The organism is Microlunatus parietis (assembly GCF_013407955.1).
Classification (GTDB): Bacteria; Actinomycetota; Actinomycetes; order Propionibacteriales; family Propionibacteriaceae; genus Microlunatus; species Microlunatus parietis.
In genome coordinates this window covers 2823035-2934960 of the sequence record NZ_JACCBU010000001.1, presented here as the reverse complement: position 1 = coordinate 2934960, position 111926 = coordinate 2823035, and the positions used below count along the sequence as shown (strand labels likewise).

111 protein-coding genes (2 of these 111 running past the window's edge) are annotated in these 111926 nt (G+C 70.1%); 49 read left to right on the top strand and 62 right to left on the bottom strand.

What is annotated here, in order from left to right:
- Positions 1–323, top strand: the 3' portion of a protein-coding gene (locus BKA15_RS14065; protein WP_179751723.1) for an inositol monophosphatase family protein. Its footprint begins 463 nt before the window's first position; only the last 323 of its 786 coding nucleotides appear in the window; the start codon falls outside the window, past its left edge; it ends in the stop codon at positions 321–323.
- Here BKA15_RS14065 and BKA15_RS14060 read toward each other — a convergent pair.
- The 5 genes from BKA15_RS14060 to BKA15_RS14040 all read right to left on the bottom strand — a co-directional run bounded on the left by BKA15_RS14060 (position 310) and on the right by BKA15_RS14040 (position 3393).
- On the bottom strand, positions 310–888 hold the full coding sequence (locus BKA15_RS14060) for a TetR/AcrR family transcriptional regulator (RefSeq protein WP_179751721.1): 579 nt from the start codon (positions 886–888) through the stop codon (positions 310–312). The genes BKA15_RS14065 and BKA15_RS14060 overlap by 14 nt on opposite strands.
- Positions 885–1349, bottom strand: coding sequence for a nitroreductase/quinone reductase family protein (locus BKA15_RS14055; RefSeq protein ID WP_179751719.1), 465 nt, complete (start codon positions 1347–1349; stop codon positions 885–887). The genes BKA15_RS14060 and BKA15_RS14055 overlap by 4 nt, the downstream gene beginning before the upstream one ends.
- Positions 1350–1428: 79 nt before the next feature.
- Positions 1429–2061, bottom strand: a complete 633-nt coding sequence (locus BKA15_RS14050; RefSeq protein ID WP_179751717.1) for a DUF2461 family protein — start codon at positions 2059–2061, stop codon at positions 1429–1431.
- 31 nt (positions 2062–2092) lie between these two features.
- Positions 2093–2716: a class I SAM-dependent methyltransferase gene (locus BKA15_RS14045; protein WP_179751715.1), complete on the bottom strand. Its 624-nt coding sequence runs from the start codon at positions 2714–2716 to the stop codon at positions 2093–2095.
- Entirely contained in the window at positions 2713–3393 is a 681-nt protein-coding gene (locus tag BKA15_RS14040) for a TetR/AcrR family transcriptional regulator (protein WP_179751714.1), read from the bottom strand. The genes BKA15_RS14045 and BKA15_RS14040 overlap by 4 nt, the downstream gene beginning before the upstream one ends.
- A 94-nt stretch (positions 3394–3487) precedes the next feature.
- Between BKA15_RS14040 and BKA15_RS14035 the strand changes: the two genes are divergently transcribed.
- From BKA15_RS14035 to BKA15_RS14025, 3 genes are read left to right on the top strand one after another with little or no spacing between them, the layout of a single operon-like run.
- Positions 3488–4276 (top strand): alpha/beta fold hydrolase, encoded by a 789-nt coding sequence (locus BKA15_RS14035; protein WP_179751712.1) that lies wholly within the window; start codon positions 3488–3490, stop codon positions 4274–4276.
- 27 nt (positions 4277–4303) lie between these two features.
- Positions 4304–5308 (top strand): permease, encoded by a 1005-nt coding sequence (locus tag BKA15_RS14030; RefSeq protein ID WP_179751710.1) that lies wholly within the window; start codon positions 4304–4306, stop codon positions 5306–5308.
- A complete protein-coding gene (locus BKA15_RS14025) occupies positions 5305–6108 on the top strand; it encodes a TIGR03943 family putative permease subunit (RefSeq protein WP_179751708.1) in 804 nt (267 codons plus the stop codon). The genes BKA15_RS14030 and BKA15_RS14025 overlap by 4 nt, the downstream gene beginning before the upstream one ends.
- A gap of 1 nt (position 6109) precedes the next feature.
- Here BKA15_RS14025 and BKA15_RS14020 read toward each other — a convergent pair whose 3' ends face one another.
- A complete protein-coding gene (locus BKA15_RS14020) occupies positions 6110–6916 on the bottom strand; it encodes a helix-turn-helix transcriptional regulator (protein ID WP_179751706.1) in 807 nt (268 codons plus the stop codon).
- Positions 6917–7007: 91 nt separating this feature from the next.
- Here BKA15_RS14020 and BKA15_RS14015 point away from each other — a divergent pair, with 91 nt between their 5' ends.
- Positions 7008–7754, top strand: a complete 747-nt coding sequence (locus BKA15_RS14015) for a phytanoyl-CoA dioxygenase family protein (RefSeq protein ID WP_179751704.1) — start codon at positions 7008–7010, stop codon at positions 7752–7754.
- On the opposite strand, the gene BKA15_RS14010 is transcribed toward BKA15_RS14015, so the two are convergent.
- A complete protein-coding gene (locus BKA15_RS14010; RefSeq protein ID WP_179751702.1) occupies positions 7755–8744 on the bottom strand; it encodes a helix-turn-helix transcriptional regulator in 990 nt (329 codons plus the stop codon).
- A gap of 95 nt (positions 8745–8839) precedes the next feature.
- On the opposite strand from BKA15_RS14010, the gene BKA15_RS14005 reads away from it, so the two are divergent.
- Positions 8840–9562, top strand: a complete 723-nt coding sequence (locus tag BKA15_RS14005; RefSeq protein WP_179751700.1) for a 4a-hydroxytetrahydrobiopterin dehydratase — start codon at positions 8840–8842, stop codon at positions 9560–9562.
- A gap of 390 nt (positions 9563–9952) precedes the next feature.
- Here the strand turns inward: BKA15_RS14005 and BKA15_RS14000 are convergent, their stop codons facing one another.
- The 6 genes from BKA15_RS14000 to BKA15_RS13975 all read right to left on the bottom strand — a co-directional run bounded on the left by BKA15_RS14000 (position 9953) and on the right by BKA15_RS13975 (position 17871).
- Positions 9953–11161: an MFS transporter gene (locus BKA15_RS14000; protein WP_179751698.1), complete on the bottom strand. Its 1209-nt coding sequence runs from the start codon at positions 11159–11161 to the stop codon at positions 9953–9955.
- Between the two features lie 330 nt (positions 11162–11491).
- A complete protein-coding gene (locus BKA15_RS13995) occupies positions 11492–12676 on the bottom strand; it encodes a serine hydrolase domain-containing protein (protein ID WP_179751696.1) in 1185 nt (394 codons plus the stop codon).
- Between the two features lie 202 nt (positions 12677–12878).
- Positions 12879–13766 carry a carbohydrate ABC transporter permease gene (locus BKA15_RS13990; protein ID WP_179751694.1) on the bottom strand — a complete coding sequence of 296 codons (888 nt, stop codon included), beginning with the start codon at positions 13764–13766 and terminating at the stop codon, positions 12879–12881.
- A gap of 2 nt (positions 13767–13768) precedes the next feature.
- Positions 13769–14704 (bottom strand): carbohydrate ABC transporter permease, encoded by a 936-nt coding sequence (locus tag BKA15_RS13985; RefSeq protein ID WP_179751692.1) that lies wholly within the window; start codon positions 14702–14704, stop codon positions 13769–13771.
- Positions 14701–16002: an ABC transporter substrate-binding protein gene (locus tag BKA15_RS13980; RefSeq protein ID WP_179751690.1), complete on the bottom strand. Its 1302-nt coding sequence runs from the start codon at positions 16000–16002 to the stop codon at positions 14701–14703. The genes BKA15_RS13985 and BKA15_RS13980 overlap by 4 nt, the downstream gene beginning before the upstream one ends.
- 39 nt (positions 16003–16041) lie before the next feature.
- Entirely contained in the window at positions 16042–17871 is a 1830-nt protein-coding gene (locus BKA15_RS13975) for a glycoside hydrolase family 127 protein (protein WP_179751688.1), read from the bottom strand.
- A gap of 180 nt (positions 17872–18051) precedes the next feature.
- Here BKA15_RS13975 and BKA15_RS13970 point away from each other — a divergent pair, with 180 nt between their 5' ends.
- The 9 genes from BKA15_RS13970 (at position 18052) to BKA15_RS13930 (ending at position 28373) form a co-directional block, all read left to right on the top strand.
- Entirely contained in the window at positions 18052–19065 is a 1014-nt protein-coding gene (locus tag BKA15_RS13970; protein ID WP_179751686.1) for a LacI family DNA-binding transcriptional regulator, read from the top strand.
- An 827-nt stretch (positions 19066–19892) separates the two neighbouring features.
- Entirely contained in the window at positions 19893–20147 is a 255-nt protein-coding gene (locus BKA15_RS13965; protein WP_179751684.1) for a hypothetical protein, read from the top strand.
- An 82-nt stretch (positions 20148–20229) separates the two neighbouring features.
- The gene (locus tag BKA15_RS13960) at positions 20230–21525 is read left to right on the top strand and encodes an MFS transporter (protein WP_179751682.1); all 1296 of its coding nucleotides are present in this window, start codon (positions 20230–20232) and stop codon (positions 21523–21525) included.
- Positions 21526–21573: 48 nt separating this feature from the next.
- The gene (locus BKA15_RS13955; protein ID WP_179751680.1) at positions 21574–22344 is read left to right on the top strand and encodes an SDR family NAD(P)-dependent oxidoreductase; all 771 of its coding nucleotides are present in this window, start codon (positions 21574–21576) and stop codon (positions 22342–22344) included.
- Positions 22345–22558: 214 nt separating this feature from the next.
- The gene (locus BKA15_RS13950) at positions 22559–24400 is read left to right on the top strand and encodes an ABC transporter substrate-binding protein (RefSeq protein WP_179751678.1); all 1842 of its coding nucleotides are present in this window, start codon (positions 22559–22561) and stop codon (positions 24398–24400) included.
- A gap of 15 nt (positions 24401–24415) precedes the next feature.
- A complete protein-coding gene (locus tag BKA15_RS13945) occupies positions 24416–25423 on the top strand; it encodes an ABC transporter permease (RefSeq protein WP_312879027.1) in 1008 nt (335 codons plus the stop codon).
- Positions 25424–25427: 4 nt separating this feature from the next.
- Positions 25428–26339 (top strand): ABC transporter permease, encoded by a 912-nt coding sequence (locus BKA15_RS13940; RefSeq protein ID WP_179751676.1) that lies wholly within the window; start codon positions 25428–25430, stop codon positions 26337–26339.
- On the top strand, positions 26336–27340 hold the full coding sequence (locus BKA15_RS13935) for an ABC transporter ATP-binding protein (protein WP_312879026.1): 1005 nt from the start codon (positions 26336–26338) through the stop codon (positions 27338–27340). Before BKA15_RS13940 ends, BKA15_RS13935 begins: the two co-directional genes overlap by 4 nt.
- On the top strand, positions 27330–28373 hold the full coding sequence (locus tag BKA15_RS13930; protein WP_179751672.1) for an ABC transporter ATP-binding protein: 1044 nt from the start codon (positions 27330–27332) through the stop codon (positions 28371–28373). The genes BKA15_RS13935 and BKA15_RS13930 overlap by 11 nt, the downstream gene beginning before the upstream one ends.
- 9 nt (positions 28374–28382) lie before the next feature.
- Here BKA15_RS13930 and BKA15_RS13925 read toward each other — a convergent pair whose 3' ends face one another.
- Positions 28383–29012, bottom strand: a complete 630-nt coding sequence (locus BKA15_RS13925) for a UdgX family uracil-DNA binding protein (protein ID WP_179751670.1) — start codon at positions 29010–29012, stop codon at positions 28383–28385.
- A gap of 94 nt (positions 29013–29106) precedes the next feature.
- Here BKA15_RS13925 and BKA15_RS13920 point away from each other — a divergent pair, with 94 nt between their 5' ends.
- The gene (locus tag BKA15_RS13920; RefSeq protein ID WP_179751668.1) at positions 29107–29640 is read left to right on the top strand and encodes a cupin domain-containing protein; all 534 of its coding nucleotides are present in this window, start codon (positions 29107–29109) and stop codon (positions 29638–29640) included.
- Positions 29641–29649: 9 nt separating this feature from the next.
- A complete protein-coding gene (locus BKA15_RS13915) occupies positions 29650–30474 on the top strand; it encodes an LLM class flavin-dependent oxidoreductase (protein WP_179751665.1) in 825 nt (274 codons plus the stop codon).
- Between the two features lie 101 nt (positions 30475–30575).
- Here BKA15_RS13915 and BKA15_RS13910 read toward each other — a convergent pair whose 3' ends face one another.
- Positions 30576–31139 (bottom strand): TetR/AcrR family transcriptional regulator, encoded by a 564-nt coding sequence (locus tag BKA15_RS13910; protein WP_179751663.1) that lies wholly within the window; start codon positions 31137–31139, stop codon positions 30576–30578.
- Positions 31140–31224: 85 nt separating this feature from the next.
- On the opposite strand from BKA15_RS13910, the gene BKA15_RS13905 reads away from it, so the two are divergent.
- Genes BKA15_RS13905 through BKA15_RS13885 form a run of 5 tightly spaced genes read left to right on the top strand, consistent with a single transcriptional unit; the run spans position 31225 to position 35232 of the window.
- Entirely contained in the window at positions 31225–31806 is a 582-nt protein-coding gene (locus tag BKA15_RS13905) for a dihydrofolate reductase family protein (protein WP_179751661.1), read from the top strand.
- A gap of 6 nt (positions 31807–31812) precedes the next feature.
- Positions 31813–32229 carry a YciI family protein gene (locus BKA15_RS13900; protein ID WP_218871306.1) on the top strand — a complete coding sequence of 139 codons (417 nt, stop codon included), beginning with the start codon at positions 31813–31815 and terminating at the stop codon, positions 32227–32229.
- Complete coding sequence (locus tag BKA15_RS13895) at positions 32226–33482, top strand: RNA polymerase sigma factor (RefSeq protein WP_179751658.1); 1257 nt, start codon at positions 32226–32228, stop codon at positions 33480–33482. Before BKA15_RS13900 ends, BKA15_RS13895 begins: the two co-directional genes overlap by 4 nt.
- 33 nt (positions 33483–33515) lie before the next feature.
- Positions 33516–34685, top strand: a complete 1170-nt coding sequence (locus BKA15_RS13890; protein ID WP_218871304.1) for a serine hydrolase domain-containing protein — start codon at positions 33516–33518, stop codon at positions 34683–34685.
- A gap of 4 nt (positions 34686–34689) precedes the next feature.
- Positions 34690–35232: an RNHCP domain-containing protein gene (locus BKA15_RS13885; RefSeq protein WP_246322339.1), complete on the top strand. Its 543-nt coding sequence runs from the start codon at positions 34690–34692 to the stop codon at positions 35230–35232.
- On the opposite strand, the gene BKA15_RS13880 is transcribed toward BKA15_RS13885, so the two are convergent.
- On the bottom strand, positions 35225–35794 hold the full coding sequence (locus tag BKA15_RS13880; protein WP_179751654.1) for a DinB family protein: 570 nt from the start codon (positions 35792–35794) through the stop codon (positions 35225–35227). The genes BKA15_RS13885 and BKA15_RS13880 overlap by 8 nt on opposite strands.
- A gap of 42 nt (positions 35795–35836) precedes the next feature.
- Here BKA15_RS13880 and BKA15_RS13875 point away from each other — a divergent pair, with 42 nt between their 5' ends.
- Positions 35837–37240 (top strand): sulfatase family protein, encoded by a 1404-nt coding sequence (locus BKA15_RS13875; RefSeq protein WP_179751652.1) that lies wholly within the window; start codon positions 35837–35839, stop codon positions 37238–37240.
- A gap of 20 nt (positions 37241–37260) precedes the next feature.
- On the opposite strand, the gene BKA15_RS13870 is transcribed toward BKA15_RS13875, so the two are convergent.
- From BKA15_RS13870 to BKA15_RS13860, 3 genes are all read right to left on the bottom strand, one after another.
- On the bottom strand, positions 37261–38271 hold the full coding sequence (locus BKA15_RS13870) for an ABC transporter substrate-binding protein (RefSeq protein ID WP_179751650.1): 1011 nt from the start codon (positions 38269–38271) through the stop codon (positions 37261–37263).
- Positions 38272–38370: 99 nt separating this feature from the next.
- Positions 38371–39066, bottom strand: coding sequence for a response regulator (locus BKA15_RS13865; RefSeq protein WP_312879025.1), 696 nt, complete (start codon positions 39064–39066; stop codon positions 38371–38373).
- Positions 39054–40292: a sensor histidine kinase gene (locus BKA15_RS13860; RefSeq protein ID WP_179751648.1), complete on the bottom strand. Its 1239-nt coding sequence runs from the start codon at positions 40290–40292 to the stop codon at positions 39054–39056. The genes BKA15_RS13865 and BKA15_RS13860 overlap by 13 nt, the downstream gene beginning before the upstream one ends.
- Before the next feature lie 114 nt (positions 40293–40406).
- Between BKA15_RS13860 and BKA15_RS13855 the strand changes: the two genes are divergently transcribed.
- Entirely contained in the window at positions 40407–41177 is a 771-nt protein-coding gene (locus BKA15_RS13855) for an ABC transporter ATP-binding protein (protein ID WP_179751646.1), read from the top strand.
- A complete protein-coding gene (locus BKA15_RS13850) occupies positions 41162–42874 on the top strand; it encodes a hypothetical protein (protein WP_179751644.1) in 1713 nt (570 codons plus the stop codon). The genes BKA15_RS13855 and BKA15_RS13850 overlap by 16 nt, the downstream gene beginning before the upstream one ends.
- A gap of 221 nt (positions 42875–43095) precedes the next feature.
- Here BKA15_RS13850 and BKA15_RS13845 read toward each other — a convergent pair whose 3' ends face one another.
- The gene (locus tag BKA15_RS13845) at positions 43096–44283 is read right to left on the bottom strand and encodes a DNA glycosylase AlkZ-like family protein (RefSeq protein ID WP_179751643.1); all 1188 of its coding nucleotides are present in this window, start codon (positions 44281–44283) and stop codon (positions 43096–43098) included.
- 61 nt (positions 44284–44344) lie between these two features.
- Here BKA15_RS13845 and BKA15_RS13840 point away from each other — a divergent pair, with 61 nt between their 5' ends.
- Positions 44345–44677, top strand: a complete 333-nt coding sequence (locus BKA15_RS13840; RefSeq protein ID WP_218871303.1) for a PadR family transcriptional regulator — start codon at positions 44345–44347, stop codon at positions 44675–44677.
- A 2-nt stretch (positions 44678–44679) separates the two neighbouring features.
- Positions 44680–45156 (top strand): VOC family protein, encoded by a 477-nt coding sequence (locus BKA15_RS13835; protein ID WP_179751639.1) that lies wholly within the window; start codon positions 44680–44682, stop codon positions 45154–45156.
- Between the two features lie 1140 nt (positions 45157–46296).
- Here BKA15_RS13835 and BKA15_RS13830 read toward each other — a convergent pair.
- Together BKA15_RS13830 and BKA15_RS13825 are read right to left on the bottom strand one after the other, a co-directional pair.
- Positions 46297–47082 (bottom strand): ABC transporter permease, encoded by a 786-nt coding sequence (locus BKA15_RS13830; RefSeq protein ID WP_179751638.1) that lies wholly within the window; start codon positions 47080–47082, stop codon positions 46297–46299.
- Positions 47079–48035 carry an ATP-binding cassette domain-containing protein gene (locus tag BKA15_RS13825; protein WP_312879024.1) on the bottom strand — a complete coding sequence of 319 codons (957 nt, stop codon included), beginning with the start codon at positions 48033–48035 and terminating at the stop codon, positions 47079–47081. Before BKA15_RS13825 ends, BKA15_RS13830 begins: the two co-directional genes overlap by 4 nt.
- An 86-nt stretch (positions 48036–48121) precedes the next feature.
- On the opposite strand from BKA15_RS13825, the gene BKA15_RS13820 reads away from it, so the two are divergent.
- Positions 48122–48892 (top strand): TetR/AcrR family transcriptional regulator, encoded by a 771-nt coding sequence (locus tag BKA15_RS13820; RefSeq protein WP_179751634.1) that lies wholly within the window; start codon positions 48122–48124, stop codon positions 48890–48892.
- 118 nt (positions 48893–49010) lie between these two features.
- Here BKA15_RS13820 and BKA15_RS13815 read toward each other — a convergent pair whose 3' ends face one another.
- A complete protein-coding gene (locus BKA15_RS13815) occupies positions 49011–49682 on the bottom strand; it encodes a GntR family transcriptional regulator (protein WP_179751632.1) in 672 nt (223 codons plus the stop codon).
- 12 nt (positions 49683–49694) lie between these two features.
- The gene (locus BKA15_RS13810; RefSeq protein WP_179751630.1) at positions 49695–50531 is read right to left on the bottom strand and encodes a TIM barrel protein; all 837 of its coding nucleotides are present in this window, start codon (positions 50529–50531) and stop codon (positions 49695–49697) included.
- Between the two features lie 113 nt (positions 50532–50644).
- On the opposite strand from BKA15_RS13810, the gene BKA15_RS13805 reads away from it, so the two are divergent.
- Positions 50645–51955 carry an alpha-amylase family protein gene (locus tag BKA15_RS13805; RefSeq protein ID WP_179751628.1) on the top strand — a complete coding sequence of 437 codons (1311 nt, stop codon included), beginning with the start codon at positions 50645–50647 and terminating at the stop codon, positions 51953–51955.
- 25 nt (positions 51956–51980) lie between these two features.
- On the top strand, positions 51981–53138 hold the full coding sequence (locus tag BKA15_RS13800; RefSeq protein WP_179751626.1) for an enolase C-terminal domain-like protein: 1158 nt from the start codon (positions 51981–51983) through the stop codon (positions 53136–53138).
- 7 nt (positions 53139–53145) lie between these two features.
- Here the strand turns inward: BKA15_RS13800 and BKA15_RS13795 are convergent, their stop codons facing one another.
- From BKA15_RS13795 to BKA15_RS13755, 9 genes are all read right to left on the bottom strand, one after another.
- A complete protein-coding gene (locus tag BKA15_RS13795) occupies positions 53146–54474 on the bottom strand; it encodes an acyltransferase family protein (protein ID WP_179751624.1) in 1329 nt (442 codons plus the stop codon).
- A gap of 26 nt (positions 54475–54500) precedes the next feature.
- The gene (locus BKA15_RS13790) at positions 54501–54965 is read right to left on the bottom strand and encodes a pyridoxamine 5'-phosphate oxidase family protein (protein WP_179751622.1); all 465 of its coding nucleotides are present in this window, start codon (positions 54963–54965) and stop codon (positions 54501–54503) included.
- Between the two features lie 107 nt (positions 54966–55072).
- Positions 55073–56083: a PLP-dependent cysteine synthase family protein gene (locus tag BKA15_RS13785; RefSeq protein ID WP_218871302.1), complete on the bottom strand. Its 1011-nt coding sequence runs from the start codon at positions 56081–56083 to the stop codon at positions 55073–55075.
- An 11-nt stretch (positions 56084–56094) separates the two neighbouring features.
- Positions 56095–57456, bottom strand: coding sequence for an alanine racemase (locus BKA15_RS13780; RefSeq protein WP_312879021.1), 1362 nt, complete (start codon positions 57454–57456; stop codon positions 56095–56097).
- On the bottom strand, positions 57447–58433 hold the full coding sequence (locus BKA15_RS13775; protein WP_179751618.1) for an ornithine cyclodeaminase family protein: 987 nt from the start codon (positions 58431–58433) through the stop codon (positions 57447–57449). The genes BKA15_RS13780 and BKA15_RS13775 overlap by 10 nt, the downstream gene beginning before the upstream one ends.
- Positions 58426–59364, bottom strand: coding sequence for a TauD/TfdA family dioxygenase (locus tag BKA15_RS13770; protein ID WP_312879020.1), 939 nt, complete (start codon positions 59362–59364; stop codon positions 58426–58428). Before BKA15_RS13770 ends, BKA15_RS13775 begins: the two co-directional genes overlap by 8 nt.
- Before the next feature lie 273 nt (positions 59365–59637).
- The gene (locus BKA15_RS13765; RefSeq protein WP_179751616.1) at positions 59638–61425 is read right to left on the bottom strand and encodes a glycoside hydrolase family 35 protein; all 1788 of its coding nucleotides are present in this window, start codon (positions 61423–61425) and stop codon (positions 59638–59640) included.
- Positions 61426–61467: 42 nt separating this feature from the next.
- The gene (locus BKA15_RS13760) at positions 61468–62316 is read right to left on the bottom strand and encodes a phosphatase PAP2 family protein (protein ID WP_179751614.1); all 849 of its coding nucleotides are present in this window, start codon (positions 62314–62316) and stop codon (positions 61468–61470) included.
- A gap of 106 nt (positions 62317–62422) precedes the next feature.
- The gene (locus BKA15_RS13755; protein ID WP_179751612.1) at positions 62423–63055 is read right to left on the bottom strand and encodes a TetR/AcrR family transcriptional regulator; all 633 of its coding nucleotides are present in this window, start codon (positions 63053–63055) and stop codon (positions 62423–62425) included.
- Between the two features lie 94 nt (positions 63056–63149).
- On the opposite strand from BKA15_RS13755, the gene BKA15_RS13750 reads away from it, so the two are divergent.
- The gene (locus BKA15_RS13750) at positions 63150–63914 is read left to right on the top strand and encodes an SDR family NAD(P)-dependent oxidoreductase (RefSeq protein WP_179751611.1); all 765 of its coding nucleotides are present in this window, start codon (positions 63150–63152) and stop codon (positions 63912–63914) included.
- 1 nt (position 63915) lies between these two features.
- Here BKA15_RS13750 and BKA15_RS13745 read toward each other — a convergent pair whose 3' ends face one another.
- Genes BKA15_RS13745 through BKA15_RS13730 form a run of 4 tightly spaced genes read right to left on the bottom strand, consistent with a single transcriptional unit; the run spans position 63916 to position 67325 of the window.
- The gene (locus BKA15_RS13745; protein ID WP_179751609.1) at positions 63916–64134 is read right to left on the bottom strand and encodes a cold-shock protein; all 219 of its coding nucleotides are present in this window, start codon (positions 64132–64134) and stop codon (positions 63916–63918) included.
- An 11-nt stretch (positions 64135–64145) separates the two neighbouring features.
- A complete protein-coding gene (locus BKA15_RS13740; protein ID WP_179751606.1) occupies positions 64146–65096 on the bottom strand; it encodes a BUD32 family EKC/KEOPS complex subunit in 951 nt (316 codons plus the stop codon).
- A gap of 24 nt (positions 65097–65120) precedes the next feature.
- A complete protein-coding gene (locus BKA15_RS13735) occupies positions 65121–66521 on the bottom strand; it encodes an acyl-CoA synthetase (RefSeq protein WP_179751604.1) in 1401 nt (466 codons plus the stop codon).
- A gap of 30 nt (positions 66522–66551) precedes the next feature.
- Positions 66552–67325: an SDR family NAD(P)-dependent oxidoreductase gene (locus tag BKA15_RS13730; protein ID WP_179751603.1), complete on the bottom strand. Its 774-nt coding sequence runs from the start codon at positions 67323–67325 to the stop codon at positions 66552–66554.
- Positions 67326–67377: 52 nt separating this feature from the next.
- On the opposite strand from BKA15_RS13730, the gene BKA15_RS13725 reads away from it, so the two are divergent.
- On the top strand, positions 67378–67728 hold the full coding sequence (locus tag BKA15_RS13725; protein WP_179751600.1) for a MerR family transcriptional regulator: 351 nt from the start codon (positions 67378–67380) through the stop codon (positions 67726–67728).
- Here the strand turns inward: BKA15_RS13725 and BKA15_RS36860 are convergent.
- The 6 genes from BKA15_RS36860 to BKA15_RS13695 form a co-directional block, all read right to left on the bottom strand.
- The gene (locus tag BKA15_RS36860) at positions 67712–68641 is read right to left on the bottom strand and encodes a TRM11 family SAM-dependent methyltransferase (RefSeq protein WP_179751598.1); all 930 of its coding nucleotides are present in this window, start codon (positions 68639–68641) and stop codon (positions 67712–67714) included. The two genes, BKA15_RS13725 and BKA15_RS36860, sit on opposite strands and share 17 nt — an antisense overlap.
- A gap of 105 nt (positions 68642–68746) precedes the next feature.
- Positions 68747–69559: a sugar phosphate isomerase/epimerase family protein gene (locus BKA15_RS13715; protein WP_179751596.1), complete on the bottom strand. Its 813-nt coding sequence runs from the start codon at positions 69557–69559 to the stop codon at positions 68747–68749.
- Positions 69556–70605, bottom strand: a complete 1050-nt coding sequence (locus BKA15_RS13710; protein WP_246322878.1) for a zinc-binding dehydrogenase — start codon at positions 70603–70605, stop codon at positions 69556–69558. Before BKA15_RS13710 ends, BKA15_RS13715 begins: the two co-directional genes overlap by 4 nt.
- A 45-nt stretch (positions 70606–70650) precedes the next feature.
- Positions 70651–71550 carry a carbohydrate ABC transporter permease gene (locus BKA15_RS13705; RefSeq protein ID WP_179751592.1) on the bottom strand — a complete coding sequence of 300 codons (900 nt, stop codon included), beginning with the start codon at positions 71548–71550 and terminating at the stop codon, positions 70651–70653.
- Positions 71550–72467: a carbohydrate ABC transporter permease gene (locus tag BKA15_RS13700; RefSeq protein ID WP_179751590.1), complete on the bottom strand. Its 918-nt coding sequence runs from the start codon at positions 72465–72467 to the stop codon at positions 71550–71552. The genes BKA15_RS13705 and BKA15_RS13700 overlap by 1 nt, the downstream gene beginning before the upstream one ends.
- A 4-nt stretch (positions 72468–72471) precedes the next feature.
- Positions 72472–73782, bottom strand: a complete 1311-nt coding sequence (locus BKA15_RS13695; RefSeq protein WP_179751588.1) for an ABC transporter substrate-binding protein — start codon at positions 73780–73782, stop codon at positions 72472–72474.
- Between the two features lie 108 nt (positions 73783–73890).
- Here BKA15_RS13695 and BKA15_RS13690 point away from each other — a divergent pair, with 108 nt between their 5' ends.
- Positions 73891–74955 carry a LacI family DNA-binding transcriptional regulator gene (locus BKA15_RS13690; protein ID WP_179751586.1) on the top strand — a complete coding sequence of 355 codons (1065 nt, stop codon included), beginning with the start codon at positions 73891–73893 and terminating at the stop codon, positions 74953–74955.
- Here the strand turns inward: BKA15_RS13690 and BKA15_RS13685 are convergent.
- Positions 74931–75440, bottom strand: coding sequence for an anthrone oxygenase family protein (locus BKA15_RS13685; RefSeq protein WP_179751584.1), 510 nt, complete (start codon positions 75438–75440; stop codon positions 74931–74933). The genes BKA15_RS13690 and BKA15_RS13685 overlap by 25 nt on opposite strands.
- Positions 75441–75575: 135 nt before the next feature.
- On the opposite strand from BKA15_RS13685, the gene BKA15_RS13680 reads away from it, so the two are divergent.
- Both BKA15_RS13680 and BKA15_RS13675 read left to right on the top strand, forming a co-directional pair.
- Positions 75576–77165, top strand: coding sequence for a sensor histidine kinase (locus BKA15_RS13680; RefSeq protein WP_179751582.1), 1590 nt, complete (start codon positions 75576–75578; stop codon positions 77163–77165).
- Positions 77150–77809, top strand: a complete 660-nt coding sequence (locus BKA15_RS13675) for a response regulator transcription factor (protein WP_179751580.1) — start codon at positions 77150–77152, stop codon at positions 77807–77809. Before BKA15_RS13680 ends, BKA15_RS13675 begins: the two co-directional genes overlap by 16 nt.
- A gap of 321 nt (positions 77810–78130) precedes the next feature.
- Here BKA15_RS13675 and BKA15_RS13670 read toward each other — a convergent pair whose 3' ends face one another.
- Positions 78131–78523 carry a hypothetical protein gene (locus tag BKA15_RS13670; RefSeq protein WP_179751578.1) on the bottom strand — a complete coding sequence of 131 codons (393 nt, stop codon included), beginning with the start codon at positions 78521–78523 and terminating at the stop codon, positions 78131–78133.
- An 88-nt stretch (positions 78524–78611) separates the two neighbouring features.
- Between BKA15_RS13670 and BKA15_RS13665 the strand changes: the two genes are divergently transcribed.
- The gene (locus BKA15_RS13665) at positions 78612–79379 is read left to right on the top strand and encodes an N-formylglutamate amidohydrolase (protein ID WP_179751576.1); all 768 of its coding nucleotides are present in this window, start codon (positions 78612–78614) and stop codon (positions 79377–79379) included.
- On the opposite strand, the gene BKA15_RS13660 is transcribed toward BKA15_RS13665, so the two are convergent.
- Positions 79368–79955 (bottom strand): TetR/AcrR family transcriptional regulator, encoded by a 588-nt coding sequence (locus BKA15_RS13660; protein WP_179751575.1) that lies wholly within the window; start codon positions 79953–79955, stop codon positions 79368–79370. The genes BKA15_RS13665 and BKA15_RS13660 overlap by 12 nt on opposite strands.
- A 96-nt stretch (positions 79956–80051) precedes the next feature.
- Between BKA15_RS13660 and BKA15_RS13655 the strand changes: the two genes are divergently transcribed.
- Entirely contained in the window at positions 80052–80894 is an 843-nt protein-coding gene (locus BKA15_RS13655; RefSeq protein ID WP_179751573.1) for an alpha/beta fold hydrolase, read from the top strand.
- An 88-nt stretch (positions 80895–80982) separates the two neighbouring features.
- Here BKA15_RS13655 and BKA15_RS13650 read toward each other — a convergent pair whose 3' ends face one another.
- A complete protein-coding gene (locus tag BKA15_RS13650) occupies positions 80983–81831 on the bottom strand; it encodes an AAC(3) family N-acetyltransferase (protein WP_179751571.1) in 849 nt (282 codons plus the stop codon).
- A gap of 10 nt (positions 81832–81841) precedes the next feature.
- Complete coding sequence (locus BKA15_RS13645; RefSeq protein WP_218871300.1) at positions 81842–84778, bottom strand: S8 family peptidase; 2937 nt, start codon at positions 84776–84778, stop codon at positions 81842–81844.
- Positions 84779–84953: 175 nt separating this feature from the next.
- Here BKA15_RS13645 and BKA15_RS13640 point away from each other — a divergent pair, with 175 nt between their 5' ends.
- Entirely contained in the window at positions 84954–85448 is a 495-nt protein-coding gene (locus tag BKA15_RS13640; RefSeq protein WP_179751567.1) for an SSI family serine proteinase inhibitor, read from the top strand.
- 1 nt (position 85449) lies between these two features.
- Here the strand turns inward: BKA15_RS13640 and BKA15_RS13635 are convergent, their stop codons facing one another.
- Together BKA15_RS13635 and BKA15_RS13630 are read right to left on the bottom strand one after the other, a co-directional pair.
- Positions 85450–86673 (bottom strand): DUF418 domain-containing protein, encoded by a 1224-nt coding sequence (locus tag BKA15_RS13635; RefSeq protein ID WP_218871295.1) that lies wholly within the window; start codon positions 86671–86673, stop codon positions 85450–85452.
- A 30-nt stretch (positions 86674–86703) separates the two neighbouring features.
- Positions 86704–87252, bottom strand: coding sequence for a 23S rRNA (adenine(2058)-N(6))-methyltransferase Erm(C) (locus tag BKA15_RS13630; RefSeq protein ID WP_179751565.1), 549 nt, complete (start codon positions 87250–87252; stop codon positions 86704–86706).
- Between the two features lie 332 nt (positions 87253–87584).
- Between BKA15_RS13630 and BKA15_RS13625 the strand changes: the two genes are divergently transcribed.
- Positions 87585–87776, top strand: a complete 192-nt coding sequence (locus BKA15_RS13625; protein WP_179751563.1) for a hypothetical protein — start codon at positions 87585–87587, stop codon at positions 87774–87776.
- Between the two features lie 318 nt (positions 87777–88094).
- Here the strand turns inward: BKA15_RS13625 and BKA15_RS13620 are convergent, their stop codons facing one another.
- Positions 88095–89078: a hypothetical protein gene (locus BKA15_RS13620; protein WP_179751561.1), complete on the bottom strand. Its 984-nt coding sequence runs from the start codon at positions 89076–89078 to the stop codon at positions 88095–88097.
- Positions 89079–89257: 179 nt separating this feature from the next.
- Between BKA15_RS13620 and gnd the strand changes: the two genes are divergently transcribed.
- The gene (gene gnd / locus BKA15_RS13615; protein ID WP_376766803.1) at positions 89258–90694 is read left to right on the top strand and encodes an NADP-dependent phosphogluconate dehydrogenase; all 1437 of its coding nucleotides are present in this window, start codon (positions 89258–89260) and stop codon (positions 90692–90694) included.
- Entirely contained in the window at positions 90691–91188 is a 498-nt protein-coding gene (locus tag BKA15_RS13610) for a gluconokinase (RefSeq protein WP_312879017.1), read from the top strand. The genes gnd and BKA15_RS13610 overlap by 4 nt, the downstream gene beginning before the upstream one ends.
- Here the strand turns inward: BKA15_RS13610 and BKA15_RS13605 are convergent.
- Positions 91185–91436 (bottom strand): PLD nuclease N-terminal domain-containing protein, encoded by a 252-nt coding sequence (locus BKA15_RS13605; protein WP_179751556.1) that lies wholly within the window; start codon positions 91434–91436, stop codon positions 91185–91187. The genes BKA15_RS13610 and BKA15_RS13605 overlap by 4 nt on opposite strands.
- A 90-nt stretch (positions 91437–91526) precedes the next feature.
- On the opposite strand from BKA15_RS13605, the gene BKA15_RS13600 reads away from it, so the two are divergent.
- The 3 genes from BKA15_RS13600 to BKA15_RS13590 are packed head-to-tail and all read left to right on the top strand — an operon-like array spanning position 91527 to position 94035.
- Positions 91527–92390, top strand: a complete 864-nt coding sequence (locus BKA15_RS13600) for an ABC transporter substrate-binding protein (protein ID WP_179751554.1) — start codon at positions 91527–91529, stop codon at positions 92388–92390.
- Positions 92387–93262, top strand: coding sequence for an amino acid ABC transporter permease (locus tag BKA15_RS13595; RefSeq protein ID WP_312879016.1), 876 nt, complete (start codon positions 92387–92389; stop codon positions 93260–93262). Before BKA15_RS13600 ends, BKA15_RS13595 begins: the two co-directional genes overlap by 4 nt.
- Positions 93259–94035: an amino acid ABC transporter ATP-binding protein gene (locus BKA15_RS13590; RefSeq protein ID WP_312879015.1), complete on the top strand. Its 777-nt coding sequence runs from the start codon at positions 93259–93261 to the stop codon at positions 94033–94035. Before BKA15_RS13595 ends, BKA15_RS13590 begins: the two co-directional genes overlap by 4 nt.
- Here BKA15_RS13590 and BKA15_RS13585 read toward each other — a convergent pair whose 3' ends face one another.
- Positions 94036–94350, bottom strand: a complete 315-nt coding sequence (locus tag BKA15_RS13585) for a nucleotide pyrophosphohydrolase (RefSeq protein WP_312879014.1) — start codon at positions 94348–94350, stop codon at positions 94036–94038.
- Between the two features lie 29 nt (positions 94351–94379).
- On the opposite strand from BKA15_RS13585, the gene BKA15_RS13580 reads away from it, so the two are divergent.
- Complete coding sequence (locus tag BKA15_RS13580; RefSeq protein WP_179751550.1) at positions 94380–95525, top strand: glycosyltransferase; 1146 nt, start codon at positions 94380–94382, stop codon at positions 95523–95525.
- Here BKA15_RS13580 and BKA15_RS13575 read toward each other — a convergent pair.
- The 7 genes from BKA15_RS13575 to BKA15_RS13545 all read right to left on the bottom strand — a co-directional run bounded on the left by BKA15_RS13575 (position 95518) and on the right by BKA15_RS13545 (position 104923).
- Complete coding sequence (locus tag BKA15_RS13575) at positions 95518–95730, bottom strand: hypothetical protein (protein WP_179751548.1); 213 nt, start codon at positions 95728–95730, stop codon at positions 95518–95520. The two genes, BKA15_RS13580 and BKA15_RS13575, sit on opposite strands and share 8 nt — an antisense overlap.
- Positions 95731–96317: 587 nt before the next feature.
- A complete protein-coding gene (locus BKA15_RS13570) occupies positions 96318–97046 on the bottom strand; it encodes a hypothetical protein (RefSeq protein WP_179751546.1) in 729 nt (242 codons plus the stop codon).
- 155 nt (positions 97047–97201) lie between these two features.
- Positions 97202–97960: a hypothetical protein gene (locus tag BKA15_RS13565; protein ID WP_179751544.1), complete on the bottom strand. Its 759-nt coding sequence runs from the start codon at positions 97958–97960 to the stop codon at positions 97202–97204.
- Between the two features lie 240 nt (positions 97961–98200).
- Complete coding sequence (locus BKA15_RS13560; RefSeq protein WP_179751542.1) at positions 98201–101257, bottom strand: CDP-glycerol glycerophosphotransferase family protein; 3057 nt, start codon at positions 101255–101257, stop codon at positions 98201–98203.
- A gap of 89 nt (positions 101258–101346) precedes the next feature.
- On the bottom strand, positions 101347–102249 hold the full coding sequence (locus BKA15_RS13555) for a 1,4-dihydroxy-2-naphthoate polyprenyltransferase (RefSeq protein ID WP_312879013.1): 903 nt from the start codon (positions 102247–102249) through the stop codon (positions 101347–101349).
- Between the two features lie 10 nt (positions 102250–102259).
- Positions 102260–103375 carry an AMP-binding protein gene (locus BKA15_RS13550; RefSeq protein ID WP_218871293.1) on the bottom strand — a complete coding sequence of 372 codons (1116 nt, stop codon included), beginning with the start codon at positions 103373–103375 and terminating at the stop codon, positions 102260–102262.
- Positions 103376–103516: 141 nt separating this feature from the next.
- Complete coding sequence (locus BKA15_RS13545; RefSeq protein ID WP_179751540.1) at positions 103517–104923, bottom strand: alkaline phosphatase PhoX; 1407 nt, start codon at positions 104921–104923, stop codon at positions 103517–103519.
- A 145-nt stretch (positions 104924–105068) separates the two neighbouring features.
- Here BKA15_RS13545 and BKA15_RS13540 point away from each other — a divergent pair, with 145 nt between their 5' ends.
- Both BKA15_RS13540 and menD read left to right on the top strand, forming a co-directional pair.
- Complete coding sequence (locus tag BKA15_RS13540; RefSeq protein ID WP_312879011.1) at positions 105069–106028, top strand: o-succinylbenzoate synthase; 960 nt, start codon at positions 105069–105071, stop codon at positions 106026–106028.
- Positions 106025–107653, top strand: coding sequence for a 2-succinyl-5-enolpyruvyl-6-hydroxy-3-cyclohexene-1-carboxylic-acid synthase (menD, locus tag BKA15_RS13535; RefSeq protein WP_179751538.1), 1629 nt, complete (start codon positions 106025–106027; stop codon positions 107651–107653). The genes BKA15_RS13540 and menD overlap by 4 nt, the downstream gene beginning before the upstream one ends.
- Before the next feature lie 722 nt (positions 107654–108375).
- Here the strand turns inward: menD and BKA15_RS13530 are convergent.
- Both BKA15_RS13530 and BKA15_RS13525 read right to left on the bottom strand, forming a co-directional pair.
- The gene (locus BKA15_RS13530) at positions 108376–110130 is read right to left on the bottom strand and encodes a TM0106 family RecB-like putative nuclease (RefSeq protein ID WP_179751536.1); all 1755 of its coding nucleotides are present in this window, start codon (positions 110128–110130) and stop codon (positions 108376–108378) included.
- A gap of 11 nt (positions 110131–110141) precedes the next feature.
- The gene (locus BKA15_RS13525) at positions 110142–110843 is read right to left on the bottom strand and encodes a demethylmenaquinone methyltransferase (RefSeq protein ID WP_179751534.1); all 702 of its coding nucleotides are present in this window, start codon (positions 110841–110843) and stop codon (positions 110142–110144) included.
- Between the two features lie 100 nt (positions 110844–110943).
- On the opposite strand from BKA15_RS13525, the gene BKA15_RS13520 reads away from it, so the two are divergent.
- Positions 110944–111588 carry an ABC transporter ATP-binding protein gene (locus BKA15_RS13520; RefSeq protein WP_179751532.1) on the top strand — a complete coding sequence of 215 codons (645 nt, stop codon included), beginning with the start codon at positions 110944–110946 and terminating at the stop codon, positions 111586–111588.
- Positions 111585–111926, top strand: partial view of a DUF6297 family protein gene (locus BKA15_RS13515; RefSeq protein ID WP_179751530.1) — the beginning only. The gene runs 1302 nt beyond the window's last position; only the first 342 of its 1644 coding nucleotides appear in the window; it begins with the start codon at positions 111585–111587; its stop codon lies beyond the right edge, outside the window. Before BKA15_RS13520 ends, BKA15_RS13515 begins: the two co-directional genes overlap by 4 nt.

Sequence of the window (111926 nt, the reverse complement as noted above, 5' to 3'; positions counted from 1 at the left end):
ACTTCGCGACCGGGCCGGACGTCGACGAGGGCAATGCGCGGCGGCTCGCGATCATGGGCCGGCTGGCCGCTCGGGTGGAACGGATCCGGATGCTCGGCTCGGCGGCCATCGATCTGGCCTGGGTCGCCGCGGGGCGGCTCGGCGCGAACGTACTGCTGTCCAACAAGCCGTGGGACGTGTCGGCCGGGGTGATCATCGCGCGCGAGGCGGGTGCCGTCGTGGTCGACGCCGACGGGAGCGACCACGGGCTGGCGTCGTCGGCGACCATCGCCACCTCGCCGGAACTGGCCGGTCCGCTGATCGAGTTGATCAAGACTCCATGATCGCTGAGAAGGCCCGGACTCCGGCCGACCAGGTCCGGTCCAGCTGCGAGCCGGCCAGGAACCGTTCGTCCAGTTCGAGGATCATCGTGCCGTGCGCGAAGGACCAGAGCGCCTGCGCCGCGTACGGTTCGCCGACCGCCCGGAAGAACGGCTCGCCGGCCCAGTTCTCCAACCCGTCCACCAGGTCCGAGCGCGGGAAGTCGGCGGCCGTGATCAGCCGGTAGAGGTTGGGGTGGTCCCGGCCGTGCTTCCGGTACGCGGCCAGCAGGGCGGCGATCGGAGTACGGCGACCGGGCCGGTCGAGGGCCCGGTGCAGCGCGTCGCCGCTGGCGAACAAGCCGGCCTCGACGACCAACGATTCCAGGGATCCCTTGCCGGGCAGGTGTTTGTACAGCGAGGGCGCCCGGATCTCCAACCGTTCCGCGATCCGGCGCATCGTCATCGCGGCCCTGCCCTCGGCCTCGAGCAGGTCGCGGGCGGCCGCGACGATCTCCGCCGTGCGCGGGGTCAGGGCCCGCGGCGTCGGCCGCGGCGCGACCCGGTCCAGGGCGACAGGCTTGCTCATCCGCGACGGCGTTCCAGTCGAAAGGCCGGGTGGCGGGGCGCGATCCGGCGCAGCTCGGACTCGGGCGAGTCGGCGTCGACGCCGTCGAAGAACACGCCGACCTCGGCCTTCCACTTGCGCAGGTACGCCTTGAGCACCGGCAGCTTCTCCTCGTCGTCCAGCTCGACGGCCAGCCAGTGCTCCCGGCGTTTGCCGAGCAGCAGGTCGAGCCGGCCGCCGTCGGCCCGGACGTTGCGGACCCACTGGGCCTGCCCGCGCGGGGCGACCAGGTAAGCCTCACCCTCGTACCGCAGCAGGTTGACCGGGACCTGGCGCGGTTCACCGCTGGTGCGTCCACGGACCTCCAGGACTCTCGACCCCCAGACGCTGATGCCGAGGCGGGTCAGCCCGGCGATCAGTGGGTTGAAGATCCGCTTGGTGATCCAGCCCGGTTCGCGGTAGTACGTCTGCGCGGCGGTCATGGTGCTCCAACTCTTGATCGGCTAACGTTGTTAGCTCAACCATAAGCTAACAACGTTAGCCGATCAAGGGCGGCACAGTTCAGGGCTCGGTCGGGATCCCGGCCACGTGGTCGCAGAACCACTCCAGCAGCGGGCGGAGCTCCTCGGCGGCCGCCTGGACGTGATCGAGGGCCGTGGCCTGGTGCAGCCAGGCGCCGGTGCCGAGCCGGCGGGCTGCGATCACCGAACGGTGCCGGAGCAGCAGAGCTCGCGGGTGATCGGCCGGGTAGCCGCGCGGCACCCGAACCATGACGTCCCCACCGACGGTGAACGATCGCCGCCGCAGTGTTCGTACGGCTCGTTCAAGGTGGACTCCCGGCTTGCCGGCGACCGCGTCGCGATAGCGGTCCCGCTGCTCCGGCGGTGCGTACCACCAGGCACCCTGCACGCGGAGGCCGTCGAGGTCGAGACTGATCCCGAGCTCGACGTTGCGCTCGAGCCTGATCGCCGCACCCTGCCGCTGCCACGCCGGCACGGTCGTTGCATACCGCCAGACCGAATGATCGGCGTAGGCCTGATCCCGCTCCGCCAGGTCCTGCAGCAACGCCACCATCGGCCGTCGCACCAGCCCTTCCCGTTCCGGCCGGACGGCCTCTCGTTCGCTCGGCGACGGGTCGCCCTGGAGCCGGGCCAGCACGTCGAAGGCCTCGCGCGGCCAACCGGAGAATGCCATGACCCGATGCTGCCAGCCGCCACCGACAGGCTCAGTGGATCCGGACCACCGCCCACTGGTAGTGACGATCGGAGCGGTCGTCGGGCCAGGTCTCGAAGCGCTCGACGGTGCCGACGGCGCTCAGCATGGTGCGCCGGTGATCATCGTCGGTGGTGGCGAAGTACCGGTCGCCGAACTCGTTCGTATGGGTTCTCTCGTCGGGCGCAGGGCTGCCCCAGACTCCCACCGCGAGCGGCGATCCGGACCGCAGCACCCGGGCCAGTTCGGCGACGGCGCGAGCTTGATCATCCGGCGCCAGATGCATCAGCGTGCTCATCGTCCAGGCCGCCTCGAAGGTTCCGTCCGGGAACGGCAGGTCCAGGGCCGACGCCACCTCGGCCTGCAGCCCGAGGCCCCGGCAGTACGCGACGGACTCGGGAGTCAGATCGACCCCGGTGTACCTGAGCCCGGCCGCCGCGAAGGCACTGCCGTCCTGACCCGCTCCGCAGCCGACCTCCAGAAGATCGCTGCGCTGCTCGGTCCCGAGCAACTCGATGAACTCGGCCCGCAACTCGTCCCGGCGCCCGGCGTACACCCGAGCGGCGCGGGTGGTCACCTCCTTGGCGTAGAAGGTCCGGAGCTGGGTCTCGCGCTCGGCTCGAAGATCATCCGTCATGCCCTGGTCCTCGTCCTTGATCGTTTCGCGGTGTGCGGGTCACCAGTGTGGCAGGCGGCCAGGAAGAAGCGCACCGCGTCGGCGACATGGCGGCGCAGCTGGGCTCGGGTCGGGACCGCCCCGTCGCCGAGCAGCATGCCGCGGTTGAGCGGTTCGGCCATGATCAACCAGTTGAAGCGCGCCGCCTCGCGGGCCGGGTCGTCGATCGGCAGCAGTCCGCGGTCGCGGAGTTCGGTGAAGAGCGAGGTGAGTTCGCCGATGGCCCGCTTCGGTCCCCGTTCGTAGAGCACCCGGGCCAGTTCCGGGAAGCGTCCGGCCTCGCCGATCACGATCCGGCGCAGCTGGAGCACCTGCGGCTGCAGCACGATGATCAACTGGCGCTCGGCGTACTCCCGAAGCAGTTCGTCGACGTCCGGATCGTCGCCGATTCCCGGTCGGTCGTTGTGCACCCGGTCACCGGCGGTGTCGGTGATTGACGTGACGATCTCGACGAACAAGGCCTCCTTGCTGCCGAAATGCTTGTAGACGGTCTGTTTCGAGGTCTTGGCCTCGGCGGCGATCAGATCCATGTTGGTGCCGAGATAGCCGTGACTGAGGAAGATCGTGCTGGCCGCATCCAGGATCGCCCGGTGCTTGCGGTCGGACCGGGATTCGGTTCCGGCGGTTGTTCTCGGCATCGTGATCTCCTCGATCTCGGCTGCTGTTGCCAGAAGTGTACTGGACAGTCTAGTCTCGTTCCCAGTACTGGACGGTCTAGTTTTGGAGGATCTGATGACCGAGTTCGTGACCACATCGCTGGGGGACCGGATCGCGTACGACAAGCGAGGCAGCGGCCCCGGCCTAGTGTTCGTCGCCGGCGCCGGCCCGTTCCGGGCGATCGACCCGTGGACGACCGAGACCGCCGAACGCGCCGCTGCGCTCGGCCTGACCACGATCGTGTACGACCGGATCGGGCGCGGCGAGAGCGAGGGTGACGGCCGGATCGGGCTGGATCGCGAACTGGCCGCCCTCACTTCCTTGATCGACATCGCCGGTGGCCGGGCCGTGCTCTGCGGCCATTCGTCGGGCTGCGCGATCTCGCTCGCCGCGGCGGACCGTGGACTGCCGGTCGCAGGCCTGGCGCTATGGGAGGCGCCGATCGCTCCCACGGGCGAGGCGGCCGACTGGATCGCCGAGGTGGAGCGGCGGATGGACGCCGGTGATCTTGACGGCGCGCTGGCGCACTACATGAAGGACATGCCGCCGGAGTGGCTGGCCGAGTCGAAGAAGGACCCGATGTATCCGGCCTTCGTGGCACAGGTGATCAGCTACCGGGCCGACGGCGAGGCGCTGGTCTGGACCGACTCGGGGCCGCAGGCGGAGGTGTTCGCCAAGATCAGGATCCCGGTCCAGATCGTGTACGGAGAGCAAACTTTCGACGAAATGCGGGTTGCGGCCGATTCGGTCGTCGCGGCGATCCCGGGGGCGATCAAGAAGGAGATGCCCGGCGCGAACCATGCCTGGGCACCGGAACCGATGGCCGCCGAGCTGGCCTCGTTCACCCGAGCGGCTGTCGGCTGACGGCCCGGGCCGTGGCATGATCGTCCGGTGAATCGAGCTGCCGGCACACTGTCGCTGCGCGAAACCGGGCCTGCATCCCCAGGAATCCTCCTGGTCGCCCTCGGCGTGCTGGTCAACCTCGGGCTGCTGCTCTGGCTGGGTCACGCGTCCGGGCCGGACCTGGGTGCGCCGACCTCCGTCGAGGCCTGGTCGACCGTGTTTCTGGCCATCTGCTTCCAGGCCGCGCCCTTCCTGGCGGCGGGGGTGCTGCTGGCCGGTCTGATCATCACGCTGGTGCCGCGGACGGCGCTGACCTTCCTGTTGCCGCGAAGCCCGAGCTGGGCCGTGGTGTCGGCCGGGATGGCCGGGCTGATCCTGCCGGGATGCGAGTGCGCCTCGGTCCCGGTGGCGCGGTCGCTGATGGCGAAGGGGGTACCGGTAGCCCCCGCGCTGACCTTCATGCTGGCGGCGCCGGCGGTGAATCCGATCGTGCTGCTCGCCACCTGGGTCGCGTTTCCGGCGCAGCCGATGATGGTGGTCGCCCGATTCCTGGCCGGGCTGCTCACCGCGGTCGTGGTCGGCTGGCTGTTCCTCCGGCTGCAGCGCTGGGTCACCGTGCCGGCGGTGCGGGAGGCGGAGGCGACCACCGAGCGCCGGGCTGAGACGTTCCGCCGCTCGGCGGTGCACGACCTGGTCCACGCCGGCGGCTTCCTGGTCCTCGGTGCCGCGATCGCGGCCACGGTCGCGACCATGGTGCCGGCGGAGACGATCGGCGCGATCGCCGAGTCCGGCCCGCTGTCGTACCTGGCGGCCGGAGCGATGGCGGTGGTCGCAGCGATCTGCTCCGAGGCGGACGCCTTCATCGCGGCGTCGTTCACCCAGTTCACGCCGACCGCGCTGTTGATCTTCCTCACCGTCGGGCCGATGGTCGACCTGAAGCTGATCGGGATGCAGGCCGGCGTCTTCGGCGGCCGGTTCGCGGCGCGGTTCGCGCCGCTCACGTTCGTCACGGCGATCATCGTCGCGGCCCTGGTCGGGACGGTGCTGCTGTGAGCGCTCGTACTGCTGAGAAGTCCGGAACGCCCGGGAAGGGCCGGCTGCACGCCGGCTGGTGGCGCCTGGTCGAGGCGTTCCTCATCGCGGCGTTCGGCGGCACCTTGATCTGCCTCGTCGGGACCGGCCACTTCCAGCGTTATCTCCGTTCGGAGATGGCGATCCCACTGGTGCTGACCGGGTGCTGCCTGGTCGGGCTTGCGATCTGGACCGTGGTCGTCGCCTGCCGTCGCCCCGCCGACCCCGGTCATGATCATGAGCAGGATCATGATCATGAGGATCACCATGGTCATGGTGCGGTCAAGTCGCTCTGGTTGCTCCTGGTCCCGGTGCTGATCGCCGCCGTGATCAGCCCGCCGTCGATCGGTGCTCAGCTGGCCCAGCGTCGCGGGCCAGCGCCCGTGTCGGCTTCCGACGTGCCGGTGCTGCCCGACATCCCGACGTCCGCGGGCGGTTCGGGGGCCGTGATCGGCCTGCCGATGGCGAAGTACGAGGCGCTCGCGGTGACCCGGCCGCCGGAGGAACTGGCCGGCCGCAGGTTCGCGATCACCGGCTTCGTGATCAACAAGCCGGACGGTGACGGGTGGTATCTGGCCCGGATCCGGATCCAGTGCTGTGCCGCCGACGGCGTACCGGTGCTGGTCGGCATCTCGGGTGCCGGGCCGCAGCCCGACGACACCTGGCTCGAGGTCATCGGCACCTATCAGCGGCCGGAGCAGGTCCCGTACGGCGAGGTCGCCCGGCTGCTCGCCGAGGAGGTCCGGCCGATCGAGGAACCGGCCGACCCGTACGTCTACTGAGCTACGCCTCTCTCTGCTGCTCGCGGCGGTAATCGCGCGGCGGCATCCCGTACCTACGGCGGAACTGGCGGGACAGGTAGAACTCGTCGGTGAAGCCGAGCCGCTCCGCGATCCCGTGCAGCGGCAGGTCGGTCAGTCGCAGCAGGGCCGCCGCCGACTCCAGCCGCCGAGCGTTCCGGTACGCCAGCGGAGCGGCACCGAACCGCCGCCGGAAGCCGCGCCGGAACCCGTCGTAGGACGTGCCGACCTGGACGGCCAGCTCGGCAAGATCGACTCGGCCGGCGAGGTCGGCCGCGAGCCGGTCCGCGGCCTGTGCCCAGGGATCCGCCATCGGCTGCCGGCGGGTGGAGGCGGTGGTCAGCCAGTCGGCCAGGGCGAGCAGTTGCCGCTCCGCGTCGGCGGCCGTCCGCGGGGCGTTGCCGAGGATCAGGGCAAGATCATCTCCGCCGCTCGGCCAGGCCAGCGGCCGCGGTCCCGGCACGTCGAGGATGCCCCGGTCGGCGAGTAGGTCGAGCAGCGGGCCACCCGCGACCACGAACCATTCCGTCCATGACCGGCCCGGCGGAGTGCTGTACCGGTGTGGCCAGTTCGGCGGCACGACGGTCAGCGTCGACGCGGTGATCGGGACCGCCGGGCGCTCCTCGTCCCGATACTGACCCTCGCCCGACAACACCAGCGACACAACGTAATCGTCGATGGTCCGCAGGGTCCGTGGCATCACCGGCTCGTCCTCCTCCACCGACCCGGCCAGCGCGATCCAGCCCAGCCGGGTGCGCGGCCCGTCCGAGAGGGTGATGCGCATCGGCATCCCAAAACCTCCATGTCCGGGACAAGACGTCCATTCCGTGATCCTGCCCCGGACATTAGCGTCGGTGGTGCCGACATTAGAAGGAGCAGAGATGACCATGATCACGGCGGCCATGATCGACCAGTACCGGGACGAGGGCTATTTCATCCTCGAGCGGGCGATCGAGGGCGAGGAGCTGGAGCTGCTGCTCAGCGGCGCCCAGTTCGCGATCGACCGGCTCGATCGGCAGATGGACGAGGCCGGTGTCGACCGGCTCGGGATCAACGCCAAGGGCAAGCGATACTTCAGCAACATGGTCTACCAGGAGCGGCCGGAGTTGCGCCGCTTCCTCTTCGGGGACACGATGGCCGGGATCTGCCGGGCGGTGCTCGGCGACGACGCGTACCTCTTCTGGGAGCAGTACGTGATCAAGGCCGCCGACCCGGACACCTCGTTCGCCTGGCACCAGGACTCCGGCTACGTCCACGAGAACCACGAGCCGTACCTGACCTGCTGGATCGCCCTGGACGACGTGACCGAGGAGAACGGGTCGGTCTACCTGCTGCCGTACTCGCGCTCCGGGATTCGTTCCTACATCAAGCATCTGCGGTCCGAGAAGGGCGACGAGGTCTGCTACTTCGGCTCTGATCCTGGGATGCCGGTGATCGTTCCGGCCGGCTCGATCGTCTGCTTCTCCAGCACGGTGATCCACCGCAGCGGACCGAACCTGACCGACCGGCTGCGTCGGGTCTACCTGGCCCAGTACTCCTCCGAAGTGATCATGGACGCCGCCGGCGAGAAGCCGTGGGGCTCGTTCGAGCAGTTCCTCGGCGACGGCAAGGTGATCGCCAAGGCATGATCATCTTCCGGCCGCGGGCTGCCAGTCCGGGGCGTGCGCGGCAACCAGGCGGTGCCCGATCCGGACCAGCTCGGCCCGGACCGACGAAGGTTCGAGGACTCGCACGCCGCTGCCGAGGTAGATCAACTCGCAGGCGGCCTCGTGGACGGTGGGAAAGCTGGCGGTGAACCGGCGGCCCCGGCCCGGCTCGCCGGTGACCGGCTGGAGCTCGTACTGCTCGGGGAGGGTCGCGGTGACCGTACCGACGGCGTCCGGGCGGACCTGGAACTCGACCACGACCCGTTCGCTCGAGCACGGCTGGCGGCGGCGGTTGACATCCTCCCAAGCCCGGACCAGGTCGAAGCCGGCCGGACGTTCCACCGGCTCGGTCGTCGCGGCAGCGTCGACGACCCGGGAGACGCGGAAGGTCCGCAGGCCGGCGTCGCTGCCGGCCACCAGATACCAGACCCCGCCCTTCGACACGAGCCCGTACGGATGGATCCGTCGGACGACGGCGTCCTCGCCGGGTTTGGCGTACGTCAGGTCGACCCGAACTCCGGCGACGACCGCGGCGCGAAGCCGGCCGAGGACCGGCGGGGCGGCCGGGGCCGGCTGTCCCCACCGGGTCGGGTCGATGTGAATCGCGCGCCGGGTGAGGTCGGCCTGCTCCCTGGTGCTCGCCGGCAGCACCGCCAGCAGCTTGCGCAGCGCCGAGGTCAGGCCGTCCTCAAGGCCCAGACCGGCCAGCAGCTCCGGCCCGGTCACCAGGAACAGCGCCTGCGCCTCCTCCGCGGTCAGCGTCGACAGGTTGATCGCGTGGCCGTCGAGCAGGGCCCAGCCACCGTGGCGGCCCCGTTGCGAGTAGAGCGGCAGCCCGGACAGCAACAGCGCATCGAGGTCGCGCCGGATCGTGCGTTCGGACACCTCGAGTCGCCGGGCCAGGTCCGGTGCGGTCAGCTGGCCGTGGGCCTGCAGGAGCAGGGCGATGGCCACGAGGCGCTCGGCGCGCATGTTCGCAAAGTATCAAAGAAAACAGGACGGAGGGCTGGCCGGTTTTGCCTCCTAAGGTCACACTCGAAACCTCAAACCTTTGGGAGCGTGAAGCGATGAGCACGAAGGCATTGACCGGCCAGCAGATCGCGGCGGCCGGCCTGGACGGCTGGACCCTCCTTCTTTCGTACGGGCAGGGCGGCCTGCAGACCCGGATCCACACGGAGAACTTCGCCGCCGGGCTGCGGATCGTCGAGGAGATCGGCCGGGCCGCGGCGGAGTTGAACCACCATGCCGAGCTCGACCTGCGTCCGTTCCGGGTCGACGTCCGGCTGACCAGCCGCGAGGGCGGCGGCGTGACCGAGCAGGACGTGACCCTGGCGCGCCGGATCTCCGACCTCGCTGCCGCCGCCGGCACCGAACTCGAGTGCGCGACCGTGACCCGGATCGAACTGGGCCTGAACACGCCCGGCTACGCCAAGATCGCACCGTTCTGGGCGGCGGTCCTGGACGGGGAGCACGTCATCGGGACCGAGGACTGGGGCGATGTCGGCGACACCCGCCAGGCGTTGCCGATGGTCTGGTTCCAGACTTCGACGGACGCTGAGCCCGGCAGAATCTGGCACCCCCACATCTGGGTCGACCCCGCTCAGGTCCGGCCGAGAATCGACGCTGCCCTGGCCGGTGGCGGAACGCTGGTCAGCGACGCGGGAGCGCCGTCATCCTGGCTGCTCGCCGATCCGGACGGCAACCAGCTCTACCTGTGCACCTGGCAGCCGGGCGAGACGGTCCTGTGCGACTCGCAATACCGTCCGGGCGGCTCCAGCTGGGTCGACTGATCACCGCCGCGCGATGCCAGATGAATTCTCGCCGGTCAGTCACGGCGGAAATCCACATCGGTGGCACGATATTGCACTTTGCTGCACTCAGATACCGATTTCCCTGCTGTGGAGTGGCAGCAAAGAGCAATTCTGTGCCACAACCCCGACGAGCACCAGCAAATGGCGAGGCCGTGCCACTCCCCATTCACTGGGCGGACGCCTTGACCTCCATTCCGGGCCGGATTCGCCGGTCAGGGCGTCCGCTCGACGATGTCACCGCACCGACAAGATCTTCCGGCGGGCGTCGCACGACTGTGCCGAATCCGCAACACGCACCAGTCGCGGCGGGAATTCACCGGAGCCAACGGCTCGTTGCGGAATTCAGGATCGTGCATCCTTCGTGACCCTTCACGCGGACCAGGAATCCGGTGCGTGGAGGCGGAACGAAAGCAAGGTGATCGCGATGAGCGCAACGACTACCGTGATGAGGCCGATGCGCAGCCCGAAGGAACCGGCCAGTAGTCCGATCATGGCGGCAGACACGAAGCCTGCTGGTAGCTCGCCGGCCTCTACGACAGACACCCCTTCGCCCGCTGAGAGCCCGGGCTGGTCGCCCGCGGCGCCGTAGACGATCGGATCGATGCACGCCGTGCCGAGCCCGACGACAACAAAGCCCACAACCGCAGCGATCGGCGTGCCGATGGCGAGGGCCACTCCGAGTCCGGCGGCTGCCGTCGCGACGGAGATCCGAAAGCACCGCAGCCGGCCGGCACGGACCATGATCGGGCCGATCATGATGAGTCCGAACGCGTTAGCAATCGACATGGCTGCATAGGTGGTTGCTCCAATGATCGGCCCGCCCCGTGCCGTCTCGGCGGCGTAGATCGCGGCCCACTGAGCCGCGGCGACGGCCATGAAGATCGTGAGAAACCTCATCGCGGCCAAGAGGAGGAGTTGAGGTGTGAATCGGGAGATGATCTTGCGAACCCGAGCTGGTCGGCCAGTCGCATCGTGCTGTCCGTCGGGTAGCCATGGCCAGGTCAAAAGCAGGAGGATCCCAAATGCGCTACTGACCGCGGTGAGTTGAATCCATGGCGGAAGCCCTATCGCAGTGGCGAGGGCGCCGAGGGCGCTGCCCCCGAAGTTTCCTGCGCTGTAGCAGGCGATGAACGTGCCCAGCAGCGGCCGCCCGAACCGGCGTTCGACCTCGAGCTGGGTGACCCAGACCGGAGCCTCGCGGAGTTGGCTGATGAACGCCCACGCTGCGAGTCCAGCGCCCAGGAATGCGGCTGAAGGAACAACAGCCACGATCGGCGCGATGATCAACAAGGCCCAGGTCCCGAAGAGGGCGAGTCGTCGGGTTCGAACTCGGTCTATCAGGACGAGGACAACAGCCATTCCGGCAACTGTTCCGATCACGGAGATGCTGTTAGCCAGACCCCAGCCAACATCATCCGCCCCGATCCATCGGCGGATGTCTGGCGCTCTCGAGGCCCAGCTGCCCGAAAGTACGCCGGTGATCGCGCTGAGCAGGCTCGCTGCGATGCGGGCCCGGATCAGACGTCGACGGTGGGGTCGACGACGCGAGGTGGCATGAGAACTCTCGTTGAGGGACACTGGGCGGGCTCCTTTGCAACCAAGGGTGCTTGGGCCCGGGGACGATCTGTGCTTGCCGGCGAGGCCGTCCCTGGGCCGACTTGTTTCGCCAAAAGGTACGGTCGCCCGGCCGTGTGCGCATGTCCCGAAGTTGAGGCTTGAGGGTTGGCGAAGCAAGGCACTAGACCATGATCATCACGTGCCGACGTTCATCGGTGGGACCGGAGACATCGGGATCGCTGCCCCGGATCTACTCGCGTGCCGCCCCGTGTCAAAACGACCCGGATGTGCTCGTCCATGACGTACTCTGCCGACCGGTGTGAATTTCGGCCGGTCAGTCACGGCGGAAATTCACTCCAGCCGGGCGGTCGTGCCGATGATCGACTCGAAGGTCTCGAACACGGGCGGCGGACCGGCGCTGCTCCAGGCCCGCGAGGTGAGCAGGATGCCGGTCACCGGTCCGGCGTTGGACCAGGTCGAGCCCAGGCCGCCGGACCAGCCGTAGCCGCCGGCGGGCGGACCGTCCGGCAGGTCGCGGATGATCACGCCGACGCCACGGCCCCATCCGGAACTGCCATCCGGGGCCGGCCCGCCGCGAGCGAGTTGATCTCCGGTGAGCTGGTTGGTGATCATGGCCGCGACGGTCGGCTCGGCGAGCAGTCGGCGGCCGTCGAGTTCGCCGCCGTGGCGCAGCATCGATGCGAACCGGTGGTAGTCGGCCAAGGTCGAGACCAGTCCCTCGCCGCCGCCGTGGAAGGCGGGCAGGGTGCTCCACTGGCCGTCGGTCTCGTCGAAGATCGTCGTCGCTCCGGGCTCACCGGCGAAGTGGGGCCCGAACCGGTCCAGCTTCTCCGCCGGGACGCAGAACCCGGTGTCGATCATGCCGAGCGGCTCGAAGATCCGCTCGGCGAAGAACTCCGCCAGCGATTGACCCGACGCCCGCGCCACCAGGAAGCCCAGCACCTGGGACCCGACGTGATACAGCCAGCGTTCGCCCGGCTGGAACTGCAGCGGCAGCGTGCCGAGCCGCTTCAACCAGGTGTCCGGGTCGGGCATCCTGGCTGGCGTCGGCGGGCCGAAGCCGAGCCCGAGCTTGTTCCAGGCCTCGTCGAACGGCTTCGGCGAGAAGTCGGTGAAGTCCATGCCCCAGCCGAGCCTGAACGTGAGCAGATCGTCGACCGTGACCGGCCGCTCGGACGGCACCTTGTCGTGGAGCGGTCCCGCCGGGTCGCGCAGCACTTTCCGATCGGCCAGCTCCGGCAGCAGCCGGTCCACCGGCTCGTCCAGGCTGAGCATGCCCTCCTCGACCAAGATCAACGCCGCGACGGCGGTGATCGGCTTGGTCATCGAGGAGATCCGGAAGATCGTGTCGGTACGGATCGGCAACGTGCCCTGGGGATCGAGGTGCCCGATCGCTCCCGTCCGCACCTCGTCGCTGTACGAGAGCAGCCAGGCCAGTCCCGGCAACTCGCCCGAGTCGACGTGGGCGCCGAGCCGTTCCTCGATCGCCACTTGTGCAACAGGGTCTTCGGACACTGAACCCTCCTCGGTCGGCATCGAGCACAGTCTGCCCGAACTCCTGGACGACGGTGGGCGGATTCCCGCCGGGACTGGAGCCTGTTGCAGATGGCGTCGGTGGGGTCGGGGCGCACCCGGTCTGTGGGTGACTTCCGGCCGCGAACACCCGGCCGGATATGACCCACTCAGCCTGCGGGTGAGGTGCCGCGGGGCGGGACGGTCAGCCCTTCACGGCGCCGGAGGTGAGGCCTCGGACGTAGTAGCGCTGCAGGGCGATGTACAGAACGACGCAGGGGATCATGGCGACGACGGCGCCGGCGGCGAGGACGCCGTAGTCGATCTGTCCGTAGGTGCCGCGTTGCAGGTTCACCAGGTCGATCGGCAGCGTGTAGAGGGTCGGGTCGGTCAAGAACGTGAGGGCGCCGAGGAACTCGGTCCACGACGCCAGGAACGCGTACAGCGCCGTCGTTGCGGCGCCCGGCATGACCAAGGGCCAGAGCACGGAGACCAGGGTGCGCATCGTGCCGGCGCCGTCGACGTGGCCGGAGTCCTCCAGCTCGGCGGGGATCGCGGTGAACGAGTTGCGCATCACGAAGACGCCAAACGGCAGGTGGACGGTCGCGTAGAACAAGATCAATCCGAACAGACTGTCGGTCAGCCGCATCGCGTTGAGCTGCAGATAGAGCGGGGTCAGGATCGCCTGGAACGGGACCATCATGGTCAGCACGATGATCGCGAACAGCAGGTTGGCGCCACGGAATCGGAACTTCGCGAAGCCGTAGCCGGCGAACAATGCCAGCACGGCGGTGAGCAGGGCCGAGCAGAGTGAGACGATCAGGCTGTTCCCGATCGAGCGGCCCAGCGTGCCCTCCTGGACCAGCACGGTGAAGTTGCTCAGGGTCACGTCGAAGTAGGTCGCCGGGTCCGGCGGGTCGACGATCACGGCGCCCGGCTGCAGCGACCGGAACAGGGCCCAGAGCAGCGGCACCGTGAATACCAGCAGCGCCAACAAGCCGCCGAACACGTAGAGCACCTGTTTGGTCCGGGTGTCCCGTTCGATCCCGGTGATCGTCGTGGACCGGCGTACGGGTGCGGTCAGGGTCGCCATGATCAGTCCTTCTCCCGGAGCAGCCAGAACTGGGCGGCCGTCACCAGGCCGATGATCACGACCAGCAGCAGCGACATCGCCGTCGCCGCGCCCAGCTGCAGCTGGACGAACGCCCGTTTGTAGATGGCCATCACCACGGTGGTCGTCTGGGATCCGGGCCCGCCCTGGGTCAGGATGAAGAACTGGGTGAAGGCGAGGAAGGAGCCGATCACCGAGATGATCAAGCTCAGGGCGATGGTACGGCGGAGCATCGGCAGTGTGATGTGGCGCTCGGTCCGCCACCAGCCGGCGCCGTCCAGTTCGGCAGACTCGTACACGTCGCTGGGGATGCCCTGCATGCCGGACATCAGGAGCATCATGGTCAGCCCGGACACGCCCCAGACCACCAGGACGCAGATCAGGATCGTGCCGAGCGTGCCGTCCACCAGCCAGGCCGTGCTGCCGTCGGTCAGCCCGATCCACTTCAAGATCAGGTTGATCATGCCGCTGTCCGGCTGGGCCTCCAGCACCATCAGGAAGCTGAGCGTGGTCAGTCCGACCACGTACGGGATGAAGAAGACGGTTCGGAGCACCTTGGCGCCGCGCCGATTGGACCGGACCAGCACCGCCAGCGTGTAGCCGAGGAGCAAGATCGGCAACGTGACCAGGGCCGTGTAGATCAACGTGTAGAGGATGGACCAGCCGAACGCCGGATCGGTGAACGCCTGGACGTAGTTCTCCAGCCCGATGAACCGGTAGTCACCGATCAGCGGGAAGTTGGTCAGCGAGATGTAGACCGCGACCAGCAGCGGCGCCAGGACGAAGACGGAGACGAAGATCACCGCCGGCAGCACCAGCAGCAGACCGGTTCGCGGCGGATGGGTGAGCGAGCGCGGGTTCTGCCGGTACGGCCGCGCAGCCGGCCGGGCCGGCGCGGTGTCGAGCGTCTCGGTGATCATGCCTGCGCCTGCCTCAGGATGCGGTCATAACTGCGTTGCGCTTCCTCCATCGCGGCCTCCACCTCGCCGTCGAACACGGCCCGCCGGTACATCGCCAGCCAGGGGCCGTCCGGCTGGTTGTAGAGCAGGTTGTACGCCAGCGTCGTCGGCGCGTAGCCGGCGTCGAGGTGATCAAGCGTCGGCACGGCCAGCGGATACTTCGCCCGGAACTCGGGCGTCGCCACGTCGGACCGGATCGGCGTGTAGTTGCCCTCGGGTAGTCGGGCCTGCTGCTCCGGAGCGACGCAGAAGGCGGCGAATTCCCAAGCAGCGGAGGGATTCCGGGCGCCGTTGACCAGGCAGAGGTTGTTGCCGCCGTCGAAGAACGACCGGCCGCCGTCCGGTCCGCAGAGCAGCCGTACGGTGATCTTGGACAGCAACTCCTCGTCGGCGTTCTTGACGATGCCGCCGAACGACCGCGGCGTCATCCCGACCCGGCCGGCCAGGAAGTCGGCCGGATAGGTCGAGCCGTCCTCGGCGTACGCGGACGAGGGGACCAGCTTCTCCTGCCACAGCGTGCGCTGGAACTCCAGCGTCCGGCGCACCGCCTCGTTGCCGGCCACGTTGCCGCGCTGATCACCGACCTCGCCGGTGATCAGGTCGGTGTCGGCGGCCCAGATGTGCGGCTGCACGGTGAAGCCGAGGGAGCCGGCGGCGTTGCCCGGGATGGACCAGCCGTACACGTCCTCGCCGAGGCCTCTGAGCCTGCGGGCGGCTTCGAGGATCGAGGCGAAGTCCTTGGTCGAGTCGTCGATGTCGAGCCCGGCCTGCTCAAAGAGCTCGGTGTTGCAGAACAGCACGGAGTTGTCGGCCAGGAACGGCACCGCGTAGACCCGGTCGTCCTTGGTCGCAAGAGCCAGGTGCCCCGGGCTGAGTTTCTCCTTGCCGGGAAGGCGATCGATCAGGTCGGTCAGGTCGGCGAAGGCACCCCGGAAGATGAACAGCATCGAGTTGATGTCGTCGAAGTCGACCAGGTCGGGCACCCGTCCGCCGCGGATCGCGGTGGCCAGTTTGGTGACGAACTGGGCGTCCGGCACCGGGGTCACCCGGACCCGGATCCGGTTCTGTTGCTGGTGGAACGTGTCGGCCATGAACTGGATCCCGGTCTGGGTCGCCGACCGGCACCAGACCTCGACGGTGCCGTCGGCGCCGCTGCCGAAGCCGGCGGCAGCCGTGTTCACCGCCGGCAGTTGTCGGGCGCAGCCGGACGCGAGGGCCAGCACGGCCCCGGTGCCCAGCAGTGCTCTCCGCGTCAGCATCTTTGCTGTCACTCCTTCCGGGTCTTGCCCGGAGTCCCTTTACTGCAAGGGAATCCAGACCCGCATCGGTTGTGGACCGCGATTGGCCCAGAGGTGGTACGGCAGCGCCACCAACTCGACCGGACCGTCCGGTCCGCTGCCGGTGGCCTTGATCAACGTGACTCCGCCGAGCAGGTCCTCGCGCCGTTCCTCGACGAGCTCACCCGCCGGGTCGAGCCGAAGATCATCGACGGCGACGCCCTCGGCCTGGTCGGCCTGCTCCAGGGCGTAGACGAGCGGTCCGCGTTCGATGGCCAGGCAGCCGCGCGACGCGTCGACGCGTGGATGGGGTGCGGTCAGCCGCGGCGTCAGTGGCAGGTCGAGCACGAGTTGATCACCGACCTGCCAGGCCCGGCGGGCGCCGGCGTACTCGCCCGCCGTGACATCCTCGGTCCCAGCAGCCGTGGTCAGCGTCGCCCCCTCGGCCCAGGCCGGCACCCGGAGCGCGATCGTCGTCTCGTCCGGTCCGGCCTGGTCGACGGTGATCGTGATCTTGCCCTGCCACGGGTAGTCGGTCGCGACGGTGAGCTTGAGCTCGCCGGCCTGGACGGTGCCGGGCAGGTACTGGTGCAGCTGCAGTCCGTCCGCGTCCGTACTCGCCAGATAGCCTTCCAGGCTTGAGAACGTGCGCATCACGTTGGGCGGGCAGCAGGCGCAGGCGAACCAGCCGACCCGACCACGGGCCGGGGTCCGATCATGATCGGGAACCGACCGGTCGCGCAGGTGCAGCGTGTTGACGTAGAAGTACTCGGTGCCGGCCTGGGAGACCCCGGAGATGAACCCGTTGTAGATCATCCGCTCGATCTGGTCGGCATAGCTCGCCTTCCCGGTCGCCAGCAGCATCCGCCAGGCCCACTGGATGCCGCCGATGGTGGCGCAGGTCTCGGCGTAGGCCCGGTCGTTCGGCAGTTCGTACGGATCGCCGAACGCCTCGCCCTCCCAGCGGGCCCCGAGCCCGCCGGTCAGATACTCCTTCTCCAGAGCCATCGAGGCGAACTGGGTCTCCAGCGCGGCGAGCAACTCGGCATCGCCGGTCTCGGCCGCGACATCGGCGGCGCCGGCCGCCAGATAGACGGCGCGAACCGAGTGGCCCTCGACGGTGGTCGCCTCGCGGACCGGCACCCGGTCGGAGTAGTAGCCGACGTCGCGGCCGGTGATGGTGCCCCGGCCGCGGGTGTCCACGAAGTGCTTCGCCAGGTCGAGATAGGACCGCTCCCCGGTCTCCCGGTAGAGCTCGACCAGGGCCATCTCGATCACCGGATGCCCATCCAGGGCAGGGTTCTTGCCCGGCCCGAACGTGGCGACCAGATGATCGGCAACCCGGCGTGCCACGTCCAGCAGTTCGGTCCGGCCGGTGGTCCGGGAGTACGCGACGGCGGCCTGGATCAGGTGGCCGGCGCAGTAGTGCTCGTGGCTCCATTCCAGTTCGCTGTAGCGCTCCAGGCCGCGCAGCTGCACGACCGAGTCGAGGTAGCCGTCGTCGGCCTGGGCGTTCTGCAGCAGGTCGGTCAGCTCGAGGATGTCGTCGAGCAGAGCCGGGTCGGCGCCGCGTCCGTATTCCCACGCGGCAGCCTCGAGCCACTTGTGCACATCGGAGTCGGCGAAGATCGGACCGACCGCCTCGCCCTCGGCCTTGCCCGCGGCGAGCTCGAGGTTGAGCACGTTCTTCGCCTCACGCAACTGCTTCAGTCCGGCCGGGATCGCGGCGGTCCGGTTGGCGGTCTGGCGGGCGCCCAGCGGGCCACCCGTGATGGTGACCGCGCCGGCGGCCACGGGGCGCCACACCACGGCGGCGGTCTCGGTCGGACGGACGGGGCCGGCGTACGCCATGTTCAGCTCCAAGAAATTGCGGAAAACTGGAAATCTGTTTCCGTTGACGGTAGGTCTCGAGTGAACCGGTCGTCAAGGGCGAGATCCTTTCTGTGACACGGATTCTGCAATCTTGTGAGGTAGCCTGGGTCGATCGCAAGATGGAAAAATGCAGGAAAATTGTTCGACGAAGGAGGGCAGATGGCGGCTCGGCGTACGGCACGCGTCGTGGACATCGCCCGCGCGGCGGGAGTCTCGCCGGGCACCGTGTCCAAGGCGCTGAACAACTCCGGGGCCTTGCGGGAGAGCACCCGGGACCGGGTCTACCGGGCCGCGGCGGAACTCGGCTTCAGCCCCGATCCGGCCCGCCGGCCGCCGGCCAGCCGCAGCTTCACGGTCGGCCTGCTCAGTGCCGATTCGGCCGGCCGGTTCAGCATCCCGGTGATGCTCGGTGCCGAGAACGCGCTCGCCGCCGGCCAGCTGTCGGCGCTGCTCGCGACCAGCCGGAACGACCCGGTCCGCGAGGCGTACCACGTGCGGAGCCTGGTCGCCCGGCGCGTCGACGGCATCATCGTCGCGGGCCGGACCACCGACGCCCGGCCGCGGATCGACGTCCCCATCCCGGTGGTGTACGCCTTCGCGCCGTCGAGCGATCCCGACGACGCGTCCGTGATGCCCGACGACGCCGACGGGGCCCGCCGGATCGTTGATCATCTGCTCGGCATCGGGCGCCGCCGGATCGTCCACGTCGCCGGCCGGCCGCACCAGCACAGTCCTCGGACCCGGGCCGAGATCACCGCGCAGGCGGTCCACGAGGCCGGCCTGGAACTCGCCGCGCCCACCCTGTTCGGCGAGTGGAGCGAGAGTTGGGGCCGCCGCGCCGTTGATCAACTTCTGCAGGCCTGGCGCCCCGGAGAACCGCTGCCGATGGATGCGATCAGCTGCGGCAGCGACCAGATCGCCCGCGGCGTGTGCGACCGGCTGCGGGAACTGGACCTGCGGGTGCCCGACGAGATCGCGGTGACCGGCTTCGACGACTGGGACGTGATGGCGCTGGCCAGTCGGCCGCCGCTGACCACGATCGACCTGCGCCTGGAATACCTCGGCCAGCGCGCCGCCGAACTGCTGCTGGACGCCATCGACGGCCGGCCCCACCACGGCATCGAGCTGACCGGTATGGAGTTGGTGCCGCGGGCGTCAACGGGCTGGAGCTGAGCCTGAATCCGTGGACGCCACGCTACGGGAGACACCGCCACAGCGCCCCGTCCCGCCACTCGCGCCGCGCACGCCAGGCGCTGTCGACGCAACGGCGGTGTCCGTTGAGCCCTCAATGCCCGCGACGCTGCGCTCCCGCCCCAGTGGTCGTCGTGCGGACCGACGCGGCACCCTCGATGTCGGCATTTCTCCACGGGCGAGCGCCCAACCGCCATTACCACGTGGAAACGCCTCGTCCGTGGAGGAATTCCGACACGTCGAGGACTTCGTGGGCGACGCGCAACCGGCAGCGGTGGACGTGGCGGCGCCTGATGACGCGGGCGGGGTCCGGGTTGGGTCGGACGGATATGGCACGGATTCAGGCTCGGTTCTGCGCTTCGGGTCCACTCGACGTGAGCGTGCGCAGCTCGAACCCCGGTCGGTCGACCGCGTGGGGTCGCGACCGGACCGATGCTGTCCCTGAGATCAATCAGGATCGTGGAACTTCCGGGGCACCAGACACCAGGCAGGGTTCCACCTTGACGAATCGTGCTCTCGCCCGAGCCTGCCAATGAGCCGAATCCGCGCCGGCAGCCGCTTGACCAACTTAGGGGTATACGGTCGGCGACCTCTGGGCGGGAGGGCGACGTCGCGGACGTAGAGGCCGGCGGCGCTGACGGGTCCGGGCCGCTGCTCGGGCACCGCCCTTGCGTCGACGGGCCTGGACCGGCACCGGTATGGGGCGGCTCCTGAAGGGTGAGGTGGCGGTGTCGTCGCGGGCGCGGGCCGCGCGATCGGAGGCCGACCACCGATCGGGGCAATGGGGTGGCGGGGCGTACCGTTCACGCATGGAGGACACGACCCGAATCACCGTGTCGCTGCCGACCGGATTGGTCGACGAGTTGCGGAAACTGACCGACGACGTCGCCGGCATGGTCTCCGAAGCAGCGGCGCGACAGCTGCGACATGATCTGCTCGGCCTGGAACTGGAGCGCTATCAGCAGGAGCACGGAGCGTTCACCGAGGAAGAAGTGGCTGAGGCCGACGCCAGGATCGAAGCGGCGATGGTCGGACCGACTGATCAGCCGAAAGCTCAGGGATGAATTCGTCTCTGTGGCGACTGGTCGGTTGATCAAGGTCTGAGGACGATCGTTATCGTTTGTGGGTGAACTGTCGTTGTGACGCATGAGTGCCGACCTCGGATCGGGACTCCGGGCCTATCTGAAACTGCTGCGGTACCGGCCGGCGGCCGCGCCCTTCCTGGCGGCGACGATCGCTCGGCTGCCGATCTCGATGGCGCCGCTGGGCATCCTGCTGCTGGTCCAGTCCGAGCGCGACGCGTACAGCCTGGCCGGGTTCGTCACCGGCGCGTTCGCGATCGGCTCGGCCGTGGGCACGCCGCTGTGGGGTCGGGCGATGGACCGGTTCGGTCAGGTCCGGGTCATCCTGCCGACCAGTGTGGTGAGCGCGAGCCTGACGGCACTGCTGGCCCTGGCCACGATCGGCGGCCTGCCCATTCCGGTCCTGATCGCGATCTCACTCGGCGCCGGTCTGTCCTTCTCGCCGGTGACGCCGGCGATGCGGGCGGCCTGGCGGACGGTGTTCCCGGACCCGAAGTCGCGCCGGGTCGCCTTCGCGCTGGACGCCACCTCGATCGAGTTGATCTTCGTCGGCGGCCCGCTGCTGTTGTCCGCACTGCTCGCGCTGACGGTGCCGGTGGTGCCGTTGCTGGTGACCGCCGGCTGTATGGCGGTCGGCGGGATCGCGTACTGCCGGACCGATGCGGCCCGGCGGTCCCGGCCGGCCACTCCGCAGCCGGGCGACCTGGTCGGCCCTGGGCCTGCTGACGTACGGACTCATCGATCGGCCCTGACCGTCCCTGGCGTGGCCGCGGTGCTGATCGTGATGCTCATGCTCAGCGTCGGCTTCGGCCAGCTGGACACCTCGATGGCCGGCGTGGCGGGCGAGTTGCTCGGCGGCACTGAGAAGGTCGGGATCCTGTTCGCCGCGATCGCCGGCGGCAGCGCGGTCGGGGGCCTGGCCTTCGGGGCCCGGACCTGGGGGTTCGACGAGCGTCGCGGCGTCGCGGTCTGCCTCGGCCTGTTCGCCCTGTTCCTGGTCGCGATCGCGCTGCTGATCGCGCTGGCCGGCGCACCGCTCGGTGCCCTGTTGCCGCTGCTGTTCTGCACCGGGCTGACCATCGCGCCGATGTTGATCATGCAACAGGCGCTGCTGGACCACCTGACGCCCGCCTACCGGCTGAACGAGGCCCAGTCGCTGCTCTCGGCGACCAACATGGTCGGCGCCGCGGCGGGTACGGCGCTCGCCGGCATCATGATCGACTTCCGGGGCGTGGCTTCGTCGTTCGCCTGTGCCGCGGTGGCAGCGGGCCTGGCCAGCGTGATCGCGGTGGTGAACCAGCGCCGCTGGCGTGCCGCGGAGATCGCCGCCTCCCGTCGGCACGCCGACGTCGCGCGGTAGCGGCCGTCACAGGTTCCGGGCCGGCGGCCGGACGGCTACGGTACGGAGATGACCTTTGATCATGATCGGAGCAGCGTCGACGGCCAGACCGCGTTCGTGGTCGGGGCCGGATCGGGCATCGGCCGCGGCACCGCACTGCTGCTGGCCCGGCACGGAATGCGGGTCGCCTGCGTCGATCGCGACGGCGGCCCGGTCAGCGACCTGGCCGGTCAGATCATCGCCGGCGGTGGCGAGGCGATCGGCCAGGCCGCGGACGTGACTGCGCCGGACTCGGTGCAGCGGGCGTTCGCGATGACGGTGGCCGAGTTCGGCCAGGTGCACGCGGTGGTCAACTGCGCCGGCATCCAAGGCCCGATGGGCCGGCGCAGCCACGAGGTCGACCTGGCCGAGTTCGACGCCGCGGTCGCGGTCAACCTGCGCGGCGCGCTGGTGGTCAGTCAAGCCGCGCTGCCGCACCTGGTCGAACACGGCTACGGCCGGATCGCCCACGTGGCCTCGATCGCCGGCAAGGAAGGCAACCCTTCCATGATCGGCTACTCGGCCAGCAAGGCCGGCCTGATCGGGCTGGTCAAGGCGATGGCCAAGGAGTACGCCGCGGACGGCATCACGATCAACGCGCTGGCGCCGGCGGTGATCCGGACCGCCTTCCTGGACGAGCAGCCGCAGCAGGTGATCGACTACATGACGGCCAAGATCCCGATGGGCCGGGTCGGCACCATCGAGGAGGTCGCCGAGATGATCAACTTCATGGTCTCGCCGGCCTGCAGTTTCACCACCGGATTCTGCTTCGACGCCTCCGGCGGCCGGGCGACTTACTGAACCGGTTCCGTTCCTCGGACATCAAGTCTTGACAGGATTCTCGGTGCCGGAGGTACCCTCGTGATCAAGATCGCCAGGGCTGCCGGTTCGACCATTTTCTGAGCACCGTTGCTTGGATGCGGCGCGCCCACCAGAACGAACTGGAGGCGCCGATGTTCAGCCATTCTGGTAAGCGCGCTCTCTGGCCGATCTCCCATCTCTGCTGGAGGTTCGCATGACACCGTCGTTTGCCGACCGTACTCCTCGCCGCGATTTCCTCGCCCTGGCCGGGCTCAGCTCGGCCGGCCTCGCCCTGACCTCCTGCGGTACGCCGGAACTGCCGCCGCCCGCCGCGACCGGCACCGACAGCGGCGGCCAACCGACCGCGACCGGCTCGGCGCCTCGAGAGGTGCCGCGCGGGAAGCCGGCGGACGTGCCGCGGGAACAGACCCTGATGCTCTCGTACGGCGACGGCAGCGACCTCGGCATCTGCAACCCGTACGCCTCCGGCTTCAACCATCAGCGCGGCATGGCCGCCCTGCTGGAACCACTCTGGTACTACTCGGCCTTCTCCGGCGAGACGACGCCGTGGTTGGCCGACGGCGAGCCGGTCTACGCGAAGGACTACAAGTCGGTGACGATCACCACCCGCACCGACGCGAAGTGGAGTGACGGTACGCCGTTCAGCGCCAAGGACGTCGCGTTCTCGGTGGAGATGCTGCGGAACGAGAAGAACGCCGCGATGACGTACGCGGCCGATATCCGGGAATGGGTGAAGAAGGCCGAGGCGACCGACGACAAGACGGTCAAGATCACCTTCACCAAGCCGGCGCCGCGGTTCGCGTTCGACTACCTGTACTTCAAGAACGACCTCGGCATCTTCCTGGTGCCGGAGCACATCTTCTCCGAGCAGAAGGATCAGTACGGGTTCCTGTTCTACGACCCGAGCAAGCAGTGGCCGGTGGTCACCGGGCCGTACACGGTGGTCGACTGGACCGTGCAGCAGCGGCTGCTCGATCGCCGGGACGACTGGTGGGCGGTCCAGGCGGGCCTGGCCGAGGCGCCCGGACCGAAGCGGATCATCGTGGTTCCGTTCACCGACCCGACGAACACCGCGCAGCAGTTGATCAACAACGAGCTGGACTCCTCGCTGGACCTGCGGCCGCCGGTGATCAAGCAGGTGGTGGACCAGAACCAGAAGATCATCGCCTGGACCGACCGGAACGCGCCGTACGGCTACACCGACTGGTGGCCGCAGTCGCTGTTCTTCAACTGTGCCGCCCCGCCGTTCGACGATCTGGACATGCGGCGGGCGATCAACCACGGGATCAACCGGCAGCAGTTGGTCGACATCGGCTACGAGGGCGCCGGAACCCTGTCCGAGCTGCCGTTCCCGGACTTCCCGCCGCTGAAGCCGTATCTGGACGCGGCCCGGCCGATGCTGGCCCAGTACCCGACGAACGCCTACGACCTCGCCAAGGTCGACGCGATCATGACCGGCAAGGGCTACGCCAAGGACGGCGACGGGCTGTGGGCCAAGGACGGCAAGCGGGTCGACGCGACGATCTACGGCATCGTCGACCTGGTCAACGACTACGGCGCGATCCTGGCCGAGCAGCTCCGGGCGGCCGGTTTCGAGGCGTCGCTGCAGACGCCGGGTGACTCGGTGACCAGGATCACGGACGGCTCGGCGAAGCTGTTCCTGTTCGGCTTCGCCGGGGCCATCGCGGATCCGTACCCGTCACTGGAGCTGATGCACTCGCGGCACTACTCCAAGATCGGCGAGGCCGGCGACGTGAGCAGCCACTGGCGAAACGCCGAGTACGACAAGATCGTCGAGCAGATGGCCTCGCTGCCGGTCGCCGATCCCGGCGAGCTGCCGCTGTTCCTGCAGGCGATGGAGATCTATCTGCGCGAACTGCCGCACACGCCGCTGGTGCAGTGGATGCACCGGATCCCGTACAACACGACCTACTGGACCGGCTGGCCGACGGCCTCCGATCCCTATCTGCCGGGTGCGTTCTGGTTCAAGACGTTCTCGCTGGAACTGACCCGGATCAAGCCGGCTGCCGGCTGAAGGCGAGGTCCGGCCGTGTATTCCTTGCAATACCTGCTGAAACGGATCGGCCTGTTGATCACCGTCATGTGGACGGCGGCGACGATCAACTTCCTGATCCCCAAGCTCAGCCCGCGCGATCCGATCCGGGAACGGCTGTTGCAGGCGGCGACCCAGGGTGGTCGCAACCAGACCGGCCTGCAGCAGATGGCCGAGGCCTACTCACGCGACTTCGGCCTCGATCAGCCGCTCTGGCAGCAGTATCTGAACTCGCTGCTCAAGGTGGTCCGGTTCGACTACGGCTATTCGATCTCGCAGTATCCGCGCACCGTCAACTCGGTGATCTTGGACGCGATGCCGTGGACTCTCGGCCTCGGCCTGGTGTCGATCTTGATCGCGTTCGTGATCGGCACCATCCTCGGCGCCCTGCTCGGCTGGCCCCGGTCGCCGCGCTGGCTGCGGTTCTTCGTGCCGACGTCGATGCTGACCAGCGCGGTGCCGGCGTTCGTGCTCGGCTTCCTGTTGATCTACGTGTTCGCGTTCCAGCTGAAGCTGTTCCCGCTGGCCGGCGCGTACTCGCGGACGGCGACGCCGGAGTTCAGCGGCGAGTTCATCCTGGACGTGATCCGGCACGCGTTCCTGCCGGCCTGCGCGCTGATCTTGTTCCAGCTCGGCGGGCAGGCGTTGCAGATGCGCAGCCTGATGGTGATGACGACCGGTGAGGACTACATCATCTTCGCCGACGCCAAGGGTCTGAAGCCGCGCCGGATCTTCCTCAAGTACGCGGTCCGCAACGCGCTGCTGCCGCAGGTGACCGGCCTGGTCATGTCGCTCGGCACGTTCATCTTCTCGACCGTGCTGGTGGAGACCCTGTTCGCGTACCCGGGATTAGGCGGGTTGATCAACGGGTCGATCCAGGTGCTCGACTACAACCTGCTGTACGGCATCACGATGATCCTGGTCTTCGCGGTCTGCATCGCGACCCTGATCGTCGACCTGATCTATCCGCTGCTGGATCCGCGGATCCGCTACGGGAAGGCGTGACGCCATGGCCGTGACCGCAGCTCCCGCGCGGGTGGTGCCGACCCCGCGCCCGAGGGTGGGCCGGGCCCGGGCGCTGTTCCTCTACCTGCGCCGGCACCCGATGCTGACCGTCGGGTTGATCATGTTCCTCGCCCTGGTGCTGTTCTCGACCGCCGGGACGTTGTTGATCAACCCGCTGAAGGACCCGTACCCGCTGGCCGGACCGGCCAGCAAGCCGCCCTCGCCGGAGTACTGGTTCGGCACCGACGCGCAGGGCCGCGACCTGTTCGCGGTGATGGTCGTCGGCACCCGGCTGAGCCTCCAGATCGGCCTGCTGGCCGGCGCGATCGGGCTCGGCATCGGGATCGTCCTGGGCCTGATCTCCGCGTTCTACGGCGGCTGGCTGGACAACGTGATCCGGTGGGTGGTCGACGTCATGTTCACCATCCCGAGCTTCCTGGTGATGGTCGTGATCGCCTCGCTGCTGCGGCAGTACATCTCGATCGAGAGCATGGCGCTGATCCTGGCCGCGTTCGCCTGGCCGGGGCCGACCCGCGCGATCCGGGCCCAGGTGCTGTCGCTGCGCGAGCGCGAGTTCCTCCGGCTGGCCCGGCTGTCCGGGATGCGCGGGCCGGAGATCATCGTCCGCGAACTGTTGCCGAACCTGGCGCCGTTCCTGCTGGCCGGCTTCGTCTCGGCGTTGATCGCGGCCGTCTACGGCGCGCTGGGACTGGAACTGCTCGGCCTCGGGTCGCAGCGGGAACCGACACTGGGCATGACGTTCTTCTGGATGCAACGGTTCTCCGCGCTGCTGCGCAACCTCTGGTGGTGGTGGGGCATCCCGATCGGGATCATCCTGATCCTGATCTTGTCGCTGTTCCTCATCTCGTTCGCCCTGGACGAATGGGCCAACCCGCGATCCCGGAGGTCCCAGTGAGTACGGAACCGGCGCTGTCCGTGCGTGATCTTGAGGTCACGTACTACACCGACGACGGGCCGGTCAGTGCGGTCAACGGGGTCTCGTTCGACCTGATGCCGGGCGAGAAACTCGGCCTGGTGGGCGAATCGGGCTCCGGCAAGTCCACCATGGCGCTGGCCCTGATGCGGCTGCTCCGGGCACCGACCGTGATCTCCGGCCAGGTGTTGCTGGACGGCGAGGACCTGATCGGGATGCCGGAGCGCCGGGTCCGGCAGCTCCGGTCGAGCAAGATCAGCATGATTCCGCAGGGCGCGATGAACTCGCTCAACCCGGTGGCCCGGATCGAGAACCAGATCATCGACACGCTGGAAGATCACGGGACGCGCCGGGACAAGCGGACGCTGCTCGGGCTGGCCCGGGACGCGCTGGAGGCGGTCGGGCTGCGCCGTTCGGTGGGCCGGATGTATCCGCACGAGCTGTCCGGCGGGATGAAGCAGCGGGTCTGCATCGCGATCGCGGTGGCCATGCAGCCGCAGGTGGTGATCGCGGACGAGCCGACCTCGGCGCTGGACGTCGTGGTGCAGCGGCAGGTGATGGACACTATCCTCAAGCTGCAGGACGAACTCGGCGTCGCGGTGATCTTGATCGGCCACGACATGGGGTTGATGGCGCAGACGGTGGACCGGCTAGCGGTGATGTACGCGGGCAAGCTGGCCGAGCTGTCGCCGATTCGGGAGATCTTCGCCGATCCCTTGCACCCGTACACGGAACTGTTGATCGAGAGCCTGCCCAAGCTGGCCGACCGCGGCACGTTCCGCGGCATTCCCGGCCTGCCGCCGTCGCTGCGGTCGATGCCGTCCGGCTGCCTGTTCCATCCGCGCTGCCCGAAGGCGTTCGATCCGTGTGTGGACTTGGAGCCGGCCTACGGCGCAACCTCCGTGCGCCCTGAGCCTGTCGAAGGGCATCAGCGCTTCGTCGCCTGTCACCTGCATCAGACCGAGGAGAGCCATGTCGGATGATCGAGTTCCGCTGGTCGAGCTGACCGAGGCGACCAAGATCTACCGCGGCGGCATGCTGTCCAAGACGTCGACGATCGCTCTTGATCATGTGTCGCTGACCATCCGCGGCGACACGCCGCAGGTGGTCTCGGTGGTCGGCGAGAGCGGCAGCGGCAAGTCGACGCTGGCCTCGCTGCTGCTCGGCTTCATCGCCCCGACCGAAGGGACGGTACGGTTCCAGGGCCGCGACATCGCCAAGCTGCGCGGCGCCGAGCTGGGTCAGTTCCGGCGCGAGGTGCAGGCCGTGTTCCAGGACCCGTTCTCGGTGTTCAACCCGTTCTACAAGGTCGATCACGTGTTGACCGTGCCGATCCAGAAGTTCAAGCTGGCCCGGTCGACCGCGCAGCGGCAGGAAATGATGATCACCGCCCTGGAGGCGGTGGGCCTGCGGCCGGACGAGACGCTCGGCCGCTATCCGCACCAGCTGTCCGGCGGCCAGCGGCAGCGGGTGATCGTCGCCCGGGCGTTGATGCTGAAGCCGAAGTTGATCATCGCCGACGAGCCGGTGTCGATGGTCGATGCCTCGCTGCGGGCGACGATCCTGGAGAGCCTGCGCACGGTGAACCGGACGCTGAACGTACCGATCCTCTACATCACCCACGACCTCGGCACCGCCTACCACGTCAGTGATCACATTCTGGTGATGTATCGCGGCAGCATCGTCGAGGCCGGCGCTGTGGAGACCGTGATCGACGCGCCGCAGCATCCGTACACACGGCTCTTGATCGACTCCATCCCGTGGCCGGATCCCCAACAGGCCTGGGGATCCGAGCGGGCGACGGCATCCGAGCTCGAGGTGCCGGAGCAGCATCCCGGCTGCCGGTTCGCGGACCGCTGCCCGGCCGCCGAGGCGCACTGCCTGGACGCGCCGCCGCCGAACTACCTGATCAAGGAGGGCCACGTCGCCGCCTGCTATCTCTACCGGGACCGGCCGGCGCTCGGCGGCGAGGCGTTCCGGCAGGTGCTCGCGACGGAGTCGCCCTCCAGCTCCTGACACCTCCGCTCAGGCAAGCCGGGCCGCGGCCAGGCGCAGGTCCTCGACCAGGCCGGCGTAGACCGCGTCACGGTCCTCGGCCCGCAGCGCCGCAGACGGATGGACGGTGGCCAGCGCCCAAGCCGTACTGCCGGGCAGGTCGAAGATCCGGCCGCGATGATCACCGACCCGATAGTCCGCGCCGAGCAGGCTCTGCCCGGCCAATGCGCCGAGCAGTACGACGCCGTCCGGCTCGACCAGGTCCAGTTCGGCACTCAGCCAGGGCCGGCAGGCGGTGGTCTGGCGCAGCGTGGGCCGCTGGTGAATCCGCCGCTTGCCGCGATGCTCGAACCGGAAGTGCTTGACCGCGTTGGTCAGGTAGAGCTGCTCGCGATCCAGCCCGGCGTCCTCGAGGGCCCGGTCCAGCACCCGGCCGGCCGGTCCGGTGAACGGGCGGCCGTCGCGGTCCTCGACGTCGCCCGGCTGCTCGCCGACCAGCACCAACGGCGCGTCCCGCGGGCCCTCGCCGAACACCGCCTGGGTGGCGTCGAGGTAGAGATCGCAGCCCTGGCACGTCTTGATCGCCGTACGCAGGTTCCGCGGACCGGGCCGCGCCGGCAGGAACTCCTCGGCGCCGGGATAGACGGTTCGGGTGGCCATGACCCGTGGAATACCCAGCGCGGGCCGGTCTCAGCGGTTCGCCCGCACTAGGGTCGCAGTGTTGATCGCGACAACCGGAACAGTGAGGTTTCAGATGGGCGACACCCTCAGGATCGGGGCGCACGAGGCGGTGACGATCCGACGCAGCGACCCCGACTGCCTGGAGCTCGAGGCGCGGTACGAACCGCACGGCTCCCCGCCGCCGGCCCATTTCCATCCCGCTCACGACGAACGGTTCGAGGTCGTCGCGGGACGGCTCAGTGTCGAACTCGGCGGGATCAACGAGAGCTACGAGGCCGGCGCGGGCTTCGGCATCCCGCGCGGCACCGTGCACCGGATGTGGAACAGCGGCGGCGCCCCGGCCGTGGTGCGCTGGTGGAGCACACCCGCGATGCAGGCCGAGTCCTGGTTCCGCGGGCTGGCCGCGCTGCAGCGGTCGGCGGCCGCGGCCGGAAAGGCCCGCCCCGATCTGCTCGCCTTCGCCGCGCACGCCGCCGGCCATCGGGACACGTTCCGGCTGGTGCTCGGCAACTCCACGCTGCTCGGCGCGGTCTTCGTCGGCTGCCTCGGCGGGATCGGCCGTCTCCTCGGCCGTCGCCCGGACCCCGGTGTCAGGGGTGACGGTTAGCCTCCCCGGATGAGGTACGGATTCATAGCAAGCACCGGGAACCCGAACGAGCAGGTCGAGCTGGCGGTCGAGGCGGAACGGGCCGGCTGGGACGGCTTCTTCAGCTGGGATGGCATGTCCATCGGCGCCATGGACATGTACGACCCGTGGGCGATCCTGGCCGCGGCGGCGGTCCGGACTGAGCGGATCACCCTGGGCGCGATGGTGTTCGCGCTGACCCGGCGCCGCCCCTGGAAGGTGGCCCGCGAGGCGATGACGATCGACCATCTCTCCGGCGGCCGGCTGGTGATCCCGGTCGGCCTCGGCGCGGCGGACGACGGCGGGTTCGGCAAGGTCGGGCCGCCGGAGGCCACCGACCGGCGGACCCGGGCCGCGCTGCTGGACGAGACGCTGGCGATCATGGAACAGGCCTGGTTGGGCGAGCGGGTCGACTTCGCGGGCGAGCACTACCGGGTGGACGGGCTGCGGTTCGAGCCGCGCCCGGTGCAGCGGCCGCGGATCCCGATCTGGGTGGTCGCGGCCTGGCCACGGCCCAAGTCGATGGCCCGAGCCGCCCGCTGGGACGGGATCCTGCCGTCCCTTTCGGAGGACTCCACCCGCCAGCTGTCACCGGACGACGTCACCAAGATCATCGGCTGGCTGAGGGACCGGAACGCCTCGACTCGGGAGTTGATCATCGAAGGCGTTTCGCCCGGCGACGACGCGGGCTGGGCCGCGAGACACCTGAAGCCGCTGGCCGACGCCGGCGCGACCTGGTGGATCGAGTCCCGCTGGGAGGCCCCGAACGACCCCGCCACCCTGCTCGAACGAGTCCGCCAGGGCCCGCCCCGGTAGCACCTCGTTCCCTGAGCCTGTCGAAGGGCCGGGGCAGTGTGGTCGCCGTGCCCTGAGCTTGTCGAAGGGCCGAGCCGGATCCGGCTTGCCCTTCGACAAGCTCAGGGAGTGTCGGCGTGGAGGACGGCGAGGGCGCCGGCGAGCAGTTCGCGGCGTAGTTGATCAACGGGTACGTCGGCGAACTGGCTGATCGGGTCGGTCGCGGCGGCGAAGGCCTGGGCGGCCCGGATCCGCCGGCGCCGGCTCGGGCGCGGCCCGGCCAGCACCGCGGCGGCCCGGTGGCTGAAGCCGACCACCCGTTCCATGGTGTTCAGCGTCTGATCGCCGTACACGGAAGCGTCCCGGAGCAGCAGGGCCATGGTCTCCCGGTGCCGCAGCATGGCGTCGACGCAGCCCTCGAGCAGGGCCTGCTGCCGCGCGGCCAGCCCGGTCACCTGCTCGGCGGCCTCGATCGCCGCTCCCAGTTCCGCGATCGGCGACTCGACGAGTTCGGCCAGGATCTCGGCCTTGCTGGTGAAGTGGTGATAGAGCGAGGCCTTGGTGATCCCGACCCCGTCCGCGACCTGCCGCATCGAGGTCGCGCCGTAGCTGTGCGTGCCGAACAGGTCGCGGGACACGGCCAGGATCCGGTCCCGGGTGGTGCCCGTCTCGGCGGTACGGCTCACGGCCGGAAACTCTACCGGCCGGGCTGTCGATCGGGTTCCGGCCGAATCGTCATCACTGCGACCACCCACGATCAAGGAGGCAGAGATGGCGACCATCACCGTGTTCCAGCACCTCACGCTCGACGGAGTCATGCAGGGTCCCGGCGGCCCGGACGAGGATTCGCGCGGCGGGTTCGTGCACGGCGGCTGGGCGGCACGGCACGCGGGCGAGCAGCCGGACGGATTCCTCGGCGACTTCTGGACGGGCGGGTTCGCCTGGCTGTTCGGGCACCGTACCTACTGCGACCTGCTCCGGCACTGGACCACCACTCCGGAGCCGAACCCGTTCGCCGACGGCCTGGTCAACACCCCGAAGTACGTCGTCTCCCGGTCCGCCGACACCGAACTCGGCTATCCGAATTCGACCCTGCTGGCCGGCGAGGCCGCCGAGACGGTCGCCGCGCTCAAGGAACAGGCGACCGGGGCGCTGGTCGTGATGGGCAGCGGCGACCTGATCGACGCCCTCCGACCGGCCGGACTGATCGACGACTACCTCCTGCTGATCAACCCGGTGGTGCTCGGTTCGGGCCGGCGGATGTTCGGAGCGGGCGAGACGTCCGATCTGACCCTGCGCAAGGTCCTGACCAGCCCGGCCGGAGTGATCTCCGCCCACTACACCACCCGTTGAGAGAGGATGATCGACATGCGTTACACGCTGCTGCTGCACTACCCGGAACCCAACGACGAGGAACTCAGCCCCGAGGCGATGGCCGAGGGCCAGCGGGAGTTCACCGCTTACGCCGCGGCCCTGCAGGCCGCCGGAGTCCTGATCGGCGCGGAGGTCCTGCAGCCTTCGGTCAACACCACCACGCTGACCGCGGTGGACGGGACGCTGCGGGTCCAGGACGGACCGTTCGCCGACACCAAGGAACAACTCGGCGGCACGTTCGTGATCGACGTGCCCGACCTCGACGCCGCGATCGAGTGGGCCCGGCAGGCGCCGTCGATCTCCTGGGGTTCGGTGGAGATCAGGCCCGGGGCGACCCACACCGTCGACGGCGTCTGGACCCCGAACCACGGAGTGGCACCGGGCAACTGCCCGACCCAATGAGCGACGGTCCCGCCGCCGAGGCCGCCGCGGCGGCGGACCGGGCCGCGCGCGTCAGCTACGGTCGGCTGGTCGCCCTGCTCGCCGCGCCCAACGGTGATCTTGCCGGCGCCGAGGACGCCCTCGCCGCGGCCTTCGAGCAGGCGCTGAGCCGCTGGCCGGCCGACGGTGTGCCGGACAACCCGGACGGCTGGCTGCTCACCGTCGCCCGGAACCGGCTCCGGGACCGCTGGAAGTCGTCCGCCTACCGGACCAGCGTGCCGCTGCCGGATGATCATGAAACCGAAGTTGATCTTGGTACGGCAGTCGGGCCGGAGGCGCTCGACTCCGACGCGCTGGGGGAGAAGCGGCTCGAGCTGCTCTTCGTCTGTGCCCACCCGGCGATCGACCCGGCGGTCCGGGCGCCGCTGATGCTGCAGACGGTGCTCGGCTTCGAGGCCGCTCAGATCGGCCGCGCCTTCGCCGTCCCGGCCGCGACGATGGCGCAGCGGCTGGTCCGGGCCAAGCGGCGGATCAAGGACGCCCGGATCCCGTTCGCGGTCCCGGATCGCCGGCGGCTCGCGGAGCGGCTGCCGGCCGTGCTGGAGGCGGTGTACGCCTGCTACGCGATCGCCTGGCCGGCCGTCGAGCTGCCCGCGACGGCACCGGAATCGCTGGCCGGCGAGGCGCAATTTCTCGCCGTCACGCTGGCCGAACTGCTCGGGACCGAACCGGAGGCGTGGGGCCTGGCGGCGTTGATCACCCTGGCCCAGGCCCGGCGCCCGGCCGGCGCCGACGAGTACGTACCGCTGGAGGAGCAGGATCCGGGCGGCTGGGACGCGTCCATGATCACCGAGGGGGAAGGCTATCTGCGCCGGGCCGCAGCGACCCCTCCCGGCCGGTTCCAGCTGGAGGCGGCGATCCAGGCGGTGCACTGTGCTCGGCGGCGGACGGGCGTGACGGACTGGCCGGCCCTGCGTACGCTCTATGCCGCGCTGGTCCGGGTGGCCCCGAGCCTGGGCGGCCGGGTCGCCTTGGCCGCCGTCGTCGCGCGGACCGACGGGCCCGCGTCCGGCCTTGATCAACTCGACGGGCTCGCCGCGGAAGCGCCTGCTGTGGAAGCGTTTCAGCCCTATCACGCGGTGCGGGCCGATCTGCTCGCCCGGCTCGGCCGGACCGAGGACGCGGCGGCGGCCTTCGACCGGGCGATCTTCCTGGCCGGCGACCCGATGGTCCGGTCCTACCTGGCCGCCCATCGTTCCGAGGTGCTATCGTAACTCCCAACCGACCGGTCGGTAGGGAGGGTGATCATGATCCACGGAGAGTGCGAGCCGCGCTTCGCGGCGGTGCGGGACGCGTTCGAGCAGAACTTCGCCGAGGGACGCGAGATCGGCGCGAGTTGTTGTGTGTACGCCGACGGCGAGCCGGTGGCGAACCTCTGGGGCGGGGTGGCCGATGCGGCGGGCCGGCGGCCCTGGGCCCCGGACACGCTCGCCAACATCGCCTCGGTGACGAAGACGCTTGCGGCCACGGCGGTGTTGACTCTGGTCGACCGCGGCATCCTGGACCTGGACCGGCCGATCGCGGACACCTGGCCGGAGTTCGCCGCGGCGGGCAAGGCGGCGGTGACCCTGCGCGACTTGCTGGCGCACCGTTCCGGCGTGGTCAGCCTGGCGCACCGGCCGATCACGTACGAGGACGAGGTGGCCGGAACCCCGATCATGGACGCCATCGCGGCCGCGCGTCCCGAGTGGCCGCCGGGGACGGCGCACGGCTATCACGGCCTGACCATCGGCCACGCGCTGAGCGCGATCATGCTGCGGGTCACCGGCCGGACCGTCGGTCGTTGGTTCGCCGAGGAGTTGGCCGGCCCGCTCGGGCTGGACTGCTTCATCGGGCTGCCGGCCGCGGAGCTGCCGCGGCTGGCCGAGATGATCACCCCGGACGATCCGGAGACGGTGCGGCTCGGCGCCGACGTCCCGGAGCTCCGCCCGCTGTTCGAGGCGCTGAACGACCCGTCGTCGCTGACCTTCCGGGCGATGTACGCCAGCATGGCGTTCGGCTGGGAGTCCGCCAACGACCCGCGCTACGTCCAGGTGGAGGCGCCGTCCACCGATGGAGTGGCCTCCGCCGCCGGGCTGGCCCGCACCTATGCCGCGCTGATCGGCGAGGTGGACGGGGTCCGGTTGATCGGCCCGGAACTGCTGGCCGAGGTCCGCCGGTCGCACTCCAGCGGGCTGGACCAAGTGCTGCGGCTGCGCAGCGACTTCGGGCTCGGCTTCATGCTGCCCGGCGGCCCGCTCTTCCCGGCCGCTGCGAGTCCGGGCAGCTTCGGCCACGGCGGCGCGACGGGTTCGTTCGCGCTGGCCGACCCGGACCGCGGCCTCACCCTCGCGTACGTACCGAATCGTGGGTCGGAGCTGCTCGAGGGCAACGACCTCCGGATCAACAACCTCGTCGCCGCCCTCTACCGGGGATAACCGGTTGACCCGGCCGCGGCGCGGCTGGTGGGGTGAGGACACGATCGATGCCGACGCGAAAGGAGGCGAGAACCATGACTGTTTCGTCCTGCACCCTCGCCCTGAAAGGTCTTTCGACTTGGCATTCGCACGCTCGTTCCGGTGCGCCCACTGCGCGGTAGAGGTCTCCCTCGACGCGCCCGGCACCACCCATCGCAACCACTGCCCCGCCTGTCTGTGGTCGCGGCATCTTGATCGCAACGTCCCCGGAGACCGGGACGCCGACTGCTCCGGCGGCATGGAGCCGATCGCGGTGACCGTCCGCGGCGAAGGCCGCTGGGTGCTGATCCACCGCTGCACCCAGTGCGGCCGGCTTCGGCTGAACAAGACCGCCGGCGACGACAACGTCCTCCAACTGATGCGGTTGGCCGCTCTGCCGCTGACGATGCCGTTCGTCCCCTTCGCCGCCGACTCCGACGATGGCGACCGTCGTCCGGCATCGCCCGGACCGAGGAAGCCGCGGCACGGCAAGATGATCAAGAAGCAAGGAGGTCACGTGGCTACCTGAACGCGTCGGCGGCCGCCTGGATCTTGTCGTGCCAGGTCCGCCACCCGTCGGGGTCGGCGGCGTCCGAACCGGTGCTGCCGTCGATCAGTTCGCGGATGATGTCGGCGTGCCCGGCGTGCTGACTGGTCTCGGCGATCATCCGGGTCATGATCACGCCGAGCGTGGTGTCCCGCTTCGCCTCGTCCCACCACGGCACCGAGCCCGGGCTGTCCAGGTCCAGTGCCTCGATCGTCGCGTCCGCGTGCGCGCAGCCGTCCCGGTAGCAACCGAGCAGGTAGTCGGTCGACTCGTCCGGAGTGGCGAACATGTCGGCGCCCTCCCAGATCGCGTCGCTCTCGATCCACGGCAGCAGCCGCTCCGGCGGACGGCCGAACGTGGTGCCGAGGTAGCCGAACTCGAGGCCGGCGAGGTGCTTGATCAGGCCGAGCAGGTTGGTGCCGCTCGGTGTCATCGGCCGGCGCCGGTCGTACTCGCCGATGCCGTCGATCTTGGTCATCATGGTCTTCCGCGCGGCGCGCAGATAGTCGTGCATGGCCTCCTTGAGGGCCTGCTGAGTCGTCATCCCCTGATCATCGCACCCGCCGCCGACGGCTACCATGCGATCATGGACCACGCTGCGCGTCGACCGAACCTGATCATGATCATGAGCGATGATCATGCCGCCCACGCGATCGGCAGCTACGGCAGCCGGATCAACCGGACCCCGCACCTGGACCGGATCGCGGCAGCCGGGATGCGGTTCGACAACTGCTTCTGCACCAACGCGATCTGCACGCCCAGCCGGGCCGCGATCCTGACCGGTGAATACAGCCACGTCAACGGAGTCCGGACCCTGTTCGACACCCTGGACAACACCAGACCGCAACTGCAGAAGGACCTCCGGAAGGCCGGCTACCAGACCGCGCTGGTCGGCAAGTGGCATCTCGGGCACACTCCGGAGAACGAACCGGCCGGGTTCGACTACTGGCGGGTGCTGCCCGGCCAGGGCGACTACCACGATCCGGAGCTGATCGGTCCGGACGGTGCGCAGCGGCATCCGGGCTACGTCACCGACATCATCACCGACCTGTCGCTCGGCTGGCTGGACCGGCGGGACCCGACGAAGCCGTTCCTGATGATGATCAACCACAAGGCGCCGCACCGGCCGTGGGACCCGGACACCAAGCACGCAACGCTGTACGACGACGTGGACATCCCGGAACCGGAGATGTTCGCCGATGATCATGACGGACGCGCCGCCGTGCTGGCCGGCGTGAAGATGAGCATGGCCGACCTGACCGAGCGGGATCTCAAGCAGCCGGTACCGCACGGCCTGTCCGCGGAGGAGGAGCGGTCCTGGCGCTACCAGCGCTACATCAAGGACTACCTGCGTTGCATCGCCTCGGTCGACCGCAACGTCGGCCGGGTGCTGGACTGGGTCGAGGAGCAGGGTCTGACCGACGAGACCGTGATCATCTACACCTCCGACCAGGGCTTCTTCCTCGGTGATCACGGCTGGTACGACAAGCGCCTGACGTATGAGGAATCGCTCCGGATGCCGCTCCTGGTCAGCTATCCGCCGTTGATCACACCGGGCAGCGTCTGCACCGACCTGGTCACCAACCTCGACTTCGCACCGACGCTGCTGGACCTGGCCGGTGCGCCGCTGCCCGAGCGGCTGCAGGGCTACAGCCTGACCGACTCACTGGCCGGGCGCCCGCCGGCGGAGCCGCAGACCTGCGTCTACCACCGCTACTGGGAGCACCTGTCCGAGCCGCACGCCGTGCCGGCCCAGCTGGGCGTCCGGACCGAGCGCTACAAGCTGATCTGCTACCTGGAGCCGGCACCTGGCGGCACCGGCTACCAGGCATCCGAGTTCGAGTTGTACGACCTCGACCTCGACGCCGCCGAACTGGTCAACCTCTACAACGCCCCGGAATACGCCGCCGTCGCCCAGGACCTGATCGGCCAGCTCCGGCAGCGTCAGTTGGAGGTCGACGACCGCGACCTGGTCGCCGGCCTGCCCTGATTCGGCGCCGGGAACGTTGATCAGCTTCCGGCGAGTTGGGGCACCAGGTTGTCCAGCGCGTACGGGACGCTGAGCGGCGTGTTGTAGGCCATCGCGGCGCCGGCGAACGGCTCCTCGTAGTAGGGGATCTCCAGGGTGCGCTTCTCCCGGGTGACCGCGAGCTGTTGATAGAGCTTGTTGGCCGCGAGCCACTTACGGGTGTCGGCGTCGGCCAGCAACAGCAGCCGATCCAGATCGAGCACATCGATCCGCTCCGGCGAGATCTCGGCGCCGAACTTGTCGCCGATGATCTTGTTCACGTCGTCCGGCGTCCGGTACCCCAGATCGCTCAGGAACCGCCCGCGCGGATCGTCCTTGCCGAAGGCGTAGAACGTCTGCTGCCCGGGATCGACCACGGCGGCGGTCTGCTCGGCGAACTCCGGATGTTCCTTGCGTACGGTGGCGAACCGCTCGTCCAGGCCGGCCAGGATCCGGTCCGCCTCGGCCGACTTGCCGATGATCTTGGCCGCGTTGCGGAACATGACCGCCCGGTCGGTCGTGTAGGGCGCACTGTCCGGATCCTCGGCGACCGTCGGCGCGATCGCGGACAGCTTGGTGTAGACGTCCTCCTCGAGCTCGGCGTACAGCCCGACGATCACGTCCGGCGCCAGCTCGGCGATCTTCTCGTACTCCAGGTCCTGGCTGCCGATGTAGGTCACCTCGGTGTCACCCCAGGCCGGTTTGATCCAGGGCCAGGTGTGGTCGATCTCCTCGCCGAACCAGGCCCGGACCCCGATCGGCCGCACACCGAGGGCGAGGAAGAACTCATGGTCGGTGAAGCCGACGGTGATGATCTTGGCCGGCGGCGTCTCGAGGGTCGTGGTGCCCCTGGCGTGCTCGATGGTGACCGGGAAACCGGCGGCCGGTGCGCCGGATCCGGCCGGGGTCGCCGGGGCGACCGATTGGCAGCCGGCGATCACCGGGGCTGCGGCCGCGGCCGCGATCAGTCCGAGCGCGCGTCGCCGCGAGAATCCTGAGTAGGTAAGGCTCACATAACTAACTCTAACGCCCGGCAACCTCGGCCACGCCACCGACGGTCGACGTTCCCGCGGGAACGTCGACGCGCCGTCGGGAAGGTGGCCGTCGGATCCCTACGGCAGCTGATCGTCGGTCGTGTCCAGGCGGTGGGTCAGGATCGCCAGTTGGATCCGGTTGTCCAGGCCGAGACTCGCCAGCATGCCGGAGATCGCCGCCTTCACCGTGCCCGCGGAGAGGTAGAGCTCGGCGGCGATGTCGGCGTTGGACAGCCCCGCGGTCACGCCCCGGGCGATCGCACGCTCCCGTTCGCCGAGCGCTTCGAACGCGGCCTTGACCGGAGCCGGTACCGGTGCCTCGGCCGGCTCGGCGGGCCGGCGGGTGTGCCGGACCAGCGCACGCAGGACGGCGGGGCTGAACACCGGGTCGCCCGCCGCGGCAGCGTGCACGGCGGCGACGAGCTGCTCGGGCGGCGCGTCCTTGACCAGGTAGCCGGCCGCACCGGCCCGGATCGCGGCCAGCACGGTCTGGTCGGCGTCGAACGTGGTGAGCATGATCACCGGCGGCGGATCGGTCAGCGCGGCCAGCCGGCGGACGGCCTCGATCCCGTCCACCCCGGGCATCCGGATGTCCATCAAGATCACGTCCGGCCGATGATCACGGACCGCGTCCGGCACCGGCTCGCCGTCGTTCAGCTCGGCCACGACCTCGATCCACGGGTCGCCGGCCAGCAACATCCGCAGCCCGGTGATCACGAGCGGGTCGTCGTCGACCAGTGCGACCCGGACCGGTTCCTCGCTCAGGTCCGCCACGGCAACCTCGCGGTGAGCACGAATCGGCCGTCCGAGACCGTACGGGACAACCGGCCGCCGTCCAGCCGGACCCGTTCGGCGAGTCCGGTGAGGCCGACGCCGGCCCCAGGGATCTCGGCCTCGGTGGCACCGACCGGCAGCTGATTACCGATCATGATCACGACCTCTCGTCCCGGGACCCCGGCCAGCTCCACCTCGACCTGCGCTCCCGGAGTGTGTTTGCGGGCATTGGTCAGTCCCTCCTGGATAGTACGGAAGATCGTCCGCTGCAGCTGGCTGTCCAGGTCGGACAATTGATCAAGGCCGACGAGCTCATGCAGGTTGATCACCTGGCCGGAGGCTCGCGCCTCGGCGATCAGTTCCGGCAGTCCGGCCAGGGTGACCTGCGGCCGTTCCGTACCGAGTTCGCCGGGTGCCTCGGACGGATCCGCTTGCAACACCATGAGCACCTGGCGGAGTTCCTCGAGAGCCCGGTGGGCCGACTCCCTGATCACGCCGACCGAGGACCGGAGCTCCTCACCGCTGAGCGGGCGGCCCTGTTCCGCGGCGGCCCGGCTGCGGTACTCGAGGGCGCCCGCATGCACCGAGAGCAAGGAGATCCGGTGCGCCAGCACGTCGTGCATCTCGCGCGCGACCTGCTGCCGTTCGGCCTGCCGGACCTGGGCCAACTGCCGCTCGTAGTCGTTACGGTCGCGTTCGGCCGAATCGATCAGCCCGGCGATCACCTGCCGCCGGGCTCGCGCGGCGAGGCCGAACGCGACCGCGGTGCCGTAGATCAACACCATGAACACGACCCAGAGCAGGAACTCGTCGGTCAGCGGGACGACCAGGTAGTAGCCGATTGCGATGATCAGATGCACCGCGAACACGGCGAGGTAGCCGAACGTCCGGCGGTACGCGGTGACGGTGTAGACCGCGATCACGGCGGGCGGGCCCGCGGTGAGGAACAGGCCGCCGAGGGGCGCCAGCAGGAAGCCGATCAGCAGGGGATAGCGGCGCCGCCACCAGAGCGCCGCGGACGCGATCACGGCGCCGGCGATGTCGACCGGTAGCCACCAGTCCGGCAGTCTCGCGAACACCCCGGCCATCCCGAACGTCGTCAGCACGATGCCGAAGATCGACACGGCGAACAGCACGGAGTCGATCACCCAGTCCTGGCGGCGCCGGGCCACCGCGAACGGGTTCAACCGTTCCGCGAGCCGGCGCAGCGTCAGGGTCGTGGGCATGGTCCCGACCTTATGTCCGGCGGCTGTCGCGGTGAACGAGGTTTGGCCGGTCGGCCCGCGGATCTGGCCGGTCGGCGGCTTCCGGACCGACCGACGCCCGGTCAGCCTCGACCCATGGATGATCAGGGCAACGCGTTCGAGCTGGACCGGCTGCGCAAGGAGTTCGGCGACAAGATCGCCGTGGACGACGTCACCCTGGCGGTGCCGCGCGGCTCGTTCTTCGGGCTGGTCGGGCCGAACGGCGCTGGCAAGACCACCGCACTGTCGATGGCCGTCGGCCTGCTCCGGCCGACCTCCGGCACGGCCCGGGTGCTGGGCATCGACACCTGGCAGGACCCGGTCGGCGCCAAGACCGCGCTCGGCGTGCTCCCGGACGGATTGGCGCTGCCGGAGCGGCTGACCGGTGCCGAGCTGCTCGACTACTGGGGCCTGCTGCGCGGCCTGGACCGCACGGTGATCAGGAACCGGACCGCGGAGCTGTTGCGGGTGCTCGAGCTGGAGGAGGCCGAGCAGCTGGGCACCGTGGTGCTGGAGTACTCCACCGGCATGCGGAAGAAGATCGGCCTGGCGACCGCGCTGCTGCATTCGCCGAAGGTGCTGGTGCTCGACGAGCCGTACGAGGCCGTCGACCCGGTGTCCGGGCGGGTGCTGACCAAGATCCTGCGCCGCTTCGTCGCGGCCGGCGGCACCGTGATCATGTCCAGTCACGTGATGCCACTGGTCGAGCAGCTCTGCGACCGGGTCGCGATCATCGCCCGCGGCCGGGTCGCCGTCGAGGGAACCCTCGACGAGGTGCGGGCCGGTGGCAGCCTCGAAGACCGGTTCGTCGAGCTGGTCGGGGAGCGCGAACTGGTCGGGGAGGAGCTGTCGTGGTTGGGATCCTGATCTCGATGAAGTTCGCCATGCTGCGGCACTCGCCGATCGGCATGCGGCTGGCGGGCTGGGTGCTCGGCGGGGCGCTGGTGTTGATCACTTGGGCCGGCGGGCTGTTCGCGGCGGGCGACGCGGTCCGGTCCGAGGTCCTGATGGTGATCTTCGCCTGCTGGTTCGCCGGTGCCGCGCTCGGTCCGGTGACCATGTCCGGCGCCGGTGTGCTGCGGGCCGAGTACTTCACGCTGTTGCCGATCCCGCGGCAACGGCTGGCGCTCGGCCTGCTGGCCGCGGTGTTCCCCGGCGTCGCTTCGGGCTATCTGCTGCTGGGCGGGCTGGCGATCATGATCCAGGCGTTCGCGCTCGCTCCGGTCGCGGTGGTCGTGGCGGTGCCGGCGGCACTGCTCGGCTGGGCGATGACGATCATCGTGTCCCGCTTGATCTACGCCGCGCTCGGCTCGGCGATGCGGACCTGGCTCGGGGTGGAGATCGCCGGCCTCCAGTTCGGCTTCCTGATCGGCGGCCTGCTGGCCGGCTGGATGGTGATCGCGCAGGCGTTCCGTACCGTCCCGGAGTTGATCACGTACGGTCTCTCGGACCAGGTGAGCGCGGTGCTGGTCTGGCTGCCGAGCTCGTGGCCGCTCAACGCGGTGCAGGCGGCGGCTGCGGGAGACTGGCCCGGCGCGTTCGGCTGGCTCGGGCTGCTGGCCGTGATCACCGCCGCGCTGCTCGGCCTGGCCGCCGTCCTGCTCCGGCCCCAGCTCGACGGGGGCACGGCGCGCGGGACGCGCCGGCCGCTCGGCAGCCGTGTGTTGACCGGGCGACGGTTGCTGCCGGCCACCGAGCTGGGCGCCGTGCTGGGCAAGGAGTTGCGGCAGTGGTGGCGCGATCCGTGGCGCAAGCTGGAGTGGCGCAGCGGGATCTACACCGGGCTGGTGATCGGCCTGTTCGCGTACCTCTCCGGCACCTATCAGCTGGCCGCGCCGCTGTCCGGCCTGATGATCGCGTTCATGATCTGCCTCAGCGGCTGCAACCTCTACGGCCAGGACGGCTCGGCCGCCTGGCTCACCGTCGTCGGCCAGCGGACGGGCTCGGTCCGGGCGGACGTTCGCGGGCGGCAACTGGCCATGATCATCCTGTTCGGCACGCCGGCCTTGATCGTCTCGGTCCTGTTGATCATGCTCACCGGACAGCACTGGGCCTGGCCCGCCGTGATCGCCGGCCTGCCGGCGCTGACCGGCGTCGCCAGCGGGCTCGCGATCTTGATCTCCGCGGTCGCGGTGTCGCCCGGCGTTGACCCGCGCCGCCGGGTCGGCCCGAACGACGCCGGCGGTGACCTGAGTCTGCAAGCCAACCTCGCGATCTGGCTGACCGTGCTGTTGATCATCCCGACCGCCGGCGCGCTGGTGGTCGGCTATCTCGCGCTGCCGCCCTGGGGCCCGTGGCTCGCGATCGTCGTCGGCGTGATCAGCGGCTGGCTCGGCTACTGGCTGCTCGGCCGGCTGACGATCACGTACCTCGCCGACCGGCTGCCGACCCTGTTCACCCGGATCCGGTACGGCCGCAACGACGACGGCGCCGCCGCCGGCCTGCTCGGCAGCCTGGAGAGCTCGGCCCAGAAGGCGGAGGAGGAGGCCCGAGCCGCCAAGGAAAAGGAGAAGGCGGACCGGGCGAAGAAGCGGGCCGCCGAACGAACGGTCGAGAAGGTGTGACGCGACTCAGCCGTCGACCGGCCGGAGCGATCTCCACGATGTCGGGCAGCGCTGTTGGGATCATCGCTCAAACGGGTCGCTCATCGCTTCGTCGATCGCCTCGCATCCGCGCCGAGGGGAGCCCGGCTGGTCGAGATCATGCGGTTCCTCTCGACCGACGTCCGGAACGGTGGCGAACCCTCCTGCTGGCGGATTGATCGCGTTCCGTACTCCAGCTGTCATCAAGGGCTCTCGGTCAAGGCCGAAACCGCCGCCGAGCGCGACTTCGCACTGTCCAGGACCGAGCCGCGGGCGTCGCCGAGCTGCTCGACGATGAACCCTTCGGTCTCGACCATCGCGGCCAGCAACCCTTCGTCCTCGGGTACGAAGAGCTGGCTGACGATCTTCTCGGTCACGGGGTCGAACTCCCACAGGCCGACGATCCGGCCTCGGTCCAAGATCAACTGGCACGGTGGGTCCTTCAGGTCGCCGAGTCGTTTGGACGGTTCCAGCGGTGACGGGCGGTCGGCGTCGGCCGGGTCCAGCAGCCTGCCCAGGTCACGGTGCAGCAGGTGGCTGCCGTCGATCCAGCCGACCAGCGCGTACTCGGGATCGGCCGGGGCGGTGAACTCCTCGAACTCGGCGACCAGTTCGGTGGGCAGCAGCCGGCCGTCGCCGAGATCGGTCAGGTCGATCGCCGCCACGGCCCGCTTCGCCACGGCCGCGCCGAGTCCGGAGAACCAGCGGAAGTGGGCCAGGGTCGCCGGGCCGGCCCACGCGAAGTAGCGGCTGGCCAGGTCGGCGGCGACGAGGTCGGGATCGATATCGGCGCCGGCCAGCGGCGACGGGGTCCAACGGACGTAGCCGTACCGCTGTTGATCAAGACGGCCGTCGATCGGCACCCGGCGCAGTTCGCCGGCCGACTGTAGCAGGCCGAGCGCCAGCGGCAGCGTACTCGAGACGCCGCGCTTGCGGCCCGCCTCGCCGAGGCTGCGGGCGGCGTCGCCGAGCCGGTCCCGGAGGTCCTGCGGCTGTAGCGGCGTGCCGGCCTCGGACACCGCCGCCAGCACCGCCTCGCCGAGCCGATCGATCTCGGCCTCGGTGACGTCCAGGTGCTTGATCGCCGCCGCCAACTCGGCCCGCGGTGCCCCGGCTCCGGCGGCGAGCCCGATCGCAAAGTCCTCGGCGGGCAACAGGTACGTGCAGCCGCGGGCGGACGGCAACTCGCAGATCGCCACCTCGGCCACCGCTCGGTCCGCCGCCGCCCGGTCGATCCCGGCGCGCGCGAACAAGGTCAGGTACGGATTCGAGCCGCCGACCGTGCGTGCCCAGCCGGTCCGCCGCAACACCTCGGCCGGCTCCGTACCGTCGAGCCGGTGCGCCAGGCCCTGCCGGCGGAACCACCAGCCGCGCAACTTCGCCATATCCATGCCGCTAAGATACATCCACTCCGGATATATCCAATGTGGATTCAACGGTGGGAGGCGTGGCGTGACACCGGCACAGTTCGCCCTGCTGCTCGCACTGTCCCAGGATGAACGGCACGGCTGGGGGCTGATCAAGGACGTCGAGGAGCTCACCGGGGGACGGATCCAGCTCGGGCCGGGCACGCTCTACCGGACGCTGCAGCGACTCCGGGTGGACGGCATGATCGAGGAGGTCGGCGTCGACCCGGCCGCCGTCCGCGCCGACCGCCGGGCCGAACGGCAGCGCCGTTACCGGATCACCCCGGCCGGGCGGGCCGCGGTGACCGCCGAGGCCAGGTTCCTGGCCGGAATGCTGGACCGGCCGCCGGCCCGGCGGCTGCTCGAGGAGGAGGGTTGATCATGATCACCGACGACGAGTTCCGCGGGGTCACGCCGCAGTTGATCGTGTCCGACACGGACGCCGCGGTGCGGTTCTATGCCGCGGCCTTCGGCGCCGACGAGCTGCTCCGCAACACCGGTCCCGGCGGCCGGGTGTTCCACTGCGAGTTGTTGATCATGGGCGGACGGCTGCTGCTGCACGACGACTTCGACGACGACTCGCCGACCGCGATCGGCGGCAGCCCGGTCGTGCTGCACTTGTACGTCGAGGATGTGGACGCCGCCTTCCGGGCCGCGGTCGACGCCGGTGCCACGCCGACCGCGCCCCCGGAGGACGCCTTCTGGGGTGATCGGTACGCCCAGCTGACCGACCCGTTCGGGCATCGCTGGTCTCTGGCCAGCCGGCGTAGCGAGTTGAGCGTCGCCGAGCAGCAGGAAGCCGCCGACACCTGGTCCGCCGAGGCGCTCGACGAGAATGATCGACGGACCGCGCCGTAGCCCGACCCAGCCCCCGCCAGCCGCACGATCGGCCCCGGCCGCCTGGAAAGCGGTCCGATCCGCGCGCACCCACCTCGGCTGGACCGAGGCGCCGAGATGGAGTGGTGACGTACCGACCTGAAGCCGGCCCGGGCAACGTCCCCAAGTCGACTCTCGATCCGCCGGTCGCCTTTCGGGCCGGGCATCCCGCCCAGACCGCAGATTCTCCGGCCGCCCGTCACCCGACCTCGCCGAGCGGACCCAAAGGGCATCGATCTGGCTGTGGAACTGCCAAGGCGTCCACTCGCGATGGGGCCGAAACAGGCATCCACGGTCGGACCGCAAGATCTTCGGCATCGCACAACACGGGCTGATCGGACCGTCCCGCTCAGCCAGGGAGTGCGGGCGACCGGTACGTCCTTCGTGCCTGGAGGTCGCCCTCGCTCCGGCTCCGAGCCTCGTTTTCCGTGTCGCGGTGCGCTCCGGTTTCGGTGCCGTGCTGCCTGTCCTCGGTCGTGCGCGGGTTCGCCCTCGCCCTCGCTCCGGGCGCTCCGTCGCCCCCGGTCGCGTTGGCGCCGCATTGGTGCGGTGGCTCCTTCTTCGTTCGTGCGCTCGGTTCGCGCGCTGTTGCTCCTTACCCGTCGCCCGGGTCGCGGTGCGCTGGTCGGTGCCGTGCTGCTTGTGCTCGCCGGTGTTTCGGGGTTCGGCTGCGGCACCTCGCTCCGGGCGCTCAGTCGGCCCTGTGGCGATGGGTCCAGTTTGCTGCCGCGGCTCCTACTTCGGTCGTGCTTCGGGTTCGCAGGCTGCTGCTCCTTGCGCGTCGCCCGCGTCGCGGTGTGGTCCGGCTCCGGGCCGCGCTTCCTTACTCGCTCGCACTTCGGGGTTCGCCCGTGCTTCGATCCTGGCCCGTGGCCTGCGCTTCGGTTCCTTGCCGGGGTTTCGTGCTTCGGTTCCTGGCCCGTCGCTCGTGCTTCGGTTCCTGGCCCGTCGCCCGCGCTCCGTCTCCTCGCCGTCGCCCGCGCCCGGCTCCTCGCTCGTCGTCCGCGCGGTGTGCCCGGGCTCCCCTTCCTCGCTCGTGACTCTTCCCCGGTCGATGGCCCGCTTCAGGTGACCTCGGACCGGGAGTGGGAGTTTCGGCGTGGAAGGGGAGCCTGGCTCGGCCTAGTGGCGGAGTCGCCGGTAGGCGCGGGCGGACAGGGGCAGGAAGATCGCGGTGATCAACAGCGGCCAGGCCAGGGCCATGATCAGCGCGTAGTCGGCCAGCGGCCCGCCGGTGATCCCGGTCGGGTTGCCGAACAGTTGCCGGGTGGCTGCGGCCGTTGCGGACAAGGGATTCCAACTCGCGGCCGCGGCCAGCCAGCCGGGCATGGTCTCCGGCGACACGAACAGGTTGGACAGGAAGCCGATCGGCCAGACCAGCACCGACACCGCGGTCTGGGCGCCGTCGCCGCGGATGGTCAGACCGAGGAAGACGCCGAACCAGAGCAGCGCGAATCGCAGCCAGAGCAGCAGCAGGACGGCGATGATCCCCGAACCGAGCGAGCCGCCGGCCCGCCAGCCGAGCAGCAGGCCACCGCCGATCAGCACCACCAGTTCGACCACCGAGGTGATCATGTCCGCGCCGATCCGGCCGAACGTGACCGCGGTACTGCCGATCGGCATCGAGCGGAACCGGTCCGTGATGCCGCGCTTGGCGTCGTTCGCCATCGCGGTCATCGTGCCTTCGAGGCCGAACATCATCGCCAGCGTGAACATGCCCGGCAGCAGGTAGCTCATGTAGTCGCCGCCGCTGCCGCCCGGGATCTGGATCGCACCGCCGAGCAGCACCCCGAACATGATCAACAACAGTACGATGAAGGCCAGGTTGAAGATCGGCGCCCAGGGCTGCCGGACCCAGTGCAGCAGTTCCCGTTTGGTCAGCACCCACCCGTTCACGACGGCACTCATCGGCTCACGTCCTCTCGATCGGTCAGGGCCAGGAACACCTCGTCCAGGGTCGGCCGGCGCAGCATCACGTCCTCCGCCTCGATCCCGGTCGCGTCCAGCGCTCGGACGCAGTCGGCCAGAGTCGCCGGGCCGCCGCGGCTCGCCTCGACGGTCAGGGTCCGGGCTTCGGCATCGATGATCACCGGGTCGGTGCTGACTCGTTCCAGGGCCGCGGCGAGCGCCGGCACCTGATCGGCCTCGAACACGGTGATCGTCACCCGGTCGCCGCCGAGTTGCCGCTTCAGGGCGTCGGGCGTGTCCTGGGCGATCACCCGGCCGTGGTCCATCACCGAGATCACCGCGGCCAGCTGATCGGCCTCGTCCAGGTACTGCGTCGTCAGGAGCACGGTCGTGCCCTGGTCGGCGACCAGCCGCACGCTGGCCCAGACCTCGTTCCGGGCCCGCGGATCGAGCCCGGTGGTCGGTTCGTCGAGGAACAGGACGGCCGGCGTGAGGATCAGACCGGCCGCGATGTCCAGCCGGCGGCGCATCCCGCCCGAATAGGTGGAGACCGGTCGCCGGGCGGCGTCGGGCAGCCCGAACTGGGTGAGCAGTTCGGTGGCGCGGGCCGCGGCCGCACGCTTGGTCAGGCCGAACAGCCGGCCGAACATGATCAGGTTCTCGGCGCCGGTGATCACCTCGTCGACGGCCGCGTTCTGCCCGACCAGGCCGATCCGGCGGCGCACCTGGCCGGGCTGCCGGGCGACGTCGTAGCCGGCGACGACGGCCTCCCCGTCGTCCAGGTCGATCAGGGTGCAGAGTCCCTTCACGGCCGTGCTCTTGCCGGCCCCGTTCGGCCCGAGCAGGCCGTGAATGGTGCCGGCCTGGACGCTCAGGTCGAAGCCGTCCAGGGCGTGGGTCGACCCGTACCGCTTGCGCAGTGACCGGGCCTCGAGTGAGTGGTTGTTACCCACCGTCCTCCTTATTCCGTATGCTGTACGAAGATCGTACCGGCCAAACATCGTACACGCAACGGAGAATTAGTGCCTATGCTGCGACCATGGCGGATGACGCGGACCAGAACCCCGACCGGACCCTGCGCCTGCTCTGGCGCCGGGAGCTCGGCGCGACCCAGGGCAGTCGCGGCCCGAAGCAGAGTTCGAGCGTCGACGAGGTGGTCCGGGCCGGCATCGCGATCGCCGATGCCGAGGGGCTGGACGCGCTGTCGATGCGCAAGGTCGGCGACCGGCTCGGTCTGCGGGTGATGTCGGTCTACACGTACGTCGCGAACCGGGCCGAGCTGATCTCGCTGATGCACGACGAGGCGGTCGGCGAGCAGCCGGTCAAGCCGCATCGGGGGAGCGTCCGGACCCGGCTGAAAAAGGTCTGCCGGCAGCTGTACGACGGCTATCTGCGGCATCCCTGGCTGCTCCAGGCGGAGTCGATCCGGGGCAATCTCGGTCCGTACGTGGTGGCCCGCTACGAGTGGCAGCTTCGCGCGATCGAGGGGATCGGGCTGGACGACATCTCGATGGACCAGGTGATCACGCTCGTTTCCGGCTTCGCCGCCGGGGCGGCCGGGCTGGCGATCGAGGTCAAGCGCACCCAGGAGACGTCCGGGATGACCGACGCGGAATGGTGGGAGATCAACGCGCCGATCCTGGACAAGGTGATGGCGGGTACGGACTTCCCGCTCGCCGGCCGGGTCGGCACCAGCACCGGCGAGGCCTACAACGCGGCTACCGACCCCGACCTGTCGTTCCGGTTCGGCCTGGATCGGATCCTCGACGGCATCGAGCTCTACATCGAACAGCGCACCCGCGCCGAATGACCTCGGTCCGACGCCCGACTTCCCCACATTTCTTAGCGCTTTACCACAGATACTTCTCGGGTAAAGCGCCAGTTTTTCACGTTACGTGAAAAACTTGGGGCCAGAGTGACCCGTGGGATCAGGCCGGTGTCGTCGCCGTCTCCAGGTGGGAGAGCAGGCGCTCGCGGGCGTGCTGCAGGTGGGTGGTCAGGGCGTCCTCGGCCTTGCGGGGGCGGCCGGCCTTGATCTCGGCGATGATCTCCGCGTGCTCGCGGGCGACGGTCCGCGGATCGGCGGTCCGGTGGGCCTGGAACTGGCCCATGGTCAGTTGCACCTCGCCCATGATCGATTCGTGCATCCGGAGCAGCCGGCCGCTGCCGACGGCGGCGACCAGGGACGAGTGGAAGGCGATGTCGGCCTCGACCTGGCTCGGGAAGTCGCGCTCACGGGCCGCCCGCTCGATCGACGCCTGGGCCGTGATCGCCTGTTCCGGTACGGACTTCCGCTTGGCCAGCGCGAGCACGGCCGACCGCTCGACCGCCTCCCGGGCGATGAAGAGGTCGACGATCTCGGCCTCGTCGAACGAAGGCACGACCGCGCTGCGGTGGGCGGTCCGGCGGAGCAGCCCGACGGCGGTGAGCCGCTCGACGCAGGCCTTGGCGGTCGGCCGGGCGACCGAGTATTCGCCGGCCAGCCGCAGCTCGGTGAGCTTCTCGCCGGGAGCGATGTCACCGTTGACGATCCGCTTCCGTACGGCCTCGAACAGGGCGTCCGTCAGGGACGACGGCGCGAGGGTGAACTGGTCTGACACGGGGTTACCGTCTCACAGATCCGGGCCCGCGGCTGGCGGCCCGTCGACCGTGGCGATCCAGTCCAGCGTCTCCTCGGTGCGCCGGGTCGGCCGGTACTCGCAGGCGATCACGCCGGGGTAGTCGTCGGGCAGTGCGGCAAGGGCAGCGGCGATCGGCAGGGTCCCGGAACCGGGCTCGCCGCGCCCCGGGCTGTCGGCCAGCTGGACGTGGCCGATCCGCCCGCCCTGCCGGCTGGCCTCGGCGACCAGGTCGGCCCCGTTGCTGCCGAGGTGGAAGACGTCGAACAGTAGTCGTACGTTGTCGGCCGGAGCCGCGACAGCGTCGATCACCGCGGTCACCTCGTCGGTCGTGGTCAGCGGGTAGGCGCCGTTGAGCCCGGCCGCCAGCGGCTCCAGCAGTACGGTGCCGCCGAACGGTGCGACGACCGCGGCGGCGTTTCGGATCGCCTCGATCGCGGCCTCCTCCTGCTCGGGCACCGACCAGCGGTCGTCCCGCTGCCCGTACAGCAGGTTGAAGTTGCGGCAGCCGGTACGGCGAGCGATCGCGGCCACCTGCTCGGCGTTCGCCGCCAGGTCGCCCGCGGCAGCCGGATGGCTGGCCACGCCGCGCTGTCCGGCGGCCAGGTCGCCGCCGAAGAAGTTGAGCCCGATCAGCCGGACCTCGGCCGCCTCGATCGCCCCGACCAGGGCGTCCACCTGCTCCGGCTCGGCCACCGGCTCCGCGAACGGCCACCACATCTCGATCATGGTGAAGCCTGCGGCGCGCGCTGCGGCGGGCCGGGCCAGGAACTCGTACTCGGTGAACATGATCGAGAGGTTCGCCGCGTAGCTGAAGCGGTGACCGTGCATGGGCACTCCGTTCTGGAATGTCGGTCTTGACAACTTGACAGACAAGTTTACCGACTTGAGGATTGAGGTAGCGATGACCGGTCCATGGTGCACCACCCGACGAAGGGACGCCGATGCCGCTGAACGAGATCGCCGCCAGCCTCTATGCCTGGGACCTGGCCGACGAGGGAGTTGATCATGCGCTGGACGTGCTGGCCAGCCGGGCGGAGGTGAACTCGGCGTACCTGGTCGGCATGATGCACAAGGAGAAGCGGCCGCTGCACGCACGGCACTACCCGCACAATCCGGTCCGGCGCTACTACCTGCCGGAGGACAGCCGCGCCTACTGGAAGCCGGCCGCCGACCGCTACGGCCGGATCAAGCCGCTGACCAGTGATCGCGACTTCCTCGCCGGTACGGACTGGCTGCAGGTGTTGATCGACGGGGCGCGGGCCCGCGGCATGCGCACCGGCTGCGAGATCTCGCACACGATCATCGACGCCCAGTACGCGCGGGCGCACTACCCGGACGCCTTGCAGCGCGACGTTTTCGGCAACATCGTCGGCGCGTTCGAGGCGGTCGAGGCCCAGCGCGCGCTGCCCTGCCTGAACCATCCCGACGTCCGCGACTACATCATCGGCCTATTCACCGACCTGGCAATCAACTACGACGTCGACTACCTGCAGACCTGCCTGGTCATGTTCGGCGCCGGCCGCGGCGACGGCGGGACCCACTCGGCCGGGCCGACCGACTGGCAGCACCTGCTCGGTGTGGCCACCGGCGGCTGCTTCTGCGACGCCTGCAGGGAGAAGGCGACGGCCGAGGGTCTGGACTGGGCCGAGCTGACCGACGAGATCGGCCACCTGGCCCGGCTGTCGAAGCGGATCGGGCTGGCCGAGCTGCACGAGCGGCAGCTGCTGGACGAGGCGAACTACAGCGAGTCCAGTCTGTTGATCGAGAACGACGCGTTCATGTCCTGGCTGCAGTTCCGGAAGCGCTCGATCACCGGCCTGTTCGCCGACGTCCGGCAGGCCCTGGACGGGGTCGGCCGGCCGATCGAGCTGCGCTACAACACCTACATGGCGGCGCCGGAACGGGCCGGGCTCGACTTCAGATCCGCGTTCCGGCACGTCGACTCGGTCCGCGAGTCCGACTACTCCGATCAGCTCGGCACGGCCGAGGGCGTCGCGATCAAGCGGGCCAAGCTGATGAAGGTCCGCCGGGCCCTGAACGATGATCAGTTGCTGATCGCGGCGCTCGGGGTCCGGCCCAACGCGACCCCGGAGACGCTCCGCGGCAGCATCAAGGCGGCGGTCGACGCCGGGGCCGACGGGCTGTCACTCGGCCACTACGACGGGGCGACGATGGAACGCCTGGACGCGGTACGGATCGGGCTGCGCGAGCACGAGGCCCAGGAACGGTTCTGGCAACCGCTCGAATCGTGATCATGCCCGAACTGAGGAGCTCGTCATGTCCATGATCACCGAGGTCGAACTGGTCGAGTTCGATCATGAGATCCGGTACGGCTACGACGAAGCCGGCCGGCCGTTGGCGGTGCCGCGGACCCGGACCATCCGTCGGTTCGGCGTCCGGATCCGTACCGACGAAGGGATCACCGGCGACTACGTGACCCTGTGGAGCGCCCCGCCGTTGGCGGCTCCGCAGGTGGTCGCGATCGCCCGGTCGATCATCGGCTGCCGGCTGACCGACCGCGAGCTGATCTGGGACCGGGCCAATCGCAATCTGGCCAAGTCCGACCGGATCGGCGCCGGCGCGATCGACATCGCGCTCTGGGACGCGGCCGGCAAGGCGGCCGGGATGTCGGTGTCGGACCTGCTCGGCCGGTTCCGGGACCGGCTGCCCGCGTACGTCAGCACGGTCGGCGGCGGCCACGGGCTGGGCGGCCTGTCCGACCCGGCCAGCTATCGCGACTTCGCCGATCATTGCGCCGGGCGGGGCATCCCGGGCTACAAGATCCACGGTCCGTCCAACGGTGATCACCGCGCCGAGGCAGCCGCCCTGCGCGCCTCCGCCGAGGGATCGGCCGGACGCAGCGACGTGATGACCGATCCCGGCAACTCGCTGCGGACGCTGGCCGATGCGCTGGCGCTGGGCCGGGTCTGCGACGAGGTCGGCGCCTACTGGTGGGAGGACCCGATGCGGGACAACGCGCCGTTCGGCCACAAGATCCTCCGGGACAAGATCAAGACGCCGTTGTTGATCACCGAGTTCGTCCGCGGGCTGGAGTTGCGGATGGCGGTCGCCCTGGACGGCGGCACCGACTTCCTGCGCGCCGATCCCGAGCTGGACATGGGGATCACCGGGGTGATGAAGACCGCGCACGCGGCGGAGTCGATCGGGCTCGATCTCGAGGTGCACGCGTCCGGTCCGGCCCAGCGGCACTGCATGGCGGCGATCCGGAACACGAACTACTACGAGCTCGGGCTGCTCGACCCGGAGAGCGGCAATCCGCTGCACCCACCGGTCTATGCCGACGACTACGCGGAGGACCTGGACGCGGTTGGTGAGGACGGTTGCGTCGGCCTGCCGGACGGGCCCGGGCTCGGCGTCAGCTACGACTGGGAACGGCTCTACGCGGCGAACGCCGACCGGATGATCGTGGACTGAGGCCCGGTCAGGTCGAGACCGGTGCGGCCGCCCGCCGGGGCCGTGGGGTGTCGTCCTGGATCACCCAGCCGCCGCGCGGCTGATCTTCGACCAGGGCCCGCCGGGCCGGCGAGTGCTGCACGGCCGGAGCCGGTCGAGTCCGGGAGTTGACCGGCCGGCCCTCTCGGGCGGGGACCGGCGCGGGCTGCCAGGACTGGCCAGAGTCCCAGACCGGCACGGAGTCCCAGACCGGCACGGAGTCCCGGACCGGTACGGAATCCCAGGCTGGCACGGAATCCCGGTCCGGCACCCGTTGCCGCACCGGCGTGCGCTTGCCGCTGGTCTCGCGCTTCCCGATCTTGCCGAACGGTGGCTGGACGAACGGCATTGTGATCATGGTGACCGGCTTGGCGGCGAGGACGGCCGACAGCGCGATCGCGAACCCGACGCTGGCCAAGATCAGCCACGGCTCGTCCAGCCCCTCGATCACACCGTTGTCGCGGAACGCGGTCAGGGCCACGCTGTGCAGCAGGTAGACGTACAGCGACTGCACGCCGATGTAGGTGATCGGCAGGTTGCGCTTCGGCGCGACGGCCAGCACCCAGGCCGTGCCGAGCAGGCCGAGGCCGTAACTGCACAGCCGCAGCAGCAACCCGGTCGCAAGCCAGTCGTCACCGAGCTGCAGGAAGGACCGGCTGAACCAGAAGTCGTCGCCACCGAGCCGGTCGAGTGACCACCAGGTGACGGCGACGGCGACCGGCAGGAAGATCGCGGACAGGGCCAGCGGTCCGAGCCGGCGCACCAGGTCGAGATTCTCCGGCGTCACGGTGAGCCCGATCACGAAGAACGGGAGCAGCGTGATCGCGCGGTCGAGTGAGAGTGTGTCCGGCAGATTGGGGATCAGGCCGAAGCCGAGCGCGGCCAGGATCGACACCGGCACCGCGTACCGGATCGCCCGGAGCAGCGGCGTCAGCGCCCGCCAGATCGCGACGGCGAGCAGGTACCAGAGGGTCCACTTCGGGTCGAACACGTCCAGCGCGAACGGCTCACCTTCGAGCGGCGCCTCGATCAGGGCATGCGCCGCCTGGAACACCAGGTAGGGCACCAGCAGCGCGCCGAACAGCTTGAGGTAGGAGCCGACCGAGGCCTGGAACCGACGCGAGAGATAGCCCGTGATCAAGGCGAACGCCGGCATGTGGAACAGGTAGATGACTCGGTAGAGCCATTCCGCCGCGTCGTCCTTGGGTACGTCCTCGATCGCGTGGCCGAGCACGACCAGGACGATCAGAATCGCCTTGGCGTTGTCGAGGGAGGCGTCGCGGACCTTCGAACGTGATTCGGTGGTACGGGGTGCCATTGCGCCCCGACGTTACCCAAGCGTTATCACGAGTTCAAATTGGCGGCATACTCCGTCAACTCGGCCACCCGCTGCTCCAGCGCCGCCAGCTCGCCCGGATCCAGCACCGTGCGGCGGATCCCGTCGGCCACCGCGAAGGCGCCCTGGCGATGGTCCTCGATCGTGTCGGCGACGATCTGGACGCCCGCGTACTCGCCGTCCGGGGCGAGCTTCTCCCTGATCACGGTGGCCGTTCCGTGCACGCTCAGCGCGATGTCGCCGCCGCCGACGATCAACAGGGCGACGCCCGGCCGCTCCCGCAGCCGGGCCAGCGAGCCGCGGTTCTGGCGGAGGCTGATCAAGATCCGGCGATCATCGGCGCGGACCGGCCAGGAGACCGGGATCACATGCGGAGCGCCGCTGTCCGCGTCGAGGGTGACCAGCACCGCGACCGTCTCCCGCGGCCACTCGGGCAGGACGTCCAGCTCCGGATGTTGATCAAGCTCGGCCATCTGTGCCACCTCGTAGGTGTCGGTTGTGAGCCCGCGGCGGGGTGTGCCACAAAGGGGAACTCAGTTTAGCCTCTCGTGATCATCGACCGGCTCAGCGAACCGAGCTCTCAGGCCAGGCTGAGCACCGGCTCGGCGGCCCGGTCGGGAGCGAGCCGGGTGAGCAGGCCGGAGATCCGCTCCTCGACCGACTCGTCGATGAGCCCGCGCGCCCGCATCCACTCGTCGTCGAAGACCGTGTCCAGATACTTCTCGCCGCCGTCGCCGATGATCGTCACGACGGTCGAGCCGGGCGGGAAGTCCTCCAGCCGGGTCAGCGCGACGTGGACCGAGCCACCGGCCGAACCGCCGATCATCAGCCCGGTGCTGGCCGCGACGGCCCGGGCGGTGGCGAACGCGTCCAGGTCGCTCACCTTGACTCCCTCGTCCAGCAGCGCGTAGTCGACAGCGGTGCCGATCGTCGCGCCGGGCGGGGTGCCGGTGCCGGACTGCCAATAGGGTCCGCCGTCGCCGCCGAACGCGATCGAGCCGACCGGTTCGACGCCGATCACCCGGACCGTCGACCCCTGCTCGCGGAGCCGCCTCGCGGTGCCGAACAACGAGCCGCCGGTGCCGACCGCACTGATCAACAGATCGACCCCGCCGAGATCGGCGAGCAACTCGTCGGCGAGCCCGGCGTAGCCCTCGGCGTTGGCCGGGTTGTTGTGCTGCTCGGTGAAGTAGGCGCCCGGTTCGGCCGCGGCCAGCTGTTCGGCCAGGTCCTCCCGGGCCGAGGTCGCGAGATGATCACCGTCGCCGACGAAGACGAGCTCGGCGCCGAGCGCGGCCATCGTGCGCAGCTTGTCTGCACTGGCGTGCCGGTCCACCACCGCCGTGAACCGGTAGCCCCGTTCGGCGGCTACCACGGCGAGCCCGAGCCCGGTATTGCCCGACGTCGACTCGACGATCCGGCCGCCGGGCCGGAGCAGGCCACGGGCCTCGGCGTCGAGCACCATCGACCGGGCCATCCTGATCTTGGCGGCGCCGGTCGGATTGAACTGCTCCAGCTTGAGCAGCAGCCGGGTTCCGCTGCCGGTCTCGGCGAGCCGGAACAAAGGAGTGCGGCCGATCAGATCGGTCACGCGGCTGACGATCATGAGGATTCTCCGAGTTGATCAAGACTCCAGCGAAGGTCAGCGTGCAGGACGAACTTCGGCGGAATCGGTTGGTTGTGGAAGGAGGACTCGTTCGAGTCCATCTGGTAGCCCGCGGTGTTCGGATAGACCAGCAGGTCCCCGATCCGCGGTTCCCGGGCCAGCGGGATGCGCCGGCGGCTGAGCAGGTCGGACTCGAGACAGGTGGCCCCGCCGACACTCGTGGGTACGGGGAGGGCCGCGGGATCGCCCGCCGGCCAGAGGACCGGGTCCGGCAGATACTCACTGCCGAACCACTGCTCGGACAGGCTGAGACTGCTGCCGTCCACCGTGATCATCCGGTACGGCAGCCCGCGCGCGGTCAGCGTCTTCACGCCGAGGACCCCGAACACCGAGCAGCCGGCCCGATCCAGCAGCGCCCGACCGGGCTCGACGGCAAGCCGGATTCCGTTGTCCCGCAGGCGTTCGGCCAGTCGGTCGGCACGCAGCACGGCAGTCAGCATGGCGGCGCCGGCGACCTCCGCATGGTACGGATACAGGTCGCGGACGTCCTGCTCGCCGTGGCACCAGGCGCCGGGGAGACCGTCGGCGAACGCGGCCCATTCGGACGCTCCCGCATAGTCGACCGCGAAGCCGCCGCCGATCGAGATCGTGTCGGCCGGGTGGCCGAGCGCGCGAGCCCCGAGGCAGCGTTCGATCAACGTGCCGGCCAGCCGGGTCCTGGCCGCGGGATCGTAGCCGGACAGGTGAAAACCGAAGCCGTGCAGGCGGAGCGCCGGAGCGTCGCCGATCCGGGTGACCGCGGCGTCCAATTCGGTGGCGCCGAACCCGAACCGGCTGCTCGAGCCCGGCGGCCGGACCCGCAGCAGCACCCGCGCCGGCTCCGGCCCGGCGATCATGATCAACCGCTCCAGCTCGTCCGGCGCGTCGATCGCGATCAACCCATCGTGCCGGGCGGCCAGCCAGAGCAGCCGGTCCGGCTTGGCCGGCCCGGTGATCATCAGGTCCGAGCCGCGGATCCCGGCACCGAGTGCAGCCTGCAGCTCACCGACGCTGGACACGTCCGCCCCGGCCCCGGCCCGGGCGCAGGCGTCGATCACGCAGGCGGCCTTGTTGGCCTTGCGCGCATAGTGAACGGTGCCGGTCACGCCGGACTCGGCCAGCGCGGCCCGGAACGCCGTCACGTTGCTGATCACCCGCTCCGGATGCAGCACGTGGAACGGTCCACCGGCGGCTCGGGCCAGGGCGGCGAGCAGGTCCGGATCGGCCAGCAGCCCGCGTTCCCAGGGATCCCGGTACGCGGTCAGCGGCGGCGCCATGATCGCGTTCCCGATGATCAACTCCCGGTCGGTCAGACCCACAGCGCCACCTCGGTCCCGCGGCCGAGCTCGATCGCCCGGCGGGCCAGGTCGTGCGCCACGGCGATGTCGGTCAGCACCAGGCCGCTGTTGTAGGCGAAGATCCGCTGACCTTCGTCCTGCCGGCCGACGGCCCGGCCGGCGATCAGGTCGGGCAGCTCGGCGTCGACCGGGCGGAGGGTGCCGTCCGGCCCGGCAAGATCACGGCCGGTGACGGCCATCTGGGCCGCGCTGGTGGCGATCACCCGGTCGGCGCCGGCCAGGGTGGACGGCGCGAGACCGTACCCGACGAGGATGACGGTGCTGCCCGGAGCAAGATCATCCGCCTCGACGGCGACCTGCGTGGCCGGGCCGGCGGTGCCGAGCACGAGGCCGGCCTGCCCGGCCGCCGCCCGCGGATCGTCGACCAGTTCCAGCTCACGGTCCGGGTGATGCCTGGCCAGTTCCTCTTGCACAGCGGCGATTCCGTCCGGATGGGTCCCGTACAGCATCAGCCGGTCCAGTCCCGGGTTGGCGGCCAGCAGGTGCGGCAGCGCGCCGCGCCCCTGGACGCCGGTGCCGATCACGAGCACGCTGCGGGCGCCGGGTCGCAGCGTCTCCCGGGCCAGCAGCGCGGACACGGCCGGCGTCCGTAGCGCGCCGATCCGGGAACCGTCCAGCAGCGCGATCGGTGCGCCGGTGCTGTCGTCGTACAGCATGATCATCGTGGTGTAGCGCTTGCCGCCGCGGTCGTCGTCCGGGCCGAAGGTATAGGACGTCTTCATCGCGACCACGCCGCGCGCGGTGTCCCGGCCGAGCATCGCGTACGCCACCGAACGATCATGAACGCCGCCGACGGTGAGCTTGGTCGGGTTGGCCGCGGTGCCGGCGCCGAGGCTCCGGTAGGCCTGCTCCACGGCCGCCACCACCGCAGCGGGCGGGAACGGGACGTCGATGAGATCGGTCCGGCTGAGCAGCCGGAGCGGAGCTGATTCACCCATGCCGGAACGGCTCCACGAGTTCCTCGCCGTACCCGTCCTCGGTCGCCTCCGCCGGGCGCCGGGGGCGGTCGCGGAGCCGCACGTTGATCCGTTTGAGCCACCGGTCGGTGCCGTCGTAGCGCGCTCGGAACGGGACCCGGCCGTGCACCGCCACGTCGTTGTCGATCATCAGCAGCTCGCCGGCACCGAGGGCGGCGGTGACGCTGACCCGGTCCAATTCGCCGGACAGCCGGGCATAGGCGGCACGATGGGCGGGGGTGGCCCGGTCCAGCGGCGTGTAGGCCGGGTCGTAGCGCAGCGTCGTCCCGTCGGGACCGGTCCAGAGCGTCGGCACGCCCGGCGCGGCTTCCTGATCATGGTGCGTCCCGTACGAGGTGTCTGGCAGGATCGGCAGCGCCGGCTCGGCCAGCAACTGCTGTTGATCATGGTCGAGCCTGGTCCGGCGGACCGACGCGATCGTGGTGCCGACCCGGACGGGGTTGCGCAGACAGCCGAGCAGGAGCAGGTTCGCGCGCCGCGGATGGAACGCGTCCTCGGTGTGCGGGGCGAGCGTGGTGGCACTGCTGGCGCCGGTCTGCGAGGCCTCCTGGCCGCGCGACGGCACGATCGAGTTGACCAGCCGCCCGTCCTGCTGGCCGCGCCAGCCGAACGGCTCGCCGGCCGCCCGGGCCAGCAGCAGCAAGATCAACTCGAACTCGAGCCCGGTGCCGGCAGCCTCCCGCCAGCTGCCCGGCGTCGGGCCGAGCCGGGCGTCGTCGACCTGGAGCCCGGAGATGATCACCGCCCCGGCGTCACCGGGCGGACGGACCGCCGCCACGGCCTCGGCCGGCAGCTGGGCCAACCGACCGTCGATGGCCGGAACCAGTCCGGGATGGTCCATCGTCCCGAGCCGTACGGCGAGGTCCCGCGCGATGTCGTCCAGCGTTTCCACGGTCGCCGCGGAAAGGGTGCGGATAGCGAGAGGCTGGGGAGCGTGCACCGGAGCAGAGCTGGACACCGGATTCCCTTCGTGGCGGCAGTGAGATCTCGTTCCCCGGCCAGCGAAGTTAGTCCTTCGGGACGCATTAAGCAAGGCTTACCTAAGGTTGTCTTAGAGGAAACCCCTTGCCGCCAGAAGTGGGCCCAACGCTCCCTGAGCAAGGCGGAAGGGCAAGGCACATCAGGCCTGGCCCTTCGACAGGCTCAGGGCGCGTGGGTTACGTGATCAACCGAGGTCGGGTGTGTCCCGGAGTTCGATCATGGTCCCCGCACCGTCGCCGAGCTCGGCGATGATCAACTCGTTCCGCCCGGCCCGCCACAGCGGGGCCGGGGCGTAGAGGGTCCGCTGCGGGCCAATGCTCCAGTAGCGGCCGAGGTTGAACCCGTTGAGGAACAGGTAGCCGTGGTGCCAGTCCGGCAGCGCCAGGTAGCCGTCGGCCGGCCGTTCGATCTCGAGCTCGGCGCGGTGGAAGCCGGGCTCTCCGGGCCCGGGCTCCGGGCCGGCCCAGTCCAGTTCGGGCAGCTCGGTGAGGTCGAGCGCCGACTGCCAGAATCCCATCAGGTGCTGGAAATCGAGCCGAACGGCGGTCAGGCCCTTGCTGTCGCCGAGGTGCCGGCCGAAGTTGATCCGGCCGAGCGAACTGACCAGGACGTCGACCGTGTTCTGCTCGGCCAGCTCGACGGTGGCGGGTCCGGCCGGGAAGCGGTCGTCGAGCGGCATCCGGCCCACCCGGGCCCGTACCTGGTCGTCGATGATCACCGTGCCGAGGTCGGCCAGGCCGTCCAGGGTCAGTTTCGCCTCCGGGTACGGACCGGCGGCGACGGTCCGGTAGCGGACGACGCCGTGTTGCACGCCGAGATCCTCGAAGGTCAGCGGCGTGATCGACTCGGTCGCCGGCTGCCGGTCCAGCACGGCGGTCAGCGAGACGCGTTCGGTCACGGTCGCGGTGCCTGCGGGCAGCCGGGCCGGCAGCGGCGGCGGCTCGGGCGGCGTCGTTCCGGTGTGCTTCATGATCACGTCACGGAACGCGTCGTACTTCGCGGTGAGGACGCCGTCCTCGGCGATCGGTGCATCGTAGTCGTAGCTGGAGATCGTCGGCTGCAAGATCACCGTGCCGCCGTCCTCGACGGCGTTCGCGCCGGCCCAGACGCCGAAGCTGGTGCCGCCGTGCGCCATGTAGAAGTTCACCGACCGGCCGGCCGCGAGCATGCCGGCCAGCTCGGCCGCCGCGTCGTCGCCGGCCCGGGTGTGGTGCTCGCCGCCGAAGTGGTCGAACCAGCCGTTCCAGAACTCCATGCACATCTGCGGTTCGCCGGTCCGCTGCTCGACGAGGGCGGCGAACGCGGACTCCTGCCGGGACCCGAAGTTGACCGTGGCGAGGGTCCCGTCCAGCGTGCCGCCCTGCAGCCAGAGCCGGCCCGGGCCGTCGGAGGTGAACAGGAAGACGTCGATGCCGAGCGCCATCAGCCGGTCCCGGAGGTGGGCCAGGTGGGCGGTGTCGTTGCCGAAGCTGCCGTACTCGTTCTCCACCTGGACGCCGATCACCCGCCCGCCGCGGGTCACCTGCCGGGGCGTGATCACCGGGATCAGGGCGTCGAACCAGCGATCGACGTGATCTTGGTAGGCCGGGTTGCTGGTGCGCAGCGCTCGCCGTACCGCCGGATCGGTGAGCAGCCAGGACGGCAGGCCGCCGAACTCCCACTCGGCACAGATGTACGGTCCCGGCCGGACCAGGATGTCCAGGCCGAGCCCGGCAGCCTGGTCCAGGAACGCACCAAGATCACGGTCACCGTCGAAGGACGGCGCCCGGTCGGGCCGCGGCTGGTGGAAGTTCCACGCCACATAGGTTTCGACGGTGTTGCAGCCCATCGCGGCCAGCCGTTGCAGCCGGTCGGTCCACAGGGCCGGCGGGACCCGGAAGTAGTGCAGGGCGCCGGAGATGAGTTGATGCGGTTCGCCGTCACGGACGAAGTGTCCGTCCTCGATCGTCACGCGTGGCTGGGTCTCGGTCACCCCAGGAGTGTGCCAGCCCGCCCGGACCGGAATCGGCGCGGGTCAGCGAGCGTGCGCGGAGGTCAGCCGGGTGAACCACGCGACGGTCAGGGCGGTCCCGCCCATGATCACGGCGAGTACGGTCAGCGCCGGCTCGATCCCGCTCCAGCCGCCATCCGGCCGGACGCCGGTCACCACGAGCGCGATCACCCCGGCACCCGCACCGAGGGCGGCCAGGAAGAAGGCGCCGACTCCGCCGGTCGGCCGTTCCGTGGGCCGCAACGACAACAGCAGCACCGCCAGGCCGGCCCAGGCCAAGGTCACCGTCAGCGCCGCCAGGACGTCGCTCGGCAGATGCCAGCCGGCCACCACGGTGGAGATGCCGATGAACACGATCGCGAACGAGCCGAGCAGCACGGAGAGCGCGCGCAGGCCGACCGGGGCGACCAGCAGCGCCGCCAGCACGATCGACACCACGACCGTGGTGTGCCCGCTGGGCAGGCTGTTGTGGGAACCGTCACCGAAGTTCGGCCGGTCCACCAGCAGCTTGATCAACTGGGTGGTGACGTTCGCGCCGCCGACGATGAGGACGGCGGCACCCGCCGCGGCGAACCGGCGCCGGATCAGGGCGAGCACCACGCAGGCGGCCAGGGCCAACGCGACCGTACCGGTCGAGATCGTGCCGAGCGCGGACAACAGCGGCTCCAGCGCGCCCCGGCCGGTGTGCAGGGCCTCGGTCGCCTCGGCGTCGAGCTGCTGACCGGTCCGGCTGAGCACCGCGACCCGGACCAGCAGGATCGTCCCGACGAGGCCGATGATCATGGCGATCGCGCCGCCGCCGACGTACCGGCTGCGGGCAGGTGCGCGCGCGGGCATCTCCATCGGCACGGTGTCGAGCTGTTGGGTGGTCACGCGTCAACGGTGCCACGCGAAATCGGCGGATCCAGGGGATCCGGTCAGCTGAGGCAGGACTCGAGACCTCGGACCGATCCGTGCTGAGACCGTGGGCGGATCGCGATCAGGCCCGCATCGCGGCGGCGACCTGCTCGGCCGTCATCGGGGGCACCTCGGACGGATGGGCCGCCGCGGCACGCAGGCCGTCGAGCTGGAGGTCGAGATAGCGCCGCCAGGCCTCCGGCGCGACGTCGACCGTGGCGGTGATCACCCGCGACGTGGCCCAGATCAGGCAGGCCAGGTCCGGCAGGGTGAAGTCGGCCCGCAGGACGCCCTCGGCCTTGGCCCGGTCCACGATCTGCTCGATGCTGGCGTACCCACGATCGCAGGCCTCCGACATGGCCGCCGCGGCCGGGTAGCGAAGAGTCATGGCGTCGTTCAGCCCACGGTCCGCGGCCTGCAACTCGAAGACGGTGATCAGGAAGTCCCGGAACCCGGCCCACGGATCGGGGTCGCTCAACGCCTTCTCGCCGGCGACCCGGAGACCCGTGAGGCGGTCCGGATAGATCGCGTCGAACAGCGATTCGCGGGTCGGGAAGTGGTTGTACAGCGTTCCGATGCTGACCTGGCTCCGCCGTGCGACCTCCTCCAGCGGTGCGGCCAACCCGCGCTCCGCGAACAGGTCGCCGGCCGCCGCGAGCAGCTTCTCGCGATTCGCGGCCGCATCCCGGCGTCGGCCGCGGGGGTTCGATGCCATACCGCCAACGCTACTACTTGAGGCCACCCTCAAGTTAAGGTACAGTCGGCTGAACTTGAGGTACGCCTCAACTTATCGAAGGAGCGAACCAGTCATGAATGATTCCTCGATCACCGAGCCGGGCGCGGCCGTCGTCCTCGGCGTGGGCCCGGGCCTTGGCCTCGCGATGGCGCGCCGTTTCGCCCGGGCCGGCCATCCGGTTGCCGTCGTGTCCCGGACCGACGCTCGCCACGGGACGTATCTCGCCCAGCTTTCCGACGGCCCGGCCGCTGCGATCGCCGAAGTCGCCGACGTCAACGACCATGATCAACTTCTGGCGGTGCTGGACCGGATCGAGCGGCGGCTGGGTCCGATCGAGGTGCTCTACCACGGCCCGGCGGCGATGGACCCGGGCAGTTTCCCGGTGCCGATCGTGGCCACCACGGTGGACTCGGTCCGGGACGCGTTCACTCTCGTGTACTCCGCCGTCGACGCGGTGTCCGCGGTGTTGCCCGGGATGATCGAGCGAGGTCGCGGGACGATCCTGTTGCCGACCGGACTGAGTGCGGTCCGGCCGATGCCCGAACTGGGCAACGTCGCCCTGGCCGCGGCGGCGCTGCGCAACTACGCGGCGACCCTGCACGCGGCGCTGGCCGACCGCGGGGTGTACGCCGGGTCGATCGTGATCGGCGGCGGGGTCCGCGGCGGCGACATCTACAACGCCATGGTCACCGACCGCAAGGAGGAGTTGGCCGCCGCCGGGCTCGACGCCGAACGGCTCGCGGCCATGTCGCTGGACCCGGACGAGATCGCCGAGCAGGCCTGGCAGCTCGCAACCGACCGGAACCGGGCCGAGGTGATCTTCTCCGTGCTCGACTGAGTCAGAGCTTGCGGGCGCGGGTCGCGACGAACCGAAAGCTGTCCTGGACGGCCGGCTCGTAGTCGAAGTCGACCTCGTCGCCCTGGTGGAGTTCGCGATAGCCCTCGGCATCGATCGCGCTGAAGTGGACGAACGCGTCGAGGCCGGGCGGCAGTTCCGGCGACGAGATCGCGCCCCAGCCCTTCTCGGCCTTGTAGAACTTCACCGTGCCGCGTGCCATGCGACCCAACACTAACGATGGCGCAGCACGTACGGCAGCGTTCGCTCGGAGACCAGCCGTTGCCAGGCCCGGCCGTGCGGCACGGCCGGGTGCGGCGGCTTCAGCGAACCGGCGTGCATGAACGCGGCGAACGCGGACAGGCCGTCGATCAGGATCTCCGGATCGGCGCCGGCGCAGGCGGGATGCTCGGCCCAGACCCGGGCCACATCGATCTCGCCGCCGTCGCCATGATCACCGCCGGACGCGACGACGTCGCAGAGCATGATCAACGGGTCCAGCCACGGCGCCGCAAGATCGGGATGCGCCCAGTCGACGAACCAGACACCGTCCGGCCCGAGCAGCAGGTTGTCCGCCCGCAGGTCCACGTGGGCGCCGATCAACGGGCCGGTCTCGGTGGCCGCGGCGACGAAGCGTTCCTCGCGGTCGATCCAGTCGGCCGCGAGCTCGTGCCACGGGTCGTCAGGACTTGCGGCGATGGTCCGCCAGCCGGTGAACAGGGGTGCGATCAGGTCGTTCCGCGGCCAGTCCGGGATGTTGGCCAGGGCGTCCCGGACCGGGAGCCAGGCGTCCAGGACCCGGGTCAGATCGGCGGCGCGCCAGGGGTGCTGCGGCGGCAGACCGGTGGCGGCCGGGTAGAGCAGGACGACCCACTGATGATCATCGACCGCGATCGTCGCCTGATCCAGCAGTCGGGGGATCGACGGCAGGTCGGGCAACCGCGCCGCGAACTCGGCCTCCCGTCGGTAGAACCGTTCGCCGGCGGAGTTGAGGGTGGCGTCCAGGCCCTTGACGAAGACGCTGCGCCGGTCGCCGGTGACGACCGTGGCCAGTCCGGTGGACATGCCGCCGACCCGGTCCTCGAAGCCGGAGACCGTACCGGCGCGCTCGGCGACCCAGTCCCGGACCGCGGCCGGCGCCTGCGGCCAGCCGAGCCGTGGTCCGTGCAGGTAGGTCGATGGCATCGCAGCAGTATTCAGGATCACCGCTCAGGCCAACAGGTGTTTTTGCACCTTGCCGAGTGCATTGCGGGGCAGTTCGGGTACGAAGCGCACCTCGCGCGGGCGCTTGTGCCGGGCCAGCCGGGAACCGACGTGGTTGATCAACTCGCCCGGGTCGCCGTCGCCGACCACGTAGGCGACGATCCGCTGACCAAGATCATCATCGGGTACGCCGATCACCGCGACATCGGCCACCGCGGGGTGCTCGCGGAGACAGGACTCGATCTCGCCGGCGCCGATCCGGTACCCGCCGGACTTGATCAGATCGGTGGACTCCCGGCCGACGATCTTGTGGAACCCGGCCGCGTCGATCACCGCCGCGTCCCCGGTCCTGACGTAGCCGTCGTCGGTGATCGCGGCCGCCGTCGCGTCCGGCCGGCCGAGGTAGCCGTCGAAGATCATCGGGCCGGCCACCTCGAGGCTGCCGATCGTCTCGCCGTCGTGGGGCAACTCGCGGCCGGCGTCGTCGCGGAGTCTGGTCCGCACCCCGGGCAGCGGCAGGCCGACCCAGCCGGGGCGGCGCTCGCCGTCGGCCCGGGTGCTGATCGTGATCAAGGTCTCGCTCATCCCGTATCGCTCGACCGGCGGGGCTCCGGTCAGCTCGGCGAGCCGGTGGAAGGTCTGGGTCGGCAACGGCGCGCTGCCCGAGACCAGCAGCCTTGCCTTGGCGAGGCGACGGGCCAGGTCCGGCTGGGCGACGATCCGGGACCAGACCGTCGGCACGCCGAAGTAGAGGGTGCCGGCCGTGCTCGCGTACGCCTCCGGGGTGGGACGCCCCGTATGCACCAGCGGGCTGCCGATCCGCAGCGGTCCGAACAGGCCGAGCACCAGGCCGTGGACGTGAAAGAGCGGCAGCCCGTGCACCAGCGTGTCGTCGGCGGTCCACTGCCAGGCCTCGGTCAACGCGTCGATCCCGGCCGCGAGCGCGGCGCCGGAGAGGACGACTCCCTTTGGCGGCCCGGTGGTGCCGGACGTGTAGAGGATGAGCGCCGGGCCGGCGGGATCGGGTTCCGGCAGGGCCAGCGGGTCGGCGTCGGCGGCGACGGGACGAACCGGCAGGCCGCCCGGATCCGGTGGGACCGAGCCGAGCCAGCCGTCCGGCTCGGCATCGCTGAGCACGTGAGCGAGTTCGCTCGCCCCGGCGTCGGGCGGGACCGGCACCGCTGTCGTACCGGAGAGAAGGCAACCGACCAGTGCGATCACGGTCTCCGGCGTCGGCGCTGCGTGCACCGCGACCCGCCGGACCCCGGAGTCACGCAATCCGGCCGCGGTCGCCGTGGCCCGGCGCAACAGTTCGCGGCGGGTCAGTTCGGCGCCGTCGATCGTGACCGCGGTCCGCTCCGGGCCGGTCAACGACGACAGCAGCGGGACGGCCCCGGGTGAGCGCATGCCTCGAAGGGTAGCGAGCGGACTCGCCGGTCAGGTCAGGGCGTAGCCGCCGTCGACGCCGATGATCTGACCGGTGACCCAGCCGCGGTGATCGGCGAGCGCGACCACCCAGGGCACGACGTCCTCGACCTCGCCGCGGCGGCGCAGCGGGATCAGTCGCCGCTCCTCGTCCTTGATCGCGGCGATCTGCTCGTCCGACAGGCCCATCCGCAGCAGGGCCTCGCTCTCGGTCGGACCGGGGGCGACGGCGTTGACCCGAATCCCGTGCTCGGCGAGCTCCAGGGCCCAGCTCCGGGTCAGGTGCTCCAGGGCGGCCTTGCTGGCGCCGTACACGCTGTGACCAGGGGCCGGCTTGACGCCGTACGTGCTGGAGATGTTGATGATCGAGCCGCGGGCCTTGATCAGGTACGGCAGCGCGGCCTGGGTGAGCAGGATCGGGCCGAGCACGTTGGTCGACCAGGTCTGCCGGGCCACGTCGGCTGCGATGTCGCCCAGGTCGCCGGGCGCGCCGATGCCCGCGTTGTTGATCAGCACATCGATCCGGCCCGATCGGGCCGCGGCGGCGACGATCGCCTCATGATCATCCGGGTCGGCCACATCGGCGACGTGGGTCCTGATGGCGGGGTGCCGGGCGGCCGTCTCGGCCAGTGCGGCGGGCCGCCGGCCGGTGACGAGGACGTCCAGGCCGGCCTCGGCGAGGGCCAGCGCGACGGCCCGCCCGATGCCCGAGCCGCCTCCCGTGACGAGCGCTGTCCGGCGCGTGGGCTCCTGGTCCGCTGTCGGGGTCGGGTCGGTTTCGGTCATGCCGGCGAGCCTAAGATCGTGACACCGGTGTCAAGGTCAAGGAGAGTGCCCGATGCGGATCGGTGAGCTGGCCCGCCGGACCGGTGTCAGCCGGCGGTCGCTGCGGTACTACGAGCAGCACGGCCTGCTGCACGCCCGGCGCGGCGGCAACGACTGGCGGGACTACGACGAGCCGGCGGTCGAGCGGGTGCGGGCGATCGCCGAGCTGCTCGCGAGCGGGCTGACCCTGGACGGGGTCAAGGAACTCGTGCCCTGTTTGGACGACCACGATCGGGAGCGCTGCGCGGACCCGGACCTGCCGAAGCGGACCTATCGAGCCAGGCTGGCCGACGTCGAGACCAGGCTGGCGGCACTGCAGGACACCAGGGACCGGCTGAAGGGCAAGCTCAGCGCGATCCGATGATCACCGTGGCCGGATGGCCGTTGATCAAGATCTCCAACGTCTCCTCCGCGAGCGGCCCGAGGGCGGCGGACCAGAAGTCGGCTCGGCGGCGTGAACTGAGCAGGACCAGGCGGCCGTGTCTGGGGCTGAGCACCCGGTCGAACTCGGCGGCGACGTCGGCGACGAAGGTCTCGTACGGGCCGTCGACGTCCTCGTGCTCGCCCCACGGCGGATCGGTGACGATCACGTCCACGTCATGATCATCGATCATGGTCAGCCGCCGCGCATCCCCGGCGAACATCCGTAGCGAGTCCCGCTTGCGGCGCAGCACGTCCGGCAGATTCGGCCGCAGCTCGTCGAGCCGTTCGTCGACGTAGTCGATCCGGCGGGCCGGCTGCGCGAGTCGCGCCGCGACCAGCGCGCCGGACCCGGCGAACGGATCCAGGAAGCGGTCCCGCCGGTCCGGCCGCGAGGCCGCCACCAGCATCGAGGACAGCTCCGGGGCAAGCGCGCCGGCCGCGACCTTCCGGCTGCGCTGCTTCGGCAGTCGGTACGCCAGCAGGAGTTCGCCGAGGTCCTTCCGGCCGATCAACCAGTACTCGTCGCCGCCGCCGCGGCTGCTGACCCGGCCGCGCACCTTCGCCGACAGGGCCCGCTCGAGGTCGCTCCGGGCGGCTCGGTCGATCGCGGTCAGTTGGCCGTCCAGCTGGGCCATCACCCGGAAGCCCTGCCGTCCGGCGGGCTCCAGGTCGGCCTTCGGCACCTGGGCGGCGAGCTTCCTGATCGCCCCGATGATCTTGCCCCGCGGCACCTTGGCGATCACCCGGAAGGCGTTGTTGGCAAAGGGCAACGGGTCCGCCGAGGTCAGCTTCCGGCTGGTCCGCACCAGCGTCGCACTGTCGTCGGTGAACAGCGGCCGGGCATCCGGGACCACCTGCCGCAACGCCTCGGCGGCCAGCGGTCCGGTCCCGGCCGCGTACTGGATCAGATAGTCGGTGATCGCCCCGTCCTCCTCGCTCGGCGAACACCGGCGACCCTACTAGCTCGCCCCGGCCGGCGGAGTCCGGAGCAGGGTCGCCACCCGCGGCAGCACCTCCTCGACCGGACCGCTCAGTCGGCACTCCATCGCGAGCCAGCCGTCATAGCCGATGTCGGCCAGCGCCCCGAGCGTCTCGGGCCAGTCGTAGTGACCCGCACCCGGCTCCAGCCGGTTGCTGTCGCCGAGCTGGACGTGCTTGATCAGCGGGCCCGCGGCGCGGATCGAGGCGCCGACATCGGCCTCCTCGATCGACATGTGGTACGTGTCCGCGATCACCGCCACGCTGGGCGAGTCGGCCTCCTGCACCACCGACACCGCGTCGGCCAGCGTGTTGATCACGAAGTCCTCGTAGCGGTTCAACGGCTCCAAGTAGAGGGTCGCGCCGACCGACGCGGCATGATCACCGAGCTCGCGCAGCGCCTCCACGAGCAGCTTGCGCGAGTCCGCGTCCGACCTTGGCGGCGTGAACGGCGGCAGCCGCTTGGAGAACAGCCCGTACGCATGCGGCGAGACGATGCCGGTGCCGCCGGCGACGACGATGGTCGACAGCAGTTGCTTCACCTGCTCGATCGCGTCCCGCCGCCGGTCATGATCGAAGTCGCCGATGAAGTGGTCCATGTGCACCACCGCCGTCGGCATGATCACGCCGGCGTCGCGGGCCCGGGCGAGCTCGTCGGACCGGCCGGCGAAGATCCCGTCGCCCTGCCCGGACAGCTCGATCCCGTCGAAGCCGACCGAGCGGACGAACGCGTACTTCTCCTCCAGGGTCTCGCCGGGCAGGGTGCCCTCGGCGGCGGCCAGTCTGATGCTCATACCTGCTCCTTCGCGTCGTCGTCGACCTCGAGAACGACCTGCAGCGCCTGCTCGGGATGCTCGTCGAGCAGCCGGAACGCCTCGGCCGCCTTGTCGAACGGCCAGGTGTGGGTGATCAACTCGGTCAGCTTCAGCCGGCCCGCGACGCCGAGCTCGATCGCGGTCCGGGACAACCGCTCGAAGTCCCAACGCCCTTGCAGGGCGGGTGAAACGCCGGAGATCTGCGAGCAGATCAAGGAGACCCGGTTGTGGTGGAACTCCTCGCCGAGCCGCAGTCCGGCCCCCTCGCCCTGCATGAACCCGGCGACACAGACCCGCGCGTTGTAGGCCACCGTCCGGATCGCCTCGTGCAGCGCCGGATAGTGGCCGGTCACCTCGAGGCAGACGTCGGCGCCCCGGCCGTCGGTCAGCTCCCGGACCCGCTCCGCGATCGGGCCCTCGTCCGGGTCCAGCGCAAGGTCGGCGCCCAGATCCAGGGCCCGGGCGCGCCGGTCCGCGATCTTGTCCACGATGATCACCCGGCCCCCGTTCAGCCGGGCCAACTGGGCGGCGATCTGGCCGGGCACGCCGGCGCCGAAGATCACCACCGTCTCGCCGACGTGGATGTCGGCGTCCAGCACCAGGTTGAGCCCGATCGCGCCGATCTGGGAGAAGATGCCCAGCCGCGGATCCGCGCCGGGCGGCAGCAGCTTGCGCAGGACCTTCTCGACCGGTTGGACGGTGTGGGTCCGGTGGCCCCAGGTGCCCCAGCTGATGTCGCCGACGGCGACACCGTCCGTGTCCGGTCCGGTTTCGACGACGACGCCGACCTCCTCGTACCCCCAACCGTTGACCGGGAAGGTCAGGCTGGTGTCACCGGGCCGGAACAGCCTGGCCCCGGAATCCCAATACCGGTTGAGATACGGGTTGGTGCCGCGATAGGCGGTGAGCTCGGTGCCGGCCGAGATGCCGGTGAAGAGGGTACGCAGCCGTACCTCTCCCGGCCCGACCGGCCGCTCATCCTCGGCGACGACCTCGGCCACGCGGGGCTCGACGAAACTGACCATGGATGCCACGGGCATGCTCCTTCATGGATGGGACGGTACGAGTGATCAACCCTTGATCGCTCCGGACAGGAAGCCCTGCGTGACCTGGCGCTGCAGGGCGAGGAAGACGATCAGGACCGGCAGAATGGTGATCAAGGTCCCGGCGGCAAGCGGCCCGATGTCGAGCGACCGGCCGCCGGTGAACATGTACAGCCCCGTGGTCAGCGGACGGTACCGGCCGCTGGGCAGATAGAGCAGGGGGACGAGGAAGTTGTTCCAGTTGGCCAGGAAGGTGAACACGGTCAGCGCTCCCAGGCCGGGCCGGACCAGCGGCAACAGCACCCGGAGGAAGATCTGCGCCTCGGAGCAGCCGTCCACTCGGGCCGACTGCTCCAACTCGTCCGGCAGGTCGGTGAAGAAGGCGCGCATGAAGAAGGTGCCGAACGCGATCCCGGTCATCGTCAGCACCAGGATCGCGCCGATCAAGGTGTCCAGCAGTCCCATCGACCGGAGCTGGAAATACAGCGGGATCATGTAGGTGAAGAACGGCACCAGCAGTCCCAGCACCACCGAGTAGAACATGATCGACCGGCCGGGGAACGGCAGCCGGGCGAACGCGTAGCCCGCCATCGTGGAGATGATCACTACCAGCGCGGTGCTCGGCACGGTGAGCAGGATGCTGTCCACCAGGTAGCGGCTGAACTCGCCCTGGGTCCAGGCCGTGCTCAGATTCTCGAACGAGAAGGAACTGAACAGGTCGAACGGCCGGGTGCGGACGTCGGCCTCGGACTTGAACGTGGTGGAGACCACCATGATCACCGGGAACAGCGTGAACAACGCCAGCACCGCCAGGACCAGGTGCCGGACCAGCAGTCCTCCGGTGGTCCGGGCACTGCACCGGCGCAGCGTCCGCGGCGGCTCGGCGACGATCGGCGTCCGCTCACTGAGCGAGGTCTGCACGGACATCAGGCCCCCGTTCCCTGCAAGGACAGTCGTCGCTGCAGTCGGTTCAGGCCAACCGCGAACGGGATCGACAGCACGGTGATCAACAACGCCAACGCGGTGCCGTAGCCGATCCGGTTCAGCTGGAAGGCGCTCTTGTACGCATACGTACCGAGGACGTTCGTCGCGTCGGCGGGACCGCCGCCGGTCATGATGAAGATGATGTCGAAGACGCTGAAGCCGCCGACCAGGATCAGCGTCAGGACCATCAGCAGCACCTGCATGATCTGCGGCAGGACCACGTGCAGCAGCCGGGCGAACGGCCCGGCCCCGTCGATCCGGGACGCGTCGACCAACTCCGTGTCCACGTTGCGCAGGGCGGACAGGACGACCATGATCACGAAGCCGCAGGTGGCCCAGATCGCTGTCGCCAGCACCGCATAGAGCGCGGTGTTCGGGTCACCCAGCCAGCCGCGCTGCAGCCCGCCGAGACCGACCAGGTCCAGGGCGCGGTTCAGCCACCCGCTGACCGGGTCGTAGATCCAGCCCCAGACGATCCCGATCGCGACGCCGGGCAGCACGTACGGAAGGAAGAAGATCAGCCGGTAGACCACGCTGCCGGACCGGACCGTCCAGACCAGCAGCGCCACCACCAGGCCGATCACCATCGGCGCCGCGGTGCCGATGACGATCCAGATCGCGTTCCGGCCCAGAGCCCGCCAGACCTCGGGATCGCCGAACATCTCGGTGAAGTTGGCGGCGCCGACAAAAGGCGGGGTGGGATCGAGCCCGTCGAAGTCGACCACGGAGAAGTAGAGCGCGCTGATCATCGGGAACAGGAAGAAGATGATCACCAGCGCCATCACCGGCAGCACCAGGATCAGTCCGAGCCGGGCCTGGGCGCGCCGAGTGACCCGGGGCAGGTGGCTGAACGAGGCCATCGGCTCAGTTCCCGTCCTTGGCGGCGGCGTCCTGCATCCGGCCGGCCACCTCGGCCGCGGTCGCCTGGCCGGTCAGAATGCCCTGGATCCCCTTCCACATGGCGTTGTTGAACTGATCACCGGTCAGGACGTCGATGTTGTAGCCGAAGTCGCCGGTGCCCTCGGCGATCTTGGCCGCGTCGTCGAGGATCTGGGTGAACAGCGGGCTGGCCTTGATCCCGGCGGTGTCCACCGGGTAGGCGGGAATGTCCTGCAGGTTCTCCACCGCCCAGCGGCCGTGCTCCGGCGTCTGCAGATAGTCCAGCAGCGCGATCGCGGCCTCGGCCTTGGTGGTGCCGGCCGAGACGAACGTGCCCGAGCCGAGCCCGCCGCTGAAGATGCCCCGCCCGTTCGGCGCCGGGAACGGGATGAAACCGACCTCGAACTTGGCGTTGCGTTCGATGTCCAGCGCGAGCCAACTGCCGGTCGGGTTGATCGCCGCCTTGCCGGAGTAGAAGAGCGCGTTGGCGTTGTCGTACGTCACCGCGGCCGGCGACGGCGTCAGCAGCCCGGCCTTGGAGAACCGCTCCCAGACCGCGAGCGCCTCGACCACCTCGGGCGAGTCCCAGGGCCGCCCGCCGGAGAGCAGGGCGTCCATCCCGGCGGAGCCGACCTGACTGGACAGCGTGATGCTCAGCAGGTGGCCGCCCTGCCAGCCCTCCTTGTCGCTGACCGCGAGCGGAATGATCTTGTTGTCGGCGAGCGTGCGCGCCGCGGCCTCGAGGTCGGCCAGGTTGCCCGGCTCGGCCAGGCCGAACTTCGCGAACAGCTCCTTGTTGTAGAACAGGCCGACCTGTTCGATCTGGCTGGGGACGCCGACGATCTTGCCGTCGAAGGTGACCCGCTGCTTGGCGAACTCGAAGACGGGCCACTTCCGCTCCTCGTACGCGGCAGTGAGGTCGTAGAGCAGCCCGGCCTCGGCCAGCGCGCCGGCGAAGCCCGGGCCGGTGTCGTAGCCGAACACGTCCGGCCCCTGGCCGGACCGCAGCTGCGTCTGCAGCACGGTGCGCACGGTGTCGGTCGGGATCACGTCCAGCTTCACGGTGATCCCCGGCTTGGCGGCCTCGAACTTCTTCAGATCGGCGCGGATCAGTTCGAGATCGGCCGGATCCTCGGGCTGGCCGATCATGTAGCGGATCTCCTGCTGGGCCGAGGTCTCCTGCTGGGCCGGCCCTCCGCCCGGTGCCGGGCCGGTGCAGCCGGCGGCCAGCGCCAAGGTGGTCAGCCCTGCGGCCGAGAGCAGGGTCCGGCGGTCGATCGCGACCTTCGGCTTCATCGTGACTCCTGTGTCCTGGTGAAACTTCTAGCGTTAGAATCTAACGTTAGAATCCGCTGGAGACCCTAGGATGTCAAGACCCGAACCGTCGATTTCTCAAGGACGTCCATGGCAACCATCGAGTCGTCATCCCGCGACCCCGACCGGACCAGGCCGGCCCGGATCAAGGACGTCGCGGCGCTGGCCGGGGTGTCGCTGAAGACGGTGACCAACGTGGTGCACCAGCGGTCGAACGTCCGCGACTCCACCCGGGCCCGGGTGCTGGCCGCGATCGAGGAGCTCGACTACCGGCCGTCCCTGGCCGGGCGGCAGCTGCAGAGCGGCCGCAGCACCATGATCACGCTGGCCCTGCCCCGGATCGACGAGCCCTATCTGGGGGCGTTGGCGCATGCCATGATCGCCGCTGCGTCACCGCGCGGGTACACCGTGGTGATGGACGAGACCGGCGGCGTGCCGGAGCGGGAGGAGCAGGCGGCGGCGGGCTACCCGGGGCACGGGATCGACGGAGTGATCTTCAGCCCGTTCGCGATCGACCAGGAGGCGATGGCCGCGATGAGCCGGCGCACTCCGATGGTGCTGCTGGCGGCGCCGCTGCCGGGCAGTCATGCCGACTACGTCGCGATCGACAATCACGCCTCCGCCGCCGAGGTGGTCGATCATCTGCACGGGACCGGCCGGCGCCGGATCGGCTACGTCGGCCGGACCCCGGATCGGCCCACCGCCGTCGGCGAGATCCGGATGGTGGGCGTACGGGACCGGCTGGCCGACCATGGCCTGGAGCTGGCGGAACGCCGGGTGTTCACCACCGGCCGGTTCACCCGGGAGATGGGTGAGCAGGCGATCTCCGACGCCGGGGAGGACCTGCTCGGCTGCGATGCGATCGTCTGCTGCAGCGATCTGCTGGCCATCGGCGTGATCCGCGGGCTGAAGCGGGCCGGGGTGCGGGTGCCGGATGACATCGCCGTCGTCGGCTGGGACAACATCATCGACACCGAGTACGTCAGCCCGACCGTGACCTCGGTGGCGCCGGATCTGGAGGCGCTGGCCGAGCAGACGATCGAGGCGCTGCTGGAACGGATCGAGGGCAACCGGGAACCGGGCCGCAACTACGTCGTGCCGCACCGGCTGATGATCAGGGAGTCGACCGGTCAGCCCAGCGATCGCCCGAACTGAACCAGGGCCCAGGCCAGGCAACCGAAGGCGATCAGCCCGACGACGGACCGGACGTGGTTCCAGGCGAGCCAGGTCTGCTCTCGGAACGCGGCCCGGACGGCGGCCAGGTCGGCGATCCGGTCCGGGTGGCCGGCTTCCTTGAGGCCGTTGTTCAACGGCAGGTGTACGGCGATCGTGATCACGAACGTGGCCAGATAGAGCACGAACGCGGCGATGATCCAGGGCAGCGCGGCCCGCTGTTCGGAGCCGAGCTGCAGCAGGCCGGCCAGGCCGGTAAAGATCAACGCGCCCAGGAAGCCGAGCAGGAGGAAGGCGGGCGTCACCAGGGCGGCATCCAGCCGCTGGAAGCCGGCGACGAACGTCCGGTCGTCGGCGCCTCCGAGCCCGGGCATGATCACCGCCGAGTAGGTGATGAACAGCGAGGCCATGAAGCCGGTGGACAGCGTGGCCGCCACCAGCGCTACGGCCTGAAGCACGGTGAACATGGCGTTCAGTCAACCGCCCGGCCGACCGTCCTGCCATCCTTTCGGCGCTCGACGCCATGTCCGGGCGTCTCGCGATGAGAGGAGTCTCATCGCCGGGATCCGTGTTGTCCCGCCCGGATTTGTCAGGATGGTCGAATGGAACCCGTCCGCGACCACCGGCCCGGCGCGCCCAAGCGCCCGCGCGGCTGGTCGGTCCGGTTCCGGATCCTCACCGCGGTCCTGATGACGACCGCCCTCGGCATGATGGCCGCCGGCCTGACCTCGTACGCGATCAGTCGGCAGGACGTGTACGACGGCGTCGAGGCCGCGCTGAGGCAGGAGGTCAACGAGTTCTTCGAGGCCAGCAACGAGGCCATGAACGGGCCCGGCGGGGCCAACATCACCACGGTCGAGGCGCTGCTCCGAGCGACCATCAAGGCGACCTACCCGGACGAGAACGAGGCCGTCCTCGGGCTGGTCAACGGCAAGCTGGAACTGCACCCGAACAAGCAGTCGGAGCTGCAGACCTCGGTGCAGGGCGATCCGGAGGTGATCGCCAAGGCGGCCCAGGTCAGGCCCGGCGACCCGATCCTGCCCCAGCAGATCAGCAACGAGCGGAATCGCAACCTCGCCTTCGTCTCGGTCACCGCCCAGCTGCCCGGCTCCGACGACGTGGGGCACTACGTGGCGGCGGTCGACATCGACACCGCGTTCGGACCGCTGAACAGCACCTACCGCACCTACGCGCTGGTCTGCGTGGTGGCGTTGATCTTGGTCGGGCTGGTCGGGTTCGTCGTCTCCGGCAAGCTGCTGGCCCCGCTCCGGACCCTGCGCCAGACCGCGCAGGAGATCGGCGAGGGCAACCTGTCCGGGCGGATCCCCGAAGATCAACTCACCAGCGGCGACGAGATCGCCGACCTCGGCCACACCATGAACGCGATGCTGGACCGGCTGTCCACCTCGTTCGACGAACAGCGCAACCTGCTCGACGACGCGGGCCACGAGCTGCGGACGCCGATCACCATCGTGCAGGGGCATCTGGAGCTGCTCGACCAGCGGAACCCGACCGAGGTCGCCGAGACCGTCGACCTGTCGCTGGACGAGCTGGCCCGGATGCGGCGGATCGTCGAGGACCTGATGATCTTGGCCAAGTCGCGCCGGCCCGACTTCGTCCGGCCCGGCCCGGTGGACGTCGACGATCTGCTCGGATCCGTGCTGGACAAGGTGAAACCGCTGGCCGACCGGCGCTGGCGGATCGACCGCACCGTGCACGCGGTGATCGAACTCGACCAGCAGCGGATCACCCAGGCGTTGGTCCAACTGGTGTCCAACGCGGTACGGCACTCGGCGGACGGCTCGGTGATCGCGCTCGGCGCCGAGGTCCTCCCGGACCCCGACCATCCGACCTCCCATCGGCTCCGGCTGAGCGTCCGCGACGAGGGCGCCGGCATCGCGGCCGAAGATCATCAACGGATCTTCGAGCGGTTCGCCCGGTCCGGCCCGGCGCCCGAGCATGATCATGCTTCGGGTCACCCGGAGGGTTCCGGGCTCGGGCTGGCCATCGTCGATGCCATCGCCACCGCGCACCGTGGCCGGGTGCTGCTGCACAGCCGCCCGGGCCGTGGCTCGACGTTCACCCTCGATCTACCGGTGATCACCGACGATTCCCGTACCGAAGAAGTCGAGGTGCCGGACCACCGGCACCCCATCGCGACGGAACAGGAGAGCCCATGGCCGCGATCTTGATCGCCGAGGACGAGTCCCGGATCGCTTCGTTCGTGGAGAAGGGGCTGCGCGCCGCCGGCCACACCACCACCGTCGCGGCGACCGGGCCGGAGGCGCTGGAGCTGGCGCTGAGTGATCAGTTCGAGCTGTTGGTGCTGGACATCGGGCTGCCCGGGCTGGACGGTTTCGCGGTGCTGGAACGGCTGCGTGGCCAGGGCTTCACGCTGCCGGTGATCATCCTGACCGCGCGCGACTCGGTGACCGACACGGTGGCCGGGCTGGACAGCGGTGCCGACGACTACATGGCGAAGCCGTTCCGGATCGAGGAGTTGCTGGCCCGGGTCCGGATCCGGCTGCGGCAGACCTCGACCGAGCAGCCGACCACGCTCTCCCACGGCGATCTGGGCCTCGACCTGCACACCCGGCTGGCCCGCGTCGGAGGCCGTACCGTCGAACTGTCGGCGCGGGAGTTCTCGCTGCTGGAGACCCTGCTCCGCAACCCCGGACAGGTGATGACCCGGGAGCAACTGCTCTCCCGGGTCTGGGGCTACGACTTCGACCCCGGCTCCAACGTCGTCGACGTCTACATCCGCTACCTGCGCAACAAGATCGGCGCCCACCGGATCCTCACCGTCCGCGGCGCCGGCTACCGCCTCGTCTCCTGAGCGCGATTTACGGTCGGCAGGCGGTCGTGATCAAGGACGACTCCGTGCTGCTGGTGCGGCGCTCCGACAACGGCGCCTGGGCTCCCTGCCTGCCGGATGGCCCGCTCAGCGTGCAAGCCTGGGTGCGCGGCGAGACGGACAACGACGGTCGGGAAATTCGGCCTCGAGTATCCGGCGGAAACTCCCCCACCGACGCGCTCAGACATGACAGTGCCCTGAGCCTGTCGAAGGGCCAGGCCACAAGGCTCGCGGGGAGCGCTGATGCGGGAACTGGCCTGGCCCTCCGACGAACTCAGGGCACCGGAACTGCGCGGTTCGCGGTCAGTCGGCCGACGCGGGGGAGGCCGGCGAGACGGCGGAGTTCGCGCTCTTCGGCGTCTGCGTGGTCCGCGGCGACTGCGCGCTCTGGGCGGTCTGCGCGGACGCAGCCGTCTGCGTGGTCTGGGCGCTCTTCGGCGTGGCGCTGGTCTGCGGAGTGGGCGGAGTCACGGCAGACTTCGGGCTGACCGGGGTCTTCGCGGGGGTCGGCTTGCCGGTGTCCTCACCGGGGTTCGGCTTGGCGTTCGGGTCCGCCGCCGGGTCGGCCGCGTGCGCCACGTAACCGGAACCGGCCAGCGGCTCCTGCGAGAGGGCGGGCAGGCCGAAGGCCGCGACGGGGGCGAGGACGAACGCTGCTGCGCCGCCCGTGATGATCCACTTGGTCCTGTTCTGCATGGTTCTACCAAACCAGCCAGCGATGAGAAGGCGAGGAAGTGAGGATGAGAGCTCTTTCATCAAGTCCGCGGCGGTACGGAGCGGCACGATGAGTCCCCTCACCGTCGTCCCGGGCGCGCCGGAGTCGCCGGTGATCGTGCACCTGCCGCATGCGGCGACGGAGATCCCGGCGGACGTACGGTCCGGTCTGCTGCTCGACGACGACGAGCTGGCCGCCGAGCTGGCCGCGATGACGGATGCCGGCACCGACCAGATCGGCCGGCTGGCCGCAGGCCTGGCCAAGGCCCGGCCATGGCTCGCGATCAACCGGTACTCCCGGCTGGTGGTCGATCCGGAACGGTTCCCGGACGACCGGGAGGAGATGGCCGCCGTCGGGATGGGCGCGGTCTACACCAAGACCTCGACCCGCCGGCCGCTGCGGGCCCCCGACGATCGCAGCAAGGAGGACCTGCTGGCCCGCTTCTACCGCCCGTACGCCGAGGGGATGGCCGATCTGGTCGACGCTCGGCTGGTCGCCGTCGGCCGGGCGATCGTGATCGACCTGCACTCCTATCCGCGGGACCCGCTGCCGTACGAGCTGCACCCGGACCGCCGCCGCCCGATGACCTGCATCGGTACGGACCCCTTCCACACGCCGGACCGGCTCCGCGACGCCGCCGTCGCCGCGTTCTCACCCCTCGGCGCGGTCGTGACCGACCAGCCGTTCGCCGGGTGCTATGTGCCGTTGCGGCAGTACCGGAAGACGCTCCGGGTCACCGCGGTGATGATCGAACTGCGCCGGGACGGGTGCGACACCGTCGCCGCGGTACGTCGTCGGGCGGAGACCCTGGCCGGACTGATCGACTCACTCGCCTGACCGGCGCGCCTCCTCGATCAGGACCACGGCCGCCGCCTTGGCCTGCCGGGCCACCTCGGGATCACCGAGGATCGCTGCGGTGGTCTGAGCCCCCTCGACCAGCACGACCAGTTGCGGCGCCAGGTCGTCCGGCAATCCGGCCTCGGCGACCAGTCCGGCCACCAGGGTGGCGAAGCCGCGCTTCTGCCGGCGCACCGCCTCGGCCGCGTTGGGCGAGCTCGGCCCCAGCTCGCCGTACAGATTGATGAAGGCGCAGCCGCGGAAATCGGGCTCGTGGAACCAGTCGTCCAGGTAGTCGAAGATCGCCAGCAGCTTCTCCGCCGGGTCGTCGGCGGTGGCCAGCGCGGCCTCGATCCCGTCGGCCCACAGGGCGGAGCGGCGCCCCAGGACGGCCGTGACCAGGTCGTCCTTGGACGGGAACAGCGCGTAGATCCGCTTCAGCGACACCCCGGCCTCGGACCGGACCGCGTCCATGCCGACGGCCTGGACGCCGCGCGCGTAGAACAGCCGATCGGCCGCCTCGACCAGCCGCTGCCGCGCGGTCTCCTCGTCGATGACACCTGCACTCCTTGGCATCGGGCACACCCCTTGCATTGAGAACGATCGTTCTCTACTCTAGACGACAGAGCCGGAGAACGAGCGTTCTCCGCGAGAGTCGAAGGGGAGAGACTGATGGCCACCATCACCGTCGGGACACAGAACAGCACGCCGATCGAGCTCTACTACGAGGACCAGGGCAGCGGCCGGCCGGTCGTACTGATCCACGGCTACCCGCTGGACGGGCACAGCTGGGAGCGGCAGACCCGGGACCTGCTCGCCGCCGGCCACCGGGTGATCACCTACGACCGCCGCGGGTTCGGGCAGTCGAGCAAGATCAACGACGGGTACGACTACGACACCTTCGCCGCGGATCTGAACGCAGTGCTGGAGACCCTCGACCTCACGGACGTGATCTTGGTCGGCTTCTCGATGGGCACCGGCGAACTGGCCCGCTACGTCAAGAACCACGGTCATGATCGGGTCGCCAAGCTCGCCTTCCTGGCGTCGCTGGAACCGTTCCTGGTGCAGCGCGACGACAACCCCGAGGGCGTGCCGCAGAAGGTCTTCGACGGCATCGCCGCGACCGCTCGCGAAGATCGTTACGCCTGGTTCACCGCGTTCTACAACGACTTCTACAACCTGGACGAGAACCTCGGCAGCAAGATCAGCCAAGAGGCCGTCACGGCCAACTGGAACACGGCCACCCGGTCCGCTCCGGTCGCCGCCTACGCGGTGGTGCCGACCTGGATCGAGGACTTCCGCGACGACGTGGCGGCGGTCCGGGACACCGGCAAGCCGGTGTTGATCCTGCACGGCACCGGCGACCGGATCCTGCCGATCGACGCCACTGGCCGGCGGTTCCATGCCGCCGTGCCGGAGGCGAGCTACGTCGAGGTCGAGGGAGCGCCGCACGGCCTGCTCTGGACCGACGCCGACGAGGTCAACCAGGCCCTGCTGGAGTTCGTGAAGGACTGAGGTCGAACACGTTCCCTGAGCCCGTCGAAGGGTAAGGCCCGGTCCGGCTCGGCACTTCGACAGGCTCAGTGCGCGTTCGCCACGAGGCTCACTCCCCGGCGAGTACGGCGAGCCGCTGCCGCAACGCCCCGCCGCAACGGCAGTCCGGATCCGGGCAGAGCAGCGCGGCGGGGTCGTTCATGATCACCGATGTGGCGGACGCCAGCACCGCGCGGGCCGGGATCCGCCGGGCCCGGCAGTTCCCGATCATGGTCTCCGCGGTCACCGGGGCGAGTCGGGGCTCAAGATCATCGAAGTTGTGCGACTCGCCGGAGACGTTCGGCACCTCGGCCCAGACCCCGGGCGCGACGACGGCGTACCGGTAGAACAGGGAACGCCCCAGTCGCTGCTCGGCGAGGTGGATCGTGGTGTTGGCGTGGTGCCCGACACCGAGCAGCAGCACATCGCCGTCCAGCCGGTCCAGCACCTCGACCGGGCCGAGCATCCGGTCCGGCCGCTGGCCCTTGATCAACTCCTCGGCATGATCGCCGGCGGCGCGGAACGGGTACAGCGGATGATCACCGCTGATCACGTCCGGCTGGTCGGCGAACGCGGCCGCGACCGCGCCGAGCCAGCCGTCCGTCGGCAGGCCCGGCCCCGCCGGGGTCGCGGCGGCCACGGCGGCGTCGAAGGCCGCCCAGGAATCCGCCTGGTAGAAGGAATTGTTCGGCCGGACCAGGCCGGGCGGGGCCGGCACGCCGGTCCGCTCGCCGACCGCACCGAACATCAGCACGGTGCCGCAGACCTGCCGGACCGCGGTGATCACCGTCTGGGCACCGCCGTCGACCCGGCCGAACGACCGCAGCGAGGCGTGCAGGAACACGATCGACTCCGCGCCGAGCCCGAGCCGTTCCAGGCCGGCGACGAGCTCGTCCTCACCCGTCACCCGATCGGTCATGCCGTGATCATCAATTGATCGTGACCAAGGTGCCGGAGCCGTCCCGGTACTCGATGTAGCCCAGATAGGGAATGTCCCGTTCCAGCCCACGCCAGCGGACCGTGACGTCGATCGGCTCCTGGACCTCCGCGGTCGGATCCGACGGCCGGACGGTGAAGGAGCCCTCCGACGTCTGGTCGGTCACCGACGCGCTCCGGTACACGTACGGCGTGGTCTCGGTCTCCGGCGCGTTCGCGTAACCCTCGACCACGGCCACGTACTCGCCGGCCGGCGGCGCGGTCAGCCGTACGGTCTCGTCCGCGGTCGGCCCGGCGGACTGGCCGACCGGCACCGGGGTCCCGTCGACGATCCGGTACAGGTAGAGGTCCAGGTCGGCCTGCTCGTACTCGGACCGGACCGAGATCTGGGCGGCCTTGGTGCCCTCCTCGATCGTCACCGGGTACTGCTTCTGCTCCGAGGGCTTCAGCGAACCCTTCTCGGCGGTCCCGCCGGCGAGGCCGTACTTGGTGATCGGGAAGTCGCCGTCGACGCCGGGCACGACCTCGTACCGCAGCGAGCCGCTGCGGCCGGTGCCGGACACCACCTCGGGCGCCGACAGCTGGACCGGCGTGATCGCGAGCGGCAGCCGGGCGTAGGTACCGGCTCCGCTCCAGGTGAGGAAGCCGGTGGCCGCCTTGTCGTACGGCGCGGTGTCCTTCTCGAACCTGACCTTGAACGTCTTGGTCTGCCCGGCCTCGTCGAAGCTGAGGATGGACGGCGTCACCTTGGCCCGGATGCCGGGGATGTTGATCTTGGCCCGATAGATCCCCGGCTTCAGCGCGGTCACCTTCCGGGTCACGGTCTGGTGCTGCAGCAGCTCGCCGATCGCGATCGACGGGCTGTTGTAGTCGCTCGGGTCGATCTCCTCGGCACCGGTGCCGGTGTCGATGCCCAGCCCCTCGAGATAGCTGAGCCAGTCGTCGTCCGAGGCGTCGAAGACCAGGCCCGGATCGAACATCTTCCCCGGCCGGACACCGCCCGCACCCTGGTCGAACGGGTCGGTCAGCGCCTTGCCGTCGGCCTTCTTCAGGTTGCCGGCCGTCGTCATCAGGGCCGACTTGATCCGCATCGGCTCCCACGTCGGGTGCTTGGTCAGCTGCAGCGCAGCCAGCCCGGCCACGTGCGGCGCCGCCATCGAGGTGCCGTCGTAGAAGTCGTAGTCGCGTCCCTCGTTGCTGGGCGGGGCGACCGCGGCCAGGATCATCGCGCCCGGGGCGGCGAGGTCCGGCTTGACCAGGTCGCCGTGGCTCGATCCGGACGGGCCGCGGGAGGAGAAGTCGGCGATCTGCGGGTACGGGGTCTTGACGTCGGTCTGGTTGCCCTGCACCAGCGTCGCCGTGGCCCCGACCGTGTCCGCGTACGTCTTCACGTCGACCGAGCCCGGCGGGTTCAGGTGCACCGTCGGCACCGAGTGCCGGTCGCCGACCGTGGTGTCCTCGGCGAGATTCGCCATCACCATGCCCAGCCCGCCGGCCCGCTTCACCTCGGCCGACTTGGCCACCCGGTCGTACGTGCCGCGGTCGCAGACCACGATCTTGCCGACGGCCAGCGCCGGATCGAGTGTGCCGGGCCCGCACAGCGCGGCGTCCTCGGGCGTGGCCGCGGCGGTCTTGACGGTGGCGCCGGTGACCAGCGGCGACGGCCCGACCTCGTCCCGGATCGTGGTGCTGGCGCCGGCGAACTGCCGTCCGTCGCCGAGCACCACGGTGCCCTCGTACGGCTGAATCGTGTGGGCGGCGACCGAGGTGATCCACGGCTCGGTGTTGCCCACGGTGCCCGGGGCCGGGCCGGCGTTGCCGGCCGAGGCCGCCACGAACACGCCAGCCGAGGCGGCCGACAGGAAGGCGAGGCCGACCGGGTCGTCGTGCGCGGTGTCGCCGCTGCCGGCGGAATAGTTGATCACGTCGACGCCGTCGGCCACGGCCGCGTCGATGGCCGCGACGATGTCGGAGGTGAAGCCGCCGGACTGCTCGACCGTCGCACCCTCCCAGAGCGCCTTGTAGACGGCGATCTTGGCCGCCGGCGCGACGCCGGAGATCTCGTCGAACGGAACTCCGTCGACACTCGCCGGCACCTCGGCGTTGCCGGCGGCCGTCGAGGCCGTGTGGGAACCGTGGCCGGAGCCGTCCCGCGGCGAGATGAAGTCGCGCCGGGAGGCCGGCGGGACCGCGGCCATCCAGGCGTCGCCGAAGTAGCGGGCGCCGATCAGCTTGTCGTTGCACTCCGCGGCGGTCCACTCCTCGCCGGTCTGGCAGATGCCGCGGAACGTGCTCCCGTCGGACTTCTCCAGGACGACCTCGTCGCCGTCGCGGTACGGCTGGAACTCCTCGTCCGAGCGTTCCGACTTCAGCGGGTCGCCGGCGAAGGACGGGTTCTCCGGCCAGATGCCGGTGTCGATCACGCCGACCACGACGCCCGCGCCGGCCTTCTTCGCGCCGCCCAGCGATTCCCAGACGCCCTGGTCGCCGCTGAGGCCGAGATAGTCGGTGGAGCGTCGGTCGTCGTCGGACTGGATCAGGGTGTCCTTGACCACCGAGAGGACGCCCGGGGTCCGCGCCAGCCGCTGCGCCTGGCGCGGCGTCAGTTCGGCGGCGAACCCGTTCAGGGAGACCGAGAACCGCTGCAGCACCTTCGCGCCGACCAGGTCGGCGATGCCGTCCTGCAGCCGGGACAGCAGCCCGCGGTACGCCTTCGCGGCGTCGGTGTCGACGCGGACCTTGCGGCCGTCCTCCGGCCGGGTCGCCTCGAAGCCCTTCCGGGACCCGTCGTAGGTGGCCAGCGGCCGGTCGGCCAGGGTGACGATGTAGGTCCCGGGCGCGGTCAGCGACATGGCCTCCGGCAGCAGCGGATCGGCCGTCGCCGGCTGCACCGTCGCCACCAGACCGACCGTCACCAGAAGGACGGTCACGAGGGCAGCCAACCGACTACGTTTCCTGACCAACATCGCGATCCTCTCCGCGTCGAACCCCTTACACGACGAGGTCGCCGGGCCATGGACATGCGAAGAGCCCAGCCCCACTGGACCCCCCGGTAGGGTTGACGCTAGCAGTCGGGGTTGAGACGCGTCGAGAAGAAGGAAATGGATGCGGAACGGGTACCGACGGGCGACCTGGCTGGTGCTGCTGGGTTGCCTGGTCTGGCTGGCCGCCGGTTGCGCACCCGGAACGACGCCCGCCTCACCCAGTGAGGAGCCGACCATGTCCGGTCCCAGCGAGCCGTCGCCGAACCCCTCAGCCTCCGGCCCGCCGACGGCCCAGCCGTCGCCCGGCGACGAACTGACGATCCGGTACGACAACGGCAACGGCACCGTCTCGACCTGGACGCTGACCTGCGCCCCGGCCGGCGGCAACCATCCCGACCCGAAGGCGGCCTGCGCGGCCCTGCAGTCCCACGAGGAGGCGCTGCAGCCGGTGCCGCCGGATCGCGCCTGCACCGAGCAGTACGGCGGTCCGCAGACCGCCACGATCACCGGAACCTGGCGCGGCAAGCCGGTGAACAGCACGCTCAGCCGCACCAACGGTTGCGAGATCGGCCGCTGGGACGCGCTGGCCGGCCTGCTGCCGCGCGCCGGCAGCTGACCTACCGCGGCTCCCGTACTTCCGTGCGGGACGGGGAGCGATAGGCGAGCCGCCGGAGCAGCGTCTCGGCCGGACCGCGCACGGTGCGCTGCCGGAGCACCTCAGCGAGTAGGACCGTGATCAACCAGACCCCGACCGCGAACAGGGCGGTCGGCGCGGACGTCATCCAGGCGCCGATCCCGAAGCCCCACGCGGCGAACACCGGAGCGTTGATCACCGACTGGGCCAGATAGCCGGACAGCGATCGCTGGCCCAGGGCGATCACCGCGACGGCGACCGGGCCCGGGATCCGTTCCCGCAGCTGGTAGCGCGCCGCGACCAGGGCGAAGACCGCGACGTAGCCGAGCCCGCCGAGCGCGCCGGTCGCCTGGGTCGCCTCGTACAGCCAGGCGTACGCGTACGGCACCTGGATCACCTGGAAGTGGGCGAGGGCGTACCCGGCGCCGCCCGCCCAGCCGACGGCCAACCCGGCCACGGCGGCCCGGCGCAGCAGCGGCAGGTGGTCCAGCGGACGTTCCAGGATCCGGTGCCGAGCGGCCCAGCAGCCGAGCAGCACCACGGCCGCGATGACCAGCGGCGTGAGCCCGTACACCAGGAGCCCGCGGGCCCAGTCCGTGGACCTGGCCAGAACCGAATGCGGGTACGAGGTCTGCTCGGTGCCGGAGTAGTCGGTGACGTACGGGATCGCCGGCGTGATCCCGTACTCGCCGTCGGAGACCAGGTCCACGACAACGGCGGCGGCCAGAACCACGACGTGCCCGACGGCCAGCACGGCGGCCGCGCGGAGCAAGGTCCGGTCCCGACGCCCGAGGAAGACCGCGACGACGATCAACCCGAGCAGCCCGTAGCTACCGAGGATGTCGCCGTCCCAGAGCAGCGCCGCGTGCACCAGCCCGAACCCGATCAGGCAGAGGTTGCGTCGCTGGAGCAGCCGCCGGGCCCCGACGGCAGGACTGCCGGCGTCGAGCTGTCGCTGGTACAGCTGGACCATCCCGTACCCGAACAGGAAGGCGAACATCGGGTACGCCTTCCGGTCGATCAGGGTCATGATCACGGACTGTGCGACCACGTCGGCCGGGGCAGGCGGCGCACCGGAGTCGTCCCCGTAGAGCAGCAGAGGTGTGTTGGCCAGCACGATGCCGAGCAGCATGAACCCGCGGGCCAGGTCCGGGGCCAGCGCGCGCTCGCCGACCCGGACCGGCCCGCGTCCCGCGGTCGTGTCCACGGCGGCCCATCTTGCCAAGAACACTGCCTGTCAACGTCGCCGCCGCAGCGTGAGCACCGCCGAGTCGACCTCGGGCGGTGGCGCGAACGCCCACCGCGGTACCCGTACCCCGCGGACCCCGACGAACCAACGCGGCGGCCGCTCCAGCAGGCCGTTCACCGCGCCCCGTTGGAGCACCAGGTCGGCCCGGATCATGCGACTGTGCCGGGCCGTGATGAGTCTCAGCAGCGCCGAGGTGATGGAGTACGGCGGATTGGCGATCACGCGGAACGGCCGGGCGGGCAGCCGGAAGTCGAGGGCGTCGATCCCCAGGACCTTCAAGGTTCCGTTCGCCGCGGCCGAGCCGAACCGGCGCTGCAACGCCGCCGCGCGGCCGGGATGCCACTCGATCGCGATCACCCTGGCTCCGCTGTCCAGCAACGGTGCGGTGACCGCTCCGGTGCCGGCGCCGAACTCGACCACCAGCTGGCCCGGCCGAACCTCAGCCTGGTCGACGAGCCGTCCCGCCCACTCAGGGTCGAGCTGGTGCCAGGCCCACTCCCGTCGGGTGGACGGCCTGCGCCGCCCTGCCCCGGACACGCGTCACCATCATGAACGTGATCATGGTGGCGACCGTACCGAGCATCCTCACGGTCCGCGAAGGGTTTTCCGCGGGTCCGGGGCCGGCGGTTCATCGCCTGGTGAGAGGCGGCTTGACCGTGCTCTGGGGCGGGGCCATCCTGGCCTGGTGAAGCCCGGGGGCGGTCAGGTCGCACGGCGACCGCCAAGGTCCTCTTTAGGACATTTCCAGTACTGGACACTGAAAAGTGGTGACTTCGTCTCCCGGGTCGAATAAGTTCTAACCAACGTCAGGGGTGACTGCCGAAGCAACTGGGAAGCGGAGGCTGGCACCAACAGGAAGGAAGAGTTGCATGTCTCACAACCACGTGGGTTTCAGGGGAAAGCGCACCGTTGTCCGAGCAGTAGCCGCGGCCGTGTTGGCGGTGGGCGTGATTGCTGCGGCGGCTACGGCGGCGAGTGCGGTGAACAGCATCAAGGCAGACGGCGTCAACGGAGTCAAGACGCAGAGCGTGGGCATCCACAGTGATGTCAACAGCATCTGAATAGAGAAGGCAAGACCGCCGGGTCACCGACCTCACTGTCAGGAAGTGAGGGTCCACGGCGATGACAACACAAGAGACTTCCGCAAGGAAGCCGGGATTACCTGACGTTCCCGGAAAGACAGACCGGTGATGTGAGCACCGAATCTGTCGCTGATGTCCTTATCAGTCATCCCCCGAGACTGATGAGGATCTCCTCCCCCTGGGCGACGCCCGCGGTCCTTTCCCAGAGGACCGCGGGCGTGGCTTCTTTCTGTGTGGGATCGTAGCCTTGAAGTGCCCGGCTTGGGAAGATGTTGACGCTGAGATCAACGGCAATTCTCAGGCGCGCTGCCGATCGGGGGTCTGGTTCAGCGCATCCGCCCGCACCAGCGCAGCCCCGAGTTGCAGTCTGGTGCTCACTCCCAGCTCGTCCATCAGGTCGGAGATCCACCGCCGGACCGACCGCACCGTGACTCCGAGCTGGCCGGCGATGGCATTGTCCGTCGAGCCGGTCATCAACAGCGAGATCAACATCTGCCGCCGCGGATCCGTACGCCCGTAGTGGGTGATGATCGGCACCGACGCGTCCCAGACACCCTCAAACAACCACTGCAGCGTCTCGATCAACATCGGGTGCCGGGTCAGCGAGGCGCGCAGTTCGTGGCCGGGTCCGTACGAACGCATCGAGGGGATCAGCGCAACCTGCGCGTCCGCCATCAGCAGCTTCATCGGCACCGGCGCCGTCCGGGACTGCTCACCCTTCTGAGCGAACAGGGACAACTCGGACAGTCGGTCCGAATCGAATCCGGGATGGTAGACGGCGCGGATCTGGACCCCGCGTTCCAGGGCCTGCCATTCCGGGGCCTCCTCGGTGAGGCTCTCCGGGGTTGCGTTGGGCCGGGCCTGGACGTACGGCGGCTTGTCGAACGCGCAGATCTCCCGCTTCGCCGAATCGCAGATCTCCCGCCGGGCCGCGACGATCGCGTCCGCGCCGACCAGGATCTTGATCGTGTCGTTGGCCGATTCCGAGGCGGCCAGCAGATGGCTGGCCAGGGATTCCGCGGCGATCGTCGCCGCCTCCAGCTCGGACTGGCGCTGCTGGCGCAGTCCGGCCACCACATCGAGCAGTGGCAGTGCCTTCCAGTGCCCGGGCGTGGTCTCGGCCGCCAGCCCGAGCGCTCGCAGCTCCGAGAGTGATCGCTCGACGGCGTCCTTGGCCGCGTCCGCACGCTCCGCCAGGTCCTCGACCGAGGCGGCGTCCGTGGTGGCCAGAACGACGTAACTGGCCTCGGCTTCGGCAGTGATCCCAAGCGGCTGAAGCATGGCTGCTCCTTGAGCATGAACGGGGCTTCCGGTCACAGTATCCGATGGCGAGCAACCACGTCGGGCTCGGCGGCCAGGTCGTTCAAGGGGCGGTCGCCGGACGGCGCCGGCGGCGGCGCGGCTACGCTACCCCCGGCAGTCGCTTGCTCGTACAGGTACCGAACGGATGGAGTCGAATCGTGGCTGAACTTGCGCAGATCGGGGTCACCGGACTGGCCGTGATGGGCCGGAACCTTGCCCGCAACTTCGCCCGGCACGGATACCGGGTCGCGGTGCACAACCGCAGCTACGCCAAGACCACGTCCTTGATCGATGATCATGGTGACGAGGGGACCTTCGTACCTTCGGAGTCGATGCGGGATTTCGTTGCGTCGTTGGAGAAGCCGCGTCGCGTGGTGATCATGGTCAAGGCCGGCGCGGCGACCGATGCGGTGATCGACGAGCTGCTCGGGCTGCTCGACGAGGGCGACATCGTGATCGACGCCGGCAACGCGCACTTCCCGGACACCCGGCGGCGTGAGGCGGCACTGAAGGAGCGCGGCCTGCACTTCGTCGGCACCGGGGTCTCCGGCGGTGAGGAAGGGGCGCTGAACGGGCCGTCGATCATGCCGGGCGGGTCGCCGGAGTCGTACCAGACGCTCGGGCCGATGCTGGAGGAGATCTCGGCCAAGGTGAACGGCGAACCGTGCTGCACGCACGTCGGGCCGGACGGCGCCGGGCACTTCGTCAAGATGGTGCACAACGGCATCGAGTACGCCGACATGCAGTTGATCGCCGAGGCCTACGACCTGATCCGGCAGGGCACCGGGAAGTCCGCCGCGGAGATCGCCGACATCTTCCGAACCTGGAACTCGGGCGACCTGGAGTCGTTCCTGATCGAGATCACCGCCGACGTGCTCGGCCATGTCGACGCCAAGACCGGCTCGGCTTTCGTGGACATCGTGCTGGACCAGGCGGAGCAGAAGGGCACCGGCCGCTGGACCGTGCAGAACGCGCTCGATCTCGGCGTGCCGATCACCGGTATCGCCGAGGCCACCTTCGCCCGGGCGCTGTCCGGGTCGGTGCCGCAGCGCGAGGCCGCCCGCAAGGTGTTGCCGGCCGACGCCGAGGCCTGGCAGGTCGACGACCCGGACGCGTTCATCGAGGATGTCCGGCTGGCGCTGTACGCCTCGAAGGTGGTCGCCTATTCGCAGGGCTTCGACCAGATCGCGGCCGCCAGCGAGGAGTTCGACTGGAACATCGACCGGGGCGCGATGGCCAAGATCTGGCGCGGCGGCTGCATCATCCGGGCCCGGTTCCTCGATCGCATCACGGAGGCGTACCAGCGGGATCCGGAACTACCGCTGCTGCTCGCCGACGAATACTTCACCGGCGCGATCGGGAACAGCCTGGCCGCCTGGCGCCGGGTGGTCATGGCCGCGGCCCGGCACGGCGTACCGACGCCGGCGTTCTCGTCGTCGCTCGCCTACTACGACGGGGTCCGGGCGGAGCGGCTGCCGGCCGCTCTGATCCAGGGGCAGCGCGACTTCTTCGGCGCGCACACGTACCGGCGGGTCGACGGCGACGGCACCTTCCACACGGAATGGAGCGCCGACCGCTCCGAGAGCCCGGCGTGACCGAGACCCGGAAGACCGCGCTCATCGTGATGGGCGTGGCCGGTTCGGGCAAGACGACCGTCGCCGCCCTGCTGGGCGAGCGGTTGGGCTGGCCGGTGGCGGAGGCGGACGACTTCCACTCCGCCGAGAACGTCGCCAAGATGTCGGCCGGCACCCCGCTCACCGACGAGGACCGGCAGCCGTGGCTGGCCGCGATCCGGGACTGGATCACGGCCTCGGACGGCCCTGTCGTGGTGACCTGCTCGGCGCTGCGCCGGGTCTACCGGGACGTGCTGCGCCAGGCCGACGCCCGGGTACGGTTCGTGCACCTGGACGGATCCCGGCAGGAGATCGCGGCCCGGATGTCGGCCCGGACCGACCACTTCATGCCGATCGGACTGCTCGACTCGCAGCTGGACACCCTGGAACCCCTGGAACCCGACGAGGACGGCGTCGTCGTCGGCGTCACGGGCACGCCGGAGCAGATCGCCGCGGCCGTGCTCGAAAGTCTCTAGAGGCCGCGGAGGAAGTCGACGTCGTCGTCCGGGGCCTTCGGTCGCTGCTGGAACCGGCGGCGGGACTCGGCGTTGGGGCGGCCGAAGAACAGCCAGCAGACCGCACCGGCGAGGGGCAGACAGATGATGATCGTCGCCCAGAGCCAGCGCGGCATCCGGCGCACCTCGAGCGGGCGTGCCTGGGCCACCTCGACGACACAGTAGATCGTGAGGAGCGCCACGATGATGATCGGCAGGTACCTGATCATGGGCAAAGCCTAGCCCCGCATCGCCCATGGCGGAGCCAGTATCGTTTGGCCGTCGGCGAACCGACCTCGAAACACCTGGGAGGCCCCTCGATGAACCCCCTCCGTCCGGCTCTCGGCGCCCTGGCCGTCGCCGCGCTGACCCTGGCCGCGGCCTGCGCGCCGCAGGTCGAGTCGAGCGCGCCGCCGCCGACCGATGCCGCGGCCTGCGCCAAGGAGTCGCTGGCCCTGGTCAAGCCGGGCACCTTCACCGTCGCGACCGACCAGCCGGCCTACGAGCCGTGGTTCGTCGACGACGACCCGTCCAACGGCAAGGGCTACGAGTCCGCGGTGGCCTACGCGGTCGCCGAGAAGCTCGGCTTCGCGCGGGACGAGGTGACCTGGATCGTGGTCCCGTTCACCAGTGCGTACGCGCCGGGCGACAAGAAGTTCGACGTCGACCTGAACCAGGTGTCGATCACCGAGGAGCGACGCAAGGCGGTCGACTTCTCCACCGGCTACTACGACGTCGCGCAGACCGTGATCACGACGAAGGGCTCGCCGATCGACGGGAAGACCGCGATCGCCGACCTGGCCGGCGCCAAGCTCGGCGCCCAGGTGGGGACGACCTCGTACACGGCGATCATCGAGCAGATCAAGCCGAGCCAGCAGCCCTCCGTCTACGACACGAATGATCTTGCCGTGCAGGCCCTCCAGAACGGCCAGGTGGACGGCATCGTGGTGGACCTGCCGACGGCGTTCTACATGACCGCGGCCCAGCTCGACGACGGCGTGATCGTCGGCCAGCTGCCGCCCGGGGCGGGCACTCCGGACCAGTTCGGATTCGTGCTGGGCAAGGGAAGCCGGCTGACCGGCTGTGTCTCCGGTGTCGTTGATCAACTGCGCGCGGACGGCACCCTGAAGCGGCTCGAGCAGGAATGGCTGTCCGGCTCGGGCGGGGCTCCCGTACTGTCGTGACCATCGTTTCGCCGTCGACCGGCGAGCCGTGGCGGCCGTCGCCCCTGCAGCTGGAACGGATCAGCTACCGGCGCCGCCGATCCACCCGTTCCCTGATCATCGCGATCGTGAGCACGGTCGTCGTGGTCGCCGCCGTGATCATCGGGGTCACCTCGACGCCCGGCTGGCCGCGGGTGCAGCAGACGTTCTTCGATCCGGTCAAGGCGCTGGATGCCTTGCCTGCGGTCGCTTCCGGGCTCTGGCTGAACATCCGGGTCATGATCGTTTCCGGGATCCTGATCTTGATCATCGGGTTGATCATCGCGATCCTGCGGACGCTGCGCGGCCCGGTGTTCTTCCCGCTGCGGATGTTCGCGGCGGCCTACACCGACGTGTTCCGCGGGCTGCCGCTGCTGCTGGTGATCTTCCTGCTCGGCTTCGGTGTGCCGGCGCTGCGGCTGCAGGGGCTGCCGAGCGACGCGGTGATCTGGGGCGGCGCGGCGCTGGTGCTGACCTATTCGGCCTACGTGGCCGAGGTGTTCCGGGCCGGCATCGAATCGGTGCACCCGTCGCAGCGGGCCGCGGCCCGGTCGCTCGGCCTGAGCTACGCCAAGACGATGCGCTTCGTCGTGCTGCCGCAGGCGGTCCGCCGGGTCGTCCCGCCGCTGCTGAACGACCTGGTCAGCCTGCAGAAGGACTCCGGCCTGATCGCCGTGCTCGGTGTGATCGACGCGATCCGGGCGGCCCAGATCGCGACCGCCACGGACTTCAACTTCACCCCGTACGTGGTCGCCGGCGCCCTGTTCGTCGCGCTGACCGTCCCGCTGGCCCGGATCACCGACTGGGCGGCCCGGCGGCAGGGCTGGTACGGCACCGCGGGGAGCCACCTGTGACCGCCGAGAACGTGCCCGCCGAACCCCGGCACCCGGAACCTCTGCTGCGGGCCGAAGGGCTGCGGAAGGTGTTCGGCCGCCGGGTGGTGCTGGACGGTCTTGATCTTGAGGTCGCCGAGGGCGAGTGCGTGGTGCTGATCGGCGGTTCCGGGTCGGGCAAGTCGACCCTGCTGCGCTGCCTCAATCTGCTCGAGGAGCTCGACGACGGCCGGATCCTGCTGGCCGGGGAGGACATCTCGGACCCGCGGATCGACGCCGACCGGGTCCGGGCCCGGATCGGCATCGTGTTCCAGGCGTTCAACCTGTTCCCGCACCTGTCCGTGCTGGACAACGTCACGCTGGCGCCGATCCGGGTGCACCGGGTGCCGCCGGTCAAGGCGCGCGAGGAGGCCCGGGCGATGCTGCAGCGGGTCGGCCTGGCCGAGCAGGCGGGGCAGTGGCCGGACCAGCTGTCCGGCGGTCAGCAGCAGCGCGCGGCGATCGCCCGGGCTCTGGTCAACCGGCCGATGATGATCTTGCTCGACGAGGTCACCTCGGCGCTCGACCCGGAGCTGGTCGGCGAGGTGCTGACGCTGCTGCGCCGGCTGCGCGACGACGGTACGACGATGGTGATCGCCACGCACGAGATGGACTTCGCGCGGCAGGTCGCCGACAAGGTCTGCTTCCTGCACGACGGCCGGATCCTCGAGCAGGGCCCGCCGGACATGATCTTCACCGAGCCCCGGGAGCAGCGGACCCGGGAGTTCCTGGCCCGGATGATCATGCCCAGCTGATCAGGCCGGGGGAAAGCGGCTCTCGTTGATCGCCAGCTTCTCCCGTACCGCGGCGTCGAGATCGACGTCGACGACCGTGGCCAGCCGGAGCAGGTAGATCAGCACGTCGGCCATCTCCAGCCGGATCGCCCGCGCCTTCTCGGGATCGTCCATCGCCTTCGCCGCCTCGGCCTCGGTCAGCCACTGGTATTCGGCGGCCAACTCGCCGACCTCTCCGGTCAGGGCCAGGACGAGGTTGCGTGGAGTGTGGAACGGACCCCAGTCGCGACGATCGGCGAAATCGGCCAGCTGATCTTGCAGCGCCTTGATGCTCACTGCGCATTCGTACCATTAAGGTTTCCCAGATGCCCGCCACCGACCCCGCCTCCGACCGACCGACCGTCGCGGTCTGGCGGGACGTCTGGCTGCCGGGCTCGGAGACGTTCATCCGCGATCAGATCGCGGCCATGACCCGCTGGCGGGCGGTCCGGGTCGGGCTGCAGCAACTGCCGGAGCCGCTGGTCCCGGCCGACTATGCGCCGTTCACCGGGGCGTCGTCGTTGCAGAAGCTGCGCGGCGAGGTGCTCGGCACCGTCGGCTGGGAACGCCGGTTCGTCAACTTCCTGATGGAGGCCGAAGCGGAGGTGCTGCACGCACACTTCGGCCCGTCAGCGATCCGGGCGCTGCCGGTGGCGAAGCGGGCCGGACTGCCGATGGTGGCGACGTTCCACGGGTATGACGTCACCCGGGTGCCGCGCCTCTCGCTGGGCCGCGGCCAGGAGTATCGACGGCGGTTGCGCCGGCTGTTCGCGTACGCGGACCGGCTGATCGCGGTCTCGGAGTTCATCGCGGACCGGCTGATCGGGCTCGGCGCCCCGGAGGACCGGGTCACCGTGCACTACATGGGCATCGACGTCCGGGATCTCGACGCCAGCTCGCCGTTCCCGCCGTGGCCGGAGCGGCGCGGGATCGTCTTCGTCGGTCGGCTGGTGCCGAAGAAGGGCGGGCTGGACCTGCTCGAGGCCGTCGACCGGCTGCCCGGGGACCTGCGCCGGACCCCGATCACGATCATCGGCGACGGTCCGCTGGCCGGTGAGCTCCGGCGGCAGGCCGATGCGCTTGGGCTCTCGGTGGAGCTGCGCGGCTTTCTCGGGTCCGACGAGGTGGCGAAGGCGCTGGACCGGGCCCGGGTGTTCTGCGGACCGTCGCGGACCGGGCCGGACGGCGACGCGGAGGGTCTCGGGATGACGTTCCTCGAGGCGGGGCTTCACGGCGTCCCCGTCGTCTCGTACGCCCACGGGCCGTTGCGCGAGGCCGTCGACGACGGCGTCACCGGGCTGCTCGCGCCGGAGAAGGACGTGGCCGCGCTGTCGAAGCGGCTGGAGACCGTGCTCACCGACGACGCGTACGCCGAGCGGCTCGGGCGGCAGGGCCGCGCTCACGTACTCGAGAAGTTCGACATCCGCCGCTGCACCCCGGGACTGGAGCGCATCTACGACGAGGTCAGCTGACCCCGACCCCGGCAGGATGGTCCTCCTCGACGTACGTGGAGCGAAGGAGACCGATGCCCCGCAGGCCCGGCGTGGTCGTCGCGGCGAACGCCACCGGACTCTCGCTGCTCGGCTGCACCGGGGCACCGGACTCGCGTTCCGGGCCGGCCGCGGTCGAGCCGAGCGCCGTCGCCTCGGAAGTGGTCCAGTCGGGGTGGGAGGTCACGGTCTACTACACCGCGGTCGAGTCGTTCCACCACGGTGAGCCGATCGCGGTGACCGGCTGCCCGGTGCTGGACTGCGAGAACGGCGACGACCCGCTCGGCCGCTACCCGAGCGACTTCGTCACCGCCGTCAAGGACGAGGGCACGGGACGGATCACCAGCGGCAAGCACGCGGGGCGCTATCTGAACTGGTCGCACGGCGTCGGCTACTGGCTCGATACCGAGGCCCGCAACTCCTACGGCGACGCCCTGCGCCCGTTCTCGTCCGCCGCGACGGACGCGGACGTGTTGCCCCGTGGCAGCCGGTCGAGATCGTCGAATGCGGCGACGCCGAGGTCGCCGAGGACGTCTGCGCGAATCTGCGGGAGCCGACCTGGATCATCGACGACGAGTTCACGCCCGGCCTCGGCGGCGCCAGGCACCTGGATGTCTACCTCGGCGAGGAAGACCGGCCCGATTTCACCGAGAGCGACCTCTACACGACCCTGGAGAACGCGACCCTACGGCTGCCTCGTTGACCGAAATCCAGCGGACTCGGTCGAAACCGACGGCAGACCGGCACATTCCGGCGAAGTGCGCTGGATTTCGGTCAGCCCGCCGCTTCGAGGGCCTCGTTGAGGAGGAGCAGGTCGTCGACGAGGGATTCCGGGTCGGTCGCGGCGCGGTCGAGGTCGGCGACGATGACCTGACCGTCGGGGTAGCCGGTGGGGCAGGGGTAGGCGGTCAGCGAGGCGGGAAGGTCGAGATCGATTCCGTGCGGGGCGAGGGACAGGACGCCGAGCCCGAGCGGCAGGATTCTCCGATCGGCGATTGCGTCATGCAGGCTGTCCGTGATGATTCTGGCCCGGTCGGCGCTGACCGACGCCGCTGCCGTGCTGATCAGTTGCACCAGCCAACCGGGGTCGTGACCTTGGAGTGGGAGCGCTGGCTGTTTGCGTTCTCCGACATAGAATTCTGCCTTGCCATCGATGCTGGGAAACTCGGCATCGTGTCCCAGCGTGGCTCTCAGATTGAGGAGTTGGCCGGAGTCGGAGAAATCGGTGTCACTTCCGCGATCGAGGTAGGCCTGCACGACGACGTGTGAATCTGGATTAGCGCCGGCCAGGGTCCCGTCGTCGTTGGTATTACGCATGTCGACCAGTTCCCGTTCGATGGCGCTGAGATCGTGCCATAGTTCGACATCCATCTCTTGATAACTCTTCCAAGCCAGCGGTAGGCCGTAGGGGCCGGCGGAGACCGTTGCGGACAAGGCGTCCATGAACGCCTTCAGTTGTTCGGCCGACTGAGCCCAGTTGTCGACGCGCTGCGTGCTGAGCAACCTGCAGCATCCATTCCTCGCTCATCATGTCCACTCCTCCGGGATGGGTACCCATCTTGCCCGCACTCGTCCTGCGAGGCGTGCATCCAACGCGAACGCGCGATTGAATGCCCGGGCGGTTTCGCGTTCCAAACACCACCACTCAATAGGTCCATTCATGGCTTGGCCTGACGCACTGCCTGGCGAATCTCACTCTCGAGGCCACCTTTGTCGCTCTTGAAATTGCGCCAGAACGCCTTGAACTTTCCGCTGTCTTTATCGACGATCTGGGCGTAGCTGCCCTTGGCGTCGATGCCGATCTCGGTTGGCTCGCCGTCGCGTTCTTCGACGAGGACAGTGTCGAGCCAGGCTTGGCTGCCGTCGTGTTCGACCTTGTATTCCTGACCGACGACACTTTCGCCGTGGTCGCGGCCGGACAGTCGGGCGGCTCGGTGCTGGACGAAGATCTCGTAGATCGCGTTGACGGTCCTGCCGTGGCTTCGGCTGCCGGGTGCGGCCCAGTTACCGGTTGCGGGCGCCGGTCCCGAAGCCGAGGGCGCGGCCGGGATGCTGGTGGCGACGGCTTGGCCTACGCCGGCGTGCAGGTAGATCAGCAGGGAGCGGTTCGCCGACGCCACGAGATCTTCGGCCGAGACCAGCTCCGCGTGTTCCTGAAGGAAGGCCCGCAGGGCGATCTGGCCGCCGGGGTGGCTGGTTCCGGCGAGGACGCCGGTGACGGCTTGGTGGGTTTCGCCGGCTCGTCGGGCTGCTTCGGCGAAGACCTGGGGGTCGATGGTGCGGGCGGCGTCGTGGAGATAGATCGCGATCCACAGCAGTTGCGGGCCCTGGCAGGCGGCGGGGTGGCCGAGGTCGGCGTGCCAGGTTCCGTCGGCGGCCGGTTCGCCGGCACCGTTCGTGGTGAGCCAGTTGATCACGCCGTGGTGGCCGGCAGTCTGGCAGTCGGCGGCAGTGGTCAGGTGGCGGGCCGCGTCGGTGTAGCCGGTGGTGGCGTGGGGCAGGCTCGGTCCAGGTGGACCCGGCCAGCGTGTCGGTGACGGCCGCGGCGAGTTGGTCGAGCCTGGTCCGGGCGATCTCGTACCAGGCCAGCGCCGGCAGGCCGTGCAGGGCGGCGCGCAGCGCATCGCCCATCCGGTGCACGGTCGAGGACATGCTTCTCAGTCCAGCGACAGGTCCGGGGCCAGCGCCTTCAGATCGGTCAGCAGCGCGTCGGTACGGGAGCCGAGGGGCACCGTGATCATGGCCAGCCGGCGGCGGAGGCGGAGCTGCGCGTCCTCGGCGAAACACTTGCCGTCCGCGACTGCGGAGAAGAACTCGGTGGCCGACTCCTCGGTGATGATCAACTCGCCGGCGACGTCGCCGAGCTGGGGCAGGTTCAGGCCGCGGCCGGCGGTGTAACTCGCCAGATCCGGAACGTACAGCCCGATGGATCGGCCGGTGTCCAGGTAGTCGACCCAGACGCTCGAGTAGTCCGACAGCAACCCGTCGGCCAGCCCGATCAGCTGGTACAGGGTCACTCCGGCGGCGCTCAGGTCGGCGTCGGTGATCACGGTCAGCCCGAGTTCGCCGAGCCGGTCGGCGTCCAGCCGGTGCGGCTTGATGATCAACTGCACGCCCGCCCGGTCGGCCGCCGCCAGGAACGCCGCGGCCGCCGCCGGGGACAGCGACTCGCCCTCGGCCAGCCCGACCAGCCCGGCCGCGGTGGAGCGGCGGAAGGTCGGCAGCCAGAGCACGTACGGCCGCTCGGGATCCAGGCCCAACGCCGCCACGGCGGCCCGGTCGGTCGACGCGGCGATCACGTCCTGCCGCGGATTGCCGGCCACCAAGGCGGTCTCCGGCCGCATCGACAGGGCCCGGATCGCCTCCAGGCCCCAGAGCGGGCTGGACGCGGAGTGGGCCTGCGCGCCGATCCGCTGGGCGAAGTTGGCGTTGGCGTTCCACTTCGGGCCGGTGCCGTGCCAGAGGTTGACGTGCAGCCGGCGCCGGACCGGCCGCGGCGAGTCGTACAACCCGTGGGTGTAGAGGACCAGTTCGCTGTCGATGAAGATCAGGTACGTGCTCAGGCCGGCCTTGCTGATCACGGTCACCCGCTCCGCGGCCTCGCCGTCGCCGAGCAGTTCGGCCACCCGGCGCAGCTGGGTGCGGACCACCTCGACGTCATTGGCGACCAGGAAGACTCGGCCGCCGTACCGCCGGGTCAGCCCGATCGCCGTCACCAGCGAGTTCTCCTCGGTGTCCGGCAACCCGCCGACCAGGGCCTGCCGGCGCGGCGGGCGAAGCACCATCAGCAGCCGGCTGACCGGCACCGAGACGGCCCGCCGCAGCACCGACTTCGCCAGCCGCAGCCGGGCCGGACCGGTCAACGGCGGCCGGTCACCGTAGTCACGGCCGGCCGGCCGGAGCGAGGCCAGCGCGGAGCCGAGGCTCTCCGGCAGCACGACCAGGGCCAGCCAGACGCTGCCGACGCCGAGCAGCCAGGTGTGCCCGGTCGGCCCGCTCAGGGCGCCGATGATCAGCGCGGGGATCCGGACCGGCCAGCCGCCGCCGAGCACCGACAGCAGGTACGGCAGCGGACGCCGCCCGGTGCGGTGCCGGTAGAACAGGTCGTACCGGCGCGCCGCGACGACGGCGAGCCAGGCGAAGCCGAGCCAGAGCGCCGACGGTGCGACCAGGGCGGTCGTGACCAGCACGGTCAGGCCCTCCAGCCCGGTCAGCAGCGGCGGCAACAGCCAGGCCAGCGGACGCCGCGGCCGGCCGGCCAGCAGCTTGACCAGGACGCCGTCGTCGCGGAGTCGGGCCAGCAGCACGGCGGCTGCTTCGGGCAGCGCGGACCGGTCCCGCCGGGTGACCGTACGCAGGAACCAGCCGGTCAGCGTCCAGAGTTCGGCGATGCCCACCAGCACCAGGTACGCGATCAGGGCGGCGACCGGTCCGCCGACGATCAGGCCGACCGTCAGCACCAGCCAGCGTTCACCGATCTGGGCGTGCAGGGCCTGCTTGATCCAGTGCACCGGTCCGGTCGGGGTGCCGATGATCCGGGCCACCGCGTCGCTCGGGCCGGACTTGCGGCTGACCGGCGCGGTCTCGCGGAGCGGCCGCAGATCGGGTCGCGGCCGGCGCCACCAGATCAGCACCGTGTCGGCGAAGGAGTAGTCCTGCAGGTGCCGTACGGTCTGCAGGCCGAGTGCGGCCACCGCCAGCAGCCAGGCGTCGCCGTCGCCTCGTACCGCACAGACGGCGAGGGCGGCCAGGGCCAGGTATTCCTTGACCCGGTCCGAGGTCAGGTCGGCCCAGGCCCCGAACGGCGTGTAGGACCGGGTGGACCGGGCCACCTCGCCGTCGGAGCAGTCGATGATCAACGAGAACTGCAGCAGGACCGCGGCGATGATCACCGCCGGCAGCGGACCGAACGCGATCATGGCGCAGGCCCCGAACGCGACCACCAGGCTGATCAAGGTCAGCGCGTTGGGGGTCAGCCCGACCCGCACCGCCCAGCGGCTCAGCCGCCGGGAGATCGGCCGCAGGACGAACGTCGACCAGACGCCGTCACCCGGCCGGGACGCCCGCCGCCAGGCGATGTCGGCCTCGTTCAGCCGCTCCACCCGGCCGAGCAGCTCGGGGGTGGCGTCGGCGCCGCGGGCGCCGAGGTAGCCGTCGATCGGCACCGCGGTGAGCGCGGCGCCGGACCGGACCAGGGCGAGCAACGCGGTCTGGATCGGGTCGAGGTCGGTCCAGCCGCGGTCGACGAGCAGGGCGGCGGCGTCCCGCCAGGCCGCGGCGGCGGCCGGCAGATCCGCCGGCCGCAGCACCAGCAGCCCGAGGAACGTACCGGTGGCCTCGCCCAACTGGTGCCGAGCTGTGGCGACGCCGACCAACTGGCCACGGACCACCCGGATCGCGCACGTCGGGGCGACCTGCGCGGTCTGGTCCAGGGTTTCGATCAGCGCGCGCGACCCGTCGCGGGGGTCGTCCAGGACCTGCAGCAGCGGTGTGTCCGAGACCAGCAGATCGGCGGCACAGACCGCGAGCGGCTCCCCGTTGGCCGACGCCTCGTCGGCGAGGTCGGCGAGGCCGGTCAGCACGCCGGCCGAATCCGTATCGGGCAGGTCTGCGGTGCGGGCCCGAGCCCGTACCGGGAGGGCGGCACACTGGCCCCGCAGCCGGTCCGTGACTCCGGGCGCGGAAGCGGGCGCGCCCGCGACCGCAATCAGCACTCCTTGTCCTCCCAAAGTGCGCCGGACGAATGCTGGTGAGCCTAGCCGATTCCGCCCTCCCTGAACGTGCGGCGCGGGGCACGCTCCCGCTACGTGAGCCCGGCGACGACCAGGCCGATCGCGAGCGCCAGCGCGGCCAGGACCTCGGTCCGGCCGGTGGTCTTCAGGACTCCGATCAGGTCTCGGCCCGCGGCGCCGCGGAGCACGGCGAGCACCGACGGGACCAGCAACGCGACCCCGACCAAGGCCAGCAGCGCCCACCAGCTGGTCAGGGCGGCGACCACGATCAGGCCGGCCGCGGCGGCGCCGATCAGGCCGGCGTAGAGGATCCGGGTGGCCCGGTCGCCGAGCCGGACCGCGAGGGTGAGCTTGCCGGACGCCTGGTCGCCGACCAGGTCGCGCAGGTTGTTGGCGACCAGGATCGCGGTCGTCCAGCAGCCGACGGCAGCCGCGCCGACCAGGGCCGCCGGAGTGATCGCGCCGAACTGGACCAGGGTCGTGCCGCAGCCGGCGATCAGGCCGAAGAAGACGAAGACGAACAGCTCGCCGAGGCCCAGATAGCCGTACGGACGCCGGCCGCCGGTGTAGTACCAGGCGGCCAGGATCGACGCCGCGCCGACCGCGATCAGCCACCACTGGCCGGACAGCACGACCAGTGCCAGCCCGGCGACGGCCGCGACGCCGAAGCTGACGAACGCCGCGGTCCGGACCGTCCTCGGCCGGGCCAGGCCGGAGCCGACCAGGCGCAGCGGGCCGACCCGGTCCTTGTCGGTGCCGCGGATCCCGTCGGAGTAGTCGTTGGCGTAATTCACCCCGATCTGCAGGGCCAGCGCGACCAGCAGCGCCAGCAGCGCCGGCAACAGGGCGAAGCCGCCGGCGGCATGGGCCAGCGCGGAGCCGACGATCACCGGCGTCAGCGCCGCGGGCAGGGTCTGCGGGCGCGCTCCGGCCAGCCATTGCCGCGGAGTCGCGGTGGTCACGTCCTCGCTCACCGGGCTCACGCTACCCAGTCACGAGCTGGATCAGCCGCTGCCGGTCGATCTTGCCGCTGCTGGTCCGCGGCAGCGCGGGCAGCTGGACCATCCGGCGGGGAAGTCCGCGTTCCGGCAAACGGGTGGCCAGGTCGGCCCGCAGTTCGGCCAGTCCGACAGGTCCGTCGGCGACGGCGATGATCATGGTCCCCCAGGTCGGGTCGGGTACGCCGATGATCGCCAACTCCGCCCGGCCGGCGGCCGGGGACTCGGCGGCCAGGCATTCCAGCTGGGCCAGGTCGACGTTGATCCCGCCGGTGATCACGACGTCGTCGAGGCGGCCGAGTACGGTCAGTCGATCATGGTCCCAGCGGCCGCGGTCGTTCGTGATCAAGGTCCGTCCGGTCGCGTCCTCGCGCAGCGCGACCTGGGTCAGGTCGGGCCGGAGCCGGTAGCCGGAGAACACCATCGGCGCGGTGATCATGACCCGGTCGCTGGCCGGCTCCAGCGTGATCTTGACCCCGGGCAACGGGATCCCGTCGTAGACGCAGCCGCCGCAGGTCTCGCTGGTGCCGTACGTGGTGATCACCCGCAACCCGGCCCGCCGAGCCTCCTCGAGCAGGGCCGGTCCGACCGGCGCCCCGCCGAGCAGGATCGTGTCGAAGCCGGTCAACGCCGCAGTGATCTCGGGCGTCTTCAGGGCGCGGGCGAGCTGGGTCGGCACCAGCGACAGGTAGTGCGGGCCGGCGTCGGCCGGTGCGGTGAGATCGGCAAGATCACCACGGACCGTGGCCACCGGGCGACCGGCGACCAGGCCGCGGACGATCACCATCAACCCGGCGACGTAGTGGGCCGGCAGCGCCAGGGTCCACGACCCCGGCCCGCCGAGTCGATCATGGGTCGCCTCGGCGCCGGCGATCATGGCGGCCGCCGACAGCAGCACGCCCTTCGGCTGGCCGGTCGACCCGGAGGTGGCGAGCAGCGCAGCGACCTCGCCGGACTCCAGCGGCTGGTCCGGTCGAAGCATCGCGAGCGCGGTCCGCCGCTCGGCCGGGTCGAGCGGCAGCGGCGCGACCGGCTCGCCGCCGGCCAGCGCCGCCGCCAGCGCCGGGGTCAACGCCTCCGGCGTGGGTTCGACGATCAGCACCCCGCCAGTCTCCCAGCCCTACCGCGGCCGCCCCATTCCGGGAGCCTGCCAGTTTTTCACGTAACGTGAAAAACTGGCGCTTTACCAGGGAAGTTTCTCGCGTAAAGCGACAGGAAACCTGGTGAGGTGGGGCGGAAGGGGCTAGAGGGACCCGTTCTTCCAGGGCCCGGTGATCGCGAACGTGATCCCGGGGGACTGCACGTTGGCGAACAGCCACTTGCCCTCCTTCGGCTCGAACGTCGAGCCGCACCACTCCGAGCCGCCGTAGTTGCCCGGCGCCACCTTCTTCCCCGGTACGCCGCCCTCGGGGATCACCACCTGGTTCAGCGCGAACGGGAAGATCTCGCCGTCGGTGGTCAGGCCGTGCAGGTACTCGCCGGAGCTGCCGTCCTCGCAGAGCACGATGCCGCCGCGCGGGCTGACGCAGATGTTGTCCGGGTTGTTCAGGACGGAAGCGTCCGGGGAGGCGAACAGGACGCGCATCCGCTCCTCGGCCGGGTCGTACTCGAAGACCTGGCCCTGCCCCTGCGGCCCGCCGCTGGTCGACACGATGTAGACCCGGTCGTTGCCCCACCAGGCGCCCTCGAGCCGCCGGAACACGGCCGCCCCTTTGGCCTGGCCCTGCAGCGCGGGCCGTACCTCGCCGGGGGCGTAGTCCGGGTTGTCGATGGTGACCCAGGACGTCTCGTACTCGGTGCCGGTCGGATCGGCATAGGTGCTGTACGAGGAGCCGTCGTCGTTCTTGATCACGAGCATCTCCAACTTGCCGCCGGCGGACAGCGTGTGCCGGCGCTTCGGGGTGAAGCGGTAGAACCCGGCCGGGGTGTCGTCCTCGGTCAGGTAGACGACACCAGTCCGCGGATGCACGGCGACCGCTTCGTGGCTGTAGCGGCCCATCTCCTTGATCGGCCGCGGATCGCCGACCTTGTGGTGCGGCACCTCGAAGACGTACCCGTGCCGGGTGCCGTCGGCGCCGACCACCGTGGTCTCCTCGCAGGTGAGCCAGCTGCCGTTCGGGGTCGGGCCGCCGGCGCAGTTGCGGATCGTGCCGGACAGGCTGGCCCGGGCCTCGGTGAACTCGCCGGCGCCAGGGTCGAAGATCATCGTCGTGGTCCCGCCGCCGGCGCTGCGGTTGTACGCCGGGTCGGCGAACGCGCCGGTGAAGCTGCCCACCTCGTGGTTGCGGACGACCGCGATCCGGTCGTCGCGGCGGTGGAACGCCGCCATGCCGTCGTGCATGCTGGGCGTCGGGTTGCCGTCGGACATCTCGTCACCGGTCCAGCCGAACGACAGATACTCGAAGCCCTTCGGCAGCCGGAGCAGCTCCAGCCCGGTGGTGTGGTCCTTGACCGGGCTCAGCGGCCCGTAGTCCGGGCCGACCGCGTGCTTGGTCATCGGCGCTGCACCGGCGGTCCGGGCGCCGAGGGCCTCGAGCGGGCCCAGCGCCGCCAGCGAGGCCGCGGCCGCGAGTCCGCCGCGGAGGAACTGGCGCCGGCCGGTGCCGTCGGTGGCGGAACCGGGCTGGGAAGGGGTCTGGGGGTCAGACATGCTGTATCTCCTCGAAATTCGTCCCTGGACTCACGACGCTAGGAAGCTGTCGGCGACGCGCGCGAGACGCTCCGGCGGAAGCCTGGTCGAACAGTTGCGAACGGGTTGGCGCAGCTGGCCGACCAGCACCGGCGAGACTGGTCCGGTGCAGCCGATCACCTATCGCATCCCGATGAGGGTCCGGTTCCGCGGCATCGACACCCGGTACGGGATGGTCTGGCGGGGGCCGGCCGGGTGGGCCGAGTGGAGCCCGTTCCTCGACTATGGCGGCGCCGAGTTGGTGCCCTGGCTGCGGGCCGCGGACGAGGCCGCTGACGTCGGTTGGCCGAAACCGGTGCGGGACCGGATCGAGGTCAATGCGACGGTGCCGGCGGTCGGGCCGGACCGGGCCCGGGAGATCGCGGCCGGGTCTGGCTGCCGTACCGCGAAGGTGAAGGTGGCCGAGGCGGGCCAGACCCTGGCCGACGACCTGGCCCGCGTCGAGGCGGTACGGGACGCGCTCGGGCCGGGCGGCCGGATCCGGGTCGATGCCAACGGCGGCTGGTCCGTGGCGGCCGCGTCACGGGCGCTGCGGGAGTTGGACCGGTTCGGGTTGGAGTACGCGGAGCAGCCGTGCCGGACCGTCGAGGAGTTGGCCGAGTTGCGCCGGTCCTTGCGCGGGACGGGGATCCTGATCGCCGCCGACGAGTCGATCCGGCGGGCCGAGGATCCGTACCGGGTGGCCGAACTGGGGGCGGCCGACATCGCGGTGCTCAAGGTGCAGCCGCTCGGCGGAGTCCGGGCGGCGCTGCGGATCGCGGAGCGGATCGGGTTGCCGGTGGTGGTGTCCAGCGCCCTGGAGACGTCGATCGGGATCCGGGCCGGGGTGGCCTTGGCGGCGGCGCTGCCCGAGCTGCCGTACGCCTGCGGGCTGAACACCGTGCCGCTGCTCGGCGATGATCTTGTGCTGGAGTCGCTGGTGGCCGACCGCGGTTGGTTGCCGGTCACCGAGCTCGCGCCCGAGCTTGATCGCCTGGACCGGCTGGCCGCCGCGCCGGAGGAGCACCAGTTCTGGCAGGCTCGGCTCATGCAGACGCGGCTGCTGGACCGGAAGGGTTCGCGATGACCGATGCCACCCAGTGCGCGCGTACGGTGATCGAGGAGTTGATCTCGCGCGGCGTACGGGAGATCGTCGTGGCGCCCGGCTCGCGGAGTGCTCCGCTGGCGTACGAGATCTTCGAGGCGGACCGGATCGACCTGGTGCGGCTGCACATCCGGACCGATGAACGCAGCGCCGCCTTCACCGCGCTCGGCCTGGCCAAGGCGAGCCGCGAGCCGGTAGCGGTGATCACGACGTCAGGCACTGCGGTGGCGAACCTGCATCCGGCGGTGCTGGAGGCGTGGCACAGCCGGATTCCGTTGATCATGATCACGGCGGACCGGCCGGCGTTCCTGGTCGGCACCGGGTCTAATCAGACCACCGACCAGCGCAGCCTGTTTGATGATCATGTGGTGGCGTCGGCGCAGTTCGATGATCATCGCGGCGATGTACGGCACTGGCAGTTCCACACGGCCCGGCTGGTCGTCGCGGCGACCGGCGAGCGAACCGCGGAACCGGGGCCGGTGCACCTCAACATCGCGTTCAGCGACCCGTTGACGCCCACGCCGGTCGCGATCAACACCCGGCCGCCGGTGATCATCGAATCGCCGGCCCGGGCCGCCGAACCCGTGTCGTTGCCGGCGGGTCCCCAGACCGTGATCATCGCCGGCGACACCGACCCGGAGAACGGGGCTGCGGTGGCCGAGCTGGCCGAGCGTTCCCGGCTGCCGCTGCTCGCCGAGCCGTCCAGCAACGCCCGCCGCGGCGCCGCGGCGATCGCGCTCTACCGGCTGCTGCTGACCACCGAACTGGCCGACGAGATCGAGCGCGTCATCGTGATCGGCCACCCGACCCTGTCCCGGCCGGTGAGCCGGCTGCTGGCCCGGGACGACGTGGAGATCATCGGCGTGACGCCGTACGCGCGGTGGGACGACGCCGGCGTCGGCGTGACGCGGGTGGTTCCGGCCGTGGCGCCGGAGCCGGGCGACCCGGCCTGGCTGGAGCGGTGGCGGGACCATGATCATCGACTGGCCGCCCTGGTCGAGCGCCGGCTGGCCGACGACCCCGACTTCACCGGGCCGGGACTGGCCCGAACGGTCTGGGGCGCGCTCGGCGGCCAGGACACCCTGTTCACCGGTTCATCGAACCCGGTCCGCGATCTTGATCTTGCTCCGATCTCGGCCGAGCCGCCGGTCACGTACGCGAACCGCGGGCTGGCCGGCATCGACGGCTCGGCCTCGACCGCCGCCGGGATCGCCCTGGCCACCGGCCGCCCCACCCACGCGCTGCTCGGCGACCTGACCTTCCTGCACGACCTGAGCGGACTGATCGTCGGCCCCGACGAGCCCCGCCCCGACCTGCGCGTGATCGTCGCGAACGACAACGGCGGCAGCATCTTCGCCACCCTCGAGTACGGCGCCCCGTCCCACCTCCGAGCCTTCGAGCGCATCTTCGGCACCGCCCACGCCGTCGACCTGGAACGCCTCGCCGGCGGCCTCGGCGCCCACTTCCACCGAGTCGCCCGCGAGGAGGAACTGGCCGACGTCCTCGCCGAACCCCCGCTCGGCATCGAGGTCGTCGAAGCCACCATCGACCGCCGCCACCGCCGAACCCTGAACTCCCAGCTGCAGCAACTCACCGCGAACCTCTGACCCCCCACCCCATGTACCCGCCGACCGGTCACAAAAGCAGCCGATTTTGCGGCGTGTCGCTGCAGAGGTGACGTGTCGGTGAGGGGCGGGTGGGTCGCGGAGTGCCACTCCGGCCCCGCTCCGCCTGTCCGCGACCATTGCTCCCCTCCGCGACTGTTGCTCCGGTCGCGGATGAGTGGAACGGTCGCGGCCACGAGCCATGGGGTGCCCACGCCGCCGCGCGACGCTACTCGTCGAAGCGGCATTTCCAGGCGGTCGAGGGCCCGGCCGAAACCTTCCTCACTCTTCAGCCTGCCGCCAGCCTGCCGCCAGCCGGTCGGTGGCGGGAAGGGCCGGGCTCAAGGACGCCGCGTCACCTCATCGCTCCCGACCGAGTGCCATTCCACAGCCTGCACGGACCGGGTGACCTCGGCTCACCGCACCAGCCGACCGGGACCCGCAGGTGAGGGCCGAGTCTTGCGGCGTCGACCAGCAGCAGATACAGGAGCGGTGGGGCACTGGCGTCGCAGGCCGCGTTGGCTCGGGTGGGTGGACCGGAGTCCGGCAACTGCACCGCGTCCACGAGCTCCGCCGTCAGCCTCCCGTCATCCCGCTGCGTGACCGAATCCGCGCGCCTTCAATCCGCGACCGTTCCTCGCATCCGCGACCGCTGCAACGGTCGCGCATCGGAGGAACGGTCGCGGATGCGAGGGACGCAGCGTGGACCGGCGCGCTCCGGCGGGTCAGGGTTGGGCGCGGAGCCAGGAGCGCACGGCGGCAGTGGCTCGGACATCGTCCTCGTTGTAGTCGAGGACCCGCTGCCGGGCGGCGTTCCGCTGGTCGGCGGTCTCGCCGGACACGGCCTCGGCGAACCAGAGTTGGGAGTTGAGGCCGCCGGGGTCCTCGTCGCGCCAGGCGAAGCCGGCGCCGGCGCGGGCGACGACCTTGAGGCCGAGGCCGTCGGCGCCGAAGTAGTGCTCCTTGACCACGTCGAGCAGGTCGACGAAACCGATCCGCTCCTCGTGCACCTGCTCCGGCTTGGACCGGGCCAGGCCGCGGGCCCAGAGCAGCGTAGGGTCGTCGGTGCCCTTGGCCAGGCGCTCGATCGCGGCGAGCTCGAAGCCGCTGTAGTGGTAGATCAGGGTGGACCCGGCGCGCTCGATTTGATCATGGAGCCAGCCGAGGGCCTCGACGGCGAGCGCGTGCTCGGCGTCATGATCAAGATTGGTGAACGTCGAGAATGCCCGGTAGTGAGCTTGGCCGCCGTCGTTGATCAAGAAGCCCCACAGGTAGACCAGGCCGGCGGCGGTGGTCTCGATGTCGAAGTCGATCTCCAGCGCGGCCGGCGGCAGGTCGATCGGGCCCTCGGTGACTCGTTCCAGCGGGATGCCCTTGACGATCATCCGGGCCCGCCGTGCGGCTGTTCGGAGCCGGGTCTCGGCGCCGGTCCGGTGCTGCACCTCGGGCAGATAGCGCTCCAGCAGCGCCTCGAGGTCGGAGCCGACGAGGTCGGTGATCGTGAAGATCCCGTTCCGCCGCAGGGTGGCGATCTCGCGTACGTCGAGCCGGCCCTTGTCCACCCGGAGGCTGACGTCCTCCTCGTGCAGTTGCGGCCGGCAGTGATCCCACCACTGGCACCGGGCGCACTCGTCGACCACGATCGGCACCACCAACGGCTCGGGATCGTCCGGCTCGCCGCGGCGCCGGTCCGCGGTGTCGGCCACGGCGAGCCGGAACTCGAACTCGTGGTCGTACCGCTCCAGCAGGGTGCGCAGCCGCCAGCCCTCCGGCTGGCTGCGGGAGAAGGTCCGCACGGTCGGCCGGTCCAGCCGGAGCCAGGTCAGCACCGGCCCCTCGCCGGCCCGTTCCGGATGATCATCGGTGCCGATCACCGCGACGGTCGGCTCGTCGGCCGCCCAGCCGAGCTGCTCCAGCATCCGCCAGTAGTGCGCCAGTTGCAGGAAGTCGGCTTCCCGGCTGGCGACCCGAGCTCCGTACCCGCTGATCATGGTCCGGTGCTGCGGGCCGGGCTTGGTCAATTCCGTGTACGGCAGCTCGGCGACCGGCTCCTCCCGCTGCCGCAGCCGCTCGATGATCTTGTGCCACTTCACCTCGACCGGGTGATAGCCGGGTCGGCCGTCGGCCCGGTCGGCGCCGCGGACCAGCAGGTCCGGATTGCCCAGCCGGCGGCCCACCCGGTCCGGCGGCAGGGTCGGCCCCATGATCACCGGCAACCCGGCCGCGACCGCCTCGGCGCAGGCGCCGGTCCTGATCTCACCCGGGTGATCGGCCAGCTCGCGCAGGTCCAGCACCGGCTCGGCACAGGCGTGCAGCAGCCGGTCCAGCACCTCGCTCTGGTACGTCAGCCCGCCGTCGAACAGCTCGGCCAGCGAGTCATCCGGCTCCGCCCCGAGATGCTGGACAGTCCGGTCGAACGCGTTGTGCGTCTTCACCGCACAGCTGCGCGCCGCGTACGACCCGAGCATGACGTCGCTCATGACGACGCTCCTCAGGCCGTCGCCCGGTGCAGCGCGACGATCCCGCTGCTGAGGTTGCGCCACTCGACCCCAGACCAGCCGGCCTTCTCGATCAGCTCCGCCAGCCGCGGCTGGTCCGGCCAGTCCAAGATCGACTCGGCGAGATAGCGGTAGGCGACCGGGTTGCTGGCGAACAGGTCGGCCATCGTGGGCAGCGCCGCCAGCAGGTAGTTGCGATAGATGAAGCGGAACCACCCGATGGTCGGCGTGGAGAACTCGCAGATGACCAGCCGGCCGCCCGGGCGGGTGACCCGGCGCAGCTCGACCAGCGCCGCCTCGGTGTGCTCGACGTTGCGCAGGCCGAACGAGATGGTGACCGCGTCGAAGGCGTCGTCAACGTACGGCAGCTGCAGGGCATCCCCGGCCACAAAACCGAGGCCGGGCAGCCGCTGCTTGCCGACGGTGAGCATCCCCAGCGAGAGGTCGGTCGGGAACACCGTCGCGCCTTCGTCGGCGAACGTCTGGCTGGACGTGCCGGTGCCGGCGGCCAGGTCGAGGATCCGCATGCCGGGCCGCGGCCGGACCGCCTCGACGACAGCCTTCCGCCAGTCCCGATCACGACCGAGCGAGATGATGCCGTTGACCAGGTCGTACCGGTCGGCGACCCGGTCGAACATGGCGGAGACGTCGGCGCGCCGTTTGGCGAGGGTCGCGCGGGCTGGGTGCTCGGACATGACCCCAGCCTGCCATCCCGGTCCGACATTCCTTCCCGACCCCGACCCTGGTCAGGGGGTCGGGCGGGCGATCCGCCGTGAGTGCGCCAGAATCGTCGCCATGGCGAAGCGACCCACCGTGCTCAAGGTCTCCGGGCTGAAACGTGCCTACGGCCCGAACACGATCCTGGACAAGTTCAGCATCGAGGTGCACGGTGGCGAGGCGGTCGCGCTGACCGGGCGGAACGGCTCGGGCAAGTCGACCCTGCTGCGCTGCCTGGTCGGCGCCGACAAGCCGGACGAAGGCACGATCGAGGTGGACGGTAACCCGATGTCGGAGACGTCGCCGCAGATCCGCCGCGACGTCGCGACCGTGATCGACGACCTGGACTTCTTCCCGGACTTGAGCGTGGTCGAGCACCTGGACCTGCTGGCGCGGGCGCACGGCATCGAGGACACCGAGTCGGTGGTCGACGAGGTGCTGGAGGAGGTGCAGCTGGTGCCGCAGTCCGGTCAGCTGCCCGGCACCCTGTCCTCCGGTCAGCGACGGCGGCTGGCTCTGGCCACCGCTTTCGTACGGCCTCGCAAGCTGTTGATCATGGACGAGCCGGAGCAGCGGCTGGACACCGAGGGCGTGAAGTGGCTGGCCGAACGGCTGAAGAACGAACGCAAGAAGGGGTTGGCGATCGTGTTCGCCAGCCACGAGCCGTCGCTGGTGGAGACCGTGGCGACCCGGGTGGTCGAGCTGGGGATCAATCGCCGATGAGCTCCACCGAAGGCGCCGAGGACTTCACCCCGTACCAGATGCCCGACCTGCAGCCCGCGTCCGCGCGCGAGCTGAAGTTGATGATCAAGGACTGGCGGACCGGCCGGGCCACCAAGAAGCTGGGCGAGGCGCTGCACGACGCCTACATCGCCATCCTCGGGCTGGTCATGGTCGGCGCCATGATCGTCAATGTGATCATCAGCGCGCAGCAGGTGGTCGCCCAGTGCGCCAGTGCTTCCTGTCTGTCCGCGCGGGCCGTGCTGCCGTGGGGCTCGCTGGCGCTGTCGGTCGCCGTGGCACTGACCGCGAGCCGGCTGTTCGGTCCGGTGCTGGCGTCG

Coding starts and splice junctions, on each gene's coding strand:
- BKA15_RS13860 (WP_179751648.1), bottom strand. CDS start 40,292: ATGCCCACGACCCTGACGCTGCGCCGGCTCGCGGAACGGTTGAACCCG.
- BKA15_RS13735 (WP_179751604.1), bottom strand. CDS start 66,521: ATGCGCTCACCCGGGGCCGTCCCGCTGCTGTCGTCGTTGACCGGCCCG.
- BKA15_RS14040 (WP_179751714.1), bottom strand. CDS start 3,393: ATGCCGAGAACAACCGCCGGAACCGAATCCCGGTCCGACCGCAAGCAC.
- BKA15_RS14050 (WP_179751717.1), bottom strand. CDS start 2,061: ATGGCATTCTCCGGTTGGCCGCGCGAGGCCTTCGACGTGCTGGCCCGG.
- BKA15_RS13895 (WP_179751658.1), top strand. CDS start 32,226: ATGAGCGACGGTCCCGCCGCCGAGGCCGCCGCGGCGGCGGACCGGGCC.
- BKA15_RS14010 (WP_179751702.1), bottom strand. CDS start 8,744: ATGCGCGCCGAGCGCCTCGTGGCCATCGCCCTGCTCCTGCAGGCCCAC.
- BKA15_RS13675 (WP_179751580.1), top strand. CDS start 77,150: ATGGCCGCGATCTTGATCGCCGAGGACGAGTCCCGGATCGCTTCGTTC.
- BKA15_RS13975 (WP_179751688.1), bottom strand. CDS start 17,871: ATGGCGTACGCCGGCCCCGTCCGTCCGACCGAGACCGCCGCCGTGGTG.
- BKA15_RS13810 (WP_179751630.1), bottom strand. CDS start 50,531: ATGCACGGTCACCGCTTCAGCTACGCGGCGAACCTCTCGATCATGTTC.
- BKA15_RS13930 (WP_179751672.1), top strand. CDS start 27,330: ATGTCGGATGATCGAGTTCCGCTGGTCGAGCTGACCGAGGCGACCAAG.
- BKA15_RS13960 (WP_179751682.1), top strand. CDS start 20,230: ATGAGTGCCGACCTCGGATCGGGACTCCGGGCCTATCTGAAACTGCTG.
- BKA15_RS13880 (WP_179751654.1), bottom strand. CDS start 35,794: ATGACGACTCAGCAGGCCCTCAAGGAGGCCATGCACGACTATCTGCGC.
- BKA15_RS13875 (WP_179751652.1), top strand. CDS start 35,837: ATGGACCACGCTGCGCGTCGACCGAACCTGATCATGATCATGAGCGAT.
- BKA15_RS13655 (WP_179751573.1), top strand. CDS start 80,052: ATGGCCACCATCACCGTCGGGACACAGAACAGCACGCCGATCGAGCTC.
- BKA15_RS13605 (WP_179751556.1), bottom strand. CDS start 91,436: ATGATCAGGTACCTGCCGATCATCATCGTGGCGCTCCTCACGATCTAC.
- BKA15_RS13980 (WP_179751690.1), bottom strand. CDS start 16,002: ATGCTGACGCGGAGAGCACTGCTGGGCACCGGGGCCGTGCTGGCCCTC.
- BKA15_RS13845 (WP_179751643.1), bottom strand. CDS start 44,283: ATGGATATGGCGAAGTTGCGCGGCTGGTGGTTCCGCCGGCAGGGCCTG.
- BKA15_RS13680 (WP_179751582.1), top strand. CDS start 75,576: ATGGAACCCGTCCGCGACCACCGGCCCGGCGCGCCCAAGCGCCCGCGC.
- BKA15_RS13520 (WP_179751532.1), top strand. CDS start 110,944: ATGGCGAAGCGACCCACCGTGCTCAAGGTCTCCGGGCTGAAACGTGCC.
- BKA15_RS13690 (WP_179751586.1), top strand. CDS start 73,891: ATGGCAACCATCGAGTCGTCATCCCGCGACCCCGACCGGACCAGGCCG.
- BKA15_RS13955 (WP_179751680.1), top strand. CDS start 21,574: ATGACCTTTGATCATGATCGGAGCAGCGTCGACGGCCAGACCGCGTTC.
- BKA15_RS13545 (WP_179751540.1), bottom strand. CDS start 104,923: ATGTCTGACCCCCAGACCCCTTCCCAGCCCGGTTCCGCCACCGACGGC.
- BKA15_RS13830 (WP_179751638.1), bottom strand. CDS start 47,082: ATGAGTGCCGTCGTGAACGGGTGGGTGCTGACCAAACGGGAACTGCTG.
- BKA15_RS13640 (WP_179751567.1), top strand. CDS start 84,954: ATGCGGAACGGGTACCGACGGGCGACCTGGCTGGTGCTGCTGGGTTGC.
- BKA15_RS13915 (WP_179751665.1), top strand. CDS start 29,650: ATGAGGTACGGATTCATAGCAAGCACCGGGAACCCGAACGAGCAGGTC.
- BKA15_RS13920 (WP_179751668.1), top strand. CDS start 29,107: ATGGGCGACACCCTCAGGATCGGGGCGCACGAGGCGGTGACGATCCGA.
- BKA15_RS14015 (WP_179751704.1), top strand. CDS start 7,008: ATGACCATGATCACGGCGGCCATGATCGACCAGTACCGGGACGAGGGC.
- BKA15_RS13660 (WP_179751575.1), bottom strand. CDS start 79,955: ATGCCAAGGAGTGCAGGTGTCATCGACGAGGAGACCGCGCGGCAGCGG.
- BKA15_RS14045 (WP_179751715.1), bottom strand. CDS start 2,716: ATGACGGATGATCTTCGAGCCGAGCGCGAGACCCAGCTCCGGACCTTC.
- BKA15_RS13745 (WP_179751609.1), bottom strand. CDS start 64,134: ATGGCACGCGGCACGGTGAAGTTCTACAAGGCCGAGAAGGGCTGGGGC.
- BKA15_RS13685 (WP_179751584.1), bottom strand. CDS start 75,440: ATGTTCACCGTGCTTCAGGCCGTAGCGCTGGTGGCGGCCACGCTGTCC.
- BKA15_RS14005 (WP_179751700.1), top strand. CDS start 8,840: ATGAGCACGAAGGCATTGACCGGCCAGCAGATCGCGGCGGCCGGCCTG.
- BKA15_RS13620 (WP_179751561.1), bottom strand. CDS start 89,078: ATGCTTCAGCCGCTTGGGATCACTGCCGAAGCCGAGGCCAGTTACGTC.
- BKA15_RS13695 (WP_179751588.1), bottom strand. CDS start 73,782: ATGAAGCCGAAGGTCGCGATCGACCGCCGGACCCTGCTCTCGGCCGCA.
- BKA15_RS14060 (WP_179751721.1), bottom strand. CDS start 888: ATGAGCAAGCCTGTCGCCCTGGACCGGGTCGCGCCGCGGCCGACGCCG.
- BKA15_RS13665 (WP_179751576.1), top strand. CDS start 78,612: ATGAGTCCCCTCACCGTCGTCCCGGGCGCGCCGGAGTCGCCGGTGATC.
- BKA15_RS13700 (WP_179751590.1), bottom strand. CDS start 72,467: ATGGCCTCGTTCAGCCACCTGCCCCGGGTCACTCGGCGCGCCCAGGCC.
- BKA15_RS13625 (WP_179751563.1), top strand. CDS start 87,585: ATGTCTCACAACCACGTGGGTTTCAGGGGAAAGCGCACCGTTGTCCGA.
- BKA15_RS13855 (WP_179751646.1), top strand. CDS start 40,407: ATGGATGATCAGGGCAACGCGTTCGAGCTGGACCGGCTGCGCAAGGAG.
- BKA15_RS13670 (WP_179751578.1), bottom strand. CDS start 78,523: ATGCAGAACAGGACCAAGTGGATCATCACGGGCGGCGCAGCAGCGTTC.
- BKA15_RS13970 (WP_179751686.1), top strand. CDS start 18,052: ATGGCGGCTCGGCGTACGGCACGCGTCGTGGACATCGCCCGCGCGGCG.
- BKA15_RS14055 (WP_179751719.1), bottom strand. CDS start 1,349: ATGACCGCCGCGCAGACGTACTACCGCGAACCGGGCTGGATCACCAAG.
- BKA15_RS13800 (WP_179751626.1), top strand. CDS start 51,981: ATGTCCATGATCACCGAGGTCGAACTGGTCGAGTTCGATCATGAGATC.
- BKA15_RS13990 (WP_179751694.1), bottom strand. CDS start 13,766: ATGGCGACCCTGACCGCACCCGTACGCCGGTCCACGACGATCACCGGG.
- menD (WP_179751538.1), top strand. CDS start 106,025: ATGACCGATGCCACCCAGTGCGCGCGTACGGTGATCGAGGAGTTGATC.
- BKA15_RS13740 (WP_179751606.1), bottom strand. CDS start 65,096: ATGCCATCGACCTACCTGCACGGACCACGGCTCGGCTGGCCGCAGGCG.
- BKA15_RS13750 (WP_179751611.1), top strand. CDS start 63,150: ATGAATGATTCCTCGATCACCGAGCCGGGCGCGGCCGTCGTCCTCGGC.
- BKA15_RS13805 (WP_179751628.1), top strand. CDS start 50,645: ATGCCGCTGAACGAGATCGCCGCCAGCCTCTATGCCTGGGACCTGGCC.
- BKA15_RS13790 (WP_179751622.1), bottom strand. CDS start 54,965: ATGGCCGAGCTTGATCAACATCCGGAGCTGGACGTCCTGCCCGAGTGG.
- BKA15_RS13890 (WP_218871304.1), top strand. CDS start 33,516: ATGATCCACGGAGAGTGCGAGCCGCGCTTCGCGGCGGTGCGGGACGCG.
- BKA15_RS13965 (WP_179751684.1), top strand. CDS start 19,893: ATGGAGGACACGACCCGAATCACCGTGTCGCTGCCGACCGGATTGGTC.
- BKA15_RS13725 (WP_179751600.1), top strand. CDS start 67,378: ATGCGGATCGGTGAGCTGGCCCGCCGGACCGGTGTCAGCCGGCGGTCG.
- BKA15_RS13730 (WP_179751603.1), bottom strand. CDS start 67,325: ATGACCGAAACCGACCCGACCCCGACAGCGGACCAGGAGCCCACGCGC.
- BKA15_RS14035 (WP_179751712.1), top strand. CDS start 3,488: ATGACCGAGTTCGTGACCACATCGCTGGGGGACCGGATCGCGTACGAC.
- BKA15_RS13950 (WP_179751678.1), top strand. CDS start 22,559: ATGACACCGTCGTTTGCCGACCGTACTCCTCGCCGCGATTTCCTCGCC.
- BKA15_RS13525 (WP_179751534.1), bottom strand. CDS start 110,843: ATGTCCGAGCACCCAGCCCGCGCGACCCTCGCCAAACGGCGCGCCGAC.
- BKA15_RS13925 (WP_179751670.1), bottom strand. CDS start 29,012: ATGGCCACCCGAACCGTCTATCCCGGCGCCGAGGAGTTCCTGCCGGCG.
- BKA15_RS13900 (WP_218871306.1), top strand. CDS start 31,813: ATGATCGACATGCGTTACACGCTGCTGCTGCACTACCCGGAACCCAAC.
- BKA15_RS13580 (WP_179751550.1), top strand. CDS start 94,380: ATGCCCGCCACCGACCCCGCCTCCGACCGACCGACCGTCGCGGTCTGG.
- BKA15_RS13755 (WP_179751612.1), bottom strand. CDS start 63,055: ATGGCATCGAACCCCCGCGGCCGACGCCGGGATGCGGCCGCGAATCGC.
- BKA15_RS13820 (WP_179751634.1), top strand. CDS start 48,122: ATGGCGGATGACGCGGACCAGAACCCCGACCGGACCCTGCGCCTGCTC.
- BKA15_RS13835 (WP_179751639.1), top strand. CDS start 44,680: ATGATCACCGACGACGAGTTCCGCGGGGTCACGCCGCAGTTGATCGTG.
- BKA15_RS13775 (WP_179751618.1), bottom strand. CDS start 58,433: ATGGGTGAATCAGCTCCGCTCCGGCTGCTCAGCCGGACCGATCTCATC.
- BKA15_RS13705 (WP_179751592.1), bottom strand. CDS start 71,550: ATGTCCGTGCAGACCTCGCTCAGTGAGCGGACGCCGATCGTCGCCGAG.
- BKA15_RS14020 (WP_179751706.1), bottom strand. CDS start 6,916: ATGCCGATGCGCATCACCCTCTCGGACGGGCCGCGCACCCGGCTGGGC.
- BKA15_RS13905 (WP_179751661.1), top strand. CDS start 31,225: ATGGCGACCATCACCGTGTTCCAGCACCTCACGCTCGACGGAGTCATG.
- BKA15_RS13530 (WP_179751536.1), bottom strand. CDS start 110,130: ATGAGCGACGTCATGCTCGGGTCGTACGCGGCGCGCAGCTGTGCGGTG.
- BKA15_RS13985 (WP_179751692.1), bottom strand. CDS start 14,704: ATGATCACCGAGACGCTCGACACCGCGCCGGCCCGGCCGGCTGCGCGG.
- BKA15_RS13715 (WP_179751596.1), bottom strand. CDS start 69,559: ATGAGCATCAGACTGGCCGCCGCCGAGGGCACCCTGCCCGGCGAGACC.
- BKA15_RS13600 (WP_179751554.1), top strand. CDS start 91,527: ATGAACCCCCTCCGTCCGGCTCTCGGCGCCCTGGCCGTCGCCGCGCTG.
- BKA15_RS13795 (WP_179751624.1), bottom strand. CDS start 54,474: ATGGCACCCCGTACCACCGAATCACGTTCGAAGGTCCGCGACGCCTCC.
- BKA15_RS13710 (WP_246322878.1), bottom strand. CDS start 70,605: ATGGTCAGTTTCGTCGAGCCCCGCGTGGCCGAGGTCGTCGCCGAGGAT.
- BKA15_RS13940 (WP_179751676.1), top strand. CDS start 25,428: ATGGCCGTGACCGCAGCTCCCGCGCGGGTGGTGCCGACCCCGCGCCCG.
- BKA15_RS13650 (WP_179751571.1), bottom strand. CDS start 81,831: ATGACCGATCGGGTGACGGGTGAGGACGAGCTCGTCGCCGGCCTGGAA.